This is a genomic window from Stenotrophomonas sp. TD3, assembly GCF_001939825.1.
Classification (GTDB): Bacteria; Pseudomonadota; Gammaproteobacteria; order Xanthomonadales; family Xanthomonadaceae; genus Stenotrophomonas.
Genome location: NZ_MOYM01000001.1, coordinates 1,535,814 through 1,647,320 on the forward strand (window position 1 = coordinate 1,535,814; position 111,507 = coordinate 1,647,320).

Sequence of the window (111,507 nt, forward strand, 5' to 3'; positions counted from 1 at the left end):
CCTGCACGACCGCGCCGGTGATCCCGCCGCCCAGGCCGGCGCCAGCAGTGACGCCGTGGCCTGGATGCACCTGCGCAGCGCGCAGCCCGACAGCCATGACCGCAACCGCCAGGTGCAGGTCGATGGCCAGATCAGCAGCGTGCTGGTCGGCGCCGGACGCCGCTTCGAGGTGGGTGGCACGGGTGAACTGCAGGCCGGTGCGATGCTCGGCCATGGCCGCGCGCGCAATGACAGTCGCTCGCAGGTGACCGGCTACACCGCGCGTGGCGTGGTCACTGGCACCAGCGTGGGCGCCTATGCCACCTGGCTGCAGGATGCGCGCATGGAAGGCGGCGCCTATGTGGATGGTTGGCTGCAGTACGGCCGCTTCCGCAACAGCGTGCAGGGCGAAGGCCTGCAGAAGGAGCGCTATGACGCCCGCAACTGGAGTGCGTCGGCCGAGGCTGGCTATGTGCTGCCCCTGCGGCGCACGGCGCAGCGCGGCATCTACCTGGAACCGCAGCTGCAGGTGGTGCACAGCCGTTATGACAGCGACCGCGTGGTCGAGGCCAACGGCACGGTGGTCGAAGACCGCGGTGGCGGCGAGACCAGCACCCGCCTCGGCCTGCGCCTGTACAGCCGCGGGTTGAGCGCGGCGCAGGGCCAGGTGCACCCGTACGTGGCGGTGAACTGGTGGTCCGGCAGCAATGGCGCGGGCTTGGCAATGGACGGCGAGCGGCTGCAGCGGCAGCTGCCGCGCGACATCTACGAAGCCAAGGCCGGCGTGCAGGTGGATCTGTCCGGCGCCTGGCGCGGCTGGGGTGAACTGAGCCGGCAGAGCGGCGGCATGGGCTTCCGCGACGTCGGCGCCCAGCTGGGCGTGTCGTACAACTGGTGATGCGGGACGTGCCCGGCAAGGGAGTGCCGGGCACTTTTTCCACATGCGGCGTGGAAAGCGATGGGGGTTTGGTGTGGACAAGTGCCTGCGAACCGCACGTAGCAAGCGTTTCAGCATGTGGCTGTTTTTTGTCCATGCCCCTTCGCGGTTTTCCACACCCGTCGTGGAGAGTGGTTGGGATTTGATGTGGACAAGTGGGTGGGAGTGTTGCACCGCAAACGTTTCAGTATGTGGTGAAATTTTATCCATTGCCCGGGGTCGGATCCCATTCCACAGGAATGGGATCCGACCCCACCGGTTTTCCACATCACGCGTGGAAAGCGGTGGGGGTTTGGTGTGGATAAGCGCCTGCGAGCCTTGTGCAACAGCTGTTTCCCCACGTGGCACTTATTTGTCCAGCCGCGAAAACGCGAACGCCCCGCACAGGGCGGGGCGTCCGGGGTCGATCCAATGCCGCGGGATCAGACGTTGAAGCGGAAGTGCAGGATGTCGCCTTCCTGCACGCGGTATTCCTTGCCTTCCAGGCGCAGGCGGCCGGCTTCCTTGGCACCGGCTTCGCCCTTGTACTTGATAAAGTCGTCATACGCGATGGTTTCAGCGCGGATGAAGCCCTTCTCGAAGTCGGTGTGGATGACCGCGGCAGCCTGCGGGGCGGTGGCGCCCTTGCGCACGGTCCACGCACGGACTTCCTTCACGCCGGCGGTGAAGTAGGTCTGCAGGCCGAGCAGGCTGTAGGCCGCGTTGATCACACGGTTCAGGCCCGGCTCGCTCAGACCCAGGTCGGCCAGGAAGGTATCGCGGTCTTCGTCGTCGAGCTGGGACAGCTCTTCTTCGATCGCGGCCGACACCGGCACCACCTGCGCGCCTTCAGCGGCAGCATGCGCACGCACGGCTTCCAGGTGCGGGTTGTTCTCGAAACCGTCTTCCAGCACGTTGGCGATGTACATCACCGGCTTCAGGGTCAGCAGGAACAGGTCGCGCACCAGCGCCTTCTCTTCCTCGTCCAGGCCCACCGAACGGCCGGACTTGCCATCCGACAGCGCGGCCTGCAGCTTGGCCAGCACCGGCTTGCGCGCCGCGGCGTCCTTGTCGCCGCCCTTGGCCGCGCGCTCGGCACGGTTCAGCGCCTTCTCGACGCTGTCCAGGTCGGCCAGCGCCAGTTCGGTATCGATGGTTTCGATGTCCGAGATCGGGTCGACCTTGTTGTTGACGTGGATGACGTCGGCGTTCTCGAAGCAGCGCACCACGTGGGTGATCGCATCGACTTCGCGGATGTGCGCCAGGAACTTGTTGCCCAGGCCTTCACCGCTGGCGGCACCGGCGACCAGGCCGGCGATGTCGACGAATTCGACCGCGGTCGGGATGACCTTCTGCGGGTTGATGATCGCTGCCAGCTCGTTCAGGCGCGGATCCGGCACCGGCACGATGCCGACGTTCGGCTCGATGGTGCAGAACGGGAAGTTCGCCGCGGCGATACCCGCCTTGGTCAGCGCATTGAACAGGGTCGACTTGCCGACGTTGGGCAGGCCGACGATGCCGCATTTGATACCCATGGGTGACAGCTCTCTGGGGTGAAAGTGATTGGGGAAACAGCGACATGGGCGCTGCTTTTCCAATCATTCTCCGTACCGACCAACGGTCGGTACCTACCGGCCTGGTTGATTCCGTACCGACCAACGGTCGGTACCTACCGGGCCAATTATTTCGGAGTATGAAGCCGCTTCATCGCTTCGCTGAAATCGCCCTGCACCGCCAGCGGCAGCACGTCGATGGCATCGTCGATGGCGCGCGAAATCAGTACGTCATCATCCTTGGAAGGGCGTCCCAGCACCCAGCCCACCACGCGGTCCTTGTGGCCGGGATGGCCGATGCCCACGCGCAGGCGATGGAACTTGCCGTGGCCGAGCAACCGGATGGTGTCGCGCAGGCCGTTCTGACCGCCGTGGCCGCCATCGAACTTCAGCCGCGCCACGCCGGGCGCCAGGTCCAGTTCGTCGTGGGCCAGCAGGGTTTCTTCCGGCTCGATCTTCCAGAACCGCTGTGCGGCGGTGACCGACTTGCCGCTGAGGTTCATGAAGGTGGCGGGCTTGAGCAGCCACACCGTCTGCCCGGCGATCTCGACCTTGGCGGTCTCACCGAACAGCTTGCTGTCCACGTTCCATCGCGCACCGGCTTTTTCCGCCAGGGCCTCAACGAAATGAAACCCGGCATTGTGCCGGGTCCGGGCGTGTTCCGATCCGGGGTTGCCCAGACCGACGATCAGTCGCAGTCCTGCCATGGTTCCTTCCAATACGGTGCCTGCCCGGGGGCAGGCACCGTAGCGGTATTACTCGGCGGCAGCCGCTTCTTCGTCAGCCGCGTCGGCCTTGCCGGCCTTGGCGGTGACGATGGCATCGTCGTGGTCCTTGCCCAGCGCCAGGGCCGGGATTTCCACGCCCTTCGGCAGCTTGATGTTGGACAGGTACACCACGTCACCGGCCTTCAGCTCGCCCAGGTCGACTTCGATCGACTCCGGCAGGTCCTTCGGCAGGCAGGTGATGGTCACTTCCTTCAGTTCGTGGGTGACCACGACGTCGGCAGCCTTGCCAGCCGGCGAGGTGTCTTCGTTGATGAAGTGCAGCGGGACCGAAGCGGTCAGGGCTTCGTTCTCGTTCACGCGCTGGAAGTCCAGGTGCATGATCAGCTGCTTGTACGGGTGGCGCTGCATGTCACGCAGCAGGACCTTCTGCACCTGGCCGTCCAGGTTCAGGTCCAGGATCGAGGCATAGAACCACTCGTTCTGCTGGGCCAGCCAGATTTCGTTGTGGTCCAGGCTGATGGCGACCGGCTCGGCGTTGCCGCCGTACACGATGGCCGGGATCACACCGGCGTGACGCAGGCGGCGGCTCGCACCCTTACGCTGCAGTTCACGCTTGGTGACCTTGATTTCATGGGTCTTCGACATTTTCGACTACTCAGGTTGTTGCCTTGCCTTGCGGCGTGGCGGTTGAAGATGCTTCCGCGACCAGAAGCACCCGGGGTATGTCCCCGCCGTTGCCGGCAGGGACGAAAAACTCAGTCGACGTACAGCGAGCTGACCGACTCGCCGAAGGCGATGCGGCGCATCGTTTCGGCCAGCATTTCCGCCACGCTCAGCTGGCGGATCTTGCTGCATACCCGCGCGGCGTCCTTCAGCGGGATGGTGTCGGTCACCACCAGCTCGTCGAGCTGGGAATTGGTGATGTTGTCCACCGCCGGGCCCGACAGCACCGCATGGGTGCAGTAGGCGGCGACCTTGAGCGCACCGCGCGCCTTGAGGGCAGCGGCAGCGGCGCACAGGGTGCCGGCGGTATCGACGATGTCATCGACCATCACGCAGGTCTTGCCTTCGACGTCACCGATGATGTTCATCACGGTGGAGACGTTGGCGCGCGGGCGGCGCTTGTCGATGATCGCCAGGTCGGCGTCATCCAGGCGCTTGGCCACCGCACGGGCGCGGACCACACCGCCCACGTCCGGCGACACAACGATCAGGTTCTCGGTGCCGTAGGCGCGCCAGATGTCGGCCAGCAGCAGCGGGGACGCATACACGTTGTCCACCGGAATATCGAAGAAGCCCTGGATCTGGTCGGCGTGCAGGTCGACGGTCAGCACGCGATCAGCGCCAGCGGTGCTGAACATCTTCGCCGCCAGCTTGGCGGTGATCGGCACGCGCGAGGAACGCATGCGGCGGTCCTGGCGCGAGTAGCCGAAGTACGGCACCACGGCGGTCACGCTGGCCACCGATGCGCGCTTGAGCGCGTCGATCAGCACCAGCAGTTCCATCAGGTTTTCCGCGCTCGGCGCGCAGGTCGGCTGGATCACGAACACGTCCTGCTTGCGGACGTTCTCTTCGATTTCCACCTGCACTTCACCATCGGAGAAGTGCGAGACCAGCGCCTTGCCCGGGCGAACCCCCAGTTCCTTGCAGATGTTCTGCGCCAGACGTTTGTTGGCGTTGCCGGAAAAGACCAGCAGGTTCGGGGACTCTTGCATCATGATTGTCTCGGGCGGGGACGAGTGGCGGGGATCCGGAGTCGGCAAGGACCCGATGGACCCTTGCTGCTGACAACACCGCGGTTGTTTCCACGTCCCGCGCAGGTGATGCGCTGGAAGGCGCGGACACAGCCGCTATTGGCAGGGGCGGTAGGATTCGAACCTACGAATGCCAGGATCAAAACCTGGTGCCTTGGGCCTCTTGGCGACGCCCCTGCATTGATAAATCAGTGTTGCTCGAGTGCATCCAGCAGTGGCGAACGCGCAACGCCCGCTGCCACCCTTGCCCGCAACTCCTTCGGCAACTTCGACCGTCCCTGCTCTGCAGCAGCCTGCGATGCGAACTCGACGAAACAACCACTTCCCGAACCGGTCAGCCGCGCCGCGCCGATGTCGCTCAACGCGGCAAGCGCCGCCTCGACGGCAGGCTCACGGCGGCGCAGCACCGGTTCGAACGCGTTCCCGACCAGGGTCCCGGAAGCGAAGTCCTCTATTTTCGCCACTGGGCTGTCGCGCGTCAAATCCGGGTCTGCAAACAGGACCGGCGTAGGAACATGAACGCCCGGTTCAACCACCACATACCAGGCCGGCGCCAGCGTGATCGGCTGCAGGCGCTCGCCCACCCCTTCAGCCCAGGCATTGCGGCCACGCACGAACACCGGCACGTCGGCGCCCAGGCGCAGGCCCAGCGCCGCCAGCGCATCCTCGTCCAACCCGGCGCGCCAGAGCCGGTTCAGCACCACCAGTACGGTGGCCGCGTCGGACGAACCACCGCCGAAGCCACCACCGGCAGACACATGCTTTTCGACGATGATGTCCGCGCCTTGCGCGACATTCGCCACCTCTTTGAGCAGGCGCGCGGCGCGCACCGCCAGGTCATCGGCCTCGGCCACGCCGGCCAGGCCCTCGCCCTGCCGACGCACCTGGCCGTCTTCACGCAGGCGCAGGCCGATGCGGTCCCCCCAGTCCAGCAGGCGGAACACGGTCTGCAGCTCGTGGTAGCCGTCGGCCCGGCGGCCGGTGATGTGCAGGAACAGGTTCAGCTTGGCTGGGGCCGGCCACCAGGACCAGCCCGCGTCGTCGACTGCCCCGCTCATGGCGTGCCCTGCCCCCACTGGTCCACCAGCAGGCGCACCTTGGCGTCGCCATTGCTGGCCTCGATCCGGCGCGGCAGCGCCGGCCGTCCGGCGTCGGCCGGGTACCAGTCCAGGTACTGCACCTGCCAGCCCATCTGCTGCATGCGGCGCGGCCGGCCTTCACCGTCGCGCTCGACCTTCTCCGGACCGGCAGCATCGCCGGCCACCAGGCCACGGATCCACTCCGGCAGCTGGTTGACCGGAATGTCCCAACCGGTCGCCTCGAGCAGCAGCTGCTGGGCGTCCTCACCGTCACGGGTGCCACCGGCCAGCCCTTCCAGGCGACCGGCTTCGGAATGGGTATCGCCGGTCAGCTTCCAGCTCTGCCGGGTCACCGGCGCGCTCAGCTCGACCACATAACGGCGCCCGTCCTGCTTCCAGTCGATGCGACCGCTGCCGCCGTCCTTGCCCTTGCTGACCGCGACCCGACCCTGGAAGGCCCAGTCCGGCTGTGCCTGCAGCGCGGCCACGCGCGCCGCTTCGGCCTGCGCCGCTTCGGCGGAAACGATCTCGACCACCGCCGGCGCCGGAGTCTTCTGCGTGCCCACGCTGGTGCAGGCGCTGACCGCCAGGGTCGCGGCCGCCAACAGCAACGGCCGGATCAGGGAAACACTCATGGATTGAATTTCTCGCGGGCGCGCAGCAGCGCGCGGTTTTCAGGGTCGAGCTTGGCCGCTTCCTCGAAGAAATGACGGGCCTCATCGTGCTTGCCCAGCACCCACAGCACTTCGCCAACGTGCGAAGCGATCTCCGGGTCCTTGGCCAGGGTCCAGGCCCGGCGCAGCTGCACCAGCGCTTCTTCCTTGCGGCCCAGGCGATACAGCACCCAGCCATAGCTGTCGACGATGGCGGCGTTGTCCGGCTCGGCCACGCGGGCGCGGTCGATCAGCTCCAGCGCCTCCTGCAGGCGGCCGGTACGGTCAGCCAGGGTGTAGCCCAGCGCGTTCAGCGCCGGCACGTTTTCCGGGTCGGTCACCAGGATCTTGCGCAGGTCGGCCTCGGCGCGCGGGATGTCGTCGCGGCGCTCCCAGGTAAGCGCACGGGCGTACAGCAGGCCGTTGTCATCCGGGTAGGCGGCCAGGCCGCGTGCCAGCGCATCCAGTTCACCGGCACTGTCGTCACCGCGTTGGCGCAGCTCGGCCTCCAGCAGGTAGGCGTCGCGGCGTACATCGTCATCGACCACCGCATCGGACTGGATCGCATGCACTTCGTCCAGCGCCAGCGGTAGGCGCCCGGCCAGGGCCTGGGCATTGGCCGCGCGCAGGCGCGCTTCGCTCAGTTCATCGCCACCGGGCACGCTGTGGTACCACTGCACCGCCTCGGGGTAACGCTTCAGGTATTCGGCGATCTTGCCCAGCAACAGGCGCTGCGCCGGATCCGGCTTGGCCGCCTGCCGCGACAGCTCGTTGTAGAGATTGGACAGCGCTGCCTTGTCGCCCTGCTTGGCCAGCAGCGAGGCGCGCATGCCCCAGGTCTGTACGTCCTGCGGGCCGAACGCCAGTACGCGCTCGGCCGCAGCCGGCTGTCCCAGGCTGTCGTAGGCGATGGCCACCGCATTGCGCAGCTCGGGGTCCTGGCGGGTCTTTGGCTCGACGTCGTGCAGCAGCGACAATGCCTTGTCGGTCTCGCCCGCCTGTTGCAGCTGGCTGGCACGCAGCAGCGCCACACGCGGCTCTTCCGGGAAGCGCTTGACCACTTCATCGATCATGCGCCGCGCCAGTTCGGGCTTGTCCATGCGCAGGGCCAGGCGACCGAACTCCTGCCAGGCCTCGATCTTCGGTGGAATGGCGTTGGCATCGACCAGCTCACCCAGCACCTGCGCCGGCACCGCCGGATCACGGCCACCGCCGATCAGCGCGGCAAGGGCGAACTTCCAGCCGCGCTCGTCGGGGTCGGCCAGCAGGGCCTGCAGTTCGGTGCGGGCGGCCTTCACATCGCCCTGGCGCATGGCCAGTGCACCGGCGGCGCTGCGCATGGTCAGCGAGCGTGGGGCGCGTTGCTGCCACAGGGCCAGGCCCTTGGCGGCGCTGGCGTCATCGTTGGCCAGCATGGAAATACGGGTCGCGCGCTCGGCCAGGCCGGCGTCGCCGTCGGTCTGCTGCGCGGCCTGCAGGTACCAGCGCGCGGCCTCGGCCAGCTTGCCGGCCTGCAGGGCGAATTCACCGGCCATCACCGGTTCCAGCGCCAGTTCCTCAGTGGCCGCGGCCCGCACGGGGGCCTTGGCCGGCACCGCCGCCAGGGCCTGGGCGCAGGCCAGGGACAGCAGCAGAACACTGGGGATGCGAATCAATGCGGGCATCGTCGGCATCGGGGCCTTAAAATGTCGTCCAATGGCCAGCAGCTTATCGCAAGCAACTGAACAATGACCCTGTGGGTGCTCGGACTGAATCACCAGACCGCACCGGTGGAGCTGCGCGAGCGCGCGGCCTTCGCCGGTGAGGCGTTGCCGCGTGCGCTGGGCTCGCTGCGCGATACCCCGCAGATCGCCGAGGCAGTGCTGCTGTCTACCTGCAACCGCACCGAGCTGTACGCCGTGGCCGAGTCGGCACAGGCGCTGGACCAGTGGCTGCACAGCCAGGCCGGCGACCTGCAGGGCTACCTGTACCAGCATGCCGATGCCGAGGCCGTGCGCCACCTGTTCCGGGTCGCCACCGGGCTGGACTCGATGGTGCTGGGCGAACCGCAGATCCTCGGCCAGGTAAAGGATGCCTGGTCGACCGCGCGTGACCATGGCCTGCTCGGCCAGCGCCTGGACCGCCTGTTCCAGCAGACCTTCTCGGTAGCCAAGCGTGCGCGCACCGATACCCAGGTCGGCGCCAACCCGGTGTCGGTGGCCTCGGCGGCGGTGCGCCTGGCGCAGAACGCCTTCGCGCGCCTGGATGACTCCACCGTGCTGCTGGTCGGTGCCGGCGAGACCATCGAGCTGGCTGCACGCCACCTGAGTGAGGGCAAGGTGCGGCGGCTGCTGATCGCCAACCGCACCCTTGCCCACGCGCAGGAACTGGCCAGCCGCCATGGCGGCGTGGCCCTGCCGCTGACCGAACTGGACCGCCACCTCGGCGAGGCCGACATCGTGTTCTCGGCCACCGCCGCGCGCGAACCGGTGATCCATCGCGAGATGGTGGCCAAGGCCCTGCGCGCGCGCCGGCACAAGCCGATGCTGCTGTTCGACCTGGCCGTGCCGCGCGACATCGAAGCCGAGGTCGGCACGCTCAACGACGCCTTCCTCTACACCGTCGATGACCTGGAACGCGCAGTGGAAGACAACCGTCGTGGCCGCCGCGAGGCCGCCGCCGAGGCCGAGGCGATCATCGACCTGCAGGTGTCGCGCTTCGTCGAGACCCAGCAGGCCAGCGCCCACCAGGCGCCGCTGCGGCAGCTGCGTGCGTTCGGCGAAGCCACCCGCGCCGAACTGCTGGAGCGCGCGCGCCAGCAGCTGGCCAACGGCAAGCCGGCCGACGAAGTGCTGGAACTTCTGGCCCATGGCCTGACCAATCGACTGCTGCATCCGCCGACCGCCGCACTGCGCGCCGCCGCGCTGAGTGGCGATGCTGACCTGACCCGCGCCGCCGAGCGCCTGTTCCCGGCCACGCCGGGTTACCGCCACCCACCCGTGAGACCCGATGACGCCGACCCTGCGCCGTAAGCTGGAAGCGCTGGCCGAGCGCCGCGAAGAACTGGAACGCCTGCTCGCCGAACCCGATGTGGTCGCCGACAACACCCGTTTCCGCGACCTTTCGCGCGAATTCGCCCAACTTGAACCGGTCGCCACTGCACTGGCCGATGAAGCCCGTGCCAAGGCCGACCTGGCCGCCGCCGAAGGCATGCGCGCCGACCCCGACCTGCGCGAGCTGGCCGACGAGGAAATCGCTGCTGCGCAGGCGCGCCTGCAGGAACTGGAGCAGGAGCTTGCGCTGCTGCTGGTACCGCGCGATCCGCGCGACGAAGGCAACCTGTTCCTGGAAGTGCGCGCCGGTACCGGCGGCGACGAAGCCGCGATCTTCGCCGGCGACCTGTTCCGCATGTACGCCCGCTATGCCGAGCGCCAGGGCTGGAAGGTCGAGATCGAATCGGACAATCCCGGCGAGCATGGCGGCTACAAGGAAGTGGTGGCGCGCGTGGTCGGCCGGGGCGCGTTCTCACGCCTGAAGTTCGAATCGGGCACGCATCGCGTGCAGCGCGTGCCGGCCACCGAGTCGCAGGGCCGCATCCATACCTCGGCGGCCACGGTGGCGATCATTCCCGAGGCCGACGAAGTCGACGACATCGTCATCAACCCGGCCGACCTGAAGGTGGATACGTTCCGCTCGTCCGGTGCCGGCGGCCAGCACGTCAACAAGACCGAGTCGGCGATCCGCATCACCCACGTGCCGACCGGCGTAGTGGTGGAGTGCCAGACCGAGCGCAGCCAGCACGCCAACCGTGACAAGGCGATGAAGCGGCTGAAAGCGCAGCTGCTCGATGCCGAGCGTCAGCGCCAGGACGCCGCGCAGGCCGAATCGCGGCGGCTGCAGGTCGGCAGCGGCGACCGCAGCCAGCGCATCCGCACCTACAACTTCCCGCAGGGCCGGATCACCGACCACCGTGTGGAAGGCCTGACCCTGTACGACCTGCCCAACATCCTGGCCGGCGACCTCGACCCGCTGCTGCAGCGGCTCAGCCACGAGCACCAGGTCGACGCCCTGGCCCAGCTTTCGGCGGGCTGAGCACGATGTCGGCCTGGCAACAGCGACAGCACCTGCAGCAGGCGATCGCACGCCAGCCCGGCGATTTCGTCGCCTGGGTGATGCTGGCCGACCTGGAACTGGAAGCCGGCGACATCGCCGCCGGCGAGCAGGCCGCACGACGTGCGCTGCAGCTGCGCCCGAACCACCCCGAAGCACTGGCACGGCTGGGTCGCGTGGCCTGGATGGCCGGCGCGCATGCCGACGCGGCCAAGCTGCTTGGCCAGGCCTCGGCACTGGCCCCGCAGCACCCGGGCATCGCGCTGTGGCTGGGCCATGCGCTGGAAGATGCCGACGATGCCGAAGGCGCGGCGGCGGCCTATCGCCGCGCACATACGCTGATGCCGGACGAACCCTACATCGCCGCCCAGCGCCTGGCCTGGCAGCGCCGCCTGTGCGACTGGCAGGACGTGGACGCGTTGTCCACGCAGGTACGTGCCGCGCTCGCTTCCGGCCAGGGGGCGGTGGAGCCGTTCGCCTTCCTCAGCGAAGACGCCAGCGCTGCCGAGCAGCTGGCCTGCGCACGTGCGCGCGCCTCGCTGATCGCCGCCTCGGTTCGGCCCTTGCCGGCGGTAACGGTACGCGCGCGCGGCCCGTTGCGCGTCGGCTTCCTCTCCAATGGCTTCGGCGCCCATCCCACCGGGCTGCTGACCGTGGCCCTGCTCGAACACCTGCGTCATGACCCGGCGCTGCAGCTGCACCTGTTCGCGTTGAACCGCGCCGATGGCAGCCGCATCCGCGATCGCCTGCAGGCCGCGACACGGCTGCATGAGGTAGCCGCACTGCGGCATGCCGACATCGCGGCCCGCATCCGCGCACAGGGCATCGACCTGCTGTTCGACCTGCGCGGCTGGGGCGGCGGCGGCACGCCCGAGGTGCTGGCAATGCGCCCGGCCCCGTTGCAGCTGAACTGGCTGGCCTACCCCGGCACATCAGGTGCGCGCTGGCTGGATGCCGTGGTCGCCGACGAATTCGTGCTGCCCGCATCGCTGGAACCTCACTTCAGCGAACGCGTCCTGCGCCTGCCACGCGCCTTCCAGCCCTCGGACAATACCCGCGTACTGGAACCGGCACCGTCCCGCACCGAGTGCGGGCTGCCCGAACACGGCGTGGTGTTCTGCTGCTTCAACAACAGCTACAAGCTCAACCCGCGCAGCATGGGCCGCGCCTTCGCAGTGCTGCAGGCCGTGCCCGGCAGCGTGCTGTGGCTGCTGTCCGGCCCCGGCCAGGCCGACACCCGCCTGCGCACCGCCGCGCAGGCTGCGGGCCTGGACCCGGCCCGCCTGGTGTTCATGGCCAAGCTGCCGCATCCACAGTACCTGGCCCGCTATCAGCTGGCCGACCTGTTCCTCGACACCCATCCCTACAACGCGCACACCACCGCCTCCGATGCGCTGTGGGCCGGCTGCCTGGTACTGACCTGCCCGGGCGACACCTTCGCCGCGCGCGTGGCCGGCAGCCTCAACCACCATCTGGGGCTGGCCCGGATGAATGTCGCCGACGACGCGGCGTTCATCGCCACTGCCAGCGCGCTGGGCAATGACCCTGCGGCATTGGCCGCGCTGCGTGCCGAGCTGGCGCAGGCGCGCGAGCGTAGTGGACTGTTCGACATGGCCGGGTTTGCCCGCGACCTGTCGGCGATGCTGCAGCAGCTGGCTGGCGAACAGGGCTGGCAGGGCGTCGACAACGCCTGAGCGATCCCTGCGTTACGCTCGGGCTTCCTCCCCGCGTGGTGTGATGATGGCCAAGCTCAAGCGCAAGGACTACGACGAACTGCTGCTGCCGCTGCAGCTGGAACTGACTGCGATGGCGCGTTGGGTGCAGCACAGCGGGCAACGCCTGCTGGTGCTGTTCGAAGGACGGGATACGGCAGGCAAAGGCGGCGCGATCCAGGCCATCAGCCAGCATCTCAACCCACGCCAATGCAGGGTGGTGGCACTGCCCAAGCCTACCGACCGCGAAGCCACCCAGTGGTATTTCCAGCGTTACGCCTCGCATCTTCCCGCCGCCGGCGAGATCGTGCTGATGGACCGCAGCTGGTACAACCGCGCCGGCGTCGAGCGGGTGATGGGCTACTGCAGCGAGACCGAGTACCAGCAGTTCCTGCGCCAGGCGCCGGTGTTCGAACAGCTGCTGGTGGATGACGGCATCCTGCTGTTCAAGTACTGGCTGTGCGTGGACCAGGAGCAGCAGGAGAAGCGCTTCGCCGAGCGCCATCTCGATCCACTGAAGGGCTGGAAGCTGTCCCCGGTCGACCTGAAATCGCGCAGCAAGTACAGCGCCTATACCGAAGCCCGCGAGGCGATGCTGCGTGCGACGCATCGCGAGGCGGCGCCGTGGACGCTGGTGGATTTCAACGACCAGCGGCTGGGGCGACTGACCCTGGTGCGCAACCTGCTGGACCGGTTGCCGGACACGCGGGTCGATGCGCCGTTGCCGGAGCTGCCGAAGCTGAAGGGCAAGCTGCATCGCGAGCACTACGATGTACTGAAGCCGATCGAGGACTTCCCGATCGAGGAATAGGGTTGTTCGGCAGGGTTGCACCCTGCACCTGCTCAACGCAACGGCAACGGCAACGGCAACAGCGGGCTATCCGCGGGATGGCGGGGCGGTGTGGATGGGCAGGACACGCCGTAACCCCCCTCCGGGGTCCGGCCCAGCCGCTGGCGGCTGGGCGTTCGGGCGCTTGCGAAGCAGTGCTTCGCAAGCAAAGCGCCCTCACCCATGGGGGCTCGATGGCGCCTTGCTCGTGTGCGCTGTCCTGCGCACACGGCAAGACCGGGGTTGGGCGTCCTGCCCAACCCGCCCGAGGCATGCCTCGGGCCCATGGCGCCAACGGTCCTGCACACCCACACCGCCCCGCCTCTGGCAGATCCCTGCGGCTGTTGGTAGGTGTCGACCTTGGTCGACACATCTGTCAGATATCGAGATTCATTTGGGGTCAGATCCGTTTTCCTTCGGAAAACGGATCTGACCCCATGCCGTCCCGACAGATCGCGGAAATCTGTCGAAGGCGGGGTGGGTCCGGTTGCGGGAGCGTGAGCCGCATGGATGCGGCGACCGAGCTTACATGGACGTACTTGCAGCGGCCCCCGCAACCGGACCCACCCCGCCATCCCTCAGGAGACCCGCCTTTGCTTCGGCTGTTGCCGTTGCTGTTGCTCTGGCCTCCACGGGTGCAGGGCCTCAGGCCCTGCCGACCAACCCACTACTTGGCAGCCGCGATCTGCTTTTCGATGTCGGCGGCGGTCACCGGGCCAAGGAAGGTGTGGGCCAGCTTGCCCTGCGGATCCAGCAGGTGCGTCAACGGCAGGCCTCGCGGCGTGGCGAAGTCCGCCGGCGGATCGAACGGGTCCACGATCACGATCGGATAGGTCACCGGATGCTTGGTCAGGAACGACTGCATTTCCGGCGCTTCGATGTCCTCGTAGGCCAGGCCGACCACCTCGATGTTGCTGCGCATCGCATGCAGCGCCGACAGTTCGGGCATTTCCTTGCGGCACGGGGCGCACCAGGTCGCCCAGAAGTTCACCACCACCCACTTGCCGCGATGCGCGGCCAGGTCGTAGTCGCTGCCATCCACCGCCTTCATCTTCAGCGTCGGGAACTCGGCGGTGGTGCGCTCGGCCGGGGTTTCCTCGACCGGCGCCGGAGTGGCCGGCGTCGGCGCCTGTGCCGGCGGCTGGCTGCTGGCCGGGGCCGGCTCCTGGGCCGGCTTGCAGGCCGCCAGGGCCAGCAGCAGGGTCAATGGGAGCAGCAGCGGCAACGGGGTCTTGCGGGTCATGGCATATCTCCGGAATCGGTGTAGATGTCACTGACCTTGCGCTTGAGGCGTTCACGCAGGGGCAGTCGCAGATCGTCCAGCGCCGCCAATGCGGCACGGCCCAGGCTGTCGTCGCGGTACGGCAGATGCTGCTCGGCCACTGGGATGCGCAGCTGGGTGCATTCGTACAGATCGGCCAGGCTGACCTGGTCCAGGTCGCGCGCGAGCAACCACTCGCCGCGTTCATCGCGGCGCAGCAGGCCGATCGCCTGCAGGTTGCAGGCCAGATCCTGCAGCAGCGAGTCGGTCAGCAACGGTTCCAGGCGCAGGATTTCATCGTCGGCCAGGCCCTTGCCTTTGGCACGGGCATGGTGGAAGCGGCCGAGCAGGCGCAGCAAGCCGTAGAACTCGTACCCCTGCGGCAGGCGCAGCTCAACCGGCTGGTAGCGGAAGGCCGCCATCGATGAGGCCAGCGACGCGCCCAGCAGCACCGCCACCCAGCACAGGTAGATCCACAGCAGCAGGATCGGCACGAAGGCCACCGTGCCATACAGCTTCTGGTAGGACTGGAAGCTGCCCAGATAGGCGCCGATGCCCCACTTCACCAGCTCCAGGATGACCGCCGCCAGGATCGCGCCAGGCACGGCGTGCCGCCATTTCACCGTGTGATGCGGCACCACCCGGAACATCAGCGTGATGCAGACGAACTCGATCAGGATCGGCGCAAGCCGCAGCGCCAGCTCGGCCAACCAACGGCCCTCCTGGGTACCGAACAACGGCATGGCGAACACCCGCGCCGATACCGCAAGCGATGCGGCGGCGAGCATCGCGCCCAGGGTCAATACGGTCCAATAGACCAGGAAACGGGTCAGCTTGGGCCGGGTCGAGCCGACCCGCCAGATCTGGTTGAAGGTCTCTTCCACGCTGTTGAGCGTGATCAGCAGTGAGACCACCAGTGCAATGAAGCCGGCCGCCGTCAGCTGGCCGGCACTGGCCGAGAACTGCCGCAGGTAGCCCTCGGCCGCACGCGCCGCGGAGGGCACGAAGTTGGAGAACACGTAGTCGCTGAGCTGATCGCTCCAGCGGTCGAAGACGGGGAAGGCCGACAGCACGCCGAATACCACGATCGCCAGCGGCACCAGCGCGAACACCGTGGTGTACGCCAGCGCCGCCGCTGCCTGGAACAGGCGGTCGTCGAGGAAGCGATGCCACAGGAAGCGGCCGAAACTGATGGCCCGTGCGCGATCCCGCGCGCGCTCCATCCACAGGTTGAGCGTATCCAAAGGTTCCATCGGCGAAAGGGTACCCGATGCGGAATGCTCGCAGGATAGCCATACTGGTAGCCACACGACGAGGAGAAGCGGGCACGATGGGCGAGATTCTGGTGCTGTACTACAGCCGGGGCGGTTCGGTGGCACGGCTGGCGCGCCAGATCGCGCGGGGCATCGGCGAAGTGCCGGGCATGACCGCGCGCCTGCGCACGGTACCGCCGGTGGCCGCCGTGACCCAGACCGCACAGCCGCCGGTACCCGACGATGGCGCCCCCTATGTGAGCGTGCAGGACCTGGTCGAGTGCCAGGGCCTGCTGCTCGGCAGCCCCACCCGCTTCGGCAACATGGCCGCGCCGGTCAAGCACTTCCTGGACGGGTTGGGCGCCGAATGGGTCAATGGCACCCTGTCCGGCAAGCCGGCCGGCGTGTTCACTTCCACCGCATCCATGCATGGCGGGCAGGAGTCGACCCTGCTGTCGATGCAGGTGCCGCTGCTGCACCACGGCTGCGTGATCGTCGGCATCCCGTTCACCGAACCGGCGCTGAGCCACACCACCAGTGGAGGCACGCCGTATGGCGCCAGCCACGTGGCCGGCGCCGCCGACGACCCGCAGCCGACCGACGACGAAGCCGTGCTGGCGCGCGCACTGGGGCGCCGGGTGGCCGACATCGCGCAGCGGTTGGCCCGATGAGCCGCGCGCCGCGCACGGTCCTGCTGCTGGCCCTGATGGGGCTGGCCGCGCTGTTCGCAGGCTGGTTCATCAATGACAAGCACTGGCTGGCGACCCAGCTGGTGTTCACCGCACCACCGCTGGCACTGGCCATCGCCGTGCGCCTGGGCTGGCGCAAGGCCGGCTTCTGGGCCTCGGTGCTGGCCCTGGGCTGGTTCAGCCACGGCGTGATGAGCGCCTGGAGCCACCCGGAAACGCGCTGGCTGGCGTTGATCGAGATCGCGCTGGCGCTGCTGGTGATCTTCAGCGCCAGCTTGCCCGGCCTGCGCGCCCGCTTCGGCAAGCGACGCTGACGCTGCGACCGCAGGGCCGTATCATCTGCATTCCTGGCCCCGCGCCGCAGTACCTGTCCTGGTTTCGCGCATGCACATGATGGAAGAGCTCCTGGTCGTCACCACCGGTGGCACGATCGACAAGATCTATTTCGACGACAAGTCGGACTACCAGATCGGCGATCCGCAGATCGGCATGATCCTGCGCGAGCTGGGCGTGACGTTCCGCTTCAACGTGATTCCGATCCTGCGCAAGGATTCGCTGCACATCAACGATGAGGACCGCGAACTGATCCGCGCCACCATCGCCGCGCAGCCGACCCGGCACGTACTGGTGACCCACGGCACCGATTCGATGGTGCAGACCGGCAAGGTGCTGGCGACGATCCCGGACAAGACCATCGTGATGACCGGCGCACTGAGCCCGGCACGCTTCCGTGGCTCGGATGCGGAGTTCAACATCGGCTGTGCGATCGGTGCGGTGCAGTCGCTGCCGAGCGGCGTGTACATCGCGATGAACGGGCGGATCTTCGACCCGCAGCACGTGCGCAAGAACGTGGCGGCGAATCGTTTCGAGTCGGTCTGAGGAACAGCGTGCCGACCAAGGTCGGCACCCACCCGGACAAAAACGCCCCGGCCGAAGCCAGGGCGTGCCCTTGGAGAGGGACTTGGGCTCAGTACTGGGCGTTGAGGGTCAGGCCCGAGAAGGTGCTGTACGCCTTCACCCGCACATACCAGGTGCCGGCGGCAGGGCTGTTGATGGTGCAGGTCTCGCTGTTGCCGCTCAGGTACGGACGGCAGGTGTAGGTGGTATCGGTCGGGGCACTGCCCTGGCGCACGTACAGGTCGGCATCACCGCTGCCGCCACTGATCGCCACGCGCAGCTGGGTGCTGCCGGCTGGAACGGCGACGGTGTAGTTCAGCTCGGCACCGGTCGCGGCGCCCAGGCCGGTCACCGGCACGTTGTTCTGCAGCACGTTGCCGCCCGGGTTCGGGCCACCGCCATTGATCGCCGCAGCCACGGCCGCGTTGGCGTCGACGATGCCGGCGCCGCAGCCACCCGAGCAGGCGCCCGGCAGCGGGCGGGCGGTGCTCTTGATGGTGCTTTCGACCTGTGCCGGACTCAGCGGGCTCGGCGCTACCGACTGCATCAGTGCAACCACACCGGCCACATGCGGCGCCGCCATCGAGGTGCCGTTGTAGGACGCATAGGTGGCGCTGCCCGGCGTGGTGGTGCCGGTGTTGAGGGTGGACAGGATGCTCTGGCCCGGGCCGGAGATATCGATGCCGGCACCGTAGTTGGAGAAGCTGGCACGTGCACCGGCCGAGGTCGTGGCCGCCACCGCGATCACGTTCGCGCAGTTGGCCGGCACCGACGAGGACACGTTGGTGTTGCTGTTGCCGGCGGCGACCACCACGGTGGTGCCGCGGCTGACCGCGCCGTTGATCGCATTCTGGTAGGTGGCCGAGCAGGTGCCGCCACCACCCAGCGACATGTTGATGACTTCGGCCGGGTTGGCATTGGCCGGCACGCCACTGACGGTGCCGCCGGAGGCCCACACGATCGCGTCGGCGATGTCGGAGGTGTAACCGCCGCACTTGCCCAGCACGCGCACCGGGACGACCTTGGCATTGAACGCAGTACCGGCCACGCCGGTGCTGTTGTTGGTCACCGCCGCCACGGTGCCGGCGACGTGGGTGCCGTGCCAGCTGGAGTTGGAGGCCGGGATGCCCGAGCCGCACTCGTTGGCGCCGTACCAGTCGCCTTCGTCGTTCGGGTTGTTGTCGCGGCCACCGCCATCGCGTGCCATCGCGGCGTCGCTGATGAAGTCATAGCCGGGCAGGATGTTGGCGTTGAGATCGGGATGGTTGGTGATGCCGGTATCGATCACGGCCACCACCACGCCGGTGCCGGTGGCCTTGTCCCAGGCCGGCTGCACGTTGATCGACGCGTTGGAGGTACCGAAGCCCCACTGTTCGCTGAAGCGGGTGTCGTTCGGGGTCAGCGTCGCACGCATGATCTGGTCGACTTCGACGTATTCCACGTTCGGGTCGGCGGCGAGCTTGCGCATCAGCAGCTCGGATTCGGCCTGGTCCAGCGGACGATCGGTTCTGACCAGGGTCGGGCCGACGGCCAGCTTGCGGACCTCCTGCAGGCCCAGCGCACGGCCCTGGCTGCTGGCCAGGCCGGCGGCGGCACTCTTCAGCGAAGAGGCCAGTGCGGTGGTGTTGGCCACCGGCGCACTACCGTCACGGTACTTCACGATGAAGCGCTGGTGCGTCGGCGCGGACTGCAGGCCGCTGAGCTGGACGTCACCGGCCAGCGCAGGCGTGGCCAGCAGCAGCGATGACAGAACGGACGCACCAAGGACCACCCACACTCGACGCACACGCGGTTGCGTTACCTGGGACATCGTATTTCCCTTTCTAGTGGTGTGAATGCCGGAATCGGCAGAAGCACCGGCCCGAACCATGGGCTGGCTTGCGTTGGCGAGGTTCGAAGTCCGGCGAGTCAGCGGATCCCCCTATCGATCCGCCGTGCAGATGACGCTAATGACCAAAACCGGACACCACAAGATTTTCAGCGTCTTTTCAGCAAGATGAAATGTCTGATCTGAGACTTTTCGGGTCGAGGGTTTGTGAAGGTGAAGGAACTTTCTCGCGGCCTGCACGCACCTGACTGGGCAATGTCATGTCTGCGGATGACTTTGCCGACATCGGCGTCCACTTCCACGCCAATGGCCGCGCAGCACCGGCGCGGCCATCGTGCTGCCCCGTTCGAGTGCAGGGACTATTCGGCGTGCGCAGCGTCGGCAGGGCGGATGTGCTGCCCCTTGACCGGTTCGCCGCGCGCGACCGGCCGGCCATCGGCCACATAGTCGGAAAACTGCGCCGGCAGCGCTGCGCTGACGCCGAACGCAGGCCCGGCCTGCAGCTGGTAGTGCAGGTGCGGCTCGGAGGAATTGCCGCTGTTGCCACAGTCACCGAGGTGCGCACCGCTGCGGACAACCTGCCCCTGTGCAACGCGCACGCTGCCCTGGCGCAGATGCGCCAGCACCGAATACTCGTCATTGCCGTGATCGAGGATGACACGGTTGCCGGTGAGCTGGGCGGAATTCATCTGGCCCGGACGGTTGTCGGCGACGCCCTCCACCACCTCCACCACCGTACCGTCGGCCGGCGCGAGGATCGGCCGGCCAAAGCAGAAATAGTCCTCGTTGCGCTGACCCTCGCCACGATGGGATCGGCCATCGCGGACCACCAGCAGGTCCATCGCGAAGCGCTGGCCGGCGTGGGCGGCGTGGTAGTTCTGTTCGACACTGCGCCCGCCCCAGAACACGAAGTATTCATCGTTGAACGGCAGTTGCAGCCGTGTGCGGTTCTGGTAGTCGAGGAATCCGCTCGCAGCGGCCTGCGGCGGCGTGGTCTGTAGCGGGCGGATGTAGAAGCCGCCAATCCGCCCGTCGGCATCGATGGCCCACAGCACCTGGATGAGGTCCGCGCTCCTGGCGAAGCGCGCCTGCCGCAGATAGGTGTCGAATCCATCAACCTTCTCCACCTTCTCACTGACCAGCTCGGTTTCTGCGCCCCAGCCAGCGAGCACCTGCTCGCGCAGCGCCACCAGGTTCTGCGGGGACTTCAGCCCCGCCTGCATCTGCGGCGTCATCCGTTCCCACAGGGCGTCGATGTGCCCTTCGTAGAACTGCGTGGTCAGCGTGGCTCCCTGTTGGCGCGGATCTGCGGCCGTGGCCGCGCCGATGAGAACTGAGCAGGAAACAACCAGAACTGCAAACAGGCGCGGGAGCAATGTCATGTCAGGCGTCCTTTCGATCCGGATCAGGAATGCCGGCGACGATCGCCGCCAGCTGCGTGCGGTACTCGGCGAGTGCGTGGCGCCCCACCGGCGTCAACTGCAGGGTGGTCAGCGGGCGCTTGCCACGGAACGACTTTTCGATGGCGACCAGTCCGGCTGCCTCCAGCTTGCTCAGATGGCTGGACAGGTTGCCCTTGCTCAGCCCGCTGAGATGTTCAACAAAACCGAACTCGGCAGACTCGGCGCCGGCCAGGATCGACAGGATCAGCAGGCGCGCCGGTTCGTGGATCAGGCGGTCGAGCTGGAGCAGCGCGCGCGGATCAGGCAGGCGGGTCATTCGACGAACGTCCGCCCGGCCATGAACGCGCGCATTTCCGCCTGCAGACGGTGGAACCGCTGGTGGTCACGCCAGCCGACCACGATCAGCGCAATGGACGCCAGCGGGAACACCGCAGTGCTCAGCCCGAAACCATAGGCCTGCCCGGTGAAGGCCAGCGCGGCCTGGCAGAGCAGGAACACACCCACGATGAACTCCAGCGGTGTACGCAGCCAGCGCCACACCACCCAGGGCAGCAGCGCCACCACGGCCAGATAGCCGATGGCGCGCAGATCCCAGGGCAACTCGCCCATCGGCGCCAGCCTGGGCAGCACGCTGCCAATCACCAGCACGCTCACCAAGGCGGTGAAGGCGATGAAGAAGCGCTGGAAATTGCGCTCGGCCGGCGTCACCTGCTCCTCGACCTGGCCCAGACGCTGGTAGTAGCGGCGCGCCAGCCACTGCTTGCCGACGATCCACAGCACCGGTACGGCGATCAGCACGACGCGCAGCGCCAGGGTGGTCGGCAACAACGCGCCCGCAAGGAAAGAGGCCAGACAGGCAACACCACCCGCAATCGCCGACAGGCCACCGGCACTGCGCGAGTAACGCGAGTATTCACGGGTCAACGCCTGCAGGCGCGAGGAAGGATCAATGACGGACGGCTGCTGCATGACATGCTCCATCGGGGTCGCTTGAATTTAGTTTGCATTGCAAACCTATTTGCGTCAATCACTCCCCTGCAGCAGCCTGGCGGCCCCACAACGCAGAAAGCCCGTCACAGGGACGGGCTTTCCGGAAGAGCCGTCGAGCATGGCTCGACGCTACAGTTCAGTGCGGGCGATCAGCCCAGCTTGACCAGCCAGTTGTGGCGGTCCGGCAGGCGGCCGTACTGGATGTCGGTCAGTTCCTTGCGCAGCGACATGGTCACTTCGCCGGCCGGCGCGTTGATGTCGCCCACCGAGAAGCCCTCGCCCTTCAGCTGGCCGATCGGGGTGACCACTGCCGCGGTGCCACAGGCAAACACTTCGCTGATCGCACCGGAGGCCACGCCGTCCTTCCACTCGTCGATGCTGACCTTGCGCTCTTCGACCTTCATGCCACGGTCGCGCGCCAGCTGCAGGATGCTCTCGCGGGTGATGCCCTCGAGGATGCTGCCGGACAGTTCCGGGGTGACCAGCGTGCCGTCCTTGTAGACCAGGAACACGTTCATGCCGCCCAGTTCTTCCAGGTACTTGCCCTCGACCGGGTCAAGGAACAGCACCTGCGAGCAGCCCTGTGCCTGTGCCTTCTGCTGCGGCAGCAGCGAGGCGGCGTAGTTGCCACCGCACTTGGCCGCACCGGTGCCGCCCTTGGCCGCACGCGCGTACTCCGTCGACAGCCAGATCGACACCGGAGCGACGCCCTTGGCGAAGTACGGGCCGGCCGGGCTGGCGATGACGTAGTAGCCGGCCTTGTGCGCGCCACGCACGCCGAGGAAGGCTTCGTCGCCGATCATGAACGGACGGAAGTACAGGCTCGACTCATCGGCCGACGGCACCCAGGCGCTGTCGACGGCAATCAGCTGCTTCAGCGATTCGACGAAGATCTCCACCGGCAGTTCCGGCAGCGCCAGGCGCTGCGCCGAACGCTGCAGGCGACGGCCGTTGGCGTCGGGGCGGAAGGTCCAGATCGAACCGTCGGCGTGGCGGTAGGCCTTGATGCCTTCGAAGATTTCCTGGCCGTAGTGCAGGACTGCCGCGGCCGGGTCCAGCTGCAGCGGGCCGTAGGCACGCACGTTGGCGTTGTGCCAGCCGGCATCCTTGTCCCAGCGCACTTCCACCATGTGATCGGTGAAGTGCAGGCCGAAGCCCGGCTTCTCCAGGATCTTGGCGCGCTCTTCAGCGCTGCGCGGGTGGTCCGAACGGGTGACGGCGAAGCTGGGAATGGACTGGGACACCGGAGGATTCCTGTTCTGGTTGCGGGTAGTGCCGGGCCCGCGTCACTGCGGGCCCTGGGTCAAAGCATGCCGGTCTCGAGCCGCGCCGCCTCGGACATCATGTGCTGGTTCCACGGCGGGTCGAACACCAGGTCGACGTCGGCCTCGGCCACCGTCGGGATCATTTCGAGCTTGCTGCGCACGTCGTCGACCAGGATCTCGCCCATGCCGCAGCCCGGGGCGGTCAGGGTCATCTTCACGTCGATCTCGCGCTTGCCTTCGTCCAGGTGCTTGATCTCGACTTCATAGACCAGGCCCAGTTCAACGATGTTGACCGGAATTTCCGGGTCGAAGCAGGTGCGCAGCTGCTGCCACACCAGCTGTTCCACCTGCTCATCGGTGGCGTCGGCCGGCAGCTCGAGCGGTGCCGGCGCCTCCTTGCCGATGGCGTCGCCGTCCTTGCCGGCGATGCGGAACAGGTTGCCCTCGACGAACACCGAATAACTGCCGCCCAGCGCCTGGGTGATGTACCCATAGCTGCCGGCAGGCAGGGTCACGGTATCGCCCTGCGGGACCATCACGGCCTCGCAATCGCGTTCGAAGTGGACAGGTTCGCTGCTACGGGAATACATGGGGACCGATATGGGGCCGTGGCCGGGGCCACGCAAGACGGCATTCTAGCCCAGCCGCCCCGGCACCGCCGGTGCACTGCGGCAAACCACAGTATCCTGTGGGTGATCTTCAGGGAGCTTCGATGTCCTCCAATGCCGCGCGTGCCAGGACCGTCACCTGGCTCTGGCCCCTCATGCTGTTGCTGGGTCTGCTTGTTGCTCCCCTCGCCTGGATGGTCCTGGCGCTGATGACCGGCCGACAGGTCGGCTGGATGGCGGTAGTGTCCGCCCTGGAACTGGTGTTCATGCTGCGCCTGGGCACACTGGGCCCGGGCCGGTTGCGCATCGCCCTGGTCGTGCTGGGCACCCTGCTGGTGGCCGCCGTGGCCAACTGGGCCATCGCCAGCGCCTGGATGGGCGGCTCGATCGGCCTGGACCTGTGGGACGCCACCACGCGGATGGGCCCGCACCTGGCCTGGACCCTGGTCACCCTGGCCAACGGCGCGATGGAATGGCTGTGGCTGGCCGTGGCCGTGATCGTGGGCGCCTGGCTGGCGCGCTGAGCGCGCAGATCCACGCCACGCGTGGGATGCGGTAGTGCCGGCCGCTGGCCGGCAGAAGCGTGCGGACCAAGGTCCGCACCTACCAAGTGCAGCCGCCCCTCAATGCCCGCCGTCGAGCGCCTTCAGCTCGCTCACCAGCGATGCGGCCGCTTCGGCGCCGTCGCCATACAGCATGCGGGTGTTGTCGGCGTAGAACAGCGCATTCTCGATACCGGCGAAGCCGGTGCCCTTGCCGCGCTTGATCACCACCACGTTGCGCGCATTAACCACATCCAGCACCGGCATCCCGTAGATCGGGCTGGCCGGATCGGTGCGTGCCACCGGATTGACCACGTCGTTGGCACCGATCACCAGCACCACGTCGGTGTTGGCGAACTCCGGGTTGATGTCATCCATGTCGGCGATCAGGTCGTAGGGCACGCCCGCTTCGGCCAGCAGTACGTTCATGTGCCCGGGCATGCGCCCGGCGACCGGGTGGATGGCGAACTTCACCTTCACCCCGCGCTGGCCCAGCCGCTGCGCCAGCTCCCAGATCTTGTGCTGGGCCTGGGCCACGGCCATGCCGTATCCCGGCACGATCACCACGCGTTCGGCGTAGGCCATCATCGCCGCGACGTCCGACGCCTCAATCGGCTTCTGCGCGCCGGTGATCGCCTGCGCTTCCCCGCCGACGCCGCCGCCGAAGTTGGAGAACAGCACGTTGCGGATCGGCCGGTTCATCGCCTTGGCCATCAGCCGGGTCAGCAGGATGCCAGCCGCGCCGACCATCATGCCGGCGATGATCAGCGCCTCGTTGCCCAGCACGTAGCCCTCGAACGACACCGCCAGGCCAGTGAACGCGTTGTACAGCGAGATCACCACCGGCATGTCGGCGCCACCGATCGGCAACGTCATCAGCACGCCCAGTGCCAGTGCCAGCACGAAGAAGGCGACGATCGCCCAGGTGTCGAGCGTGCTGGCCGCGATGATCGCCAGCACCACCACCGCCAGTGCCACCACCAGGTTCATCACCTGCTGGCCGGGCCAGGTCACGCGCTTGTCGAGGCGGCCATCAAGCTTGGCCCAGGCGATCACCGAGCCGGACAGCGACACCGCACCGATCGCCGCACCGACCACCGCCAGCAGCAGTACCGTGCCCGACGGTTGGCGTGCGGCCAGGTCGGCCAGCGCCTGCGCACTCCAGTGGCTGGTATCGCGGTTGGCCAGGAAGGCATAGCGCAGCAGTTCCACCGCACCGATCGCCGCCGCCGAGCCACCGCCCATGCCGTTGTACAGCGCCACCATCTGCGGCATGTCGGTGATGGCGACCTTGCCGGCCGACCACCAGGCCAGGCCCGCGCCCAGCAGCAGTGCCACCAGGATCAGCGGCACGTTGTGCAGTTCGGGCAGGAAGAAGGTCGCCGCGGTGGCCAGCAGCATGCCCAGCCCGGCCCAGCGGATGCCACTGCGCGCGGTCAGTGGCGAGGCCATGCGCTGCAGGCCCAGCAGGAACAGCGTGGCGGCGACGAGGTAGCTGGCCTTGACCAGCCAGTCGAGCAGTTCGACGGTGCTGATGTTCAAGCCTGCGGCTCCTTCGGTTCGTCCTTGCCGCCCTTGGGCGCGCTCGGCTTGAACATTTCCAGCATGCGCGCGGTGACCACGTAGCCACCGGCGGCATTGCCGGCACCGAGCACCACGGCGAGGAAGCCCAGCGCCTTCTCCAGCGGCGTCTGCGCATGCCCCAGCACCACCATCGCGCCGATCAGCACGATGCCGTGGATGAAGTTGGAGCCCGACATCAGCGGGGTGTGCAGGATCACCGGCACCCGCGAAATGATCACGTGGCCGGCGATGGCCGCCAGCATGAAGATGTACAGCGCCACGAACCCGTCACTCACTGGCAACGCTCCCGCTCTGTCTTCGTCGCCCCATCATAACCACGGGCTGAACCCGTGCGCACCCGGCGTCAACCGCGGTGGCGCTCACGCGTTGTCGATGGTGACCCCGAGCGAGGAACCGTACCCTGTGCTGGTGAGCAGCCCCCTCTCCCCGAGCGCCGAGACCGATGCCCTGCCGGCATCGCTGGAAGCGTTCCTGGCCAGCGTCGGCCCGCGAGCGTTCCGCTTCGCCGAGGCCGGCCTGCGCCAGCGCGAAGACGCCATGGATGCGGTGCAGGATGCGCTGCTGCGCATGCTGGATTACGCCGACAAGCCGGCCGCCGAATGGGCGCCGCTGTTCTGGAGCATCCTGCGCCGCCGGGTGATCGACATGCAGCGCCGGCGCCGCTTCCGCCTGCCGTTCTGGCGCGACAACCAGGACGCGGAAGGCAGCGAGATCGACTGGGCCGACCCCGGCCCGGACCCGGCACAGGCGCATGAGCAGCGCCAGCAGTACCAGCAGCTGGTGGACGCGTTGCGCACCCTGCCCGCCCGCCAGCGCGAAGCCTTCACCCTGCGCGTGCTGCAGGACCTGGACGGGGCCACCACTGCCCGCGCCATGGGCTGCAGCGAAGGCGCGGTAAAAACCCATCTGGCACGCGCCCGGCAGGCGCTGCAGGACTATCTGGAGACCCACCCGTGAACCGCTCCCTGCCTTCCGATGACACCCTGCGCAGCCTGCACGCGCAGTCGCTGCAGGCGCTGTCGCCGGCCACGCTGGCACGGCTGCGCCTCGCGCGCCACGGCGCCACCGCCGCCCATCGCGGACGCTGGCGCTGGTGGCTGGCCAGCACCTGTTCGCTGGTGGTGGCCCTGGGGATCGGCCTGCAGTTCACCGGCCATGGCAGGCTTGCCGGCCCGGCGCCGGCCCCCGTGCTGGCCTCGGTGGAAGACAACAGCGCGCTGTACGACGAGAATCCCGATCTGTACCTGTGGCTGGGCGATACCGACCTGGCGATGGAGTGAACCATGTTCCGACTGCCTATCCTGCCGCTGCTGTTGACCCTGTCGCTGCTGCCGGCCGTCCCGGCGCTGGCACAGAGCGCTGCGCCCGCCCCTGCCACACGCCCCGCACCGACCGCACCCTTGCCGGCGTGGGAGCAGCTGAGCGAATCCCAGCGCGAATCCCTGCTGGCGCCGCTGCGCGACCGCTGGAACAGTGCCGATGCCGGCCAGCGCCAGCGCATGCTTTCGCATGGCCAGCGCTGGCAATCGATGAGCCCGGAGGAGCGCGACAAGGCCCGCCGCGGCCTGCGCCGCTTCGAGCACATGAGCCCGGAACAGCGCGAGCAGGCACGGGCCCTGTTCGGGCAGATGCGCACGCTGAGCCCAGCCCAGCGTGACGCGCTGCGCGAGCGCTGGTCGCAGATGACGCCCGAAGAACGCAAGGAGTGGGTGCGCGACAACCCGCCGCCGGCGAAGCCGCGGTAAGGCCCCGGGGAACGGGGTCAGAGCCCTTTGCTGACGCAAAGGGATCCGACCCCTGGCAGATTCCCGGAGATCGGGGTCAGACCCCTTTGCCAGAGGCAAAGGGATCTGACCCCGTGTCACTCACGCCTGCCAGCGCGTCTTCGCCAGCAGCTCGTCGTCCCAGTCGAAACCGAGCTGCCCCTCGCGCACGAACAGCGCAACGAAGTTGAGCAGGTTGCGCGCATACATCTCACTGGCCTGGGTCGCGCCGCGACTGGCCAGGCCCAGCGGGCCATCGATGGTCACGCCCTGGTGTTCGATGCACTGCCCCGGCTGGGTCAGCGCGCAGTTGCCGCCACTTTCGGCCGCCAGATCGACGATCACGCTGCCGGTGGCCATGCCCTCCACCATTGCGGCGGTCACGATGGTCGGCGCCGGGCGGCCCGGCACCGCAGCCGTGCAGATCACCACGTCCACGCTGCGCAGGTGGTCGGCCAGCCGACGCTGCTGCTCGGCGCGCTCCTCGTCGGTCAACGCGCGCGCATAGCCGCCCTCGCCCGCCGCGCTCACCCCGAGGTCGAGGAAGCGCGCGCCCAGTGACTGGATCTGCTCGCGGGTTTCCGGGCGCACGTCGAAACCTTCCACCTGTGCACCGAGACGACGTGCGGTGGCGATGGCCTGCAGGCCTGCCACGCCGGCACCGATCACCAGCACCTTGGCTGGCCGCACGGTGCCGGCGGCGGTGGTCAGCATCGGGAAGAAGCGCGGCGCGCGTTCGGCGGCGATCAGCGCGGCCTTGTAGCCGGCCATGCCGGCCTGCGAACTGAGTACATCCATCGCCTGCGCACGGGTGGTGCGCGGCAGCTGCTGCAGCGGGAACAGCTGCAGGCGATCATCGGCCGCCAGCGAGGCCAGCGCCGGATCGTTGGCCGGGGCCAGCAGGCCGACCACGCTGGCACCGGGCCTGAGCTGCTCCAGCACCGTCGCAGGAGGCGCCTGCACGCACAGCAGGATATCGATCTCGGACCAGCGGCCCGCATCGAAGGCACGTGCTCCGGCATCGTCATAGGCGGCATCGGTGAAGCCAGCGGCCAGCCCGGCGCCGGCCTCGTACCAGACCGTAATGCCGAGGGCACCGAGCTTGCGCGCGGTTTCCGGCGTCAACGCCACGCGCCGTTCACCCGGCGCGGTCTCCTTGATCCCCAGCAACGCCACGGCCATGCAGGTCCCCGCTGATCGGTGAGTTTTCCCGATCCTAGCAGGCAGCCCGCACTCAGTGCAGGGTGGCGCTGCCCGGGTCGAGGCGGTCGATCACGCCCTGCATGGCGCTGTCGAAGGCCCCATCATCAACGTGGGCACGCAGGCGGCCCAGCCGCACCATCACCGCCAGCTCTTCCGGCGAGGCCACGCAGAAGCGCACGCCGCGACGGTTGACGAACAGCAGGCGCGAGGAAATCGGGCTGACCCAGGACAGCTTGCCCGCCTGGACCTTGCCGTCCTTGTCGACGAAGTCCAACCAGTTGCCGATTTCCATGCGTCGGAAACGGTCGGCATCGGCATTGTCGAAATCGTCGGCGTCGATCTGTCCGCTGAGCTCCACCGCTGGCGATTCAGCCACCGGCGGCGCCGGCAGCGCGACCTGCGGCAGCTCGGGCAGCGCGCGCTGCAGTTCCGGCCGCGACTCGGCGATGCCCTGCAGCGTGTCATGCAGGGCGTCGATCGCCCCGGTAGCCGCATCGCCGTGCACGCCGACGCTGGCAAACACCTTGGCCAGCACCGGCTGCCAGGCCTGCAGCCACGGCTTGCCGACAATCTGCCGGCGGGCCTCGGCCACTTCCTCCAGCAGGCCGTCGCCAAGGCTCAGTGCCTCGGCCACCGACGCGCCTTCTTCGCCCTCGCGCAGCAGCGCCAGGGTCAGGTGGTGCTGCCAGGGCTGGCGCAGGAACTCGGCAATGGCCGGCGGCAGGGTGGCATCACCGATGCGACGATCCAGTTCCGCACTGGCCCGGCTGCGGGCCATTTCCAGCTTTTCCTGCCCACGCTGCGTCTCCGCGGCACGGCGCTCGGCGATTTCCACGCGGCGGCGATGCTGCACCAGGAACTCGCGGAATTCTTCTTCCAGGGTCAGGAAGATCGCCAGGTTCTCGTTGAACTCGGCCACCAGGCGCTCGATGATCTCCTCGACCTTGGCCATCAGCATGCGCTCGGCCTGGCTCTCGCCGGTGTTGCCCTCGCAGGCCTCGGCCAGCGAGTTGAGCAGCTTGCGCGCCGGGTGGGTCTTCTGCACGAACATGCGGCGGTCGAGCATGGCGACCTTGACGAAAGGCACCACCAGGCGGCCGATCAGTTCGCGCGAGCGGCCTTCCAGTTCACGTTCATCCAGCATCACGTCGAACAGCATGCCGACCAGGTCGATCGCATCCTCGTCCTGCGGATCCAGCCGGGTCTGGCCAGGGTCCACGCCAAGCTGGGTGGCGCTGGACAGCACTTCACTCTTCAGCCGTTGTGCCAGCGATTCGCCGTCCTCGCCGATGGCTGCACGCAGCGTCGCACTGGGCGTGGCCTGCAGCAGCGACAGCACCGACATCATTTCGCGCTGGCTGAGCGGACGCTGCTGGCCGATCGCCACCTGTGCGGCCGACGTCGCGTCCTCACGCACATGGCGGGTCTGCTGCAGCAGTTCGTGCAGCGCTTCCAGCAGCATGCCCTGCTGGCCTGCGTAGGCCTCGCTGGCGCCACCTTCCTCGCCACCCAGGTGCTGCTGCATGTGGCCGCGGCGCTCGGACCAGCGCGCGGCAAAGCGCTGCGCCCAGGCCGGTGCAGCCTGTTCGTCATCGCTGAATCCGGAATCGAAGCCTGCAGCCTGTCGCTGTTCGACCAGATCATCCAGCACCCCGGCCATGCGCGGATCCGGCGCCGCCGACAGCGGGCGCTGCGGCGCCCCCATCTGCGACATCACCCCGGCCGCGGCCAGCTGCTCGTCCAGCTTCTCGTAGATGCGGCCGACCGGTGCGCGCAGGTCGCGCTCGCACAGCTTGATCAGCACCAGATGTACTTCCGGGGCCAGCTCGCAGCCGGCAAAGGCCTCGTGGATGGCCACGCCCAGATGTTCGGGGCTGATCGGATTGTGGTCAGCGTCCAGTTCCGCGCCACCGATCAACCGGCCCAGGCGACGGTCCAGCCGCGCCAGCACCGGCTTGAAGTCGCGCAGCAGCACGGTGGCGAAATTGCGCACCGCCAACCGCGATTCCAGCACGTGTTCGGCCAGCAGGCTCAGGCCATCCTCGGCCGGCCCGGACAGGGTCGCCTCGGCCGACAGCGGCTCACCGGCCGCCAAGGCGGCCCAGGCCTGCTGCAGGTGGCCGGCAAAGGCCGCAGCGATGTCCTCACGGCGGCGGCGCAGTTCGCGCATCGCGTCCAGGAACAGCAACTGCGACGAGCCGGCATTGCCGGCGCGGTCGAACAGGGCATCGTCGAAACGCGCCAGTGCAGCCCCGAAGGCCTGGCACAACGCCGGCAGGACCATGTCCCGGGCAAGCTGGAGCTGGGCCGGGTCACGGCCCGGCGATCCCATCGGTGTGGGCACGCTCATCATTCGGGAAGGCTCCCCACCTTCTCTGGCACGACAGACAGCATGGACATCGCGACGACCGGCACACCCCATGTACCGGAACGTCGATGGTAGGCCGGCCAGCCCGTCACGGACAGTGAAACAGTCCTCACTTCAAACCTCATGACCGGCGGCCCGGCAAGACAGATATCGTAAGCCGTGCAAGGCCCACGAGGCGAGGGGAAGCGGCTGTCCGTTTCCCGCCAGTGGCATGATGTTCATCACAGTTTGGTATTCAGGGGCCGGACGCGACACAGACGGCGTCATTGACCACCCCGACTATAATCAAACACCCGTGATGACCGGTTCAGACTCCATGCCCGACCCCGCTGCCCTGCTCGCCCTGGATGCCCGCCGCTCGGTGCCCTCGCGGCAACTGGGCGAGCCCGGACCGGACCCGGCCGCCCTGCAGCGGATGCTGGCCTCGGCGGTGCGCGTGCCCGACCACGGCAAGCGCGTGCCGTTCCGCTTCCTGAAAATCGCCGGCGATGCACGTCACACTCTGGGCGACTTCCTGGCCGAACGCAGCCGCCAGCGTGACCCGCATGCCGGCGAGGCCGTGTTCGAGAAGGACCGCCAGCGTTTCAGCCACGCCCCGCTGGTGATCGTGGTGGTCGCCAGCCCGCGCCCGGACCCGAAGGTGCCCGAACAGGAACAGCTGATGACCGCCGGCTGCGTCTGCTTCGCCCTGCTGCAGGCCGCGCAGGCGCTGGGCTTCGGCGCGCAGTGGCTGACCGCCTGGATGGCCTTCGATCCGGCCGTGCACGCCTATCTGGGGCTGTCCGAGGGCGAAGGCATTGCCGGTTTCATCCATATCGGCACGCCGAAGGCCGCCGTCCCCGAACGCGAGCGCCCCGACCCGGCGGCCCTGCTGCGCGACTGGACGCCGCCGGCATGACCCTGCCGGCTCCGCCGCCGTCGCTGTACCTGGTCGACGCCAGCATCTACGTGTTCCGCGCCTGGCACTCGCTGCCGAACCAGTTCCAGGACGCCCAGGGCTGGCCGACCAATGCAGTGCACGGCTTCGCCCGCTTCCTGCTGGACCTGCTGGAGCGCGAGCGCCCGCGGCACATCGCCATCGCCTTCGACGAAGCGCTCGACAGCGGCTTCCGCCACCGGCTGTATCCGGCCTACAAGGCCAATCGTGATCCGGCGCCGGAAGCGCTCAAGCGCCAGTTCGTGCATTGCAAGGCCCTGTGCGCGGCATTGGGCCTTGCGGTGCTGGCCCACCACGAATACGAGGCCGACGACCTGATCGGCAGCGCCCTGCACGTGCACCGCGGCAGCCATCGCGGGGTGATCATCTCCGCCGACAAGGACCTGTCGCAGTTGCTGCTCGACCACGACGAACAGTGGGACTACGCCCGCAACCAGCGCTGGGACGTGGCCGGCGTGAAGGCGCGGCACGGCGTGCACGCGCACCAGATCGCCGACTACCTGGCGCTGTGCGGCGATGCGGTGGACAACATTCCGGGTGTCAGTGGCGTCGGCAGCAAGTCCGCCGCCGTGCTGCTGGCCCACTTCGGCAGCATGGATGCGCTGTACGAACGCCTGGACGAAGTGCCGTTCCTGCGCCTGCGCGGCGCTGCACAGATGGCAGTGCGCCTGCGCGAACAGCGCGAGCACGCCCAGCTCTGGCGCCAGCTGACCACCATCGCGCTGGACGCGCCGCTGGAGGGCAGCCAGCCCGGGCTGCTGCGCCAGGCAGCCGATCCGGAGCTGCTCGGTGGCCTGTGCCAGACCCTGCGCTTCGGCCCGATGACCCGCCGCCGGCTGTTCGATGCCGCTGGCGTGGCCGATCCCGTTCCCACTCCATCCTTTTCCAATTCCAGCGAACCCGCATGAGCCAGCGCAACACCGAAGCCCCGCGCGTCGTCTATGAAGGCAAGTACCAGCGCATGCTGGTGCGCGGCACCTGGGAATACAGCGAACGTACCCATGCCGGTGGCCTGGCCGCGATCATCATCGCCGTCACCCCGGAGGACAAGGTGCTGTTCGTCGAGCAGTTCCGCGTACCGCTGCAGGCCCCCACCATCGAAATGCCGGCCGGCCTGGTCGGCGACATCGATGCGGGCGAATCGATCGAAGTCTCGGCCGTGCGCGAGCTGGAAGAAGAAACCGGCTGGACCGCCGACCACGCCGAAGTGCTGATGATCGGCCCGACGTCCTCCGGCGCCAGCAGCGAGAAGATCGCCTTCGTGCGTGCCACCGGCCTGCGCCGGATCGGCGAAGGTGGCGGCGATGACAGCGAAGACATCACCGTGCACGAGATTCCGCGCGCGCAGGCAGCGGCGTGGCTGGTGCAGAAGATGGGCGAAGGCTACGAGCTGGATGCCAAGCTGTGGGCCGGCCTGTGGATGATCGAGCACCACCTGGACGGGCGCCCGCGTGGCTGACGCCGGCCTGCACGCACTGCCGGCGCTGCTGGACGCTGACGATCCGGCGATCTACACCCTCCACCGGCCGCAGGGCGCCTCGCCGTACCTGCTGCTGGCTGACCACGCCGGCCAGCAGGTGCCGCGAGCATTGGAAGGCCTTGGCCTGGCGCAGGCCGAACTTGACCGCCATATCGGCTGGGACATCGGCATTGCCGGCACCACCCGTGCACTGGCCGAACGTCTGGATGCCTGGGCGATCGAACAGACCTATTCGCGGCTGCTGATCGACTGCAACCGTCCGCTGGCCTCGCCGACGCTGATTCCGGAAGTAAGCGACCACACCGTGGTGCCGGGCAATGCCGAACTGTCAGTGGCGCAGCGGCAGCAGCGCATCGATGCGATCCACGCGCCGTACCACGCACGCATCGACGCGGAACTGGATGCCCGCCGTGAAGCCGGCCGCCCCACCCTGCTGGTGATGATGCACAGCTTCACCCCGGCGATGAACGGCATGCAGCGGCCGTGGCATGCCGGCGTGCTGTACCACCAGGACACGCGTTTTGCGCACGCACTGCTGCAGGCACTGCGCGACGAAGGCGACCTGGTGGTGGGTGACAACGAACCGTATTCGGTCAGCAGTACCAGCGACTACGCGGTACCGGTGCATGGCGAAGGGCGCGGCCTGGTGCATGTGGAACTGGAAATCCGCCAGGACCTGATCGCCGATGCCGCCGGGCAGCAGGCATGGGCGGAGCGGCTGGCGCGGATCTTCAGCGTGTTGCAGCCGCAGTTGCTGGCCCTGGCATGATCCCATCCACGCATGGCGTGGATCTACCCAGGATCGGTAGTGCCGGCCGCTGGCCGGCAACCGCAATGATCCAACGACCCCGGGGTTGCCGGCCAGCGGCCGGCACTACCGCAATACGGGAACATCCATCCACGGGAACGGCTTGAAACCGCGCACCTGCAGCGTTGCGCCAATGGTGGCGAAGTCATCCTTGATCGCCTGCGCACGCTTGCGGTCCAGTGCTTCGCCCAGCATCAGCGGCAACCCACGACAGCGCGGCAGCGCGTCGCCCACCGGAATCTCCAGCAGGCGTGCCACGCGCTGGGCCACTGCCTTGACCTGCCCCTCCGGGCACGCAACCAGCACCAGATCGAACGACGCGAAGATGCCCGCACCAATGCCGGCCTCGCGTGCCGCCGCCTGTTCCTCAACACCCGCTTCGCCCAGTGCCTCGTCGATACCTTCAACCTGCTGGAAGGCATCGTACTCGGCGTAGTACGCCAGCGCCCGTGCATGGTCGGCCAGCGTGGACAGCGGCCGCTGCCGCTTCTGCACGTCGAGCACGTCGGCGAAAGTCGCCGGTTCAAGAAAGGTGGACAGGCCCAGCGCGCGCGCTTCGGCGGGGACATCACCGCCGTCGTCGAACGCCGCGTCTTCATCCGCCGGCAACCAGAAACGCGCCTGCAGCAGATCGCCCCCGGTGGCGTGCACCCAACCGAAGGAGGCGTACACCGCATCGTCATCGTTGCAGGCCGCAAAGGCGCACAGAGTCTGTTGCAGGTCCAGCAGTTCGATCATGCGTCGTTGCCCAGGCAGGCGGTCACTGCCGAGTCTACCGGTGCCGGGCGCAGGCCCAGCGCGATCACCACGCCGAACGCGGCGAACAGCGCGGCGCCGTACTGTGCATTGACCATGCCCTGCAGCGCATCAGGACTGGTTGCCGCCTGCGTGCCGCGCGCGGCGTTGGCCACCATCACCAGTACCGCCAGTCCCAACGCACCACCGATCTGCTGTGCGGTGGCGGCCATGCCGGACGCCACACCCTGCTGCGGCCCCGGCACGCCCTGCCCGGCCACGATCCACATCGCCGTCCAGCTCATGCCCTGGCCCACGCTGAGCACCACGATGCCCGGCAGCAGCGGCCAATAGCTGGCGCCATGCGGCATCGCCAGCGCCACCGCGCTGATGCCGATGGCACCGGCCGCGAAGCCCCAGGCCAGCACCTGCCGTGGCGAACGGCGCCGCAGCATGCGTTCGGCAACGCGGATGCCGAAGGTGCACACCAATGTCGGCAGCAGGAAGGCCAGGCCGGCCTGCAGCGGGCTCCAGCCATAGCCATCCTGGAAGTAGAGCGCCAGGAAGTAGTACTGCACGCCATAGCTGCTCATGAAGGCGAAGGTCAGGCCGAGAGCCGCGCGCAGGCCAGGCAGGCGCAGCAGCGCGAACTGCATCAGCGGGTCACGGCTGCGCTTTTCGATCTGTACGAGCACCGTCAACAGTACGGCTGAAAGCAGCAGGCAGATGAGCGTGGCCCGCGCCGTCCAGCCCCACTCCGGGCCCTGCACCAGGGTGGTGACCAGCAGGCTGCCGCCGGCGGTGACGGTGAGGCAACCGGCCAGATCGAAGGAACGGCCCTGCACGCGCGGGCCATCGGCCGGCAACCATGCACCGGCTGCGACCGCACACGCCGTGGCCAACGGCACGATCACCGCCAGCACCGCCGGCCAGCCGAACGCCTGGGTCAGCACGCCACCGAGCAGCGTGCCCAGCGCCAGGCCGACCGCGCTGGCCATGCTCCAGATCGCCAGCGCGCGGTTACGCACCGGGCCTTCGGCGTACAGCGTGTTGATCAGCGCCAGCGTGGCCGGGAACAACAACGCGGCACCGACGCCCTGCGCCGCGCGCGCGATGATCAGCAGGGTGGCATTCGGCGCCAACGCACCGAGCAGCGACGCCAGCGCGAACAGCAGCATGCCCAGCCGGTAGAAGCGGCGGCGGCCGATCAGGTCGGCGGCGCGCCCGCCCAGCAGCAGGCTGCCGCCGAATGCCACGGTGTAGGCACTGACCACCCATTGCAGCTGCTGCGCGTTGATCTGCAGCGCGCGGCCCATGTCGTGCAGGGCGACGAAAATGATGGTGGCGTCCAGGGCGATGATCAGCTGGGCGGTGGCCAGCAGGGTCAGCGCCCAGCGCGGGTACTTGAGGGGAGGCATCGGCAGTCTGGCGCGGTGGGGGAGCGCAGTCTCATTGATGCGAAGCAATCAATAAACCCCCTTCCAGCCATATCTGTCATGATTTTCAGCATGAATGGAACCTCGATGGACCTCAATGCGGTACGCATGCTGGTGCAGGTAGCCGAAGCCCGCAGTTTCACCGTCGCCGCCGGACAGCTGGGCCTGAGCCAGTCCGGCCTGTCGCGCGCGATCGGTCGGCTGGAGGCCACGCTGGGGGTGAAGCTGCTGCAGCGGAACACCCGCAACGTGGCGCTGACCCCGGATGGCCGCCAGTTCGTCGACCAGGTCGCTCCGCTGCTGTGCGGCTTCGAGGATGCCGAACGCCAGTTGGCCGACCGTCCCTGCACGCCCGCGGGCACCCTGAAGATCAGCGCGCCATCGATGTTCGGGCGCAAGGTGCTGGTGCCGATGCTGGCGCCGTTGCTGCAACAGCATCCGCAGCTGCAGGTGGAAGCCGTGCTCAGCGACCGCCTGGTCGATCTGGTCGAGGAAGGTTTCGATGCCGCGCTGCGCACCGGCGTCATCGCCGACCAGCGCATTGTCGCGCGCCCCCTGCGTCCGCTGCGTTGGGTGACGGTGGCCAGCCCCGCCTATCTGGCGCGCTGTGGCGCACCGGACGATGTGGCCGCACTGCAGGATCACGCGTGCCTCGCGGTGCGCAACCTGCGCAGTGGCCGGCTGGTGGACTGGCAGTTCCTGCAGGACGGACAACTGCGCGAGTTCACCCCACCGACGCGGATGGTGTTCGACAGCGGCGATCCGCTGGTGGAAGCGGCGATCGCCGGCATCGGCATCGTGCAGGTGATGGATTTCGCGGTGGCCGATGTCCTGGCCGACGGCCGCCTGCAGCGCGTGCTGCAGCCGTTCGAGGGCCGCAGCCGCGAACTGTCGTTGATCTATCCGCCCTCGCGGCAGCATTCACCGAAACTGCAGGTGCTGGCCGACGCGTTGCTGGCCGGGGAGTGGTAGCGCCGGCCGCTGGCCGGCGTCTACGCCGATCCAATCGTTTCGGGGTTGCCGGCCAGCGGCCGGCACTACCAGGCTGCGGTAGATCCGCGCCATGCGTGGATGAGGGCCGGTAGCGCCGGGCATGGCCCGGCGCTACCGATCAGGCGAAGCTATCGGTGGCGCGCACCAGCGCGTCCACATTCTCCGCTTCGAACGCCGAGTGACCCGAGGCCGGGGTGATCTCCAGCTTCGCCTTCGGCCACACTTTGGTCAGGTCCCAGGCGTTGGCCAGCGGGCAGACCACGTCGTAGCGGCCATGCACGATCACGCCGGGAATGTCGGCGATGCGGTGCGCGTCGCGCAGCAGCTGGTCTTCCACCTCGAAGAAGCCGCCGTTGACGAAGTAGTGGTTCTCGATGCGGGCAAAGGCCAGCGCGAAGTGCGGGTCTTCGTGGCTGTTGATGAAGTCGTCATCGACGTGCAGGAAGCTGGTCGCGCCTTCCCACACCGCCCACGCCTTGGCCGCTTCCAGGCGGGTGGTTTCGTCGTCGCTGGTCAGGCGGCGGTGGAAGGCCGAGATCAGGTCATGGCGCTCCACCGACGGAATCGGCTTCAGATAGTGCTCCCACGCATCCGGGAACAGGCGGTTGGCGCCTTCCTGGTAGAACCATTCCAGCTCCCAGCGGCGCAGCATGAAGATGCCGCGCAGGACCAGTTCGGTCACGCGCTGCGGGTGGGTTTCGGCATAGGCCAGGGCCAGGGTCGAGCCCCAGCTGCCGCCGAACACCTGCCAGCGATCAACCTTCAGATGCTCACGCAGCTTCTCGATATCGGCGACGAGGTCCCAGGTGGTGTTGTCCACCAGGTCCGCGTGCGGGGTGGAACGGCCGGCGCCGCGCTGGTCGAACAGGATGATGCGGTACTTGGACGGGTCGTGGAACTGGCGCATCTTGTCGCTGCAACCACCGCCCGGGCCACCGTGCAGCATCACCACCGGCTTGCCGTCCGGGTTGCCGCACTGTTCGAAGTACAGCGTGTGGCGGTCGTCGACCTTCAGGGTGCCGACGTCGTAGGGGGTGATGGCGGGGTACAGCGTACGCATGCTTGCAGCTCCAGGGTGATGCCCTGCCGGGGCAGGAGAACCTCCATTCTAGGCCGGACGCCGGCCCAGGGTGATCCGGTCGCGCTGCTCCAGGTCCTGCACGGTCTGCACCTCCGCAAAACCCGCGGCGTCGAACAGCGCGCGGATCGCCGCGCCCTGGTCCCAACCATGCTCGATCAGCAGCCAACCGCCGGGCAGCAGGTGGGCCTGGCCACCGTCGACGATGCGGCGGATGTCATCCAGCCCGTCCACGCCGGAGGCCAGCGCGGTGGCCGGTTCGAAGCGCAGGTCGCCCTGTGCCAGGTGCGGGTCGTCGCTGGCGATGTACGGCGGGTTGCTGGCGATCAGGTCGAACCGCACGCCCTGCAGCGGCGCATACCAGTCGTGCCCGCCCTCGGCGAAGCGGACGTTGCGCAGTTCATGGCGCGCAGCATTGCGCGCGGCCACGGCCAGCGCGCCCGGGCTGGCATCGGTGGCCAGCACCTGCGCCTGTGGCCGTTCGCTGGCCAGCGCCAGCGCGATGGCGCCGCTGCCGGTGCCCAGGTCGGCCAGCCGCAGCGCACGGTCCTGCGGCAGTCGCTCCAGCGCCAGCTCGACCAGCAGTTCGGTCTCCGGGCGCGGGATCAGCGTGGCTGGATCGACGTCCAGGTCCAGCGTCCAGAAACCGCGGCGGCCGGTCAGGTAGGCCACCGGCTCGCCGGCCACGCGGCGGGCCAACAGCGCTTCGAAGGCAGCCTGGTCGGCGGCGGCCAGCGGATCGGTGGCATGCGCGAACAGCCAGCTGCGTGGGCGTTCCAGCACGTGCAGCAGCAGCAGCTCGGCCTCGTGGCGGGCTTCGACGCCGCCGAGGCGGGCACTGGCCTCGGCCACGATCTGGCGCAGGGAGGGTTCGGGTTGGAAAGACATTCCGCAATTGTAGAGCCGAGCCCATGCTCGGCTGCTTCTGGCGCAGTCGAGCATGGCTCGACTCTACAAAAAGCTGGAAATCGTTCAGGTTCCGTCGAAGGGGATAAGGAGCGGCTATTGGCCCCATTCAGCCGTTCCGGAAGATTTTCCTTGTCACACAGGCAGTTGCAGGATGAAAGCGGCCGGGTTCAGTGCCTGCTCATCGGCTTTTGATAGTCTGCATCTATCAAATAGATGCAATCAATGGATTGTTCTTATCGCGAGCGAATCGGTAACCTAGCTCCTGTCGATTCACCCACTCCCCTTCACCAGAGGAAAAATGATGTCCCTCATCAACACCCAGATCCAGCCGTTCGAAGCCAACGCTTACCACAATGGCGAGTTCATCAAGGTTTCCGACAACAGCCTGAAGGGCCAGTGGTCCGTCCTGATCTTCATGCCGGCCGCCTTCACCTTCAACTGCCCGACCGAGATCGAAGACGCCGCTGACCACTACGCCGAGTTCAAGAAGGCCGGCGCCGAGGTCTACATCGTCACCACCGACACCCACTTCTCGCACAAGGTGTGGCACGAAACCTCGCCGGCCGTCGGCAAGGCCCAGTTCCCGCTGGTCGGCGACCCGACCCACCAGCTGACCCGCGCCTTCGGCGTGCACATTGAAGAAGAAGGCCTGGCCCTGCGTGGCACCTTCATCATCAATCCGGAAGGCGTGATCAAGACCCTGGAGATCCACTCCAACGAGATCGCCCGTGACGTCGCCGAGACCCTGCGCAAGCTGAAGGCTGCCCAGTTCACCGCCGCCAACCCGAACCAGGTCTGCCCGGCCAAGTGGAAGGAAGGCGAGAAGACCCTGACCCCGTCGCTGGACCTGGTCGGCAAGATCTAAGGCAGTACCGGCCTGCCGTGGCCCCACGCCACGGCGCGCCTTTCATCCCCGTGCCGGTCCCCCCGCCGGCGTGGGGGTGAACCCAAGACAGCCAACGCACGCCAGCCTTGGCCAGCCAGCCCCTTCCACGGTCGCTGTCTTGGGTTCACCCCTACCCCCTGCTGGTCCGCTACCTTCTACAGCGGTGCCACGCCCCCTGTTTGCCTGAAGCCAGGAGAAGACCCGATGTTGGACGCCAACCTGCAGTCGCAGCTGAAGACCTATCTGGAGCGCGTGACCCGCCCGATCCAGATCACCGCGCACGCCGACGACGGCGCCAAGTCGCAGGAAATGCTGGAACTGCTGCAGACCCTGGACAGCCTGTCGGACAAGATCTCGCTGCAGGTCCTGCGCGACGGCCAGGGCCGCGTGCCGTCCTTCGACCTCGGCACCCCGGGCCAGGACATCCACCTGACCTTCGCCGGCCTGCCGATGGGCCACGAGTTCACCTCGCTGGTGCTGGCGCTGCTGCAGGTCGGCGGCCACCCGTCCAAGGCCACCGCCGAGCTGATCGAGCAGGTGCAGAACCTGGAAGGTGACTACAAGTTCGAAACCTACTTCTCGCTGTCCTGCCAGAACTGCCCGGACGTGGTGCAGGCGCTGAACCTGGCCGCGGTGCTCAACCCGCGCATCCAGCACGTGGCCATCGACGGCGCCCTGTTCCAGGACGAAGTCGAGCAGCGCGAGATCATGTCGGTGCCAACCGTGTACCTCAACGGTGAAGTGTTCGACCAGGGCCGCATGACCCTGGAACAGATCGTGGCCAAGCTGGACACCAATGCCAGCAAGCGCGATGCCGAGAAGATCGCCGCCAAGGACGCTTTCGACGTGCTGGTGGTCGGCGGTGGCCCGGCCGGCGCTGCAGCGGCGATCTATGCCGCACGCAAGGGCATCCGCACCGGTATCGCCGCCGAGCGTTTCGGTGGCCAGGTGCTGGACACGATGGCGATCGAGAACTTCATCTCGGTGAAGGAGACCGAAGGCCCGAAGCTGGCCACGGCGCTGGAACAGCACGTGCGCGAGTACGAGGTGGACATCATGAACCTGCAGCGCGCTAGTGCGCTGGTGCCGGCCGGTGAAGACGGCCTGGTGCAGGTGCAGCTGGAGAACGGCGCGGTGCTGAAGTCGCGCTCGGTGATCCTGTCCACCGGCGCGCGCTGGCGGCAGATGAACGTGCCGGGCGAAGACCAGTACCGCAACAAGGGCGTGGCCTACTGCCCGCATTGCGATGGCCCGCTGTTCAAGGGCAAGCGCGTGGCGGTGATCGGCGGCGGCAACTCCGGCGTGGAAGCGGCCATCGACCTGGCCGGCATCGTGTCGCATGTAACCCTGCTGGAGTTCGATTCCAGCCTGCGCGCCGATGAAGTGCTGCAGAAGAAGCTGCGCAGCCTGGGCAACGTCACCGTGCTGACCAGCGCGCAGACCACCGAAGTGCTGGGCGACGGCAGCCGCGTCACCGGCCTGGTCTACAAGGACCGCGTCGGCGGCGATGCCCACCGCGTCGAGCTGGAAGGCATCTTCGTGCAGATCGGCCTGCTGCCCAACACCGAGTGGCTGAAGGATGTGGTGGCGCTGTCGCCGCGTGGCGAGGTCGTCATCGACGACCGCGGCCAGACCAACCTGCCGGGCGTGTTCGCTGCTGGCGATTGCACGACGGTGCCCTACAAGCAGATCATCATCGCCATGGGCGCCGGTTCGACCGCCGCACTGAGCGCGTTCGACCACCTGATCCGCTCGTCGGTGAGCAACAGCAGCGGTGCCGTTGCTGAAGCAGCCTGATCCATCGTTCCCAGATCACCGGGAACATTGTCTGCCTGTCGGGTAACCACGCCGTCAGCCGGTCCGTTACCCCTGGGGTGTAAGGATGAACCTACGTGATCTGAAGTACCTGGTAGCCCTGGCCGACCACAAGCATTTCGGCCGGGCTGCCGCCTCCTGCTTCGTCAGCCAGCCCACGCTGTCGACGCAGATCCGCAAGCTGGAAGAAGAGCTGGGCCTGCCGCTGGTGGAACGCGCACCGCGCAAGGTGATGCTGACCCCGGCCGGGCAGGAAGCGGCGGCACGGGCACGGGTGATCGTGTCCGAAGTGGAACAGCTGAAGGAAGCGGCGCGACGCAGCCGCGATCCGGAAGCCGGTACGGTGCGCCTGGGGATCTTCCCGACCCTCGGCCCGTACCTGCTGCCGCATGTGATCCCGCGCATCCGCGAGCGCTTCCCGGAGCTGGAACTGCTGCTGGTCGAGGAAAAGAGCGACGTGCTGCTGGACCGCCTGCGCGAAGGCAAGCTCGACGCCGCGTTGCTGGCCCTGCCGGTGATCGACGACCAGCTGCATGCCGAATTCCTGTTCGAGGAACCGTTCCTGCTGGCCGTGTCCGGACGCCACCCGCTGGCCCGCCGCGAACACCTGGACGTGCAGGAACTGGCCACGCAGAAGCTGCTGCTGCTGGAAGACGGCCATTGCCTGCGCGACCAGGCGCTGGAAGTCTGCCGCCTGTTCGGCGCCAACGAGAAGTCCGAGTTCCGCGCCACCAGCCTGGAAACGCTGCGGCAGATGGTCGCCGCCGACGTCGGCATCACCCTGCTGCCGAGCCTGTCGGTGCAGCCGCCGGTGCCGCGCTCGAACAACATCCGCCTGCTCGATTTCACCGGCGAAGGCCGTCCCAGCCGCCGCATCGCCATGATCTGGCGCCGCAGCTCGGCCATGAACGACTTCCTGTTGGAGCTGGCCGACCAGTTCAAGCGCCTGCCGCAGGCGCTGTTCACCCTGGAGGCGCTCGATGCCGGCAGCGATGCACCGGCCCTGCCCGGCCCCGCGCTGAACGGCTGAGCCCCCGCAGTACCGGCCCGGAATCGGCAGGAGTCGATTCCGGCCGCATTTGTCCCCACAATACAGACAGGCGGCGCCAGCAGGTGCCGCCTTTTGCATGGCTTTCAACCAAGGAGCTTCACCATGAACACCGCCAGCGGCCTGCCGCCGTCGATCACCGTTTCTACCTTCGACATGGACCGCCTGGACGCCATGCTCGAATCCCCTGCGCTGAGCCAGACGCCTGCCGCGCTCGCGCTTGCTGAAGAACTCAACCGGGCCACCGTGCTGGCGCCGGACCAGATTCCCGAAGGCATCGTCATGATGCATTCGCGCGTGGAGTGCGAAGATGAAGTGTCGGGCGAAAAGCACGTCCTGACCCTGGTCTTCCCCCGCGAAGCCAACGTCGATGAAGGCAAGGTGTCCGTGCTGGCCCCGGTCGGCAGTGCCCTGCTTGGCCTGGCCATCGGCCAGAGCATCGACTGGAACGCGCCCGGCGGCCGCAAGCTGCGCCTGCGCGTGACCGCGGTCCACAACGACCGCCCCTGATTACCGCTGCGCACCGCGCGCGATTCGATCCCCCTGCACCAGGAGCCGTAATGAGTACCCCGTCCAAACTGTCCCAGCTGCGCGAACTGTCCGTGGTCGTTGCCGATACCGGTGACTACGACGCCATCAAGCGCCTGCAGCCGGTGGACTGCACCACCAACCCGACCCTGGTGAAGAAGGCGCTGGACCTGCCGGTCTACGCCGAGCTGATCGAACGCGAACTGGCCTGGGGCCGCCAGCAGGCGGGCGACCGCGAAGCCGTGGTGCACGCCGTGGCCGACCGCCTGACCATCGGCGTCGGCGCGCTGCTGAGCACGCTGGTGCCGGGCCGCGTGTCCACCGAAGTGGACGCCGACCAGGCCCACGACACCGCCGCCACCGTGGCCAAGGCTCGCCAGTTCATCCAGATGTACGCCGATGCCGGCGTGCCGCGCGAGAAGATCCTGATCAAGATCGCCGCGACCTGGGAAGGCGTGGAAGCGGCGCGCATCCTGCAGGCTGAAGGCATCGACTGCAACCTGACGCTGATCTTCAACCCGACCCAGGCGCTGGCCTGCAGCGAAGCCGGCGCGTTCCTGATCTCGCCGTTCGTCGGCCGCATCCTGGACTGGTACGTTGCCAACGGCCAGGCCCCGGCCAGCATCGACGAAGACCCGGGCGTGAAGTTCGTGCGCGGCGTGTACGCCGAATTCAAGCGCCGCGGTTCGCCGACGGTGGTGATGGGCGCTTCGTTCCGTTCGACCGCGCAGATCGAAGCGCTGGCCGGCTGCGACCGCCTGACGATCTCGCCGGACCTGCTGGAGAAGCTGGACGCCGACCACGGCGAGCTGCCGCGCAAGCTGGTGGCCGGTGCGGCCGATGGCGCGGCGGTGACCCCGATCGATGCGGCGAAGTTCGCAGCCGACCTGGCGGCCGATCCGATGGCCACCGAGAAGCTGGCGACCGGTATCGATGCATTTGCCAAGGATCTGCAGGCGCTGCGCGAGCGCATTCGCTCGGAACTGTGAGGATTTCGGCCAACGGCTGAGCCCCTCGTGGCGGGGGCTCAGAGCAAAAGCCGCGCTGGGTCGGGCGGGTTGGGTTCGCGGGAGACGCCGTGAATCCATCCCTGGAGGCTTGGCCGCCGCATCCATGCGGCGGACACTCCCGCGAACCCAACCCGCCCGCCCTCTGACAGTTTCCGGTGGCCGCCCGCCACGGAAGAAAGAAAGAAGAGCAACAGCGGGTCGCGCGCTACGCTTGCTCGCAGCCGAGCATGGCTATGCCGGTCGTCCTGGCCGGCACCCTCCGGGCCGTCGCAAGCGACGTTGGCAGCGGCTCCTGCCGCTGCCTTCGGCTCTACAGGAAGCACTGCATACAAACAAAAAGGACGCGGCGAAGGCCGCGTCCTTTTTGTTTTCCATCAGTTCGTCACCAACCACTGCTCTTGCCCACCGTCACCGGGAAACTCTCGGAGGTGGGGCGGTGTGGGTTGGCAGGACCGTTGGCGCCATGGATGGCGCCATCGAGCCCCCAGGGACGGGTTCACGGCGTGTCCTGCCAACCCACACCGCCCCGCCCAATCCGCAGAAACCCAGAGCCGCTTTGGCTTTGGCAGTTGCTTTCAGCTTCTGCCCGCCGCAGGCGGACCACCGCGCGTCAGCGCGGCGCCTCCACATCCAACCCGATCGGGCAGCTCACGCCGGTGCCGCCGATGCCGCAATAGCCGTTCGGGTTCTTCGCCAGGTACTGCTGGTGATAGTCCTCGGCGTAGTAGTACGCCGGTGCCGGGTACACGATCTCGGTGGTGATCGGCCCGTAGCCAGCCGCATCCAGCTGCGCCTGGTAGGCCTCGCGGCTGGCCAGCGCAGCGGCGTACTGTGCCTCGTCGGTGGCGTGGATCGCCGAACGGTACTGGGTGCCAGTGTCGTTGCCCTGGCGCATGCCCTGGGTCGGGTCGTGGCTTTCCCAGAACAGCTGCAGCAGCCGCTCCAGGCTCACCACCGCCGGGTCGAACACCACCTGCACCACTTCGGTGTGGCCGGTCAGCCCCGAGCAGACCTCTTCATAGGTCGGGTTCGGGGTGATGCCGCCGGCATAGCCGACCGAGGTGCTGTACACGCCCGGTTCGGTCCAGAACTTGCGCTCGGCGCCCCAGAAGCAGCCCAGCGCGAAGCGGATCTGCTGCAGGCCGGCGAAACGGTCCTTCAGCGGATGGCTGTTCACGAAGTGCTGGTTGCTGTGCAGCGGCAGCGGTTGCTCGCGCCCCGCCAGTGCTTCTTCCGGGCGCGGCAGGCGCTGCTTGAAGGCGCCGATGCCGAGGATGCCCTGGCCAATTCCCAACATGATGCGCTCCTACGCCGGAAGGCCGGCTATGTCGTCTGCATCGGAAATGGGGTCGGCGGCGGCCTGGCCCAAGTCCAGCGCCGCGATGATCTCCTCTGCCTGCGGCCGCGCTGCGTCGGGGATGCCGACCCGCAGCACGCCGAACAACGGCAGCTCGCCCATCCCGCCCAGCAGCTGCTCGCCGAACACGAAGGCCGGGATGCCGGCGTTTTCCAGCGCGTGCTTGACCAAGTGGGCGTCGAACAGGTTGTCGGCCTTGTACACGATGTGCATGCGGCAGCTCCTCGGGGCAGGGATCCAGCATACGCCCCGGGACTGAATGGTGGCGCTGTGCTCGCCGGCCAGCGGCCGGCACTACCGGAAGCGGGGTTGGTAGTGCCGGCCGCTGGCCGGCATTCCCAACCCCGCCGGGCAACCCCGCCCCTTACGCGCTAAACTGTTGGTCTTTCTGCCTTTCTCTTCGCCGACTCATGTCCGAGCACACCCCCGCCAGCCCCGAGACCCCCGCCGACAGCCACGAAAAGCGCGATTTCATCCGCCAGATCGTGCGCGAGGACCTGGCCAGCGGAAAGCACCAGGCGATCAAGACCCGTTTCCCGCCGGAGCCGAACGGCTACCTGCACATCGGCCATGCCAAGTCGATCTGCCTGAACTTCGGCATCGCCGGTGAATTCAGCGGCGTCTGCAACCTGCGCTTCGACGACACCAACCCGGCCAAGGAAGATCCGGAATACGTGGCCGCGATCCAGGACGACGTGCGCTGGCTGGGCTTCAGCTGGAACGAGCTGCGCCACGCTTCGGATTACTTCCAGACCTATTACCTGGCCGCCGAGAAGCTGATCGAACAGGGCAAGGCCTACGTCTGCGACCTGTCGGCCGAGGAAGTGCGCGCCTACCGCGGCACCCTGACCGAGCCGGGCCGCCCGTCGCCGTGGCGCGACCGCAGCGTCGAGGAAAACCTCGACCTGTTCCGCCGCATGCGCGCCGGTGAATTCCCGGATGGCGCGCGCACCCTGCGCGCGAAGATCGACATGGCCAGTGGCAACATCAACCTGCGCGATCCGGCGCTGTACCGCATCAAGCACGTCGAGCACCAGAACACCGGCAACGCGTGGCCGATCTACCCGATGTACGACTTCGCGCATGCGCTGGGCGACTCCATCGAAGGCATCACCCACTCGCTGTGCACGCTGGAATTCGAAGACCATCGCCCGCTGTACGACTGGTGCGTGGACAACGTCGATTTCGCCCACGACGACGCGCTGACCCAGCCGCTGGTCGACGCCGGCCTGCCGCGCGAAGCGGCCAAGCCGCGCCAGATCGAGTTCTCGCGCCTGAACATCAACTACACGGTGATGAGCAAGCGCAAGCTGATGGCGCTGGTCACCGAACAGCTGGTGGACGGCTGGGAAGACCCGCGCATGCCGACCCTGCAGGGCCTGCGCCGCCGTGGCTACACCCCGGCCGCGATGCGCCTGTTCGCCGAGCGCGTGGGCATCAGCAAGCAGAATTCGCTGATCGATTTCAGCGTGCTGGAAGGCGCGCTGCGCGAAGACCTGGACAGCGCCGCACCGCGCCGCATGGCCGTGGTCGACCCGGTCAAGCTGGTGCTGACCAACCTGCCGGAAGGCCACGAAGAACGGCTGACCTTCAGCAACCACCCTAAGGACGAGAGCTTCGGCAGCCGCGAAGTACCGTTCGCACGCGAAGTGTGGATCGACCGCGAGGACTTCGCCGAAGTGCCGCCGAAGGGCTGGAAGCGCCTGGTGCCGGGTGGCGAAGTGCGCCTGCGCGGCGCCGGCATCATCCGCTGCGACGAAGTGATCAAGGATGCCGACGGCACCATCACCGAGCTGCGCGGCTGGCTGGATCCGGAATCGCGTCCGGGCATGGAAGGTGCCAACCGCAAGGTCAAGGGCACCATCCACTGGGTCAGCGCCGTGCATGGCGTGCCTGCCGAGATCCGCCTGTACGACCGCCTGTTCTCGGTGCCGAACCCGGACGACGAATCGGAAGGCAAGACCTACCGTGATTACCTCAATCCGGAATCGCGCCGCACCGTCACCGGCTATGTCGAGCCGGCCGCGGCCAGCGCCGCCCCGGAGCAGTCGTTCCAGTTCGAGCGCACCGGCTACTTCGTCGCCGACCGCCGCGACCACACCGAGGCCAAGCCGGTGTTCAACCGCAGCGTGACCCTGCGCGATACCTGGTCGGCCTGAGGACCTGCGTGGGCGCCAGGACGGCGCCCACATGACCACGACGATGATCACCGCCCTCTCCGCCCTGCTCTGGTTCATCTCGCAGCATCCGCTGCTGACGTTCTTTTCGGCGATGGTGCTGGCCGGTCTGGTCTCGTGGTGGCGGCGCTTTCCGGGCTACGCCATCGTGGTGTTCCCGCTGGCGATGCTCAACATCTTCCTCGGTCACTTCCTCAACGCCGCTTTCCTCAACGTGGTGGGCGAGCGCGGTGAAGCGGTGATCGTCAAGGCCGAGGAAACCAGCTCCACGCTCAACGAGCAGTCCATCTGGCGCTACGAGGCGGTGCTGCGCACGGCCGAAGGGCGCGATGTGGAAGTGGTGTTCCACACCAACACCGCCTCGCTGTGGCCGCTGGAAAACGCCATCCGCATCCCGGCGCGCGACCAGCCATTCGTGGTGAAGTACACGCCGGGCTTCCCGCGCAACTTCGTCATCCTCACCAACGAATCGCCGCACGGCATCGCGCAGGCCCTTGCCAGTGCGCGCGAGCGGGTGGAGGTGGCGGCGCGCAAGCTGCATTTCAGCCCGGGCAATGCCGATTTCCGCGCGGACTATCGCCGCGAACTGGAAACCTGGCTGCGCGATCATGGCAGCGACCCGCAGCAGCAATCCGACGCGCAGCGATATCGCGCCGAACTCGACGCGCTCGAGCGCTAGTTCCAGGCCCTGCCTGGATGTTCCGCCCCATCCATCCACAGGCCTGACATGACCACGACCTCCACCGCCCTCCTCCCGCTGCTGCAGCAGGTCCTGCAGGGCGCCAGCATCGCCAGCCGCGCCGACGGTGGCGCGCTGCTGCTGGACAGCGGCCTGCGCCTGACCCCGCATGCGATGGCCGCGCACGCGCGCGACAACGGCGGCTGGCAGACCTCCACCGTCATCGAGGCCCAGCATCCGGTGTTGTTCGCCGATGGCCTGTTCGAGTACCAGCACGCCAACGGTGCCGATGAGCATGCGTCGCTGTTGTCCGGCTTCCAGGCCTGGGTGCGGGTGGACCTGGCGACCCTGCAGACCGCGATCGGCGCCGAAGATGCACAGGGCCTGCCGATGATGGGCCTGACCTATCCGGCCGGTGACGATGGCGAGGAACATCAGCGCACCGTGGTGCTGGGGCCGTTGGCGCACTACCGTGCGCAGGAAGTGGATGCCTCCACCTGCAGCGAGGACGATCATGGTTCCTGCCCGTGCTGCCTGTTCACGCGCAGCATGGAGGCCTTCGACGCGCTGCTGAAAGCCCGCCAATTCCTCGCCATCCGCCTGTTCGCCTCGCGCGATGCCGACGGCCTGTGCGAGGCCGATTGCCGGGTCAACGGTCACGACTTTGCCGCCGCCCTGCCCCTGCTGCGCGCCTATGCCGCCAGCTGGCCGCAGGCCGGGCTCGAGTTCCGCAAGCAGTACGTGGTGATCCGCACCGGCTCGCCGGGCTGACCCACCGCCACACCCGATACAGGCCGGTGCAGCTACACTGCGCGCCGGTTTCCCAAGCAACCGCACTTTCTTCCATCCCACTACGAGGCACCCCCGCGATGCTGTACGCGCAAGTCCACCTGACCCTTCCCGCCTGGATCCACGACCAGATCGACCTGGATCGTCGATATCCGGGCGATGAGGCCAAGGTCGCGCTGGCGATCGAGCTGTCGCGGCTGAATGTCGAACACGCCAGTGGCGGCCCTTTCGGCGCGGTGGTGTTCGGCCCGGATGACAAGGTCATCGCCGCCGGCGTGAACCGGGTGATGCCGCACGCGACCTCGCTGGCGCACGCCGAGAACATGGCCTACATGCTGGCCCAGCAGCGCCTGCAGACGCCGCGCCTGAACGCAGTGCTGTCGCCGGTCACCCTGGCCACCAGCTCGCAGCCGTGCTGCCAGTGCTACGGCGCCACCGTGTGGGCCGGCATCGACCGCCTGCTGATCGGTGCCAACTCGGCCGACGTCGAGGAACTGACCCCGTTCGATGAAGGCCCGCTGCCGGCCGACTGGGTGGGCGAACTCAACAAGCGCGGCATCGAAGTGGTGCAGGGCCTGAACCGCGACGCCGCACGCAGCGTGCTGCGTGCCTATGGGGAAAGCGATGGCGCCCGTTACTGAGGCCGGCATCGGCCTGCTGTGCCTGTGCCGGCAGGGCTTCGAGCCCGAGCTGGCCGGCGAACTGCAGTTCCGCGCCGGTGAAGCCGGTTTCGCCGGCTACGCGCGCACCCAGCGCAATGACGGCTACGTGCTTTTCATGTGCGACGAAGCCGCCGCCCTGGCGCCGCGCCTGCGCTGGCGCGAGCTGATCTTCGCGCGGCAGAAGCTGGTGGTGCTGGCCGAGCTGCCGCAGCTGGACCCGGCCGACCGCATCACCCCGATGCTGGAGGTGCTGGCCGATGCGCCGCGCTTCGGTGACCTGTGGGTGGAGCACCCCGATTCGGACGCCGGCAAGCCGCTGTCCGGTCTGGCCCGCGCCTTCGGCAACGCGCTGCGCCCGGCGCTGCGCAAGGCAGGCAAGCTCAGCGACAAGCCGAACAACCGCCTGCCACGCCTGCACGTGGTGTTCGTCGACGGTACCCATGCCTTCGTCTGCGTGGCAGACCCGGCAGACAGCGCGCCGTGGGCACTGGGCATTCCGCGCCTGAAGCTGCTGCCCGAAGCACCTTCGCGTTCGGCGCTGAAGCTCGACGAAGCGTTGCTGACCCTGCTGACGCCGGAAGAGCGCGAGACGCTGGCCAGGCCGGGCATGCGCGCGGCCGACCTCGGCGCCGCACCGGGCGGCTGGACCTGGGTACTGACCCGCCAGCACATGCACGTGCTGAGCATCGACAACGGCCCGCTGCGCCAGCACGTACTGGACACCGGCCTGGTCGAGCACCTGCGCGCCGATGGCTTCCACTGGCACCCGGAACAGCCGCTGGACTGGATGGTCTGCGACATGGTCGAGCAGCCTCGCCGCGTGGCCGAACGCATGGCCACCTGGTTCCGCGAGGGCTGGTGCCGGCATGCGATCTTCAATCTGAAACTGCCGATGAAGAAGCGCTGGGACGAGACCCGGTTGTGCCTGGACCTGTTCCAGGACCAGGCCGGCAAGCCACTGGTGGTCCGCGCCAAGCAGCTCTATCACGATCGTGAAGAGATCACCGTACTGGCTTCGCCGCTGCGCTGACCCGTCATCGGCGGCACAGGTTGCCGGGAGTACGCTCCCGGTACCCTCTGGCAAGGAGCCTGTCATGAACATTCCGCGTTCCGCCCTGCTGTTGGCCGCCCTGCTGGCAACCGTGCCGGCCATGGCCCAGCACGGCCCGTCCACGCCGGCGCAGAGCCAGCCGCTGGGCCCAACCGGCGGTGCCATCCGCCAGCAGCCGCTGGGCGCCGGCCAGGTCACCGGCAGTGTCGAGATTCCGCAGCCCGCCGGCGAAGCACACGTCACCGTTCGCTCGCTGGAGCCGAGCAGCGTGATCGGCCAGTACCGCATCCGCTTCAGCGACCTCGACGTGAACGGCGATGGCTTCATCAGCCGCCAGGAAGCACAGGCCAACCCGGCACTGGCCGATGAATTCAATTCACTGGACCGCAGGCACCGCGGCAAGCTGGACCGTGCCGACCTGGCCGGTTGGCTGGTTGATTGATCCGCCGTCGCGATCCTCATCCACGCATGGCGTGGATCTACTGAATCAACGCCGGTAGCGCAGCCCGCTTTGGAACTGAAAATGGGGACGGAGGGGATCAAGTCGTATGTGCACATACGACTTGATCCCCTCCGTCCCCTTTTTGTGTCAGACGCCGGCGGCGCGCTTCCAGAACGCCTGCACCAGCGGCGGCCATCTGCCGACGCAGCCCAGCGCGCGGCCGCGGGCCAGGGTCAGGTGCATTTCGTCGTTGGAGAACAGGCGGTTGATCGCATCAAAGCTGTAGGCGGCGATCTGGTTGTCGCTGCGCCGTTCGCGTGCCCAGCGCTGCAGGCGCTGCGGCGACAGCCGCGGCTGGCCGCGGCGTTCGGCCGACGGCGCCAGCCACTGCTGCAGGGCGGCGACATCGCGCAGGCCCAGGTTCACGCCCTGCCCGGCCAGCGGATGCACCACATGCGCGGCATCACCCAGCGCCAGCACGCGGCCGGCCACGTAGTGACGGGCCAGTTGGCGACGCAGCGGGAAGGCCGCACGCGGTGACGCCAGCCGCAGTTCGCCCAGGCGCGCAGCGAAGGCGCGGGTCAGTTCGCGGTTGAACGCATCTTCGTCCAACGCCAGCACGCGCGCCGCTTCGTCTTCGGGCAGGGTCCAGACGATCGAACTGCGGCGCTCGGCCACCGGCAGCAACGCCAGCGGCCCGGTCGGCAGGAAGCGCTGCCAGGCCGTGGCCTGGTTCGGCAGCTCACTGTCCACGTAGGCCACCACGCCACGCTGGTGGTAGTCATGCCGCTCGACCTCGATCCCGGCCAGCTGGCGCAGGGTCGATTCGGCGCCGTCGGCCGCCACGGCCAGCGCCGCTTCCAGGCGGCGCCCGTCATCCAGCCGCAGGCGCACGCTGTCCTCGTCCTGCTCCAGCGCTTCCACCCGTGCCGGGCAATGCAGCTGCACGCCCGCCGCCGGCAGCGCCGACCACAGGCGATCCTGCAGCAGGCCGTTCTCGACGATGTAGCCCAGCTCACGCCGACCGAAGCGGTCAGCGTCGAACAACAGATCCTCGCCACCGGCCGCATCCCATACCTGCATGCGCCGGTAGGGCCACGCGCGGGCCTGCGCGATGGCCGGCCACACACCCAGGCGGTTCAACAACTGTACGTTGTCGGCGGCGAAGGCGAACACCCGCAGGTCCGGCTGCGCGGCCTGCCACGGTGCCGGTTCACGGCCCTCCACCAGCGCAACCGACAGACCGGCATCGGCCAGCGCCAGCGCACAGGCGGCACCGACCACGCCGCCGCCGACAATGGCCACGTCCAGGCGCGTGCGCCGGCTCATGCGGCTTCTCCACGGCACAGGCGCGGCACTTCACCACGGAAGCCCATCGCACCACCGACCAGCATCGACTGCACCGAGGCGCGTTGTGCGGCCACCAGGCCAAGGCTGCGCAGCGGCCGCATCAGCGGTGCCGGATTGCTGGTCAGGCGTGCCAGGCCACCCGAGAACGCCACCGTCTGCCGGCGGTCTTCCTCGCGGCGCGCGACATAGGCCTGCAGCAGCGCATCGCTGCCGGCATCCTCATGCTCATGCGCATCCTCCAGCAGCTCGGCCAGGGTCAGCGCATCGCGCAGGCCCAGGTTGAAGCCCTGCGCACCCAGCGGATGGATGGTCTGCGCGGCATTGCCGAGCAGCACCGTGCGTTCGCCGGCCAGCGCGCGCGCCAGCACCTGGATGAGCGGGTACGCGCTGCGCGGGCCGGATTCGAGCAGGCGGCCGGCACGCCAGCCGATCGCATCCTGCAGCCGCTGCAGCCAGGCCACGTCGTCCAGCGCCATCACCGCATCGGCCTGGTCGCGCGCCACGCCATGCACGGTGCCGAAGTGGCGGTCGCCGCGCGGCAGCAGGGCGGTCGGGCCGGTATCGGTGAAGCGCTCCCAGGCCGTGCCATCCGGCGCGCGCTGGCTGCGCACGCGGGCTACGAACAGGGTCTGCTGGAAATCATGCCGGTCGACCTCGATGCCCAGTGCGCCGCGCACACCGCTGGTCGTGCCATCGGCACCGACCACCAGCCGTGCCAGCAGCACGCGCTCGCCGGTCTCGTCGGCCACCCGCACCTGGCGGTAGCCGTCGACCACCTCGCCCAGGCCCAGGAACCGCATCGGCCGGTAACGGCGCAGCTGCGGCAGCTCCTGCAGGCGCGCTTCCAGCGCCTGGCCGAAGTCACGCGCCACCACCACCTGGCCGAACCACGGCCGGTCGTAGTCGGCCGCCTCCAGCTGCACGCGGCCGAAATCGCCGGCGCGGCTGACGTGGATGCGACGGATCGGGCCTGGCGCCATCGCCAGCTTCTGCATGACCCCCAGCGCGGTCAGCGCGTTGACGGTGGCCGCGGCGAAACTGAGGTTGCGCTGGTCGAACACCGCCGGCAGCTCGCCGGCCGGGCTGGCTTCGAGCAGGCCCACATCGCGGCCCAGCCGGTCCAGGGCGATGGCCAGGCTGGCACCGACCAGGCCGCCACCGACGATCAGCACGTCATGTCGTTCACTCATGGTGTTCATGATACGCGCTCGCCCCGCCCGAACACCCAACGCCCCCCCGACCTGCGCCAACCGGCGTGGCGGGCTAGAATGAAACCTGAATCCGCTCCGGGCCCGCTGCCATGTCCGCCACCGCCAACCGTGCCTTCGTCCTGTCCGTACTCGTGCTGTTGCTGGCGGCGACCCGGGTCAACCACTTCGCGGCAATCCCCGATGCCTCCTGGGCGGTGTTCTTCATCGGTGGCTTCTACCTGGCCGGCTGGACCCGCTGGGCGTTCCCGCTGCTGATGGTGTTCGCGGTGCTGGTGGACTGGATCGTGATCCGCAGCAGCGGCCTGGATTTCTGGCAGCACTACTGCGTGTCGCCGGGCTACTGGCTGCTGCTGCCGGCCTACTTCTCGCTGTGGGCCGGCGGCATGCTGCTGGGCCGCAACTACCAGGGGGCACGCTGGCCGGTGCTGGCCAAGGGCGCGCTGCTGCTGGTGGCCTCGGTGGCGGTCTGCCACCTGCTGGCGCAGGGCGGCTTCTACTGGACCAGCCGCAACGTGGCCGAACCGACGCTGGCCGGCTGGGCACAGAACTACGCACAGTGGTTCGGGCCGTACCTGCGCACCACCGCGATCTACGTGGCGCTCGGCGCCGCCCTGCAGCTGGCCGTGGAGCAGGTACTGAAGCTCCAGCAGGCCCGCCGCGACATCCGCCACTGAGCCGCGCCATGGGTCATCGCCTCTCGCGCATCTACACCCGCACCGGCGACGACGGCAGTACCGGCCTTGGCGACGGCCAGCGCGTGGCCAAGGACGACGCCCGCGTGGCGTCCTACGGCACCGTCGACGAAGCCAATACCGCGCTCGGCCTGCTGCTGGCCACGGCGCTGCCCGAGGATGTCCGCGCGCTGGTGGTGCATCTGCAGCACCAGCTGTTCGACCTGGGCGCCGAACTGTGCATCCCCGGCCACGCCGCGATCCACGCCGCCGATGTCTCGGCGCTGGAACAGCAGCTGGACCACTACAACGCCAGCCTGCCGATGTTGAAGGAATTCATCCTGCCGGCCGGTGGCGAGGCCGCCGCACGCTGCCACCTGGCCCGTACCATCGTCCGCCGCGCCGAGCGCGAGACGGTCACCCTGGCCCGCCACGAGGCTGTGCGCAGCGAGGCGCTGCAGTACCTCAACCGGCTGTCGGACCTGTTGTTCGTGCTGGCCCGGGTGCTGGCCCGTGCCGATGGCCACGGCGAAGCGCTGTGGCAGCCACAGCAGCGCCAGCGCTGAGTCGGCACGATGCTGGTCTTCACCCATCCGTCCTGCCTGCTGCATGACCCCGGCCCCGGCCATCCGGAGTGCCCGCAGCGCCTGCAACATGTGCTGGATGCCCTGCACGCCGCATTCCCCGGCCAGCTGGACTGGCGCGAGGCGCCGCCGGCCAAGTTCGGCGAACTGACCCGGGTCCACGACAGCGCCCTGCTCGACTTCGTGCTGCAGCCGCAGACCGTGCCGCTGCGCCAGCTGGACATGGACACCTGGACCTCGCCCGGCTCGGCCAGTGCCGCCGTGCATGCCGCCGGTGCCGGCGTGGCGGCGGTAGATGCGGTGATGCTGGGCGACGACCCGCTGGCGTTCTGCGCGGTGCGGCCGCCGGGCCACCACGCCACCAGCAGCACCGCGATGGGCTTCTGCCTGCTCAACAACATCGCCATCGCCGCCGCCTACGCCCGTGACCGTCATGGGCTGGAGCGCATCGCGGTGGTCGATTTCGATGTCCACCATGGCAACGGCACCCAGGACATCTTCCAGCACGACGCCCGGGTCTCGTACTACAGCACCCACCAGGCCGGCCTGTTCCCCAACTCGGGCCTGCGCCGCGACCGCGGTGCCGGCAACCTGATGAACATCCTGCTGCCACCCGGCAGTGGCGGTTTCCGCTTCCGTAATGTGTGGGCCGACGAGATGCTGCCGGCCATCGACGACTTCCGGCCGCAGTTGCTGCTGATCTCGGCCGGCTTCGATGCCCACCTGCGCGACCCGCAGGCCGACCTGATGCTGGAAACCGACGATTTCGCCTGGATCACCCGCGAACTGCATGCGCTGGCGCGCCGCCATGCGGCCGGCCGGGTGGTCTCGATGCTGGAAGGCGGCTATGACCTGCAGGCCCTTGCCGAGTGCAGCGTGGCCCATGTCCGGGCCCTGATGACGGCCCCTCCAGGCAACGTCTCCGGATGAACCCGAACCGGCAGGATCCGACGCCCTTCATTGCCCCTATGCAAGGGATGGGGCAAGCTACCGTCCGTTTTCGCCCGAATCCGAACCGCGTGCGCCGAGCCCTCCGCCTGCTTCCCCTGCCTCTGAGCATCGCCATCTGCCTGCCGGCAATGGCCGATGAAAAGCCGCTCAACTGGGGCCTGTGCCCGGCTACCGACGTGATTCCCGCGTTCACCGATGCCCCTGTCCCGGTCCCGGGGCAGGACAAGGCCGCCGCCAGCGCCGCGCGCGAGCAGCAGCCGACCGACATCGAGGGCGACCAGCTGCTGGGCACCACCACCGTGCCGCAGTACGAAGGCAACGTGGCCCTGCGCCGCGGCGACCAGTTCGTCGGCACCGACAAGCTCAGCTTCGATACCGAGACCGGCAACTACATCGCCGACGGCAATGTCCGCTACCAGGACTCCTCGATCCGCATGGTCGCCAAGCGCGCCGAGGGCAACCAGGAAAGCGACACCCACAAGATCACCGACATCAAGTACCAGCTGGTGTCGCGCCGCGGCAACGGCGATGCCGAATCGGTCGACCTGCAGGGCGCGGTCGGCCAGATGCACCGCTCCACCTACACCACCTGCGACCCGTCGCAGCCGGTGTGGAAGCTGTCGGCGCCGCAGATCGAAGTGGACAACGACGAAGGCTTCGGTACCGCCCGCAACGCCGTGCTGCGCATCGGCAAGGTGCCGGTGCTGTGGGCGCCGTACTTCAAGTTCCCGATCGACGACCGCCGCAAGACCGGCCTGCTGTTCCCGCAGCTGGGCATGTCCGGCCGCAACGGCTTCGACTACACCCAGCCGATCTACCTGAACCTGGCGCCGAACTACGACGACACGCTGATGCCGCGCTACATGAGCCGGCGCGGCCTGATGCTCGACAACGAGTTCCGCTACCTCTACAACGGCGGCCGCGGCGAGCTGCTGACCGCCTACATCCCCAACGACAAGCTGCGCGACCGCGACCGCGGCCGGGTGATGTTCAGCGGTTACCACAACGTGGACAGCCACTGGCAGGCCCGCGCCAACCTGGCCTGGGTCAGCGACGAGCGCTATGTCGAAGACTTCGCCAACCGCCTGGTCGGCGTGACCGCCTCGAACCTACAGAGCACCGTGGGCCTGTACGGCACCGGCAAGAACTGGACGGCCGGCATCATGGCCGACCGCTGGCAGCTGACCGACTACACGCTCAATGAAAGCGCGCTGCCCTACAACCGCCAGCCGCGCCTGTACTTCAACTGGGACAAGCCGGTCCTGCCGTGGCTGGAAACCGGCATCTACGCCGAAGCCGTGCGCTTCACCCACGACGACATCAACTACAAGTACGACGCCAGCGCCGGCCCGGACCTGCAGTACACGCGCAATGGCCAGACCCTGCGCATGTACGGCGGCTCGCGCCTGGACGTGAAGCCGTATGTGTCGTTCCCGATCAGCGGCGCGGCCTGGTACGTCACTCCGACCCTGGCCTACCGCTACACCGGCTATGACCTGGACCAGGGCCTGGCCGACAGCGTCCGCCGCAACGTGCTGGTTTCGCAGGGCATCGACCCGAACACGGCCACGCCGGAGCAGCTGCGCGGCAACAAATCGCCCAGCCGCAGCCTGCCGATCGGCAGCATCGACGCCGGCCTGTTCTTCGATCGCGAGACCACCATCGGTGGCAAGTCGTTCCTGCATACGCTGGAGCCGCGCCTGTTCTACCTGCGCACGCCCTACCGCAACCAGGACGACCTGCCGATCTTCGATACCCGTGACTTCACCTTCAGCTGGGGCCAGCTGTTCCGCGACTCGCGCTATACCGGCGCAGATCGCCAGAACGATGCCAACCAGCTGACCCTGGCACTGGGTACCCGCTTCATCGACCAGACCACCGGCAAGGAACGCTTCTCGGCCGCCATCGGCCAGATCCAGTACTTCGACGAATCGCGGGTGACCGTCACCCCGGGCGGCGCGCCGGTGGAAAAGGGCAAGTCGGCCTGGATCGCCGACGGCAACTACATGATCAACGACCGCTGGACCCTGGGCGCCACCTACCAGTGGGACCCGAAGTACAAGCGCGAGGATCTGGCCAGCGTACGTGCCCGCTACCTGATGCCCAACGATGGCGTGATCAACCTCAGCTACCGCTACCGCATCAACTCCGGCGCCCCGGCCACCGCCAACAAGCATGACCGGACGCTGCTGGAACAGGCCGACCTGTCGTTCCTGTACCCGCTGAATGCGCGCTGGAGCCTGGTCGGCCGCTACTACTACTCGCTGCAGGACAAGGAACCGCTGGAAATCATCGCCGGCGTCCAGTGGGACAGCTGCTGCCTGGCCGTGCGTGTGGTCGGCCGCCGCTACGTCCGCAACCGCGAAGGCGAGATGAACAACGCCATCCAGCTGGAGTTCGTGCTCAAGGGCCTGAGCTCCCTGGGGCAGGACACGGACCGCACCCTGCGCCGTGCTATCCTCGGCTACAACCGCGACGACCTCTATCTCGTGCCGCCGAGCAACACCGGGGCGACCCGGGATGACTACGATCCGAACCTGATCCCATGACCAAGCGCTTCCCCGTTCTTCTCGCCTCGCTGCTGGCGGTGTCCAGCGTGTCCGCCCCCCTGCAGGTGCTTGCCCAGGAGGCGCAGCCGCTTGACCGCATCGCCGCCGTCGTCGATGAGGATGTGATCCTGCAGAGCGAGCTCCAGCGTGCGATCGCCAACATCAAGGCGCAGTACGCCGGCCGTGAAAACCAGCTGCCGCCGGAAGACGTGCTCAGCCGCCAGGTGCTCGAACGCCTGGTGCTGGTCAAGCTGCAGGTGGCCCGCGCCCAGGGCAGCGGCATCCGTGTCAGCGACCAGGAGCTGAACCAGGCGATGAACTCCATCGCCCAGCAGAATGGTTCGAACCTGGACGCGCTGCGTCAGCGTCTGGCCCATGACGGCATCGACTTCAACGATTTCCGTGCTTCGGTGCGTGACGAGATCACCGTGCAGCGCCTGCGCCAGAGCTTCGCGCAGAGCCGCATCAGCGTCAGCGAGGGTGAAGTCGACGCCGCGCTGAAGCAGCAGGCCACGGTGGGCAACCAGTACCACCTGGCGCACATCCTGATCGCCCTGCCCGACGGCGCCAACGCCGACCAGATCGCCACCGGCCAGAAGAAGGCCGATGGTGTGAAGACCCTGCTGGACAAGGGCGAGCTGGACTTCAACGCGGCGGCCGTGCGCTATTCGGACAGCCCGAATGCACTGGAAGGCGGCGACCTGGGCTGGCGCAGCCTGGATGAAATCCCGCAGGCCTTCGCCCAGATGATGGAAAAGATGAAGCCGGGCGAAGTGGTCGGCCCGATCCGTGGCCCGAGTGGCTTCCAGCTGCTGAAGCTGGTGGAAGTGCGTGACAGCAGCTCCGCCGCCGCCGGCGAGCACACGGTCACCGAGTTCCACGGCCGCCACATCCTGGTGCGCGTGGACGATCACCAGACCGACGCCGCCGCCAAGGCCAAGATCGACACCCTGCGTGCCCGCATTGCTGGTGGTGCCGAGTTCCAGACCGTTGCCAAGGAGTCCTCCGAGGACAACAACAGCAAGGGCCAGGGCGGTGACCTGGGCTGGTTCCCGGCCGACGCGTTCGGTCCGGCCTTCGGCCAGCAGGTGGAAGGCCTCCAGGACGGTGGCGTCAGCCAGCCGTTCCGCACCGATGCCGGTTGGCACATCGTGCAGCGCGTGGCGACCCGCCAGACCGACGTGACCACCGACAACCAGCGTGCCCAGGTCCGCGAGACCATCGGCCGCCGCAAGCTGGAAGACGAGTACAACCGCTTCCTGCAGGAACTGCGTGGCGAAGCCTACGTCAGCTTCCGCAGTGGCGACCGCGCGGAAAACACCGCCACCCCGCCGCAGTCCTGACCGATGCGCCCCGAGCTCGCTCTGGTACCGGGCGAGCCCGCCGGGATCGGCCCGGAACTGTGTGTCCGCCTCGTCCAGCAGCCGCGTGAAGATTGCCGGCCGCTGGCCTTCGCCGACCCGGACACCCTGCACGCGGCCGCGGCCGCGCTGAACCTGCCCCTGCAACTGCTGCCCGAGGACGCCGAAGCCCGCGTCCCCGGCGATCTGCGCCTGCGTGCCTTCCGCAACGCCGCGCCCAGCCGCTTCGGCCAGGCCGATCCGGCCAATGCCGGCGCGGTCATCGGTGCCCTGCTCGGCGCCGGCCAGGCCTGCCTGTCCGGCGAACTGCACGGCGTGGTGACCGGCCCGGTGCACAAGGCGGTCATCAACGAAGGCGGCATCGCCTACAGCGGCACCACTGAACTGCTGGCCGACCAGGCCGGGGTGAAGGTGGTGATGATGCTGGCCAACCACATCGTGCGCGTGGCCCTGGCCACCACCCACCTGCCGCTGCGCGAGGTGGCCGATGCGATCACCGCTCCCGGCCTGGAGCACACGCTGCGCACCGTGCATGCCGCACTGCGCCGTGAGTTCGGCCTGGCTGCGCCGCGCATCGCCGTGCTCGGCCTGAACCCGCACGCCGGCGAAGACGGCCACCTGGGCCGCGAAGAACTGGATCTGGTCATCCCGCTGCTGCAGCGCCTGCGCGCGGAGGGCATGGACCTGGTCGGGCCGCTGCCGGCCGATACCGCCTTCCTGCCCGCCAAGCTGGCCGGCTTCGACACCGTGCTGGCGATGTACCACGACCAGGGCCTGCCGGTACTGAAGTATTCCGGCTTCGAACAGGCGGTGAACCTGACCCTGGGCCTGCCCTACCCGCGCGTGGCGGTGGACCATGGCACCGCGCTGGACCTGGCCGGCCGCGGCATCGCCGATCCCTCCAGCCTGCAGGCGGCAACGACGCTGTGTGCGCAGCTTGCGCGGCAACGTACACTGGGCGCATGAATTCCCCGCATTCCCCCTCCGGCCCGGTGTTCACCGCACCGGCCAAGAAGCAGCTTGGCCAGCATTTCCTGGCCGACCGCCACTACATCGACAAGATCGTGATGGCGGTCAATCCGAAAGACGGCGACCGCCTGGTCGAGATCGGCCCCGGCCAGGGCGCGATCACGCTGCCGCTGCTGCGCGTGCACCCGAAGCTGACGGTGATCGAGTTCGACCGCGACCTGATCGCGCCGCTGACCGCCGCCGCCGAGCCGCTGGGCGAGCTGACCATCGTCCACCGCGACGTGCTGCGCGTGGACTTCACCGAGCTGGCCGCCGGCCAGCCGATCCGCCTGGTCGGCAACCTGCCCTACAACATCTCCTCGCCGATCCTGTTCCACGCGCTGGAGCACGCCGCGGTCATCCGCGACATGCACTTCATGCTGCAGAAGGAAGTGGTCGACCGCATGGCCGCCGGCCCCGGCAGCAAGGTGTATGGCCGCCTCAGCGTGATGCTGCAGGCCTACTGCCAAGTGACCTCGCTGTTCGTGGTGCCGCCGGGCGCGTTCCGGCCGCCGCCGAAGGTCGATTCGGCCGTGGTGCGGCTGGTGCCGCGTGACCCGGCCACGATCAACATCAACGACCACAAGCGCTTTGCCGAAGTGGTCAAGGCCGCCTTCGGGCAGCGCCGCAAGACCCTGCGCAATGCCCTGAACAACGTGGTGTCCGCCGAGCAGTTCACTGCCGCCGGCGTGCGTCCCGATGCCCGCGCCGAACAGTTGGACGTGGCCGAATTCATCGCTTTGGCCAATGCCTCCTGATTACACTGCCGGTATGGAAGACGCTGACGTTTATGCCATCTCCGTCGAAGTCGCGCCGCGCTTCCTCGACGATCAATCCGCGCCAGAAGACGGTCGCTTTGCGTTCGCCTACACGATCCGCATCCACAACCAGGGGCGGGTCGCGGCACGCCTGGTCGCACGCCACTGGCGCATCACCGATGCCAATGGCCGTGTCGAGCATGTCGATGGCGACGGGGTGATCGGCGAGCAGCCGCGGCTGCGCCCCGGTGAAGACTTCCGTTACACGTCCGGTGTCATGCTGGGGACCGATCACGGGACCATGCAGGGGCACTACGACATGGTCGCCGACGATGGCACCGAATTTGCCGCGCCGGTCGCACCGTTCGTGCTGGCCGTCCCGCGTACCCTGCACTGACACGGAGGCCGAACGATGAGTGTGTGGGCGATCGGCGACCTGCAGGGCTGCTATGACGTCACCCAGCGATTGCTGGAGAAGATCCGCTTCGACCCGGCGCAGGACACCCTGTGGTTCTGTGGCGACCTGGTCAACCGTGGCGGCCAGTCGCTGGAAACGCTGCGGCTGGTGCATTCGCTGCGCGAGCACAGCGTGGTGGTGCTGGGCAACCATGATCTTTCGCTGCTGGCTGTCGGTGCACGCACCGAAGAGGAACAGCGCAAGGTCAACCCGGACCTGCTGCGCATCGTGCAGGCCGAGGACCGCGACGAACTGCTGGACTGGCTGCGCCTGCAGAAGCTGGTGCACGTGGACCGCGAGCTGGGCTGGATGATGGTGCACGCCGGCCTGGCGCCGAAGTGGACCACGCAGATGGCCGAGAAGCATGCCGCCGAGGTCGAGGTGCAGCTGCACGGCGCCGGCTACCGCAAGCTGTTCCGCAACATGTACGGCGACAAGCCGAGCTGGGCCCCGAACCTGTCCGGCTACGACCGCTCTCGCGCGATCATCAACGTGCTCACCCGCATGCGCTACTGCACCCCGCGGGGGCGCATCGGCATCGAGGACAAGGGCACGCCGGGCACGCAGGAACAGGGGCTGTATCCCTGGTTCGAAGTGCCGGGCCGGGTCGAGCGCGACCTCAAGGTCGTCTGCGGCCACTGGTCGGCGCTGGGCCTGACCATCACCCAGGGCGTGCACGCCATCGACACCGGTGCGGTGTGGGGCGGCAAGCTGACCGCGATCCAGCTCGACACCGACGAGCTGCGCGTGGTGCAGGTGCCGGGCCGCGATGTACCGGCACCGGTGCCCAACGCCCGCCCGCCGGCGCGACCGGCACACGAGCGCCCCGCCGCTGCGGCGCAGGGCAAGGAACAGGGCGGTGGTAACGCCGCTGCTGCCAACCCGGGCAACCGTGGCCCGCGCCGTCGTCGCCGTCGTGGTGGCGGTGGCGGTGGCGGTGGCACGGGTGGCGGCAACAACAACAGCACCCCGCCGCAGGCATGACGCGGCGCGGCTGGGCACCATGGACGGTGCTGCTGCTGACGCTGGCCCTGGCCAGCGGCTGCCAGCCCGGCTCGCCGCCTGCTCCCACGGCTGCGGATAGTGCTGCACATGCGCCGACGCAGCCGCAGGCCCCTTCGCCACCACTGGTGGCCGCAGCGCGCGCGCAGATCGGCGTCACCACCCGTTACGATCCTGCTTACCAGGTGCTGGCCTATCCCGGCGGCGACGTGCCACTGGATCGCGGCGTGTGCACCGACGTGGTGGTGCGCGCCCTGCGCGATCTGGGCCTGGACCTGCAGGCACGCGTGCATGAGGACATGCGCGGGAATTTCAGTGCCTATCCGGCGATCTGGGGCCTGTCACGGCCAGACCGCAACATCGATCATCGTCGTGTACCGAACCTGATGCGCTGGTTCGAACGGCAGGGCTGGCAGCAACCGATCACCGCCCTCGCCACCGACTATGCGGCCGGTGACATCGTTGCCTGGAAGCTCAACGGCAACGGCCTGCTGCACGTGGGCATCGTCTCCGACCGGCAGCTGGCCGATGGCACGCCGCTGGTGCTGCACAACATCGCGCGCGGCACCCGCGAAGAGAACCTGCTGTTCCAGCACGCGATCATCGGGCATTACCGGATGCCGTAGGCAATCCTGTAGAGCCGAGCCATGCTCGGCTCCGGGATGTGTCCGCGGAAAGCAGCCGAGCATGGCTCGACTCTACAGGTGCGTTGCGATCAGCGGCGCACGTAGTGCACAAAGCAGAACGCGTACGCATGGCGTTCGTCGGCCGGGTGCGGCTCGCTACTCACTTCCTGCCAGTCCTGCGCATCGACTTCAGGGAAATGCGTGTCGGCGGGCACTTCGGCATCCACCCAGGTCAGGTACAGGTCACTGGCCTGGTCGAGCAGCTGGCGGAAGATCTCGCCGCCGCCGATGATGCACAGCTCGCTGGCGCCCTCGCCTTCGGCAATCGCCTTCGCCTCGTCCAGCGACGCCACCGCGCGCATGCCCTCGAACGGCACCTGGCCGCTGCGGGTCAGCACCAGGTTGGTCCGCCCCGGCAGCACGCGGCCGATCGATTCGGCGGTCTTGCGCCCCATCAGGATCGGCTTGCCGAGGGTCAGCGCCTTGAAGTGCTTGAAGTCGTCCGGCAGGTGCCAGGGCATGGCATTGCCCTGGCCGATGCCGCGGTTGCGGTCCAGCGCCACGATCATCGAGAGCTTCATTGCGCTCACACCGCCACCGGCGCCTTGATGGCCGGGTGCGGGTCGTAGCCGTCGATGCGGATGTCGTCGAACTGGAAGCCGAACAGGTCGGTCACCTCCGGATTCAACCACAACTTCGGCAACGCGCGCGGCTCACGCGACAGCTGCTCGCGGGCCTGCTCGAAGTGGTTCGAGTACAGGTGCGCGTCACCCAGCGTATGCACGAAGTCGCCCACGCCCAGGCCGGTGGCCTGCGCCACCATGTGGGTCAGCAGCGCGTAGCTGGCGATGTTGAACGGCACGCCGAGGAAGATGTCGCCGCTGCGCTGGTACAGCTGGCAGCTGAGCTTGCCGTCCACCACGTAGAACTGGAACAGGTTGTGGCACGGCATCAGCGCCATCTGCGAAAGCTCGCCCACGTTCCAGGCACTGACCACCAGCCGGCGCGAATCGGGGTTGCGCTTGATCTCGTCCACCAGCCACTGCATCTGGTCGATCTTGCCGCCGTCGGCGGTGGCCCAGCTGCGCCACTGCTTGCCGTAGACCGGGCCGAGGTCGCCGTTCTCGTCGGCCCACTCGTCCCAGATGCGAACCTGGTTGTCCTTCAGGTAGCCGATGTTGGTGTCCCCCTTCAGGAACCACAGCAGCTCGTGGATGATCGAGCGCAGGTGCAGCTTCTTGGTGGTGACCAGCGGGAAGCCTTCGTTGAGGTCGAAGCGCATCTGCCAGCCGAACACGCTGCGGGTGCCGGTACCGGTGCGATCGCTCTTCTCCGCACCGTGTTCCAGCACGTGCGAGAGCAGGTCCAGGTAAGCCTTCATGCCTTGCCCTCGGCAACCACCGGCAGCTGCGGCTGCAGTACCGGCGCACGACGCGACATCACCAGCAGCACCAGGCCGAAGGCGATCAGCGGCAGGCTGAGGATCTGGCCACGGGTCAGCCAGTCGAAGGCCACGTAGACGCCGTTGTCGGGCATGCGCACGAACTCGACGGCGAAGCGGAACAGGCCGTACATCAGTGCGAACAGGCCACCGACCAGATAGCGATGACGCGGCTTGGCCGACACCGTCCACAGCACCACGAACATCACCAGGCCTTCCAGGAACGCTTCATACAGCTGGGAGGGATGGCGGGCGAACTGATTCAGCGCGCCGGTCGCGAACTGCGCCTGCAGCGTTGCGTGGTCGAGCTGGTTCAGCGGGGCCGGCAGGCCGGACGGGAACACCACGCCCCAGGTACCGTCGGTGTACTTGCCCCACAGCTCGGCACCGATGAAGTTGCCGATACGGCCGAAGCCCAGGCCCAGCGGCACCAGCGGCGCCATGAAATCCATGGTGTCGAAGAAATGCAGCTTGTGCTTGCGCGACCACCACCAACAGGCGGCGATAACGCCCAGCAGGCCACCGTGGAAGCTCATGCCGCCGTCCCATACCTTGAACAGCAGCAGCGGGTTGTGCAGGAAATCGCCCAGCGCGTAGAACAGCATGTAGCCGATGCGCCCGCCCAGCACCACGCCGAGCATGGCGTAGAAAAGCAGGTCGGAGAAGCCGTTGGCATCGACCCCCGGCAGGCGCCCGTCGGCGATGCGCTTGCGGCCCAGCAGCCAGGCCGCAGTGAAGCCGAGCAGGTACATGATGCCGTACCAATGCACCTTGATCGGCCCCAGCGAGAGGGCGATGGGGTCGATGTCGTGGAAATAGATCATGGAAGGTGCCTTGCGGTTGAACGCCTATTCTCGGGCCAGTGCGGCCCCGGCTCAACCAAGGAGCTGGGGCGTGTTGGGCAGGCCGTCATCGTCTGACCGCATCGAGGCCGGAAAGTGCCCCTCCACCAGGGTCGAGACCTCTTCGATGGCCCCACGCAGCGCCTCGACCGGGTTCGGCCCGCGCAGCCCCTCGCGCAGGTGGGTGCAGACCCGCTGCCACTGCGCCTGGCTGACCCGGCCCTGCAGGCCACGGTCGGCGACAATCTCGATCGCGTGGTCGGCCAGCAGCAGGTAGATCAGTACGCCGTTGTTGTGGGTGGTATCCCAGGTGCGCAGGCGCGCGAAGGCATGCTCGGCGGCCTGGCGCGGGGTCACCCTGTGCCACAGCGCACCCAGCGGCAGGTCCGCTTCCACTGCGAACATCACCTGCCCGCCATGGCGCTGCTCACCAGCGGCGATGGCCTCGGTGATCGCCTGCAGCGTGGCGGGTGGAAACGCGCGCCGCACCGATGGCGAAAACACGTGGCGACACAGACGTTGGATCATCACCAGCCTCCCGAAGCACCGCCGCCGCCGGAACGGCCACCACCGCCGCCCCAGCCACCACCACCACCGAATCCACCGCCGCCGCCGAAACCGCCTCCCCCGCCCCAGCTGCCGCCGCCCCAGCCGCCGCCACCGGCGAAACGGCCCGGGTGACCAGAGAGCATCGCCACGATCAGGCCGACGATGCCGGCCAGGCCACTGGCCAGCAGCGTGGAGGTGAACAGGAACGCCGCCAGCGCCGCACCCGCGCCGCCGAGCAGACCGCGCAGCGGACGTGGCACGCGCGAGAACACGCCGCGCAGGATGCTGCCAGCGAACACGCCGATGAACAGCGCCAGGAACCAGGTATCGCCGCCACCGCCGGGTTCCCGCCCGCGATGGCCGCTGACCGGTGCCGGCAGCGTTTCGCCGTCGATCAGCTTGACCAGCACCGCCGTGGCATCGGTGATGCCGCCGGCGTAGTCGCCACTGCGGAAGCGCGGCACCAGGTATTCCTGGATGACCCGGTTGGCGATGGCATCGGGGATGGCGCCTTCAAGACCATAGCCCGGCTCGATGCGCACGCGCCGGTCATCCTTGGCCACCACCAGCAGCACGCCGTCATCCACGCCCTTGCGGCCGATCTGCCATTGGTCGAAGACCCGCGTGGTGTACTGCGCGATGTCCTCCGGCTGGGTGGTCGGCACCACCAGCACCTGCAGCTGGCTGCCCTTGCGCTGCTGCAGGTCAGTCGCCTGCTGCACCAGCGCCTGCTTCTGCGTGGCGTCCAGCGTGCCGGTGGTATCGACCACCGGCGAATCCAACGCCGGAATCGGCGCCAGCTGCTGCGCCTGCGACGCCAGCGGCAGCCACAGCAGCAGGGCCAGCAGCGCAGTGGCCAGGCGCATCGGTCAGTGGCCCGGCTGCGGTGCCGGCTGCTGCTGCGGCGCGTTGCCGAAATCGACCGCCGGTGCGTTGGAGATCTGCGCTTCGTTGTCCACGGTGAAGTTCGGCTTGGTCTTGTAACCGAAGATCTTGGCGGTGATCACCTGCGGGAACGAGCGGATGTAGGTGTTGTAGTCCTGCACCTGCTGGATGTAGCGGCCGCGCGCGACAGTGACGCGGTTCTCGGTGCCTTCCAGCTGCGCCTGCAGGTCGCGGAAGTTCTGGTCGGACTTCAGCTGCGGATAGTTTTCGGAAACCACCAGCAGCCGCGACAGCGCGCTGCCGAGTTCGCCCTGGGCCTGCTGGAACTGCTTGAGCGAGGCTTCGTCGTCGGCGTTGACGTTGATCTGGCCGACCCGCGAGCGGGCGTTGGTGACTTCGGTCAGCACGCGCTCTTCCTGGCTGGCGAAGCCCTTCACGGTCTGCACCAGGTTGGGCACCAGGTCGGCGCGGCGCTTGTACTGGTTGATGACCTCCGACCAGCTGGCCTTGACCGCTTCATCCTTCTGCTGGATGGCGTTGTAGCCGCAGCCGGACAGCAGGGAGGCCAACAGCATCAGGGGCAGGACGCGGGTGAACAGGCGCATGGCGGAGGTTCCGGGTGGGCTTGGCGCCGAGCATGCCATGGTTCGGGTGAAAGACCGGCCATCGGGCGCCGCCCCCTCCGCGGTGGCCATGCTCATGGATCGCCTGAGTAGTCCGGGCGGGTGGGCATGGCGGGGGACGCCGTGAATCCGTCCCTGGAGGCTTAGCCGCGCCATCCATGGCGCGGATACCCCCGCCACGCCCACCCGCCCGGCCTCATACGGTTTCCTGCGCACCGCGGGAAGATCAAAAGAAAAAATCAAAAGCAAAAGCCGGTTCTTCAGGCATTCGTGTCGACCAAGGTCGACACCTACCAGAGCGGAACGCCGTTGCGACAGATCGCGGAAAACTGTCGAAGGCGGGGTGGGTCCGGTGGCGGGGGTGTCCGCGGCATGGGCCCGAGGCATGCCTCGGGCGGGTTGGGCAGGACGCCCAACCCTGGTCTTGCCGTGTGCGCAGGACCGCGCACACGAGCAAGCCGCGGCCAAGCCTCCATGGACGGGTTTACGGCGTCCCCCGCCACCGGACCCACCCCGCCATCCCACGGAATGCAAGCTGTTGCTGTTGCAGTGGCCTCGGCGGGTGCAGGGCTGCAAGCCCTGCCGGAATCCAACACTCCTCAGCAAGCCTCGGCCACCGCAGTGCGAGTCCGCCCCAGCCATGCCAGCAGCAGGCCCGATGCCGCCAGCAGGCCACCGGCCACCGGAATCGCGGCATAGCCCAGACCCGAGCTGATCACCGCACCGCCCAGCGCCGCACCCACGGCATTGCCCAGGTTGAACGCACCGACGTTGATCGACGACGCCAGGCCCGGCGCCTCGCTGGCCGCCTGCATCACCCGGATCTGCAGCGGCGGTACGAGGGCGAAGGTCGCCGCGCCGAACAGCAGTACACCGAGCGCCGCGGTGGCGTGGCTCATGAAGGCCAACGGCAGCACGAACATCAGCACCGCCAGGACGGCCAGCAGGATCCGTGTGGCGCCATCCAGCGACCAGTCGGCCATGCGCCCACCGATGCCGTTGCCGAGGGTGAAGCCGATACCGATCAGCGCCAGCGACATCGCGATGAAGCCGTTGGAGGCACCGGTCAGTTCGGTCAGTACCGGCGCCACGTAGGTGTAGAGGGTGAACATGGCACCCGCGCCGAGCACGGTGGTGGCCATCGCCAGCAGCACCGGCGGTTGCAGGATCGCCTTCAGTTCGCGGCGCACGTCCGGGCGCGGCCCCGGTGCGGACGCCGGCAGCGCGAAGCCCAGTGCGGTGATCGCGATCAGGCCCAGCACGGCCGTACCGGCGAAGGACAGGCGCCAGCCGAGCTGCTGGCCCACCCAGGTGGCCAGCGGTACACCGCCGATGTTGGCGATGGTCAGGCCCATGAACATGGTGGCCACGGCTGCGGCCTGCTTTTCCTTCGGCACCAGGCTGGCGGCGACCACCGCACCGATGCCGAAGAAGGCACCGTGGTTGAGGCTGGTGACCAGGCGCGACAACAACAGCAGCCCGTAGTTCGGGGCCAGCGCCGACAGCAGGTTGCCGACCACGAAGATCGACATCAGCAGCATCAGCGCGGTGCGCTTGCCGAAACGGCCCATCAGCAGGGTCATCACCGGTGCGCCCAGCATCACGCCCACGGCGTAGGCAGTGATCAGCATGCCGGCGGTGGGAATGCCGACACCCACGCCGTCTGCGATGACCGGCAGCAGGCCCATCGGGGCAAACTCGGTGGTACCGATGGCGAAGGCGCCGACGGCAAGCGCCAGCAAGGCGGCTCTGGAATTCATGAGGGTTTCCTGGGGGGCGGGAATCGGGAGTGCGTAGCCTGCGCGCTTTGCCACACCGGATTAAGCCTCGCCCCGGGAAAACACTGTTGATCCTGGTTCACAAGTGGAGGCCGGAACCCCGCCACAAGTGCAAAAACCGCAGTGCCGTTGCAGAACCGGGCCCCACAACGCAGAACCCCCGGCCAGGCCGGGGGTTCTGGGTGACACACGTGCCAGTGGCGCGCTTACCAGTTGCCGGCGCCCGGCACGTTGTGTTCGCGGGCGCGGCGGCGCATCAGCAGGTTCAGCCACTCCACCAGCACCGAGAAGCCCATCGCGGCGTAGATGTAGGGCTTGGGCACGTGCACGTCCAGGCCATCCAGGATCAGCACCGCACCGATCATCAGGATGAAGGCCAGGGCCAGCATCTTCACGGTCGGGTTGGCGTCGATGAAGCGACCCAGCGGGTTGGCGGCCAGCAGCATCACCAGCACCGACAGCAGGATGGCGGCCACCATCACCGGGATGTGGTCGGCGATGCCGACAGCGGTGATCACCGAGTCCAGCGAGAACACGATGTCGATCACCGCGATCTGGGCGATCACGTAGCCGAACACGGCCGAGGCCTTGGTGGTGCTGGGGTCTTCGTCCTCGCCACCGCTGATCAGTTCCTTGATCTCCATGCAGCCCTTGATGATCAGGAACAGGCCACCGACGATCAGCACCAGGTCGCGGATCGAAATGCCCATGCCGGCCACGGTGAACAGGTTGGCCGCCATGTGCGCCAGGTAGGCCAGCGACACCAGCAGGCCGATGCGGGTGATGCAGGCCACCGCGATGCCGAGCTTGCGGGCGAACGGGCGGCGCTCTTCCGGCAGCTTGCTGACCGCGATGGAAATGAACACCAGGTTGTCGATGCCGAGCACGATTTCCAGCGCGCTGAGGGTGAACAGGGTCACCCAGGCATTGGGGTCGGCGAGGAACTCAAAGGACATGGAAACTCTTCAAGGCAGTGGGGGAATGGGGTTTCAGCCGTAGCTGCCGGCCAGCGCGTGCGGAACCACGACCAGCGCCCAGCACAGCAGCACGTTCATCATCAGCACGAACACCGCCGCCGAGCCCATGTCCTTGGCGCGGCCGGCCAGCTCGTGGATCTCGCTGCCGTAGCGTTCGATCACCGCTTCGATGGCCGAGTTGGCCAGCTCCATCGCCAGCACCAGCAGCATCGAGCCGATCAGCAGCGCGCGTTCGACCGGGGTCTGGCCCAGCCAGATCGCGACCGGAGTCAGCATCACCAGCAGGTACACCTCCAGCCGGAACGAGGACTCGTGCAGCCAGGCGGCGCGCAGGCCCTGCCAGGACCAGCGGGCGGCCTGGAAGATGCGGCGCGGGCCGCGGGGCATGTGGCCGAACTGATCAGCCACGGGTGGAACATCCAGCAACAGGGGCGCGGCGCAGCGACCGCTCAGACGCACGGCAGGGAATCATGGGTGCACAGGAATAGGCAGATGGCCGCCATTTTGCCACAAGGCCGCCAACCGCACCCCGCGCCGGCCCGCTGAACGGCCTGCCAGGGGCAAGCACCGGGCTGGGCCGTGCTCCTATGATGGAAGCCCCCTTGCCTGCTGGAGCGCCTGATGTCCCGTCGCCGTACCTGCCTGCTGATGCTGGGCCTGCTGACTGCCGCACCGCTGGCCCAGGCCCTGAGCCCGGCCAGGCCGCCGCAGGTGCCCGAACAGGTCTCCAACGTGGCCTGGGCCGGCGACATGGCCCGCTTCGCCAGCGCCGACCAGTCCAACCCGCCGCCGCGCGGTGGCATCGAGTTCATCGGCAGCTCCTCGATCCGCTTCTGGGAGAGCCTGGCCACCGACTTCCCCGGCCAGCCGGTGTTCAACCGCGGCTTCGGCGGTTCGGAAGTGCGCGACAGCACCTGGTATGCAGACCGCATCGTGGTGCCCTATGCGCCGTGCAAGGTGTTCTTCTACGCCGGTGACAACGACCTCAACAGCGGCCGCAGCGCCGTGCAGGTGCGCGACGACGTGGTCGCCTTCGTGCAGCGCGTGCATCGCGACCTGCCGAAGACCAGGGTGGAGTACCTGTCGATCAAGCCGAGCCCGTCGCGCGCGCACCTGCTGCCGGCGATCAACGAAGCCAACACGCTGATCAAGGCCGCGCTGGCCAAGCTGCCCAATACCGGCTTCACCGACATCTACACGCCGATGCTCGGCGCCGATGGACAGCCCGACGAGACGCTGTTCCGCGAGGACATGCTGCACATGACCCCGGCGGGGTATGCGATCTGGACCAGGGCGTTGGCGCCGAAGGTGAAGTGCGATTGACGCAGGCGTGCGTCGGGCATGGCCCGGCGCTGCCGCAACTTCATCCACGCATGGCGTGGATCTACTGAATTCATCCACGCATGGCGTGGATCCACTGCGGATCGCGGGGAACTGTCGAAGGCGGGGCGGTGTGGGTGTGCAGGACCGTTGGCGCCATGGATGGCGCCATCGAGCCCCCATGGGTGAGGGCGCTTTGCTTGCGAAGCACTGCTTCGCAAGCGCCCGAACGCCCAGCCGCCAGCGGCTGGGCCGGACCCCGGAGGGGGATTTACGGCGTGTCCTGCACACCCACGCCGCCCCGCCACTCCTCGGAATGCCCGCTTTTGATGTTGATGTTGCCTCGGCGGGTGCCGGGCGCAGCCCGGCCAAAGCCCTCTACCGGAAGATCACCGTGGCTTCGGTGCCCTTGCCCGGCTCGCTGGCCAGGCTGACCTTCCAGCCGAAGCGGTCGCACAGCCGGCGCACGATCGACAGGCCCAGGCCGGTGCCCTGCGGGCGGCTCGGCTCAGCACGGTAGAACGGTTCGAACGCGCGCGACAGCGCTTCAGCGGACATGCCGATGCCGGTATCACGCACCACCACCCGGTCATTGAGCACCTGCACGTCGATGCGCCCTTCGTCGGTGTAGCTGCAGGCGTTGCGCACCAGGTTGCTGACCACCACCTGCAGCACCCGCGGCGGCGCGTGCAGCTGCACCGGGCCTTCGCTGTGCAGGTGCACCGACACCGGCCGGTTGCCCAGCAGCTCGTTGGCGTTGTCCACCTCGTAGCGGACGATGTCGTTGACGTCGAACAGCTCGATCTGCGGTTCGACGTCGGCCTCGCGGGCCAGGATCAGGAACGCATCGATCACCGCCTCCATGTCACGGCCGGCACGCTGGATGCGCTGCAGGCTGCGGCGCAGGCGCGGCTGCAGGGTTTCATCGCCCAGGGCCATGTCGCTGGCCACGCGGATGACGGTCAACGGCGTGCGCAGCTCGTGGCTGGCATCGCGGGTGAAGTTGCGCTCGCGGGCCACATGCGCGCTGACCCGGTTGGCCAGCGAATGCAGCGCGGCCGCCAGCTGCCGGGTCTCGCCCTGCATGTCCGCCGGCAGCTTGTTCGGCTCCAGGTCGGCCGCCTCCGGGTGGCCCGGGTCCCAGCGCGACACGCGCCGCGCCAGCCAGTTCACCGGCGACACCAGGCGCTTGGAGGCCCGGTAGGTGACCCAGCTGGCGCCATACACCGCCAGCAAGGTCAGCAGCACCGGCACGATGCCGAACCAGAAGGCCAGCATTTCCGCGCGCGAACGCAGGAATACCAGGTACAGGCGGCCGGCCGGGCGCACATCGACCAGCACCAGCTGGTCATCCTTGGGCAGCTCGTGGAAACCGGGCTCCAGGTTGCGCAGGTTGGCCGGCAACGACAGCGCAGACTGCCCGCTTTCCAGCAGGTAGCCGCGGATGTTCTGGGTGTTGGGTGGCGGCTGCACGGGCGACGCCTCGTGCAGCGTCCAGTAGTACGCCGCTTCCTCGCGCAGGGCCGCGCCGACCAGGCTGTGCTTGATCACCAGCGAGACCAGCCAGGCACCGAGCAGGATGCCCAGGCTGGCCAGAACTGCCTGCAGGATGAAGGCGATACGGATCTTGCGCGGCAGGCCGTGCGGCATTGCGGGGTCCCGGTCAGAGCGCTGCGATTATAGGCAGCGCACCGCGCCGTAGTCGTGCACGGACGATGACCGGCGACAACGCCGGCCGGTCATCCCCTGCTCCGTGCATGGCCATTGCCCGGCCGGCCTTGCAGCTGCACCGGCACGGGCCTCGATCAGGCCATCGGCTGGGCAATATCGGCAATGCGGTAGCCGGCGCTCTGCACGGTGTGCAGCAGCGGACGGTCGAACGGCTTGTCGATGATCTTGCGCAGGTTGTACAGATGGCTGCGCAGGGTGTCCGAATCCGGCAGGCCATTGCCCCAGATCTCGCGTTCGATCTCCTGGCGGGTGACCACGCGCGGCGATTCGCGCATCAGGATGGTCAGCAGGCGCAGGCCGATCGGCGACAGCTGCAGCTCGGTGCCGGCACGGGTCGCCCGCATGCTGACCGGGTCGAGCACCAGATCGGCCACCTTCAGCACCTCCGAACCGACCTGGCGACGTTCGCGACGGATCAGCGCGCGCAGGCGGGCTTCCAGCTCCTGGATCGCGAACGGCTTGGTCAGGTAGTCATCGGCGCCGAAACCCAGGCCGGTGAGCTTGTCGTCCAGGGTGTCGCGTGCCGTGAGCATCAGCACCGGTGTGGACTTGCGCGCATCGTTGCGCAGGCGACGGCATACTTCGATGCCATCCAGGCGCGGCAACATGAGGTCGAGCACCACGACGTCATAGCTGTTCTCCGCCGCGAGGCGGTAGCCATCCAGGCCGTCCTGTGCATAGTCGACTTCGAAGCCGCGACCTTCCAGGTATTCCCCGATCATCTCGGAGATATTGCGGTTGTCTTCGACCACCAGCACCAAGCCGGAAGTCTCCTTCGTCTGACGCATGTGATTCCCTCTAACTTCAGCTTTGTGAAACATGCCGGATCGACGGTGGACGTGATGTGAAGTTCCGTCAAGAGGAAATCAAAACGATTCAGAGCAGCGGCCTGAGCAGCGGCCAGACATTGTCCAGCACCTTCGGCTGCGCCTGTGCCGTGGGGTGCAGGCCATCGGCCTGCATCATGCCCGGCTGCAGGGCCACGCCCTCCAGCAGGAACGGCAGCAGCGGCACCTTGTACTGCGTGGCCAGCGCCTTGTAGGCCGCTGCCAGGCGCTGGCGATACGCCGGCCCATAGTTGGGCGGTACGTCGATGCCCAGCAGCAGCACCTTGGCACCGGCCTTCTGGCTGGCCTGCACCATCTTCTCCAGGTTGCCCTGCACCTGCGCCGGGGTCAGCCCGCGCAGCGCGTCATTGCCGCCCAGCGCGATCACCACTACGGTCGGCTTTTCCCTCGCCAGCAGGTCCGGCAGGCGGGTCAGCGCGCCGGCAGTGGTTTCCCCGCTCATGCTGGCATTCACGATGCGCGCCGGGGTTTTCGACTGCTGCCTGACCCGCTGCTGCAGCAGGCTGACCCAGCCGGCGTCGACAGGGATATTGTGGGCAGCACTGAGGCTGTCGCCGAGCACCAGCACGGTGCCGGCCGGACCTTTGGCACAGGCCAGCCCGGGCAGCAGCAGGAACCCTAGCAGCAGCACCATCATCGCGCCGGCTCGCCGGCTCCATCCCGTCTTGCGCATTGGAGTCTCCTCATCGACAGCCTGTCCCCCCGCAGCGCGCCCGTCGCCATCGCCGTCGACCAGGTCGGCAAATCCGTGCAGGGCCCGGAGGGTGAAGTCCACATACTGGACAACATCACCCTGACCGTCCATGAAGGGACCAGCGCGGCCATCGTCGGCGCCTCCGGTTCCGGCAAGACCACCCTGCTCGGCCTGCTGGCCGGGCTGGACCAGCCCAGCCGCGGCCGCATCGCCCTGTCCGGCCAGGATCTGGGCGATCTCGATGAAGAGGCGCGCGCCCAGCTGCGCGCGCGCGAAGTCGGCTTCGTGTTCCAGAGCTTCCACCTGCTGCCGGCACTGACCGCCGCCGAAAACGTCGCACTGCCGCTGGAACTGGCCGGGCGCGAGGACCGCGCGCGGGTGGACGAGGTGCTGGCGCAGGTCGGCCTGGCCCATCGCGCCCGCCACTACCCGCGCCAGCTGTCCGGCGGCGAGCAGCAGCGCGTGGCGTTGGCACGTGCCTTCGTCACCCGCCCGCGCATCCTGTTCGCCGACGAACCGACCGGCTCGCTGGACCACGCCACCGGCCAGCACATCAGCGACCTGCTGTTCGAGCTCAATGCCGGCAGCGGCACCACCCTGGTGCTGGTCACCCACGACCTGCGCCTGGCCCAGCGCTGCCAGTACATCCACCGCATCGACGACGGCCGCCTGTTGCCGGTCGAGCGTGGGGCCCAGGCATGAACGTGCTGCGGCACGCGTGGCGCGCGCTGCGCCGCGAGGCCCTGGCCGGCGACCTGCTGACCGTGTTCGCCGCGCTGGTGCTGGGCGTGGCGGTGATGACCGCCGTAGGCACGCTGGTGAACCGGGTCAACCTGGCGCTGACCGGCAGCGCGGCGGAAATGCTCGGCGGCGACCTCGGCATCGCCGCGCGCGATGACCCGCCGCAGGCGTTCGCCGACGAGGCACAACGGCGTGGACTGGCCTACACCCGTATCGCCAGTTTCGGCAGCGTGCTGTTCAACGGCGATGCCAGCCAGATGGCCAGCATCAAGGCCGTGCAGGCGGGCTACCCGCTGCGCGGCACGCTGCGGGTACGGGCCACGCCCGGCGGTGCGTTGATCGCCGATGCCGGCATGCCGCCCAAGGGCCAGGCCTACGCCGACCCACGCCTGCTGCAGGGGCTGGGGCTGAAGGCCGGCGATGACCTCGAATTCGGCGCCGGCACGCTGCGCATCGCCGGCATCATCGAGGCCGAGCCGGACAGCGGCGGCGACCTGCTGACGCTCTCGCCGACCCTGCTGGTCAACCGCGCCGATGTTGAAGGCACGGGACTGCTCGGCCCCGGCAGCCGCATCAACTACCGGCTGATGTTCGCCGGCGCGGCGGAGCCGATCGCGGCGCTGCGCCAGTGGCTGCTGCCGCAGGTGAAAGGCCTGCGCCTGCTGAGCGTGGACGACACCCAGCGTGGCGTGCGCCAGGCCTTCGACCTCGCCGGGCGCTTCCTCGGCCTGAGTGCACTGCTGGCCGTGCTGCTGGCCGGTGTGGCCACGGCGCTGGCGGCCAACCGCTTCGCACTGCGCCGCATCGACCAGGTGGCGATCCTGCGCTGCCTCGGCGCGCGCCAGCGCGACATCCTGCTGGGCCTGGCGCTGCAGCTGCTGATGCTGGCGGTACCGGCCTGTGCGCTCGGCATCGGCCTGGGCATGGCCGCGCAGGAAGGCCTGGTGCAGGTGCTGGGCAGCCTGGTGCCGCAGCGGCTGCCGCTGCCCGAGGCGATGCCTGCGCTGACCGGCGCTGGCATCGGCCTGTTGCTGCTGTTCGGCTTCGGTCTGCCGCCGCTGCTGCGCCTGCGCGGGGTGCCGCCAATGCGCGTGCTCAACCGTTCCTTCGCCGCGCTGCCGCCGGCCTCGTTGCTGGCCTATGTGGCGGCGTTGGCCGCCAGTCTGCTGCTGGCGGTGCAGGTCACCGGCGACCTGAAACTGGCGCTGTGGGTGCTGGGCGGCCTGGCCGCACTGGCGGTGGCAGCCGGTGGGGCCGGCTTCGTGCTGCTGCAACTGCTGCGCGGCCTGCAGCACCGCCTGCATGGCAACTGGCGGCTGGGCCTGGCCGCGCTGACCCGACGCCGGCTGCTGGCGGTGATGCAGCTGGTCGGGCTGTCGCTGTCGCTGTGCGCGCTGTTGCTGCTGGCAGTGACCGGACCCGGCCTGCTGCAGCAGTGGCGCGAGCGCCTGCCCGCGGATACCCCCAACTACTTCCTGATCAACATCCAGCCCGAGCAGCGCGACAGCGTGCTGGCCACGCTGCGTGGACTGGGCGCCAATGACGCCAGCATCGAACCGATGGCCACCGGCCGCCTGATCGCGATCAACGGCAAGCCGCCGCTGCGCGTGGACCGCTCGCCTGAACAGAACGGGCAGCCGGCGTCCAGCGAGGCCCAGCGCGACGACGATGACGAGAACCGGCCGTTGAACTTCAGCTGGCGCAGCACCTTCCCGCCGGCCAACACGCTGGTCAACGGCACCTTCTGGAAGGCCGACAGCACCGCGGCAGAGGCGTCGGTGGAAATCGGCTGGGCCAAGCGCTACGGCGTGTACCCGGGCGACCGCATCAGCATTGCAGTGGGCGAACAGGAACGCGAATTCACCGTGACCAGCGTGCGCAAGGCCGACTGGAACACCTTCCGGCCGAACTTCTTCGTGCTGCTGAACCCGAATGCGGTGGGCGACACCCCGCACAACCTGCTGTCCGCGTTCCATCTGCCGGCCGGCAAGGCGGCCGGACTGGGCGAGCTGGTACGCGCGCAGCCGAACCTGTCGCTGCTGGACGTGGACGCAGTGATCTCGCAGGTGCGCGATGTGATGGAACGGGTGGCGCAGGCGGTGCAGCTGGTGATGGTGTTCAGCCTGCTGGCGGGCGTGCTGGTGCTGCTGGCCGCGCTGCAGGCCACGGCCGGCGAACGCCGCTACGACAGCGCGGTGCTGCGCACGCTGGGCGCGACCCGGCGCCAGCTGCGCGGCGCGGTGCTGGTCGAGTTCGGCGCGCTGGGCACGCTGGCGGCGTTGCTGGCGGTGGGCGCCGCCGCCGCCATCGGCGTGGTGGTCTCGCAGAAAGTGTTCGAGCTGCCGTTGCTGCCGCCGTGGCCGGGCCTGCTGATGGGCGGCGTGGCCGGCATCGGGTTGAGCCTGCTGGCCGGCTGGTGGGGCACGCGGACGATCCTGCATACGCCGCCGGCACTGGCGCTGCGCGAAGCCTGACGCGGCCATGACACCCACGGGGTGGGGCCGGCGCTATGCTGCGCGCCCCACCCCACGAGATCGCCCGGATGCCCGGCACGTCGTTCGCCGCTTACCTGTACCCGGTGTTGCTGCTGCTCGGCAGCAACATCTTCATGACCTTCGCCTGGTACGGCCACCTGAAGTACAAGAGCGCGCCGCTGATGATGGTCATCCTGGTCAGCTGGGGCATCGCCTTCTTCGAGTACTGCCTGCAGGTGCCCGGCAACCGGCTGGGCAGCGCGGTGTATTCGGCGCCGCAGCTGAAGGGCATGCAGGAGGTGATCACGCTGCTGGTGTTCGCGGTGTTCTCCGCGTTCTACCTGGGCCAGCCGCTGAAGTGGAACCACTACGCCGCGTTCGGATTGATCGTGGTGGCGGCGTTCCTGATGTTCAAGGAATAGCAATGAGACACGGCTTCTGCCTGCGCGCGCTTCTCGTCGGCGTGCCGCTGCTGTTGGCGATGCTGCCCGCATGTGCCCGCACTGCGGTGGGCCATGTCCCGGACCCGGTGCAGGCCTTCGTGCTGGAAACGGTGCTGGCCGATGAGGTGCGCGCTTTCCATGAGGGCCGCCAGACCTATCTGGTTCCCGCCGATGCAGCGCACGCGCGTGGTGATGCCGAGGTGCTGGCCGACCTGCGCGCGGAGTTCGACCGGTTCTACCGGGGGCAACCAACGCCGAGAAAGGAAGTCGCGCACATGGCGATCCTGGTCGCGCAGACCGCGCTGCTGCTGCCCGACCCGCAGGCGTGCAGCACGGACCGCGCGCGCTGCAGCGACGCCATCATGGGCGTCCGCACACGCGATGACGAGGCGAGCCTGCAGGCCACCCTGCGTACGTTCCAGGACGCCGGGCTGGACCTGACCACGCTGGGTGGACCGGTGTCCTGAGTGCGAGGCAAAGGTCAGTAGATCCACGCCATGCGTGGATGCGGTGCCGGGCAAACCCGGCACCCACCGGCACCGTGGCGATCAGCCTTCCTTCGGTGCCTTCTCAACGTACTTGGCGAACACCTCGTCGATCTGCGTGTCCTTCACCTTCTTGCCGGACTGGATCTCTTCAGCCTGGGTGAACAGCGGGATGATCATCGCCATGCCATCGAGCTTGGTCTTCAGGTGCACGCCCGGGGCCTGGCCGAGGAAGCCGTCCCAGCGCTGGCGCACCTTGGCCCAGTAACCGGCGGTGGCCTTCCAGTAGTCGCGGGCCGGAGTGAAGTCGATCTCGGTGGTCTTCACGTAGTCGTTGAAGCCGAACTCGCGGGCGATCTCCACCTGGCTGCCGTCGGCGTTGCGCTGCACCTTGGTGTTGAACTGCTCGTGGGTCCAGCCATTGGGCGTGAGCGTGTGGCGGTTGACCACGGCCAGCGCGTTGTAGTCGCTGCGCTTGGTGTATTCACGACGCGGCAACGGGCGCCAGCTGAGGTCGCTGGTCCAGGTCGGCACGTTGTTGGTGTAGGTCCAGGTGCCGGTGCCGCAGTAGCGCGGTGCATCGCTCACTTCGTACACGCACTGGGTCCAGGCGCCCTTGTTCACGGCCGCCGGAATGCTGCGCACCTGCCAGGTCTGGTCGGCACTGAACTCGAAGCGGTTCGGCGCTTCGTAGACCCAGTCCTGGCGCCAGTGCTTGGTGATGTGGCCGCTCTTCTCGTCCAGCAGCAGGTGCTGCAGCACGATGCGCCTGGGGGTGTCCTCGACCACGATGACCAGCTCGTTGCCGCCGCTGCGCATCGCCGGCGCACGCTCGTAGCCGGGCTTGAGCAGCACGGTCTCGTCGAAGGCGAAATCGACGGTGTATTCGCCCTGCATGGCAAGGATGCTGTCGTGGTCGCGGGCGATGTCGGAGGGCTGCGCGCCGGCCGCGCCGCTGGCGGCGAGCAGCAGCATCGCGCTGGCTGTCTGGAACTTCATCAGGGTCTTCCTTCGGGGTTGCAGGGTCGTTGAGAGGCCATCCGTGGCCGTCGGGCGTTCCATCAGGAAAGGATCACAGGCGGATCAGCGGCAGGTCGCCGGGAACCTGCGGTGTCGGCCGGCGTGCAGCGTCGGCGCAGCAGCAATCGTCGATCGCCAGCTCGCCTTCGGCACCTTCCAAGCGCGCGATGCGACGCGCGGTGGCTGCGCCCAGCGAGGACAACGTCGACAGGCTTGCAGCGAGGGTGCGGCCATCGTCGGCGGCATGCAGGCGCAGCGTGCACAGGCGCCAGCGCTGGCCGCCGAGGTGCCCGGCCAGGCGCCGCCACAGGCGTTCGCCGACACTGCCATCGCTGTCATGTTCCGGGCCCGGCGGCAACGCCGCGACCAGCCGGTCCCAGGCCAGGAAATCGCTGTCGGGCAGCAGGTACAGGCGCCACACACAACGGCCGCGGGCATCGAGGAAACACAGGCTTTCGCGCACGCCCTCGCTGTCCACGCCCTGGCAGGCATGCACGCGTACTGCCTGGCGCCAGCCACCGAGCTCGTTGCCGTCAGCCCGGTACAGGCACAACACGGTGCCGAGCGTGGCCAGCTGCGCCGGCGTCGGCCAGGCCGCGCTGCCCTGCGCGGCGATGGCGTCGTTCCTGCGTGCGGACAAGGCTCGGCTCATGAGGTCACCAGGAAACGGCAAGGCTTGCGGAGAGGGTGCGGCCCGGGCTGGTATAGCGGTCCAGCACGCGGCTGGTCGGCGACAGCGTCGAACCCACGTTGGACCAGTCGATGTAGCGCTTGTCGCCCAGGTTGAACACGCCGACGTTGAAGGTCGCGCCCGGGGCGAAGTTCCAGTGCGCCATCAGGTCGGCCACGCCGTAGCCGGCCGGGCGGTACACCGTGGCCGCAGTGACGCGGTCCTTGCGCTTGACGAAGGTACCGGCCAGTTCGACGCCCCAGGTATCGGTGTCGTACATCAGGCCGACGGTGCCACGCAGCGGGTCGACCGAATCCAGCGGCGTGTCTTCGGTCTTGTTGTCACCGCGCGACCAGGCCACCGAACTGCGCAGCGCCCAGCCCTGCAGCGCCGGGCTGATCTGGCCGAAGTCGACGCCGGCCTTCATCTCGGCACCGTAGATGCGCGCATCGGCGATGTTGCGCGACTGGAACACCATCAGGCCCTGTGCGTTGGTACCGACCAGCGACTGCGACTCGATGAAGTCCTTGTACTCGTTGTAGTAGCCGCTGACGCTGACGTAGGCCGCCGGCGACAGGAAGCGCAGGCCCAGTTCCATGCCGTCACTGGTTTCCGGCTTCAGGTCCGGATTGGGAATGGCGGTGTAACCGAAGGCGAAGTTGGTGAAGCCCAGGTTGACGTCGTTGTACGGCGGCGAGCGGAAGCCATGCGAGTAACCCGCGAACAGCGACCATTCGTCGGTGAAGCGATAGACCATGCCCAGCTTCGGCGACACGCTGGTCTTGGTCAGCTTGGCCACCGCAACGCCGGGGTTGTCTTCGGCGAAGATGCTGTCCACCTCCGGCTTCAGTTCGTAGCGGTCCACGCGCACGCCCGGCACCAGCGACAGCTTGCCGTTGGCCATGCGCATCTCATCCTGTGCGTACAGGCCCAGCTCGGTGGTCTTGCTGATCGGGAAATCGCGCACCGGGAAGGCGTCGGGCAGGATGGTGGTGCTGGTCTGGCCATTGGCCAGCACCTGGTAGCCGTCGCGCTTCTGGCGGATCTCGGTGCGCGCGCCCTCGAAGCCGTAGGTCAACGCGTGCTCGACGCTGCCGGTGCTGAACGCCTTGTTGAACTGCGCCTGCAGGCCGTACACGCGCTGGTCGAAGTTGAACTCGCGGTGGCGGCGGCTGCGGTTGGCGCGGTCCTCATCGGTGATCTGGGTGGTTTCACTGTGCTGGGTATACAGCTGCCAATGCAGGCTGTCGGCGAAGCCCTTGTCCAGCGCATCCATTTCATGGGCGAACGACACGCGGGTGCGGTTCTGCGTGTCGCGTGCCTTCATGCCAGTGGTGGTGGTGCGGTCGATCGAGGACAGCACGTTGGTATCGGTGTTGTCTTCGTTGCCTTCCACGGTCAGCCGGAAGCGCTGGTCCTCGCTGGGTGCATAGACCAGCTTGGCCAGGCCACTGCGGCCATCGCGGTCCTGCGGGTTGGGCGCGGTGCGGGTGTTGTCGAGGCTGCGCACGTCGCCCTTGTTGCCGGTTTCCTGGCCCTGGCGATGGTTGATGTTGACCATGCCGCTCCAGTGTTCGCCGCCGAACGCACTGGTGACGCCGCCGAGCAGGCCTTTCCACTCGCCGTCATAGCCGAACTTCAGGCCGACGTAGCTGTCCTTGCCGTCCTTCAGGTAATCGGCCGGATCCTTGGTGACGAAGGCAACCACACCACCGAGCGCATCGGACCCGTACAGCGAGCTGGCCGGGCCGCGCACGATCTCCACGCGCTTGAGCGTGTCCAGGTCGGTGAAGTTGCGGTTGGCGTTGGAGAACGAACCGATATTGAAGCTGGTCGGCATGGCGATGCCATCGGTCTGCACACGCACGCGGTTGCCGTCCAGGCCACGGATGCGGATGCTGCCGAGGCCGAAGCGCGCGGCGCTGCGGCTGACCGACAGGCCCGGCTCGTAGCGCAGCAGATCCTTGATGTCCTGCACCAGGTGCCGGTCCATCTGCTCGCGGTCGATGACATCGACGGTGGCCGCCACATCGCTCACCGCCCGTTCGGTACGGGTGGCGGTGACCTGCACGCGGTCGAATTCGCGCGCATCGGGTGCGGCGGAGGCCGCGGCAGCAGCATGGGCGGACAGCGGCAGGGCCATCCAGACGGCAAGGCAAAGGGCGGTAGGGCGGGTCATCGGGTTCGTTCGGTCAGGCAGGGGAACCCCCGGTTACCGGCACACCCGGAAGGTGCACGCGGTAGACCGAGGGGGAGAGAGCGGGAGCGGACGGGTCGCCCACCCTGTCGGCGCAGCCGGCAGGAGGGAGGGGGGCGGGCGACCAGGCCGCGATTACTTGGTCAGGATCAGCTTGTCGTTGCTGGTGTGCCGCAGGCGGTAGAAGCGATCGCCGTGCTGGATCAGGATTTCACGACGGCCCTTGAGCAGGGCTTCGCTGTCGATGACCTCTTCCGGCGGAACGACACGGACCGGACGATCGCGGAGGGTCAGCGTTTCGGGGCGCAGCAGTACAGGTTGAGCATTCATGAGCATCTGGACTCGTGCGAGGGACGAGTTAAATGATAATGATTCTCAGTTGACAATCAACAACCATTCTCAATTTCATTGATGAGATTAATGATCGAATTCGAAAATTCGATAGACCTCATCAATCAGAATGGCGTAGCGCCCTTGTAGCGTCGAGCCATGCTCGACTGCTCTTGGCGCCGTCGCCTGGGAACTCCCGCGCTGCGCGCGGAGTCGAGCATGGCTCGACTCTACAGAGAGCTGTCAGGCGAAGACGGCTTCGACCTGCGCCCAGCCGGCGGCGTCAACCTGCTCCAGCACGTCCAGCGCCTGCAGGTTCTGCAGCAGCTGGCTGACCCGGCTGGCACCGAGGATCACGCTGGAGACGTTCGGGTTGCGCAGGCACCAGGCGATGGCCAGCGTGGCCGGGGCGTGCCCCAGTGCGCGCGCCACCTCGCTGAAACGGCGCACCTGGGCCAGGCGGGCCCCAGCGTCGTCACCCAGCACCAGCGCCTGCAACCATTCCATGCCCTCGCGGCCCAGCCGCGCGTCGGCCGGAATGCCCTGGTCGTACTTGCCGCTCAGCAGGCCCGAGGCCAGCGGCGAGAAGATGGTGGTGCCCAGGCCGGCACCGGCATACAGCGGCGCGTACTCGACCTCGACCCGTTCGCGGTGCAGCAGGTTGTACTGCGGCTGTTCCATCGACGGGCCCTGCAGGTTGCGCGCCTCGGCGATGTCCAGCGCCTGCTGGATCTGCACCGCCGACCACTCCGAGGTCCCCCAGTAGAGGATCTTGCCCTGCCGCACCAGGGTATCCATGGCATGCACGGTCTCGGCGATCGGCGCGTCCGGATCCGGGCGATGGCAGTAATAAAGGTCCAGGTAATCCACCCGCAGGCGCTTGAGCGCAGCGTGGCAGGCGTCGGTCACATGCTTGCGCGACAGGCCGCGCTGGGTCGGCCGCGGGTCCTTGGCGCTGCCGAAGAACACCTTGCTGGAGACGCAGATGCCGTCGCGCGGCAGGTGCAGGTCGGCGATCACATCACCCATCACCTGTTCGGCGCGGCCGTTGGCATAGCCCTCGGCGTTGTCGAAGAAGTTGACGCCATGGTCCCAGGCGGCAGCCACCAGGTTGCGGGCCTCGTCGCGCGGGATCTGGTCACCGAAGGTCACCCAGGCGCCGAAGGACAGGGCGGAAATCGGCAGGCCGGTGGAGCCCAGGCGACGGTATTGCATGCGAATCTCCTGCTGCGGGCCCGCATCCGGGCCGGGATCGAGCCCCATTCTACCTGCCGCCGCCGGCCGCAAGCCCTTGCCGTTGCTGGCCTGATCGGTACCGATGGGTGCGCGCACGCTGCTTTTTCTTGCCCCGGCCCCTGCCCTGCACTAGGCTTCCCGTTTTTCGCGACGCCCCAGGGGAGTCACTCACATGGTCGAAGGTTTGGGCAGGATCGGCTTCGGCCTGTTCGGGTTGGCGGTGCTGATCGGCATCACCTGGTTGTTTTCCAACAACAAGCGTGCGGTTGACTGGAAGCTGGTTGCCACCGGTATCACCCTGCAGATCGCGTTCGCGGCGCTGGTGATCCTGGTGCCGGGCGGGCGCGACGTGTTCGACGCGCTGGGCAAGGGCTTCGTCAAGGTTCTCAGCTTCGTCAACGAGGGCTCGGGCTTCATCTTCGGCTCGTTGATGGACACCAAGAACTACGGCTTCATCTTCGCCTTCCAGGTGCTGCCGACCATCATCTTCTTCTCGGCGCTGATGGGGGTGATGTACCACCTCAACGTCATGCAGGCGATCGTGCGCGTGATGGCGTGGTCGATCACCAAGGTGATGCGCGTGTCCGGCGCGGAAACCACCAGCGTCTGCGCCAGCGTCTTCATCGGCCAGACCGAGGCGCCGCTGACCGTGCGCCCGTACATCGCCAAGATGACCCAGTCCGAGCTGCTGACCATGATGATCGGCGGCATGGCCCACATCGCCGGCGGCGTGCTGGCGGCCTACGTGGGCATGCTCGGCGGTGGCGACCCGGCGCAGCAGGCCTTCTACGCCAAGCACCTGCTGGCGGCGAGCATCATGGCCGCACCGGCCACCCTGGTCGTGGCCAAGCTGCTGATCCCGGAAACCGGTACCCCGCTCACCCGCGGCACGGTGAAGATGGAAGTCGAAAAGACCTCCAGCAACATCATCGACGCGGCCGCCGCCGGTGCCGGTGACGGCCTGAAGCTGGCGCTGAACATCGGCGCGATGCTGCTGGCCTTCATCGCCCTGATCGCGCTGCTGAACGCCCCGCTGACCTGGATCGGCGATGTGACCGGCCTGGCCGCTGCCATCGGCAAGCCGACCAACCTGTCGACCATCTTCGGTTACGTGCTGGCCCCGATCGCCTGGGTGATCGGCACCCCGTGGGCTGATGCCACCACCGTCGGTTCGCTGATCGGCCAGAAGGTCGTGATCAACGAGTTCGTGGCCTACACCGAGCTGTCGCAGATCGTGAACGGCCAGGTGGCCGGCGTGAGCCTGTCCGAGGAAGGCCGCCTGATCGCCACCTACGCGCTGTGCGGCTTTGCCAACTTCAGCTCGATCGCGATCCAGATCGGCGGCATCGGCGGCCTGGCGCCGGAACGTCGCCACGATCTGGCCAAGTTCGGCCTGCGCGCGGTGCTGGGCGGTACCATTGCCACCTTCATGACGGCGACCATCGCCGGCGTGCTGACGCACTTCAGTTGAACCCTTGGTTGAGAAAAGATTCCCTATGAGCAGCAGTGTCGTTGTCGTCGGTTCCTTCAATGTCGATCACGTGTGGCGGTGCGAGTCGCTGCCGGCACCGGGTGCGACCATTGCCGGCCGTTACAGCACCGGCCCCGGTGGCAAGGGCTTCAACCAGGCCGTGGCCGCCTGCCGCGCCGGCGCCGACACCCACTTCGTGTGCGCGTTGGGCGATGACGCCGGTGGCGCCACCGCGCGCGAACTGGCCGCACAGGATGGCTTCGCGCTGATCGCCGAGGCCAGCAGCGAGCCGACCGGCACCGCAGGCATCTACGTCGATGCCCGTGGCCGCAACACCATCGTGATCGGCCCGGGCGCCAATGCCGCGCTGAGCACCGACTTCCTGCAACAGCAGCAGGCCCTGCTGACGGCCGCCAAGGTGGTGCTGGTGCAGCTGGAATCGCCGGTACCGACCATCGAAGCGGCGCTGGCCACGGCCCGCGAAGCCGGTGTCACCACGGTGCTCAACACCGCACCGGCCGACGCACCCTCGACCATTGGCCTGCTCAAGCTGGCCGATGTGATCACCCCGAACGAGACCGAGTTCGCCGCCCTGCTCGGCCGCCATGTCGGCGAGCGCGTGGAAGCCAACGACGTCGCCGCGCTGGATGGCGCCAGCCTGCACGCGCTGTGCCGCAAGCTGGTCGGCAACGGTACCGTGGTGGTGACCCTGGGTTCGGTGGGCGTGTTCGTGTCGCATGCCGATGAGAACCTGCGCGGCGATACCCAGCCGTACTACCGCGTGGGTGCCGAACAGGTGCAGGCCATCGACACCACCGGTGCCGGTGATGCCTTCAACGGTGCGCTGGCCGCATCGCTGGCGCAGGTGGCCGACGCCCCGTTCTCCCGCCACGTGCGCTTCGCCAACCAGTTCGCCGGCCGTTCGACCGAGAAGGAAGGTGCCGCTGCGGCGATGCCGCGCTTCACCCCGGCTGATTCCGAAGCAAAGTAGATCCACGCCATGCGTGGATGAGAGGGCCCGGGTGTGCAGGCACCCGGGCCTTTCTTTTGCCCATTTCCCAGCGGCTGCGACCGCCTGTCGCATTGCCCACACCCTGCCCCTCGCCCACCATCCGCGCAGCTTCCTTGCACGGGCAGGACATGGACGGATTCCCCTGGTTGCTGGTTGCGGCCGCCGGCAGTGCCACTGCGGCCCTGCTGCATATCGGCTGCATCGCCTTCGGCGCCGCGTGGTACAGGTACTTCGGTGCTGGCCCGCGCATGGTCCGGCTGGCACAGGCCGGGCATTGGTGGCCGCCGCTGATGACCGCCGGCATCACCGCCGTACTGGTGGCCTGGACCCTGTATGCACTGGCAGCCGCGGGCTGGCATTCGCCGCTGCCGGGCAGCCGCCTGGTCCTGCCCGGCATTGCTGCATTGCTGCTTCTGCGTGCGGCGATGGGTTTCGGCCTGGCGCTGTTCCGGCCCGGCTACAACGGCGCGCGCTTCTGGGCGGTCAGCTCGCTGGTCTGCCTGGGCCTGGGGCTGGCTTTCGCCGTGGGGACCCGCCAGGCCTGGCAGAGCCTGGGGTAGCCGCCCACCATCGCCCGCCCCTGGGGGCGGCGGAAGCAACCGTCAAGCATCTGCTGATGCCGGTACGGCATGAGGTCGGTGCCGATCGGCCTGAACCGGACCGTGCCCGACACGGCCGTACCGTCGCCCGCGCCCTACAATGGGCGCATGCAGATCGGCCCGTACACCATTGCCCCCAACGTCGTGCTGGCGCCCATGGCCGGCGTCACCGACAAGCCCTTCCGCCTGCTGTGCAAACGGCTGGGTGCGGGACTGGCCGCCTCGGAAATGACCATCAGCGACCCGCGCTTCTGGAACACGCGCAAGTCCATCCATCGCATGGACCATGAGGGCGAACCGGCACCGATCAGCGTGCAGATCGCCGGCACCGAGCCGCAGCAGCTGGCCGACGCCGCGCGCTACAACGTGGACCACGGCGCGCAGATCATCGACATCAACATGGGCTGCCCGGCCAAGAAGGTGTGCAACGCCTGGGCCGGCTCGGCACTGATGCGCGACGAACAGCTGGTGGCGCGCATCCTCGAAGCCGTGGTCAACGCGGTGGACGTGCCGGTCACGCTGAAGATCCGCACCGGTTGGGATTGCGACCACCGCAATGGCCCGGTGATCGCCCGCATCGCCGAGGCCAGCGGCATCGCTGCGCTGGCCGTGCATGGGCGCACCCGCGACCAGCATTACACCGGCCAGGCCGAGTACGGCACCATCGGCGAGATCAAGGCGGCGCTGCGCATCCCGGTGATCGCCAACGGTGACATCGACTCGCCGCAGAAGGCCGCGTACGTCCTGAAGGAAACCGGCGTGGATGCAGTGATGATCGGTCGCTCCGCGCAGGGCCGGCCGTGGATCTTCCGCGAGGTGGCGCACTACCTGGCCACCGGCGAGGAACTGCCGCCGCCGTCGCTGGCGGAAGTGCGCGACATCCTGCTTGGCCACCTGCATGCGCTGCATGCGTTCTATGGCGAGCCGCAGGGGGTGCGCATCGCGCGCAAGCACCTCGGCTGGTACGCCAAGGACCGGCCGGAGAACGCCGCCTTCCGCGCAGTGGTCAACCGCGCCGAAGACCCGCAGAGCCAGATCGCACTGACCACCGAGTACTTCGACCGCCTGATCGCCGGGGAACCGGCGTTGTCATCTGCTGCCTGAGCGTATTGCCACGCCGTCGAGTCGAGCTTGCTCGATTCCTCAAACCGTAGCGTCGAGCTTGCTCGACTGAATTCCCGGAGCCGTCGAGCACGCTCGACGCTACAAGAGCCCGCCCCCATGACCCCGCCGATCTCCTCCCCGACCTACCTGCACGGATTCTCCGGCACCGAACAGCAGCGCCTGATGACCCAGGCCCGGCTGTTGGAATCGAGCATCTTCGGCCAGATCGACTACAGCGGCGCGCGGCGCCTGCTGGAAGTCGGCAGCGGCGTCGGCGCACAGACCGAGATCCTGCTGCGCCGCTTCCCCGAGCTGCACGTCACCGGCGTGGACCTGAGCGAAACGCAGCTGGCCACCGCCCGCGAGAACCTGGCGCGCACGCCGTGGTGCAGCGACCGCTACACCCTGCAGCAGGCCGACGCCGGCGAGCTGCCGTTCGAGGCACGCAGCTTCGACGCGGCGTTCCTGTGCTGGGTGCTGGAGCACGTGCCGTCACCAGCACGCGTACTGAGCGAAGTGCGCCGCGTGCTGGCGCCGGGTTCACCGGTGTACATCACCGAGGTGATGAATGCCTCGTTCCTGCTCGACCCGTATTCGCCGCATATCTGGCGCTACTGGATGGCCTTCAACGATTTCCAGTACGACCACGGGGGAGACCCGTTCGTCGGCGCCAAGCTGGGCAACCTGCTGCTGGCCGGCGGCTTCCGCGACGTGCATACCGAGATCAAGACCATCCACCTGGACAACCGCGAACCGGCCCGTCGGAAGACGATGATCGCGTTCTGGGAGCAGCTGCTGCTGTCGGCCTCCGACCAGCTGCTGCAGGCCGGCTCGGTGGACGAGGAAACCGTGGAAGGCATGCGCCGCGAGTTCCGCCTGGTGCAGAACGACCCGAACGCGGTGTTCTTCTATTCGTTCGTCCAGGGCCGCGCCACGGTGTATTGATCCGTACGGTGTTGATTCGGTAGAGCCACGCCATGCGTGGCTGCCTTCGCCGATGCCCACGCCATCCACGCATGGCGTGGATCTACGGGTGCGACACTGCGCTGCCGATGGAGGCAGTAGAGCCACGCCATGCGTGGCTGCCTTCGCCGATGCCTACGCCATCCACGCATGGCGTGGATCTACGGGTGCGCGGCACCCGTCGCGGAGGCTGCCGGCTCCTGCCAGATCCGCTGCCACATCGCGGCCAGGCGGCGACCAGCGTCAGCGCGCGCGGCAGGACTGCTGTAATCCACGCGCACCTGCTCGGGCGTGATCGCCCGCCACTGCCCATCAGCCTGTTCGGCCACGACGAAGTTGAAGGTGTAGTCCGGCTCCAGGCCCATGCGCAGGTCACTCAGCACCAACCGGCCGTCAACCACCTGCGCACGCATGAAGCCACGGTTGAACCACTGCAGCTGCTGCACCGCCGGAATGGCCTGCGCTTCGCGCAATGCCTGCACGTTGGACGCATGGCCTTCGAACCGCATCGGCCCGTGGTCGGCCATCAGCGAGCGGTCACCCACCACGTAGCCATTGGGCGTCATCGCCACCACCCGCCACAGCAGGGTGTTGAACGGCATCGGTACCGAGAAGCGCGGCGCATCGCCCAGGCCCATCGCGGCCAGGCTCTGCTGTGCGGCACGGTCGACCTGTGCCTTTGCGATCAGGCCCCAGCCCAGATAGCCACTGCTGAGCAGCAGGGCCACGCCCAACACCTTGCCCGCCCAGGGCCGGGCGCGACCGAACCAGGCCAGTGCGCAGCCCAGCAGCAGCCACACGGTGTAGCCCGGATCGATGATGAAGACGCTGGAACCCATGGTCGGGTGTGGCCGCAATGGCCACCACAGCTGTGTGCCATACACGGTGAACGCATCGAGCAGGGGATGAGTGACCAGCGCCAGCTGGATCGCCCAGAACCAGCGCACCGGCGACTGCGCGACGCGGCCGTTGCCGAAGCGCTTGAACAGCCACCAGATCAGAGCAGCCACCCACGGCAGCACCAGCAGTGAATGGCTGAAGCTGCGGTGCTCGATCATGTTCGCCACCGGGTCGGCGGCGGTGAAACCAAGCCACAGGGCATCGAGGTCCGGCAGGGTGCCAAGCGCGGCACCGGCCAGCAGGGCCGCACGGCGATGGCCGGGCGGGGCGATGGCAGCGGCGACGGCGCCACCGAGCACGATCTGGGTCAGGGAGTCCATGGGCCGATGCTAGCGGCTTGTGGGGACGCCGTCTCGATGGCACACCTGCTGAAGAGCGCCGCTCGCGCTTTTTTGTAGCGTCGAGCCATGCTCGACTGCGGTACGCGGGGCAGTCTGAGAAGAGCAGTCGAGCATGGCTCGACTCTACAAGAGAGGGTCAGGCCGCTTGCTTGATGCGCGCGCCCGGCAGTTCCACCAGCGTCTGGCCGTTGTGGTCGAGCAGGCGCAGCGCGCCATCATGGTCTTCGGCCAGTGCGGTCAGGCTCTCCACCCAGTCGCCGTCGTTGGCGTAGACCAGGCCATCGCGTTCGACCAGCGCCGCGCGGTGGATGTGGCCGCAGACGATGCCGTCCAGGCCGCGCCGACGCACGTCATCCAACCCGGCCTGCACGAAACGCTCGATGTAGCGTTCGGCGGCACCACTGCGCTTCTTCAGGAACTCCGACAGCGACCAGTAGCGCATGCCCAGCCGGCGCCGCACGGCGTTCAGCGCCTGGTTGCCGGTCAGGATGCGGTAGTACAGCCAGTCGCCGAACTTTTCCTGCAGGCCGCCGAAGTGGGTCACGCCGTCGTAGTCGTCGCCGTGCGCGACCAGCAGCCGGCGGCCATCGGCAGTCACGTGGATGGCGCGGCGGCGCACCTGCATGGCCGGCAGCATCAGCCCACATACGTGGCGCAACGATGCGTCGTGGTTGCCGGGAATGTAGATGATCTCGGTCCCGGCACGGCGCAGCGCGTGCAGGGCCTGGATGACTTCGCTGTGCGACTGGCGCCAGTTGGCGCGGCGATGCGCCATCCACCACAGGTCGATGATGTCGCCGACCAGGTACAACCGTTCGCAGCGCAGCTGCGAGAGGAACCGCGCCAGCTCGGTGGCATGGCAATGACGTGAGCCCAGGTGCACGTCGGAGACGAACACTGCGCGCCGGTGCGGCGACAGGTTCGCCAGCGTGCTCATGCCGGCGTCCCCGCGTCGCGCAGGTAGCGTTTGCGCTTGTTTGGCCGTATCGCACACAGGTCCACTTCGATCAGGCCATCGATCGAATCACTGAAGTCAGGGTCGACGCCGAAGGCGAGGAAGCGCGCGCCGCCGGGTTCGCACAGATCGGTGTACTGGCGGTACAGCGTCGGCACGCCCGTACCCAGTGCGGCCAGGTTGGCCTTGAGCACATCGAACGCGGCACCTGCATCCAGCTCGCCGAAACTCGGCGGCGCGGCGAAGTACTGGAAGGGGCGGTTCGATTCGGCCAGTCCCGCGGTACCGCTGTAGTAGCGCTGGTAGTACGCCACCAGCTGCTCGCGTGCATCACGCGGCAGCGCCGCGCTGATCGACACTGCGCCGAACAGGTAGCGGATGCCCGGCCGGCACTGCAGGTAGGCACCGATGCCCTGCCACAGGTAATCCAGGCTGCGGCTGCCCCAGTAATCGGGCACCACAAAGCTGCGGCCCAGTTCCAGGCCTTCGGCAATGTGGGTGATGGCATCGTCGGAATAGCGGAACAGCGACGCGCTGTAGAGCCCGGACAGGCCGTGCCGGGCCAGGGCCTGCGCACCGCGCATGATGCGGTAGGCACCGGCGACGCGCTGCGCGGCGGCGTCCCAGATCACGATGTGCTCGTACTGCGGATCGTAGTCGTCCAGGTCGCGGCTGCGCCCGGTGCCCTCGCCCACCTGGCGGAAGGTCAGCTCGCGCAGGCGGCCCAGCTCCAGCAGCAGCGGCGAATCGGCGGTACAGGTCGCCAGCAGGATCTGCTTGCCGTCGGCGGTCTGGCCCAGCTGGGTGGCGGCAGCGATGCCGGCGGCGACCTGCGAAGGTGGCACCGGGGACGCCAGCGGCTCGGGGCCTGCAACAGCAGCGGCATCGCCCGCCGCCCCGTTACGGCCCAGCGCATACAACGCGCGGCGCACCGCCAGCAGCTGTGCGCCCGGGTCGCCGCCCTTGCCCAGCTGCATCGGCTCACCGATGCTCAGCCGCAGCGGACGGCCACGACGGGTGAACATCTCGCGCGCCAGCAGCGCGGTACCGGCCGGCTTGAACAGGGTCGAGGCGCCGTAGAACAGTGCCGAGTTGCGCGCCTCCACCCGCACCGGCAGCACCGGTGCACCGGCCGCGCGGGCAAAGCGGACGAAGCCGCGCTGCCAACGGCCGTCGCGGATGCCGCGCAGCGACAGCCGCGAGACCTCACCGGCCGGGAACACGATCACGCACTGCTCGGCGGCCAATGCTTCCTCGACGGCATGCAGGCTGCCGCGCTGCGCCTTGCCACCGAGGATGCGCACCGGCAGCAGCAGGTCCTGCAGTGGCGCGATCGCCCCCAGCAGGTCATTGGCCACGATCCGCACGTCGCGGCGGATGCGGCCGACCGCGTCCAGCAGTGCGAGGGCATCCAGTGCCCCGGAAGGGTGGTTGGCAACGATCAGCAGGCGGCCGGTGGCCGGGATCTTCGCCAGCGCGGCCGGGTCCACCTGGTACTGGCCGTCGATGAATTCCAGGCCGGCGGCGACGAAACCGAAGCCACGCAGGCCTGAGCTGCGCTGCAGGAAGGCTTCGATCTGGTCCAGCCGCGACCAGCGACCGACGCTGCGCAGCAGTGGCCGCGCCAGTTGGCCACGACGGCCATGGAACCAATCGGGGAAGCGTTGCTGGAGACGCTGTTCAAGTTCCTGCATGGCAGATCCACTCATGCCCGGCGGCCGGATTGGCCGACAGCCTGCGCCCGGCAGGCGGCAGCCAGATGGCGGTTTTGGGGCAGAACGATGACGGCCGGACAGCCGCTGCCGGGCGTTGCGGCCCGCGCAGTCGGGGCCGGTAGCAGCCCGGTGCGTTGTCACGCTGGTGGAACACTGGGCCTCGAGGCTGGGCCCCAATCCCGGCCGGACGGCCCCTGCCGGGCCTACGCGGGCTTAACCACCGGCAACCGGTACAGGTTCACAATGCACAGGCGGCGCACCCCGTGTATCATTCGCGCCCATCTTTCCATCCGAATCAAGGGATATTACGCCTGATGTCCAGCTATCTCTTCACCTCCGAGTCGGTCTCCGAAGGCCATCCGGACAAGGTTGCCGACCAGATCTCCGATGCGGTGCTGGACGCGATCCTGACCCAGGACCAGCGCGCCCGCGTGGCCTGCGAGACCATGGTCAAGACCGGTGTTGCCATTGTGGCCGGTGAAATCACCACCAGCGCCTGGATCGACCTGGAAGCGCTGACCCGCAAGGTCATCACGGACATCGGCTACGACAGCTCCGACGTCGGCTTCGACGGCGCCACCTGCGGCGTGCTGAACCTGATCGGCAAGCAGTCGCCGCACATCGCCCAGGGCGTGGATCGCAAGAAGCCGGAAGAAATGGGCGCTGGCGACCAGGGCCTGATGTTCGGCTATGCCACCAACGAGACCGACAGCTACATGCCGGCCGCGATCCACCTGTCGCACCGCCTGGTCGAGCAGCAGGCCAAGATCCGCAAGAAGAAGAACTCGCCGCTGTCGTGGCTGCGTCCGGACGCCAAGAGCCAGGTCACCCTGCGCTATGAAAACGGCGTGGTCTCGGCCATCGACGCCGTTGTCCTGTCGACCCAGCACGCCCCGGGCATCAAGCAGAAGGACCTCATCGAGGCCGTCCGCGAAGAGATCATCAAGCCGGTGCTGCCGGCCAAGTGGCTGCACAAGGGCACCAAGTTCCACATCAACCCGACCGGCAAGTTCGAGATCGGCGGCCCGGTGGGCGACTGCGGCCTGACCGGCCGCAAGATCATCGTCGACACCTACGGCGGCTGGGCCCGTCACGGTGGTGGCGCCTTCTCCGGCAAGGACCCGTCCAAGGTCGACCGTTCGGCTGCCTACGCGGCCCGCTACGTCGCCAAGAACGTGGTTGCCGCTGGCCTGGCCGACCGATGCGAAGTGCAGGTCTCCTACGCCATCGGCGTGGCTGAGCCGACCTCGATCTCGGTCACCACCTTCGGCACCGGCAAGATCAGCGACGACAAGATCGAGAAGCTGATCCGCAAGCACTTCGACCTGCGCCCGTACGGCATCATCAAGATGCTGGACCTGGTGCACCCGATGTACCAGCAGACTGCGGCCTATGGCCACTTCGGCCGCAAGCCGAAGGAGTTCAGCTACCTCAACGGCGAAGGCGAGACCGTCAACGCCACGGCCTTCTCCTGGGAGAAGACCGACCGCGCCGCCGCCCTGCGCGCCGATGCGAAGCTGAAGTAAGAAACACGAAGGGCCGCTGTAGAGCCGACTGTTAGTCGGCTGACCTTCAAGAAGGGCCGCGCAAGCGGCCCTTCTCTTTTCTGGTAGAGCCGGCCGCTGGCCGGCTTTTTCATGGCCTCCGGAAACAGTCGCGTGGTCGCCGGCCAGCGGCCGGCACTACCGGTTGTCGATACAATCGCCGCATGTCGACCGAACTGAAAACCCACCAGCTGTCCATGACCGTGCTGATGTCGCCGGAGATGGCCAATTTCTCCGGCAAGGTCCACGGCGGCGCCATCCTGCGCCTGCTCGACCAGGTCGCCTACGCCTGTGCCAGCCGTTACGCCGGCAGCTACGTGGTCACCCTGTCGGTGGACCAGGTGATGTTCCGCCAGCCGATCGCGGTGGGCGAGCTAGTCACCTTCCTGGCCTCGGTGAACCATACCGGCACCTCGTCGATGGAGGTCGGCATCAAGGTGGTGGCCGAGGACATCCTCAAGCGCAGCGTGCGCCACGCCAACAGCTGCTTCTTCACCATGGTGGCCGTGGATGAGGAAGGCCGGCCGACGCCGGTGCCGCCCTTGCAGCCGGTCACGTCGGACGAGAAGCGCCGCCAGGCCGCCGCACTGATCCGCCGCCAGCTGCGCCAGGAAATGGAGCAGCGCCATCTGGAACTGCTGGCGTCGAACCCGCCGTCGCCGGAGGAATGAGCGTGAACCCGGTAGTGCCGGCCGCTGGCCGGCACTACCATTTCGAATTCGCCGGGCCATGCCCGGTGGATGCGGATCAACCGGTGTTCTGCACGCCCTGCGAAACGCCGTTTACGCAAGCCACCAGCGCGCGCAGCAAATCGTCATCCTCGCGTCCGCTGGCCCGCCAGCGTTGCAGCAGATCCACCTGCAGCACGCTGATGGGATCAACGTAGGGATTGCGCAGGCGGATCGACAGTGCCAGCCGCGCATCGTGGTCGAGCAGCGTCTGCTGGTCCATCAGCGCCAACAGCCAGTGCCGGGTCAGTTCCAGTTCGCGCTGCACCTGCGGGAAGAAACGCTCGTGCAGATCACCCGACAACAGCGAGAACTGCTCGGCAATGGTGATGTCACCCTTGGACAGCACCATCGCGATGTCGTCCAGGAACGTACGGAAAAACGGCCAGTCTCGCGCCATGTCGCGCAGGGTCTGTTCGTGGCCGGCATCAACCGCGGCTTGCAGGCCACTGCCCACGCCATACCAGCCGGGAATCACCGCGCGTGCCTGGCTCCAGGCAAATACCCACGGAATCGCACGCAGGTTGCCCAGTGCCGCGTCCTGGCCGAGCCGGCGTGACGGCCGCGAGCCCAGCGTCATCCGCTCGATCACGTCGATCGGCGTGGCGGTGCGGAAGTAGTCCATGAAGCCGGCCTGGCCGACGAAGGCGCGATATACCTCGCTGCTGGCAGACGCCACCGCGTCCATCACCGGCCGCCAGTCATCTTCGCGTGGTTCGGCGGCACGCGGCCGCAGGCTGGCGCGCAGCACCGCGCCGGTGGCCTGCTCCAGCGAGCGCAGGGCCAGCGCACGAATGCCGTACTTGCGATGGATCACCTCGCCCTGCTCGGTCACCCGCAGGCGGCCATCGATGCTGCCGCGCGGCGAGGCATCCACCGCGTGCGTGGTCTTGCCGCCACCACGGCTGATCGAACCACCACGGCCATGGAAGAAGGTCAGGCGGATGCCGGCCTCGGCCGCCACCTCCAGCAGTTCCACCTGCGCACGCTGCAGGCCCCAGCGCGAAGCGGCGATGCCGCCGTCCTTGCTGCTGTCCGAATAGCCCAGCATCACCATCTGCACGTCGTCGCGTGCGTGCAGGTGTGCGCGATAGATCGGATCGGCCAGCAGGTCGCGAAGGGTCGCGGTGCCACGCTTGAGATCGTCCACCGTCTCGAACAGCGGCGCGATATCCAGCGGCACCGTCCCGCCCGCTTCCACCAGGCCGCCGCGGCGCGCCAGCGCCAGCACCGCCAGCACATCGCTGCGGTCATGCGCCATCGAAATGATGTAGCTGCCCAGTGCATCGCCACCATGGCGCGCACGCGCATCGGCCAACGCCGCGAACACGGCGTCCAGTCGCCGGTTGCCTTCGTCGTCGCCCTTCGGCAACGGCGTGTCACCACTGGCATGCGGCGCCAGCAGGCGCGCGCGACCCAATGCATCCAGACCGTCCCATGCTGCGTCGCCGCCCAGCACGGTGGCCAGCGCGCGCGCGTGCACGCTCGATTCCTGGCGCACGTCCAACCGCGCCAGGTGGAAGCCGAAGGTCTTCACCCGCCACAGCAGGCGCTGTACGGCGAAGCCACCGGCATGTTCGCCGCGGTTCGCGCGCAGGCTGTCGAGGATCAGCTGCAGGTCGTCGATCAGTTCGTCCGGGCCGGCGTAAGCGCCCTCGCCATCGTCCAGCGTCGCCTGCAGGCGGGCGCGCATGCGGTCGTTGAGCAGGCGGTACGGCATGTCGGCATGGCGCGGGCGCGACTGCACATGCGGCAGCAACTGTTGGTACTGCACCACGCGCGCCTGCAGCGCATCGCTCACGCCCACCCGCTCGGTGGACTGGCTGAGCAGGCTGGCCAGCTGCAGCAGTTCCTTCTGGTAGCGCGCGAGTACCGCCTGTCGCTGCGCATCCAGCGTATTGCGGATGGTGTGGGCATCCACGTTCGGATTGCCGTCCATGTCACCGCCCACCCAGGTGCCGAATCGCAGCAGGCGTGGCAGCGGCAGTTCCTCGCCATAGGTATCGCGCAACGCCTGCTGCAGTGATTCGTACAACACCGGAATCACCCGGTACAGCACCTGCACCAGATAGAAGCCGACGTGCTCGCGTTCGTCATCGACGGTGGGCCGCACCGGCGAGGAATCGGTGGTCTGCCATGAGGCGGTCAGCGCCATGCGGAAGCGCGCAGCATCGGCGGCGGCTTCTCCGGGCGTGCGCTGGCCGTCGAGGTTGTCGACCAGGCTGGCCACCATCAGCTGCTCTTTCTCAAGCAGCGCGCGGCGCACGGCCTCGGTCGGGTGCGCGGTGAACACCGGCTCGATGTCGATGCGGGGCAGCCACTGCGCCAGCTCGTCCAGGCCCACGCCCTGCGCCTTCAGGTGCTGCAGCGCATCCTGCAGGCCGTCGGGCTGCGCACCGGCGGTACCGGCACGCTGGTAGTCACGGCGACGGCGGATGCGATGCACGCGCTCGGCGATGTTGACCACCTGGAAGTAGGTGCTGAAGGCCCGCACCATGGTTTCTGCCTGCTGCGGCGTGCGCCCGGCCAGCCCTTCGGCCAGCTCCGACAGCGGCGCCTGGTTCTCGCGCCGGGCGATGGCGCGGGTGCGCACGTCCTCGACATCGTCGAGGAAGGCCGCCGATACCTGCTCGACCAGCAGGTCACCGACCAGTGCGCCGAGCCGGCGCACGTCGTCGCGAAGCGGAAGATCGGGGGAAGCAAACTCGATGCTGCTGCGGTACTCGTTCATCGGCGACGCACAGGCCTCGGTCAACGGATCCAGACCCCAAGCCTAAACCAGAACGGGCGTCGTGCTGCGATGCAAAAATGGTTTCATCTGCACGTATCCATGGCGGACGCAGCCGAGCATGGGCTCGGCTCTACAGGCGTCATGGCGCGTGACACCGTGTAGCGCCCGAGCCCATGCTCGGGCGGCGGCGCAGCCGCACAGGCGGCCCCTGTTGCAGGGGCCACCTCATGCACGTATCAGCGCTTCTTCTTGGCCTTGCCCTGCTCGGCCGGGCCGATGGTCTGCTCCAGCCAGCGCTCGCTTTCAGCCAGCATGGTCATGATCGATTCGCGTGCGCGATAGGCATGCGACTCGTTCGGCAGCATCACCAGCCGCGCGGTGCCCCCCAGGCCCTTCACCGCCGCGAACATGCGCTCGCTCTGGATCGGGAACGTGCCGGAGTTGTTGTCGTCCACGCCGTGGATGAACAGGATCGGATCCTTGATCCTGTCGGCGTAGTTGAACGGCGCCATCTTCTGGTAGACGTCCTGCGCCTGCCAGTAGTTGCGCTCCTCGGCCTGGAAGCCGAACGGCGTGAGCGTGCGGTTGTAGGCGCCGCTGCGCGCGATGCCCGCCTTGAACAGGCGCGTATGCGACAGCAGGTTGGCGGTCATGAACGCACCGTAGGAATGGCCACCAATGGCGATGTGATCGCGATCGGTCACGCCACGGCGCACCACTTCATCCACGGCGGCCTGCGCGTTGGCCACCAGCTGTTCGATGTAGGTGTCGTTCGGCTCCTTGTCGCCCTCACCGATGATCGGCATCGACGGGCTGGCCAGCACCACATACCCCTTGGCCAGGAACGCCTGTGGGCCCCAGTAGCTGACCGCATTGAAGCGGTACGGCGAATCGGTCACCTGGCTGGCCGCGGCCGCACTCTTGAACTCGCCCGGGTAGGCCCACATCAGCAGCGGCCGCGGGCCGTCGCGCTTCGGGTCGTAGCCCGGCGGCAGCAGCAGGGTTGCGGTCAGGTCGACGCCATCCTTGCGCTTGTAGCGGATCTGCTCCTTCTGCACGCCCTTCAGCTGCGGCAGCGGATGCGCGAAGTGGGTCAGCGCACGCGGCGCAGCACCGGCATCGGCCAGCGACTGCACGTAGAAGTTGGCCGGCTCGTCCGGGCTTTCGCGGCTCAGCAGCAGCGAGCTGGCCTGGTTGTCCAGCAATGCCACCGGCAGCGCATAGCTCGGCGCCTGCGAGTGGAACAGGCGCGTCGCCTTGCCCGTGGCGATGTCGAAGCGGTCCACGAACGGGCGGTCGCCTTCCGGCGAGGCACCGGCGCCGGCCAGGTACAGGCTGCTGCCATCGGCGCTGGTCTGCAGCAGCCAACGGCCGCGCTCGTCGCTGGCCAGCAGCGGCCGGCCCGGATCGGCATAGCGGTCCTGCGCGTCACGATCCCACAGCAGGCGCGGTTCGGTGCTGGCATTGTCCGGGGCGATCAGCCAGGTCTTGGTCCTGCGGGTCTTCCACCACGATTCGGTCAGCAGGGCCAGGTCGCCACGGCCCCAGCTGATGCCGGCCAGGCGGCTGCCAAGCTGGGCCAGTGTCACCGGCGGCCTGTCGAACGGCGCGGCCTGCATCAGCACCGCATCACGCACCTTGGCGTCCTTGTTGGGGTCGCCACCATCCTGCGCTTCGGCCCAGACCAGGGTCGCTGCGGCATCACCACGCCAGCCGATGTCACGCACGCCGGTCACTTCGGCGTCGTTGCCGGTGGGCAGGCCTTCCACCAGCGGTCGCACGGCCACGGTATGCACCAGCTTGCCGCTGGCACGATCGATCACTTCAATGCGGCGCGGGAAACTGCCCACCGGCACCACGTAGGAATATGGGCGCTGCACCGGCTGGCGCAGCACGAAGCGGCCGTCGGGCGACACCGAGAAGCCCATGAAGATACCGGCCGCGCCGATCGCACGGGTATTGCCATCCAGGCTGACTTCCACCGGCTGCGTGGTGGCGTAGTAGTCGAACTGGCGCGCGTCGGCTTCGTTCTTCAGCAGGTCCTGGTAGGTACGGATCGACACCACGCCATCGCCCTGGCGGGTCTGCTGCACGGCCGGGCCGGTCGGGATGCCGTCGGTGGCCGGGGCGGCACCGAGGTTGGCCGGGCGGGTGAACACCACCAGCCCGCGGCTGTCCGGCAGCCACTGGTAACCGCTGCCGATCACCGTGTTCAGGCCGGCAACCAGGCGGCGTGCACTGCCACCGGCCACGTCCACCAGCCACAGTTCGTTGGCGCCGCTGGCGGCCTCGACCTGGTTGAAGGCCAGCCACTTCTGGTCCGGCGACCACATCACGCTGGCGATCGACAGCTTGGCCGGCAGTCCGCTGATCTGCCGTTCCTTGCCATCGGCCACGTTCATCAGCCACAGCTTCTCGCCGAAGCTGAAGCGGCTGTCGGAGAACGTGCGCGGGTTGATGCGCAGGCCGGCCATCTTCAGTTCCGGCTGCGCCACCACCTGGATCGACGGCAGCGACGGCATCTGCATCAGCGCGGCCACGTCGCGACGAGGCGACAGGTACAGCGACGGCGCGCGTGGCGCATCGACCACCGCCTGCAGCGCCGCCGAGGGCAGTTCGTAGCCATTGACGCCCTGGGCCTGTGCCGCTGCGGGCTGCGGGGCTGCGGCCCAGGCCAGCGGGGCCACCGCCAGCAGTCCCATCGACAGGACCAGGCCGGTCCAGCGCCGCGTACGGCGCACGTGCATGCTCATCGTTCTACCTGCGTGATGCGTGAAAGCATCGACCTTAACAGGCCGTGCACGCGCCCCCATCTGCCGATGGTTGGGTCATCCGGATGTCATGCCGGGGCCGCGATATAATGGGGGTTCTCCCCTGCCGAGGGGCGCTGCGACCGGATCCCATGAGGCCCGGCCAGGCTCGGTAAGGTGGCTTTGTAACAACGGCGCCCGGCTAGATGCGAGCACCCGCTCGCCCACAACCGGAGCACACGAATGAACGCTGTTGCCAAGACCTTCTCCACCGAAGGTGATTACAAGATCCGCGACATCACGCTGGCCGACTGGGGCCGCAAGGAACTGGACATCGCCGAGCACGAAATGCCGGGCCTGATGTCGATCCGCCGCAAGTACCAGGCCGAGCTGCCGCTGAAGGGCGTGCGCGTGACCGGCTCGCTGCACATGACCATCCAGACCGCAGTGCTGATCGAGACCCTGAAGGACATCGGTGCCGACGTGCGCTGGGCCTCGTGCAACATCTTCTCGACCCAGGACCACGCGGCTGCCGCCATCGCCGCCACCGGCACCCCGGTGTTCGCCTGGAAGGGCGAAACCCTGGAAGAGTACTGGGACTGCACCCTGGACGCGCTGACCTTCACCCTGGCCGACGGCACCCTGACCGGCCCGGAGCTGGTGGTCGACGACGGCGGTGACGTGACCCTGCTGATCCACAAGGGCTACGAGCTGGAAAACGGCAGCGACTGGGTCAACACCGCTTCCTCCTCGCACGAAGAACAGGTCATCAAGAATCTGCTCAAGCGCGTCGCCAAGGAGCGCCCGGGTTACTGGGGCCGCGTGGTCAAGGACTGGAAGGGCGTCTCCGAAGAGACCACCACCGGCGTGCACCGCCTGTACCAGCTGGCCCAGGCCGGCACCCTGCTGATCCCGGCAATCAACGTCAACGACTCGGTCACCAAGAGCAAGTTCGACAACCTGTACGGCTGCCGCGAGTCGCTGGCCGACGGCCTGAAGCGCGCGATGGACGTGATGCTGGCCGGCAAGGTGGCCGTGGTCTGCGGCTACGGCGACGTCGGCAAGGGCTGCGCTGCATCGCTGCGTGCCTACGGCGCGCGCGTCATCGTCACCGAGATCGACCCGATCTGCGCCTTGCAGGCGGCGATGGAAGGCTATGAAGTCAACACCATCGAATCGACCCTGGGCCGTGCCGACCTGTACGTCACCACCACCGGCAACAAGGACATCATCCGCATCGAGCACCTGAGCGCGATGAAGGACCAGGCCATCGTCTGCAACATCGGCCACTTCGACAACGAGATCCAGGTCGACGCGCTGGTGTCGTTCGCCGGCGTCAAGCACGTCAACATCAAGCCGCAGGTGGACAAGTACATCTTCCCGAACGGCAACGCGATCTTCCTGCTGGCCGAAGGCCGCCTGGTGAACCTGGGCTGCGCCACCGGCCACCCGAGCTTCGTGATGTCCAACAGCTTCGCCAACCAGACCCTGGCACAGATCGACCTGTGGGCGAACAAGGACAGCTACGAGAAGAAGGTCTACCTGCTGCCGAAGAAGCTGGACGAAGAAGTGGCCCGCCTGCACCTGGAAAAGATCGGCGTGAAGCTGACCACCCTGAGCCAGGAACAGGCCGACTACATCGGCGTGCCGGTGGAAGGCCCGTTCAAGCCGGACCACTACCGCTACTGATGCCCGCGGGGTGCCGGCCAGCGGCCGGCACTACCGGCGTACACGGGGTCGGATCCCTTTCCGCTGGAAAGGGCTCTGACCCCGGCAACAGATGCAGACAGAACGGGCGCCTTCGGGCGCCCGTTCTGCGTTCGCGTGTGGCCGTACACCACGTATCCACCCGCAATAGCTTCGGTCAAGGCAACACCCCCGCCCCGCGCTACGATTCACCCATGACCCCGGCCATCAACCTGCTCAAGCGCGAGAAGATCGCCCACACCGTGCGCAGCTACGTGCACGACGCCCACGCCGAATCCTATGGCGGCGAAGCCGTCGACAAGCTCGGCCTCGACCCGGCCCAGGTGTTCAAGACCCTGCTGGCCAGCACTGAAGCACACGAACTGCTGGTGGCAATCGTGCCGGTCGCCGGTCAGCTCGACCTGAAGGCGCTGGCCGAAGCCGCCGGCTGCAAGAAGTGCGAGATGGCCGCCGCCGATGCCGCACAGCGCGCGACCGGTTATCTGGTCGGTGGCATCAGCCCACTGGGGCAGAAGAAGCGTCTGCGAACCTTCCTGGACGCCAGTGCCGAAGCGCTGCCCACGCTGCATGTCAGCGCCGGGCGCCGCGGCCTGGAAGTGGAATTGGCACCGGCCGATCTGCTGCGCCTCACCGCCGGCCACTACGCTGCCATCGGCAAGTCACGCTGATGCGCTGGCCGTGGTCTGCAGCGCCGATACCCCGGCTCGACGATGCACAGGCCGACGTGCTGCTGCAGGACCTGTTGTCGCGCGACGGCACGCGCATCACCGACGCCGCACGCACGGTCGCACGGCTGTTCAGCGCGCCCTCGCTGGATGCATTGGCCGCATACGCGGAATTGATTGAACAGCGCTGCCAGGGCGTCGCGCTCGGCGGCATGCTGATCAGCAACCAGGCGCACCTGAAGGGGGCCCTGCGTCGGCTGCATTACTGGCACGCGCGCGAGGGGTGCCTGTGCGCACTCAATCCCGGCTACCCGTTCTTCGATCCGCGTCGTCTGGTTGAACAGGGGCAGATGCGGCTGCTTTCGGTGGGCGAAGCCGAAGGTGGCTGGGGCGAGTGCCACGCGGTTGCCTGCGCACAGTGTGGCCGGCACTGGCAGGCCATCGACCGCGAGTACCACTACCCGTGGTGGGAGTGGATAGCCGTCTGACGGGACTGCAGCCACGCATGGCGTGGCTCTACTGCGGTCCGGTAGACCCACGCCATGCGTGAATGGCATGACCACGCGGAACAGCCTCCTCATCAACCGCATTGCCACATGTAGATCCACGCCACGCGTGGATGGCGGTCACTCCACCAGCGCGTACCGCATCGGCACGCGCACGATGGTCAACTCTGGCACCGTGCTCTTCGCGTCGGCGCGGACGAAACGCCAGCCGCGCAGTTCTTCCACCGCCGCTTCATCCAGCAGCGCGTAGCCGCTGGAGGTCTCCACGATCACCGCGGCAACGGCCCCTTGTGCATCGATCAGCGCCTTCAGCTGGCTGCGTCCGGAAAGCCCCTGTTGCATGGCCTCTGGTGGGTAGCGCGGCGATACGCCGCGTGGCTGCATCCACGGGATGCCCTCGCCCGCGAACAGGTCCCGACCGCCGCGCGCCGCGCAATGCTTCGGCAGGCGCAACGTTAGGGACATCTGCGCGCCGTCCACAGTCACCTCCGCAGGCGCTGCACAGGCGTGCTGCGCCAGTACATTCAGGATCTGCTGCTGCCGAAGCAGCGCCTTGCCGTCGGCAGCGGTCACCTCGACCACGCAACGACCGCCCTCGGGCCGCATCGACAACGCGGTCACGCCCCTGTCGCGCAGACCTGGAACCGCCGCCAAGGGCGCACAGGCCGTCTCTGCAACCGGCGCTGCCGCCAGTGCTGTGGTGGCCGGCAGCAGGCCAGCCAGCATCATCAGGATCATCCTTGCCAAGCCAGCCATGCCCCGCCCTCCGTGCGTTGGTCTGGCCCGATCATAGATCAGCCGGGCATGGCGCGTGCGCATGGGGTCGAATGACCCGGTCAGCGTCCCGCGATACGGGGATCCGAGTCAGGGCCGCCAGTTGGCGTTGTTCTCCCAGAACGCCACCGAGCGCTGGTAGGCCTCCCGGTCCAGTGGCACGCCGGAACCGCCCTCCTCCACGCCCAGCGCATTGCGCATCATGGTGATCGGCGCCATCGGCACTTCTTCCGGTTCGGCGGTGTAGATGCAGCCGACGATGCCCCAGTCGGCCTCGATCGGTGAACCTTCCTTCGCCAGCTGCTCGGCGCTGTACAGGATCACCACCAGGTAGTTCGCACGCGGCGATTCCACGCCCTCGAACCAGCGCACCAGTACCGGCAGTTCCTCGCGGTTGCGCGCTTCGTAGCCGCTGCGCAGCTGGTGGCGGTTGGCCTCGGTGACCGGCACCGTCAGGCAGCGCGTGCTGGTCCAGTTCTCGTAGACGAACAACTTGCAGAACGGCGCGTAGCCGTCGAGCACCTTCAGCGGCGCGTGTGCATTGAGGTGTGCCTCGAACTGCTCGGCAGTGCAGTCCTGGATGGTATTGCCGCGCGGCACGCGCGGGAACAGGCGGGGACGGGCGAAATCGGTGAGGACGATGGACATGGCATGGCGTGGTCAGGAGTTCCACCGCACAGGGTAACCGCCCCGGAGGCAGGCAGGGCCGGATGCCGATGGTCACTGGCGCCCGCGTCCGGCTTGCAGCACTCTGCAGGCGACCCAATGCAAGGATCGCCGGCTCATGGATGCAGCATGCGCGTTGCCCCGTTCCGCCCGCCGTCGGCGATGGCCGATCGCCCTGGCCACCGTCCTGCTGGCGCCGCCAGTGCTGTTCGCCGCCGCCCTGCTCTGGCCGCTGTCGGCACCGCCATTGCCCGAGCCGGGCAACAACCGCGTGATCGTCAATGCCCGCGTGGTGGATGTCGAGCGCGGCCACGTCAGTGAACCGACCACGGTGACAGTGCGCAATGGCACGATCACCGCCATTGGCGAAGTGCCACGGGACACCACAATGCCCGTTCTTGATGCCGGTGGCCGGTGGCTGCTGCCCGGTTTCTGGGACATGCACACCCATGCACTGCAGGTGTCGCCGCAACTGCAGTTCCCGCTGATGCTGGCCAACGGCATTACCGGCACCCGCGACATGATGGACTGCCCACAGGCCGCCGATCCGCTGATCGCCTGCGTCGCCGACAAGCGCCGCTGGACCGCACAGGCCATTGCCGGGCAGCAGGTTGCACCGCGCTTCGTGCAGGTCGCCAGCTTCTACTTCGAAGATCCGTCACTTGCACCGGAGGCCGCCGCTACGCGTGCACGCACGTACAGCGCGCGTGGTGTTGATGCGTTGAAGGTCTACAACCGGCTACGTGCGGATACCTACCAGCGGCTGGCCACCGAGGCGCAGCAGCTGCGTCGCCCGCTGGTCGGCCACCTTCCCAAGGCCGTGCCTCTGGAAGACGCGGTGCAGGCAGGCCAGCGCAGCTTCGAGCATGCCCATCTATTCGTACGCCACTGCTTCGACAACGCGGCGGCGTGGCGCGGCGGCACGCTCGACAGCGAGGATCCAACCGCGCTGGCCGAACGCATGGTCGGCGGCTACCAGCCCGCGCTCTGCAACGAGGCGTTCGGTGTGATGCAGGCCAGCGGTGCCGCGTTCGTGCCGACGCACGTCACCCGCGAGGAAGACGCGCGCGCACGCGACCCGGCCTTCGTCGACGATCCGCGCCTGGCCTATCTGGATCCACTCTCACGCTGGGCGTGGCGTGATGACCTGCAGGCCACCGTGGCGCGCTACCCCGGCCTGCGCGGCGAAGACGCACTGAAGGCCTACTTCGAGCACGGGCTGGCGCTGACCGGCGCCGCGCATCGCGCCGGCGTCACCGTGCTGGTCGGCACCGATACCGGGCTGGGCGGCCCCCGCTACCACGATGAACTGCAGTGGCTGCGGCAAGCCGGCCTGAGCCAGGCCGACGTATTGCGTGCTGCCACGCTGCAGGCTGCGCGCCATCTTGACCTGCAGGCATCGCATGGCAGCGTCGAGGTCGGCAAGGTGGCCGATCTGGTGCTGCTCGATGGCAACCCGCTGCACGACACCGCCAGTACCCGCCGCGTGCATGCGGTGCTGCTGGCCGGTCATCTCTACGACCGCCCGCGGCTGGATGCACTGCTCGCCTACGCCCGCGCTCAGGCACGCTCACCGGCAGTGATGACGCGCCTGCTGTGGGGCTTCCTCACCAGCCCGGTCAGTGCCGAGCTGTAGCGGCAGCTACAACGCCATCCGCTCGCGCAGTTCACGCGCCTGCCGCCGCGACACTTCCACCTCGCTGCCGTCGTCCAGCGCCAGGTCATAACCATCGCCGATGCTCGGCGTCACGCCACGGATGCGGCGCAGGTTGACCAGCGTGTTGCGGTTGGCACGGAAGAACAGTTCCGGGGGCAGGCGTGCCTCCAGCGCGCTCAGGCTGCGGGTCAGCAAGGCGTTCTGGTCGCGGAACCACAGCCGCGTGTAGTTGCCATCCACCACCAGCCGGCGGATCTCCGAGACCGCCACGAACCAGCAGCGTTCGCCCTCGCGCACGAACACCTGGTCCTGCGCGCCCAGCGTGCCGCGCGATTCCGGCACGTCGGCCGCCACCGCCTCGCGCTGCCGCGCCCGCTCGAGCGCTTCCAGCAGCCGCGGCGCTTCCACCGGCTTCACCAGATAATCCAGCGCATTGGCCTGGAACGCGCGCACCGCGTAGGTGTCGTAGGCGGTGACGAAGACCACGGCCGGCACCGTCTCCAGTCCATCCAGCACATCGAAGCCGCTGCCGGAGGGCATCTGCACATCCAGCAGCACCAGGTCCGGTGCCAGCGTGGTGATCGCCTCGCGTGCGGCGGGCACATCGTCGGCCTCGCCCACGCACTGCACCCAGGGCAGCGCCGACAACAGCGTGCGCAGCTCCTGCCGCGCCAGCCGTGCGTCATCAACGATCAACACGCGCAGCACGCCACTCATTGCGGAATCTCCAGCAGGGCCTGCATGCGGTCACCGACCGGCTGCAGCACGAATCGGCCACGCGTGCCCAGCTGTGCGCGCAGGTAGGCCAGGCCGACACCATGGCCATGGGTGGGTTCGCTGCCGGTTGAAAGTGGATTGTCCACCTGCAACCGCAGCACGTCATTGTCCAGCGTGGCGCGGATCTGCACCTCGCCGCCGCCGGGGCGACTGGCGATGCCATGCTTGATCGCGTTCTCCACCAGCAACTGCAACGCCATCGCCGGCAGCTGTGCCTGCGTGGCATCGGCATCGATCTGCCGCCGCACCTGCAGGCGCTGTTCGAAATGGACCGCCTCGATGGCCAGGTAATCGTCGACCACCGCCAGTTCCTCGGCCAGCGTGACCTGCTCGCTGCGGTTGTGGGCCAGCGCCTGGCGCAGCGTGCGCGACAGGCGGGTGACCATGTCACGGGCCCGTTCCGGGTCTTCCAGGATCAGCGCACGCAGGTTGTTCAGCGCATTGAACATGAAGTGCGGGTTGAGCCGCGCACGCAACGCATCGCGCTCCAGCGCGCTGCGTTCGGCCTCGGCGCGCAGGCGGGCCAGCTCACTGTGGCGCGCCCGCCGCAGGCCGTGCAGGCCCGCCCACAACCCGGTCCACATCAGCAGGAACAGCGCGGTGTTCATCCAGTACACCAGCACCGAAGACCACTGGTAATCGGCATGGCCACCAGGCAGCTGCACCCAGCCCAGCGCCAGTGCCGGCAGCAGCAGCGCCGCCGTTACCGCCTGCGCGACGCTGGCCCCGACCACCACGCCGGCGGCCAGTTTCAGCACCAGGCTGCCCAGGCTCCCCTCCCACCAGCGCTGGCGCAGTGCAACCGAACGCAACGCGCCGCTGCACAACCAGAGTGAGACCGCCACGCTGACGGTGATCAGCACGATGCCGCTGAACACCACGCCGCCACCGATCCGCATTCCCACCCACAGCCCGTACATCGCATAGCCGGCCCATGCCAGTGCATTGAGCGTCCAGAATCGGCGGGAAGGCGTGGTGGCGTCCATGCGGGCTCTCGGCGGTGGCAGGAGGGCGGACAAGGGTCAGGGATGCGCGGCGAGGAAACGCTGCACCTGTTCCTGCAACCAGCGCGGATCATCCCACATCAGGAAGTGGAAACCCTGCGCGCTCATCGCGATCTGCACACCCTGCAGTTTCGCGTACTGGGCCTGGAACACCGCCCGGGTGCCGTCCTCGGTGCCACCCATCGGCTGGTAGCCGGCCCAGCTGCCGAGCACCAGCGTCGGCGCGGTGATCGAAGCGATGCTGTCGCGCAGGTCGGTGGTCATCACCGCATGCATGGCATCGGCCGTGGTCTGGCGGTCGCTGACTTCGCCCCAGCGGCCCAGTTCGGCCTGGCGCTGCGGATCGCGGGTCATGCCCGGCAGGCCCGCCTTCAACTGCGCCTGCCATTGCGCGGCGTCGGCGGCCAGCATGCCCTTGCGCAGCTGGTCGGCCACCGGCCGCACGCTGTCAGTGGTGGCCTTGGGGTCACGCGCAGCCGGCAGGAATGGCAGGGCGTCGACCACCACCAGCGCGCTGACCGCCTTCGGCTCGGCCTGCGCCATCTGCAGGCCCAGCAGGCCACCGAGGCTGTGGCCGACCACCACCACCGGGCCCAGGTGCTGGTCGTGCAGGTAGGCCAGCAGCTGCCCACGCATCGCCGGCAGGAAGTCGACCGGGCGCGGATCGGCCGCTGCCGCGCCGGCAAAGCCCGGCAACTGCACGAGGTGACACTGCACATCCTTCAGGGCCAGGCAGGTCTCGCGCCAGACCTCGGCGCTGCTGTTGAGGCCGGGGATCATCAGCAGCGGGCGGCCCTTGCCGACCACCTCGACCTGCACCCTGCCAGCGGTCGAGCCGGTGGCGGCATGCGCGGAACCGGAGCCGAGCACGGCCATCGCCATGCCGATCATCGCCAGCCGGGCCAGGGCCTTCATCGCGTACCAGAGTGCCAGGAAGATCTTCATCGTCTGCTCCTTCATCAGGTGGGTGGTGCCGGGATGGGATAAGCGTGCCGCCGGCCGCGGCATCCGGGTTGCGATTCCGGAGCAGCGGCCGGTCAGCAGGGCGAACGGTCGCGCACCACGGATGACCTGCCCTCACGCCTCAATCGCACATCCATCTTGATGAAGCGATATACTGATCCGCACCCGCCGCCGCCGCCCGTGCCATGACTGCCATCAGCTTCGAGTTCTATCCGCCCAAGACCGACGAACAGCGCAGCCAGCTCGACCGCGCCGCGGCCAGGCTGAAGGACTACGGCCCCGAATACGTGTCCTGTACCTTCGGCGCCGGTGGCTCGACCCTGAGCTATACCTCCGAGACCGTGCGCCACCTCAACCAGCACCATGGCTTCGAGGCTGCACCGCACCTGTCCTGTGT

Annotated in this window: 108 protein-coding genes, 1 tRNA gene, 1 pseudogene and 1 riboswitch (2 of these 111 running past the window's edge); of the genes and pseudogenes, 55 read left to right on the forward strand and 55 right to left on the reverse strand. The window is 67.9% G+C overall.

Annotated features, from left to right (window positions below; all coding sequences use genetic code 11):
* A protein-coding gene (locus BKE09_RS07270; protein ID WP_075675289.1) for an autotransporter outer membrane beta-barrel domain-containing protein crosses the window boundary here: on the forward strand, positions 1-877 show its 3' end. Its footprint begins 2,381 nt before the window's first position; 877 of the gene's 3,258 nt are visible here — the last part of the coding sequence; its start codon lies off the left edge, out of view; its stop codon occupies positions 875-877.
* Between the two features lie 461 nt (positions 878-1,338).
* Here the strand turns inward: BKE09_RS07270 and ychF are convergent, their stop codons facing one another.
* From ychF to BKE09_RS07310, 8 genes are all read right to left on the reverse strand, one after another.
* Positions 1,339-2,430, reverse strand: coding sequence for a redox-regulated ATPase YchF (ychF, locus tag BKE09_RS07275; RefSeq protein ID WP_014036087.1), 1,092 nt, complete (start codon positions 2,428-2,430; stop codon positions 1,339-1,341).
* A 146-nt stretch (positions 2,431-2,576) separates the two neighbouring features.
* Positions 2,577-3,155, reverse strand: a complete 579-nt coding sequence (gene pth, locus BKE09_RS07280; protein ID WP_014036086.1) for an aminoacyl-tRNA hydrolase — start codon at positions 3,153-3,155, stop codon at positions 2,577-2,579.
* Positions 3,156-3,203: 48 nt separating this feature from the next.
* Positions 3,204-3,821 carry a 50S ribosomal protein L25/general stress protein Ctc gene (locus BKE09_RS07285; protein ID WP_014036085.1) on the reverse strand — a complete coding sequence of 206 codons (618 nt, stop codon included), beginning with the start codon at positions 3,819-3,821 and terminating at the stop codon, positions 3,204-3,206.
* Positions 3,822-3,931: 110 nt separating this feature from the next.
* Positions 3,932-4,891 (reverse strand): ribose-phosphate diphosphokinase, encoded by a 960-nt coding sequence (locus BKE09_RS07290; protein ID WP_005415400.1) that lies wholly within the window; start codon positions 4,889-4,891, stop codon positions 3,932-3,934.
* 139 nt (positions 4,892-5,030) lie between these two features.
* Positions 5,031-5,107, reverse strand: a tRNA-Gln gene (locus BKE09_RS07295).
* An 11-nt stretch (positions 5,108-5,118) separates the two neighbouring features.
* Complete coding sequence (ispE, locus tag BKE09_RS07300; protein WP_075675290.1) at positions 5,119-5,988, reverse strand: 4-(cytidine 5'-diphospho)-2-C-methyl-D-erythritol kinase; 870 nt, start codon at positions 5,986-5,988, stop codon at positions 5,119-5,121.
* Positions 5,985-6,644, reverse strand: coding sequence for a lipoprotein insertase outer membrane protein LolB (gene lolB, locus BKE09_RS07305; protein ID WP_075675291.1), 660 nt, complete (start codon positions 6,642-6,644; stop codon positions 5,985-5,987). The genes ispE and lolB overlap by 4 nt, the downstream gene beginning before the upstream one ends.
* A complete protein-coding gene (locus BKE09_RS07310; RefSeq protein ID WP_170871732.1) occupies positions 6,641-8,326 on the reverse strand; it encodes a tetratricopeptide repeat protein in 1,686 nt (561 codons plus the stop codon). Before BKE09_RS07310 ends, lolB begins: the two co-directional genes overlap by 4 nt.
* Positions 8,327-8,389: 63 nt before the next feature.
* Between BKE09_RS07310 and hemA the strand changes: the two genes are divergently transcribed.
* The 4 genes from hemA to ppk2 are packed head-to-tail and all read left to right on the forward strand — an operon-like array spanning position 8,390 to position 13,274.
* A complete protein-coding gene (hemA, locus tag BKE09_RS07315) occupies positions 8,390-9,673 on the forward strand; it encodes a glutamyl-tRNA reductase (protein ID WP_075675293.1) in 1,284 nt (427 codons plus the stop codon).
* Entirely contained in the window at positions 9,651-10,733 is a 1,083-nt protein-coding gene (gene prfA, locus BKE09_RS07320) for a peptide chain release factor 1 (protein WP_014036080.1), read from the forward strand. The genes hemA and prfA overlap by 23 nt, the downstream gene beginning before the upstream one ends.
* Positions 10,734-10,738: 5 nt before the next feature.
* Positions 10,739-12,445, forward strand: a complete 1,707-nt coding sequence (locus tag BKE09_RS07325) for a tetratricopeptide repeat protein (protein ID WP_075675294.1) — start codon at positions 10,739-10,741, stop codon at positions 12,443-12,445.
* A gap of 46 nt (positions 12,446-12,491) precedes the next feature.
* Positions 12,492-13,274 carry a polyphosphate kinase 2 gene (gene ppk2, locus BKE09_RS07330; protein WP_075676620.1) on the forward strand — a complete coding sequence of 261 codons (783 nt, stop codon included), beginning with the start codon at positions 12,492-12,494 and terminating at the stop codon, positions 13,272-13,274.
* A 685-nt stretch (positions 13,275-13,959) separates the two neighbouring features.
* Here ppk2 and BKE09_RS07335 read toward each other — a convergent pair.
* Together BKE09_RS07335 and BKE09_RS07340 are read right to left on the reverse strand one after the other, a co-directional pair.
* Positions 13,960-14,535 carry a TlpA disulfide reductase family protein gene (locus tag BKE09_RS07335; RefSeq protein WP_075675295.1) on the reverse strand — a complete coding sequence of 192 codons (576 nt, stop codon included), beginning with the start codon at positions 14,533-14,535 and terminating at the stop codon, positions 13,960-13,962.
* Positions 14,532-15,806: a YihY family inner membrane protein gene (locus BKE09_RS07340; protein WP_075675296.1), complete on the reverse strand. Its 1,275-nt coding sequence runs from the start codon at positions 15,804-15,806 to the stop codon at positions 14,532-14,534. The genes BKE09_RS07335 and BKE09_RS07340 overlap by 4 nt, the downstream gene beginning before the upstream one ends.
* Positions 15,807-15,883: 77 nt before the next feature.
* Here BKE09_RS07340 and wrbA point away from each other — a divergent pair, with 77 nt between their 5' ends.
* The 3 genes from wrbA to BKE09_RS07355 all read left to right on the forward strand — a co-directional run bounded on the left by wrbA (position 15,884) and on the right by BKE09_RS07355 (position 17,374).
* Complete coding sequence (wrbA, locus tag BKE09_RS07345; RefSeq protein WP_012510135.1) at positions 15,884-16,477, forward strand: NAD(P)H:quinone oxidoreductase; 594 nt, start codon at positions 15,884-15,886, stop codon at positions 16,475-16,477.
* Positions 16,474-16,809 carry a DUF2069 domain-containing protein gene (locus BKE09_RS07350; RefSeq protein ID WP_075675297.1) on the forward strand — a complete coding sequence of 112 codons (336 nt, stop codon included), beginning with the start codon at positions 16,474-16,476 and terminating at the stop codon, positions 16,807-16,809. The genes wrbA and BKE09_RS07350 overlap by 4 nt, the downstream gene beginning before the upstream one ends.
* 79 nt (positions 16,810-16,888) lie before the next feature.
* A complete protein-coding gene (locus BKE09_RS07355; RefSeq protein ID WP_010481766.1) occupies positions 16,889-17,374 on the forward strand; it encodes an asparaginase domain-containing protein in 486 nt (161 codons plus the stop codon).
* An 88-nt stretch (positions 17,375-17,462) separates the two neighbouring features.
* Here BKE09_RS07355 and BKE09_RS07360 read toward each other — a convergent pair whose 3' ends face one another.
* From BKE09_RS07360 to sufT, 6 genes are all read right to left on the reverse strand, one after another.
* A complete protein-coding gene (locus tag BKE09_RS07360; protein ID WP_075675298.1) occupies positions 17,463-19,202 on the reverse strand; it encodes a S8 family peptidase in 1,740 nt (579 codons plus the stop codon).
* Positions 19,203-19,579: 377 nt separating this feature from the next.
* Positions 19,580-20,602, reverse strand: a complete 1,023-nt coding sequence (locus tag BKE09_RS07365; protein WP_075675299.1) for a M23 family metallopeptidase — start codon at positions 20,600-20,602, stop codon at positions 19,580-19,582.
* Between the two features lies 1 nt (position 20,603).
* Positions 20,604-20,939: a transcriptional regulator gene (locus tag BKE09_RS07370; RefSeq protein ID WP_014036072.1), complete on the reverse strand. Its 336-nt coding sequence runs from the start codon at positions 20,937-20,939 to the stop codon at positions 20,604-20,606.
* A complete protein-coding gene (locus BKE09_RS07375) occupies positions 20,936-21,592 on the reverse strand; it encodes a hypothetical protein (protein ID WP_075675300.1) in 657 nt (218 codons plus the stop codon). The genes BKE09_RS07370 and BKE09_RS07375 overlap by 4 nt, the downstream gene beginning before the upstream one ends.
* A gap of 170 nt (positions 21,593-21,762) precedes the next feature.
* A complete protein-coding gene (locus BKE09_RS07380) occupies positions 21,763-22,857 on the reverse strand; it encodes a branched-chain amino acid aminotransferase (protein WP_049443161.1) in 1,095 nt (364 codons plus the stop codon).
* Positions 22,858-22,916: 59 nt separating this feature from the next.
* A complete protein-coding gene (sufT, locus tag BKE09_RS07385) occupies positions 22,917-23,468 on the reverse strand; it encodes a putative Fe-S cluster assembly protein SufT (protein WP_005415385.1) in 552 nt (183 codons plus the stop codon).
* A gap of 122 nt (positions 23,469-23,590) precedes the next feature.
* On the opposite strand from sufT, the gene BKE09_RS07390 reads away from it, so the two are divergent.
* Complete coding sequence (locus BKE09_RS07390; protein ID WP_075675301.1) at positions 23,591-24,010, forward strand: hypothetical protein; 420 nt, start codon at positions 23,591-23,593, stop codon at positions 24,008-24,010.
* Between the two features lie 99 nt (positions 24,011-24,109).
* On the opposite strand, the gene BKE09_RS07395 is transcribed toward BKE09_RS07390, so the two are convergent.
* A complete protein-coding gene (locus BKE09_RS07395) occupies positions 24,110-25,570 on the reverse strand; it encodes an NAD(P)(+) transhydrogenase (Re/Si-specific) subunit beta (protein ID WP_075675302.1) in 1,461 nt (486 codons plus the stop codon).
* Complete coding sequence (locus tag BKE09_RS07400; protein ID WP_005408173.1) at positions 25,567-25,887, reverse strand: NAD(P) transhydrogenase subunit alpha; 321 nt, start codon at positions 25,885-25,887, stop codon at positions 25,567-25,569. Before BKE09_RS07400 ends, BKE09_RS07395 begins: the two co-directional genes overlap by 4 nt.
* 97 nt (positions 25,888-25,984) lie before the next feature.
* Between BKE09_RS07400 and BKE09_RS07405 the strand changes: the two genes are divergently transcribed.
* From BKE09_RS07405 to BKE09_RS07415, 3 genes are read left to right on the forward strand one after another with little or no spacing between them, the layout of a single operon-like run.
* Positions 25,985-26,569, forward strand: a complete 585-nt coding sequence (locus BKE09_RS07405; RefSeq protein WP_014036068.1) for an RNA polymerase sigma factor — start codon at positions 25,985-25,987, stop codon at positions 26,567-26,569.
* Complete coding sequence (locus BKE09_RS07410) at positions 26,566-26,892, forward strand: hypothetical protein (protein ID WP_075675303.1); 327 nt, start codon at positions 26,566-26,568, stop codon at positions 26,890-26,892. Before BKE09_RS07405 ends, BKE09_RS07410 begins: the two co-directional genes overlap by 4 nt.
* 3 nt (positions 26,893-26,895) lie before the next feature.
* Positions 26,896-27,357: a DUF3106 domain-containing protein gene (locus BKE09_RS07415; RefSeq protein WP_075675304.1), complete on the forward strand. Its 462-nt coding sequence runs from the start codon at positions 26,896-26,898 to the stop codon at positions 27,355-27,357.
* A 120-nt stretch (positions 27,358-27,477) separates the two neighbouring features.
* On the opposite strand, the gene BKE09_RS07420 is transcribed toward BKE09_RS07415, so the two are convergent.
* A complete protein-coding gene (locus BKE09_RS07420) occupies positions 27,478-28,557 on the reverse strand; it encodes an NAD(P) transhydrogenase subunit alpha (protein ID WP_075675305.1) in 1,080 nt (359 codons plus the stop codon).
* Between the two features lie 52 nt (positions 28,558-28,609).
* Complete coding sequence (locus BKE09_RS07425) at positions 28,610-30,931, reverse strand: DUF1631 domain-containing protein (protein ID WP_075675306.1); 2,322 nt, start codon at positions 30,929-30,931, stop codon at positions 28,610-28,612.
* A gap of 331 nt (positions 30,932-31,262) precedes the next feature.
* On the opposite strand from BKE09_RS07425, the gene BKE09_RS07430 reads away from it, so the two are divergent.
* From BKE09_RS07430 to BKE09_RS07445, 4 genes are read left to right on the forward strand one after another with little or no spacing between them, the layout of a single operon-like run.
* Positions 31,263-31,844: a nitroreductase gene (locus tag BKE09_RS07430; RefSeq protein WP_075676622.1), complete on the forward strand. Its 582-nt coding sequence runs from the start codon at positions 31,263-31,265 to the stop codon at positions 31,842-31,844.
* Positions 31,841-32,791, forward strand: coding sequence for a 5'-3' exonuclease H3TH domain-containing protein (locus tag BKE09_RS07435; RefSeq protein ID WP_075675307.1), 951 nt, complete (start codon positions 31,841-31,843; stop codon positions 32,789-32,791). Before BKE09_RS07430 ends, BKE09_RS07435 begins: the two co-directional genes overlap by 4 nt.
* Entirely contained in the window at positions 32,788-33,342 is a 555-nt protein-coding gene (locus tag BKE09_RS07440; protein WP_075675308.1) for an NUDIX hydrolase, read from the forward strand. Before BKE09_RS07435 ends, BKE09_RS07440 begins: the two co-directional genes overlap by 4 nt.
* A complete protein-coding gene (locus tag BKE09_RS07445) occupies positions 33,335-34,132 on the forward strand; it encodes an N-formylglutamate amidohydrolase (RefSeq protein WP_075675309.1) in 798 nt (265 codons plus the stop codon). Before BKE09_RS07440 ends, BKE09_RS07445 begins: the two co-directional genes overlap by 8 nt.
* A 105-nt stretch (positions 34,133-34,237) precedes the next feature.
* Here the strand turns inward: BKE09_RS07445 and BKE09_RS07450 are convergent, their stop codons facing one another.
* Together BKE09_RS07450 and BKE09_RS07455 are read right to left on the reverse strand one after the other, a co-directional pair.
* Positions 34,238-34,909: a hypothetical protein gene (locus BKE09_RS07450; protein ID WP_075675310.1), complete on the reverse strand. Its 672-nt coding sequence runs from the start codon at positions 34,907-34,909 to the stop codon at positions 34,238-34,240.
* Positions 34,906-36,324: an MFS transporter gene (locus tag BKE09_RS07455; RefSeq protein ID WP_075675311.1), complete on the reverse strand. Its 1,419-nt coding sequence runs from the start codon at positions 36,322-36,324 to the stop codon at positions 34,906-34,908. Before BKE09_RS07455 ends, BKE09_RS07450 begins: the two co-directional genes overlap by 4 nt.
* Before the next feature lie 105 nt (positions 36,325-36,429).
* Here BKE09_RS07455 and BKE09_RS07460 point away from each other — a divergent pair, with 105 nt between their 5' ends.
* Positions 36,430-37,314, forward strand: a complete 885-nt coding sequence (locus tag BKE09_RS07460; RefSeq protein ID WP_075676624.1) for a LysR family transcriptional regulator — start codon at positions 36,430-36,432, stop codon at positions 37,312-37,314.
* 139 nt (positions 37,315-37,453) lie between these two features.
* On the opposite strand, the gene pip is transcribed toward BKE09_RS07460, so the two are convergent.
* Together pip and prmC are read right to left on the reverse strand one after the other, a co-directional pair.
* Positions 37,454-38,395, reverse strand: coding sequence for a prolyl aminopeptidase (pip, locus tag BKE09_RS07465; protein WP_014646006.1), 942 nt, complete (start codon positions 38,393-38,395; stop codon positions 37,454-37,456).
* Positions 38,396-38,443: 48 nt separating this feature from the next.
* Positions 38,444-39,301, reverse strand: coding sequence for a peptide chain release factor N(5)-glutamine methyltransferase (gene prmC, locus BKE09_RS07470; RefSeq protein WP_075675312.1), 858 nt, complete (start codon positions 39,299-39,301; stop codon positions 38,444-38,446).
* Positions 39,302-39,623: 322 nt separating this feature from the next.
* Here prmC and ahpC point away from each other — a divergent pair, with 322 nt between their 5' ends.
* The 5 genes from ahpC (at position 39,624) to BKE09_RS07495 (ending at position 44,588) form a co-directional block, all read left to right on the forward strand.
* Positions 39,624-40,187, forward strand: a complete 564-nt coding sequence (ahpC, locus tag BKE09_RS07475; RefSeq protein ID WP_014036055.1) for an alkyl hydroperoxide reductase subunit C — start codon at positions 39,624-39,626, stop codon at positions 40,185-40,187.
* Positions 40,188-40,412: 225 nt separating this feature from the next.
* Positions 40,413-42,005 (forward strand): alkyl hydroperoxide reductase subunit F, encoded by a 1,593-nt coding sequence (gene ahpF / locus BKE09_RS07480; RefSeq protein WP_075675313.1) that lies wholly within the window; start codon positions 40,413-40,415, stop codon positions 42,003-42,005.
* Between the two features lie 85 nt (positions 42,006-42,090).
* On the forward strand, positions 42,091-43,053 hold the full coding sequence (locus BKE09_RS07485; protein WP_075675314.1) for a LysR substrate-binding domain-containing protein: 963 nt from the start codon (positions 42,091-42,093) through the stop codon (positions 43,051-43,053).
* 123 nt (positions 43,054-43,176) lie between these two features.
* The gene (gene rnk / locus BKE09_RS07490) at positions 43,177-43,581 is read left to right on the forward strand and encodes a nucleoside diphosphate kinase regulator (protein ID WP_014036052.1); all 405 of its coding nucleotides are present in this window, start codon (positions 43,177-43,179) and stop codon (positions 43,579-43,581) included.
* A gap of 50 nt (positions 43,582-43,631) precedes the next feature.
* On the forward strand, positions 43,632-44,588 hold the full coding sequence (locus BKE09_RS07495) for a transaldolase (protein WP_075675315.1): 957 nt from the start codon (positions 43,632-43,634) through the stop codon (positions 44,586-44,588).
* 631 nt (positions 44,589-45,219) lie between these two features.
* Here BKE09_RS07495 and msrA read toward each other — a convergent pair.
* A complete protein-coding gene (gene msrA / locus BKE09_RS07500; protein WP_075676626.1) occupies positions 45,220-45,885 on the reverse strand; it encodes a peptide-methionine (S)-S-oxide reductase MsrA in 666 nt (221 codons plus the stop codon).
* 30 nt (positions 45,886-45,915) lie between these two features.
* Complete coding sequence (locus BKE09_RS07505; RefSeq protein WP_075675316.1) at positions 45,916-46,179, reverse strand: DUF2007 domain-containing protein; 264 nt, start codon at positions 46,177-46,179, stop codon at positions 45,916-45,918.
* A gap of 197 nt (positions 46,180-46,376) precedes the next feature.
* Between BKE09_RS07505 and BKE09_RS07510 the strand changes: the two genes are divergently transcribed.
* The 6 genes from BKE09_RS07510 to BKE09_RS07535 all read left to right on the forward strand — a co-directional run bounded on the left by BKE09_RS07510 (position 46,377) and on the right by BKE09_RS07535 (position 51,766).
* On the forward strand, positions 46,377-48,125 hold the full coding sequence (locus BKE09_RS07510) for a glutamine--tRNA ligase/YqeY domain fusion protein (protein WP_075675317.1): 1,749 nt from the start codon (positions 46,377-46,379) through the stop codon (positions 48,123-48,125).
* A 43-nt stretch (positions 48,126-48,168) separates the two neighbouring features.
* Positions 48,169-48,822: a hypothetical protein gene (locus BKE09_RS07515; RefSeq protein ID WP_075676628.1), complete on the forward strand. Its 654-nt coding sequence runs from the start codon at positions 48,169-48,171 to the stop codon at positions 48,820-48,822.
* A 48-nt stretch (positions 48,823-48,870) separates the two neighbouring features.
* A complete protein-coding gene (locus tag BKE09_RS07520) occupies positions 48,871-49,593 on the forward strand; it encodes a DUF6348 family protein (protein WP_075675318.1) in 723 nt (240 codons plus the stop codon).
* Between the two features lie 98 nt (positions 49,594-49,691).
* Positions 49,692-50,252, forward strand: coding sequence for a nucleoside deaminase (locus BKE09_RS07525; RefSeq protein WP_004154307.1), 561 nt, complete (start codon positions 49,692-49,694; stop codon positions 50,250-50,252).
* Positions 50,236-51,303 carry a 23S rRNA (cytidine(2498)-2'-O)-methyltransferase RlmM gene (rlmM, locus tag BKE09_RS07530; RefSeq protein WP_075675319.1) on the forward strand — a complete coding sequence of 356 codons (1,068 nt, stop codon included), beginning with the start codon at positions 50,236-50,238 and terminating at the stop codon, positions 51,301-51,303. Before BKE09_RS07525 ends, rlmM begins: the two co-directional genes overlap by 17 nt.
* Before the next feature lie 64 nt (positions 51,304-51,367).
* Positions 51,368-51,766, forward strand: a complete 399-nt coding sequence (locus tag BKE09_RS07535; protein ID WP_075675320.1) for a hypothetical protein — start codon at positions 51,368-51,370, stop codon at positions 51,764-51,766.
* Between the two features lie 147 nt (positions 51,767-51,913).
* Here BKE09_RS07535 and BKE09_RS07540 read toward each other — a convergent pair whose 3' ends face one another.
* Both BKE09_RS07540 and ubiH read right to left on the reverse strand, forming a co-directional pair.
* Positions 51,914-53,095, reverse strand: coding sequence for a UbiH/UbiF family hydroxylase (locus tag BKE09_RS07540; RefSeq protein ID WP_075675321.1), 1,182 nt, complete (start codon positions 53,093-53,095; stop codon positions 51,914-51,916).
* Positions 53,092-54,306 carry a 2-octaprenyl-6-methoxyphenyl hydroxylase gene (ubiH, locus tag BKE09_RS07545; RefSeq protein ID WP_075675322.1) on the reverse strand — a complete coding sequence of 405 codons (1,215 nt, stop codon included), beginning with the start codon at positions 54,304-54,306 and terminating at the stop codon, positions 53,092-53,094. Before ubiH ends, BKE09_RS07540 begins: the two co-directional genes overlap by 4 nt.
* Before the next feature lie 110 nt (positions 54,307-54,416).
* Here ubiH and BKE09_RS07550 point away from each other — a divergent pair, with 110 nt between their 5' ends.
* The 10 genes and pseudogenes from BKE09_RS07550 (at position 54,417) to BKE09_RS07595 (ending at position 64,294) form a co-directional block, all read left to right on the forward strand.
* A complete protein-coding gene (locus BKE09_RS07550) occupies positions 54,417-55,001 on the forward strand; it encodes a hypothetical protein (protein ID WP_014036042.1) in 585 nt (194 codons plus the stop codon).
* A gap of 8 nt (positions 55,002-55,009) precedes the next feature.
* The gene (locus tag BKE09_RS07555; protein ID WP_075675323.1) at positions 55,010-55,564 is read left to right on the forward strand and encodes a cob(I)yrinic acid a,c-diamide adenosyltransferase; all 555 of its coding nucleotides are present in this window, start codon (positions 55,010-55,012) and stop codon (positions 55,562-55,564) included.
* 9 nt (positions 55,565-55,573) lie between these two features.
* Positions 55,574-56,512, forward strand: coding sequence for a histone deacetylase family protein (locus BKE09_RS07560; RefSeq protein WP_075675324.1), 939 nt, complete (start codon positions 55,574-55,576; stop codon positions 56,510-56,512).
* 89 nt (positions 56,513-56,601) lie between these two features.
* A complete protein-coding gene (gene lptD / locus BKE09_RS07565) occupies positions 56,602-59,082 on the forward strand; it encodes an LPS-assembly protein LptD (RefSeq protein ID WP_170871733.1) in 2,481 nt (826 codons plus the stop codon).
* Positions 59,079-60,410 (forward strand): annotated as a pseudogene (locus BKE09_RS07570) (peptidylprolyl isomerase); the annotation flags it as partial. The gene lptD and the pseudogene BKE09_RS07570, both read left to right, overlap by 4 nt.
* A gap of 18 nt (positions 60,411-60,428) precedes the next feature.
* A complete protein-coding gene (gene pdxA, locus BKE09_RS07575; RefSeq protein WP_075675327.1) occupies positions 60,429-61,409 on the forward strand; it encodes a 4-hydroxythreonine-4-phosphate dehydrogenase PdxA in 981 nt (326 codons plus the stop codon).
* Positions 61,406-62,209: a 16S rRNA (adenine(1518)-N(6)/adenine(1519)-N(6))-dimethyltransferase RsmA gene (gene rsmA, locus BKE09_RS07580; protein WP_075675328.1), complete on the forward strand. Its 804-nt coding sequence runs from the start codon at positions 61,406-61,408 to the stop codon at positions 62,207-62,209. The genes pdxA and rsmA overlap by 4 nt, the downstream gene beginning before the upstream one ends.
* A gap of 13 nt (positions 62,210-62,222) precedes the next feature.
* Positions 62,223-62,606 (forward strand): Co2+/Mg2+ efflux protein ApaG, encoded by a 384-nt coding sequence (apaG, locus tag BKE09_RS07585; protein WP_008268668.1) that lies wholly within the window; start codon positions 62,223-62,225, stop codon positions 62,604-62,606.
* Between the two features lie 15 nt (positions 62,607-62,621).
* Entirely contained in the window at positions 62,622-63,650 is a 1,029-nt protein-coding gene (locus BKE09_RS07590; protein WP_075675329.1) for a symmetrical bis(5'-nucleosyl)-tetraphosphatase, read from the forward strand.
* Positions 63,647-64,294: a DUF1287 domain-containing protein gene (locus BKE09_RS07595; RefSeq protein ID WP_075675330.1), complete on the forward strand. Its 648-nt coding sequence runs from the start codon at positions 63,647-63,649 to the stop codon at positions 64,292-64,294. The genes BKE09_RS07590 and BKE09_RS07595 overlap by 4 nt, the downstream gene beginning before the upstream one ends.
* Before the next feature lie 89 nt (positions 64,295-64,383).
* On the opposite strand, the gene BKE09_RS07600 is transcribed toward BKE09_RS07595, so the two are convergent.
* The 9 genes from BKE09_RS07600 to BKE09_RS07640 form a co-directional block, all read right to left on the reverse strand.
* Positions 64,384-64,875: a dihydrofolate reductase gene (locus BKE09_RS07600; protein ID WP_075675331.1), complete on the reverse strand. Its 492-nt coding sequence runs from the start codon at positions 64,873-64,875 to the stop codon at positions 64,384-64,386.
* Between the two features lie 5 nt (positions 64,876-64,880).
* The gene (locus BKE09_RS07605) at positions 64,881-65,675 is read right to left on the reverse strand and encodes a thymidylate synthase (RefSeq protein WP_075675332.1); all 795 of its coding nucleotides are present in this window, start codon (positions 65,673-65,675) and stop codon (positions 64,881-64,883) included.
* Positions 65,672-66,559: a prolipoprotein diacylglyceryl transferase gene (gene lgt / locus BKE09_RS07610; RefSeq protein ID WP_075675333.1), complete on the reverse strand. Its 888-nt coding sequence runs from the start codon at positions 66,557-66,559 to the stop codon at positions 65,672-65,674. The genes BKE09_RS07605 and lgt overlap by 4 nt, the downstream gene beginning before the upstream one ends.
* Before the next feature lie 51 nt (positions 66,560-66,610).
* A complete protein-coding gene (locus tag BKE09_RS07615) occupies positions 66,611-67,105 on the reverse strand; it encodes a TPM domain-containing protein (RefSeq protein ID WP_049443625.1) in 495 nt (164 codons plus the stop codon).
* Positions 67,105-67,992: a TPM domain-containing protein gene (locus tag BKE09_RS07620; RefSeq protein WP_075675334.1), complete on the reverse strand. Its 888-nt coding sequence runs from the start codon at positions 67,990-67,992 to the stop codon at positions 67,105-67,107. The genes BKE09_RS07615 and BKE09_RS07620 overlap by 1 nt, the downstream gene beginning before the upstream one ends.
* Positions 67,993-67,995: 3 nt before the next feature.
* Entirely contained in the window at positions 67,996-68,616 is a 621-nt protein-coding gene (locus tag BKE09_RS07625) for a LemA family protein (protein WP_014036028.1), read from the reverse strand.
* Between the two features lie 617 nt (positions 68,617-69,233).
* Positions 69,234-70,394 carry an MFS transporter gene (locus BKE09_RS07630; protein WP_075675335.1) on the reverse strand — a complete coding sequence of 387 codons (1,161 nt, stop codon included), beginning with the start codon at positions 70,392-70,394 and terminating at the stop codon, positions 69,234-69,236.
* Positions 70,395-70,618: 224 nt separating this feature from the next.
* A complete protein-coding gene (locus tag BKE09_RS07635) occupies positions 70,619-71,368 on the reverse strand; it encodes a TerC family protein (RefSeq protein WP_005408127.1) in 750 nt (249 codons plus the stop codon).
* 33 nt (positions 71,369-71,401) lie between these two features.
* Positions 71,402-71,797 (reverse strand): diacylglycerol kinase, encoded by a 396-nt coding sequence (locus BKE09_RS07640; protein ID WP_014036025.1) that lies wholly within the window; start codon positions 71,795-71,797, stop codon positions 71,402-71,404.
* A 213-nt stretch (positions 71,798-72,010) separates the two neighbouring features.
* Between BKE09_RS07640 and BKE09_RS07645 the strand changes: the two genes are divergently transcribed.
* Complete coding sequence (locus tag BKE09_RS07645; protein ID WP_075675336.1) at positions 72,011-72,712, forward strand: SGNH/GDSL hydrolase family protein; 702 nt, start codon at positions 72,011-72,013, stop codon at positions 72,710-72,712.
* 375 nt (positions 72,713-73,087) lie between these two features.
* On the opposite strand, the gene BKE09_RS07650 is transcribed toward BKE09_RS07645, so the two are convergent.
* The 3 genes from BKE09_RS07650 to BKE09_RS07660 form a co-directional block, all read right to left on the reverse strand.
* Positions 73,088-74,359 (reverse strand): HAMP domain-containing sensor histidine kinase, encoded by a 1,272-nt coding sequence (locus tag BKE09_RS07650; protein ID WP_014036023.1) that lies wholly within the window; start codon positions 74,357-74,359, stop codon positions 73,088-73,090.
* Between the two features lie 155 nt (positions 74,360-74,514).
* Entirely contained in the window at positions 74,515-75,228 is a 714-nt protein-coding gene (locus BKE09_RS07655) for a response regulator transcription factor (RefSeq protein ID WP_002811889.1), read from the reverse strand.
* A gap of 88 nt (positions 75,229-75,316) precedes the next feature.
* Positions 75,317-75,961 carry an arylesterase gene (locus BKE09_RS07660; protein ID WP_075675337.1) on the reverse strand — a complete coding sequence of 215 codons (645 nt, stop codon included), beginning with the start codon at positions 75,959-75,961 and terminating at the stop codon, positions 75,317-75,319.
* A 75-nt stretch (positions 75,962-76,036) separates the two neighbouring features.
* On the opposite strand from BKE09_RS07660, the gene BKE09_RS07665 reads away from it, so the two are divergent.
* From BKE09_RS07665 to BKE09_RS07680, 4 genes are all read left to right on the forward strand, one after another.
* The gene (locus BKE09_RS07665) at positions 76,037-76,684 is read left to right on the forward strand and encodes an ATP-binding cassette domain-containing protein (protein ID WP_075675338.1); all 648 of its coding nucleotides are present in this window, start codon (positions 76,037-76,039) and stop codon (positions 76,682-76,684) included.
* The gene (locus BKE09_RS07670; RefSeq protein ID WP_075675339.1) at positions 76,681-79,197 is read left to right on the forward strand and encodes an FtsX-like permease family protein; all 2,517 of its coding nucleotides are present in this window, start codon (positions 76,681-76,683) and stop codon (positions 79,195-79,197) included. The genes BKE09_RS07665 and BKE09_RS07670 overlap by 4 nt, the downstream gene beginning before the upstream one ends.
* 68 nt (positions 79,198-79,265) lie before the next feature.
* A complete protein-coding gene (locus BKE09_RS07675; protein WP_049444405.1) occupies positions 79,266-79,619 on the forward strand; it encodes a DMT family protein in 354 nt (117 codons plus the stop codon).
* Positions 79,620-79,621: 2 nt separating this feature from the next.
* On the forward strand, positions 79,622-80,107 hold the full coding sequence (locus tag BKE09_RS07680) for a hypothetical protein (protein ID WP_075675340.1): 486 nt from the start codon (positions 79,622-79,624) through the stop codon (positions 80,105-80,107).
* 81 nt (positions 80,108-80,188) lie between these two features.
* On the opposite strand, the gene BKE09_RS07685 is transcribed toward BKE09_RS07680, so the two are convergent.
* From BKE09_RS07685 to BKE09_RS07705, 5 genes are all read right to left on the reverse strand, one after another.
* Complete coding sequence (locus BKE09_RS07685) at positions 80,189-81,124, reverse strand: DUF6607 family protein (protein ID WP_075675341.1); 936 nt, start codon at positions 81,122-81,124, stop codon at positions 80,189-80,191.
* 73 nt (positions 81,125-81,197) lie between these two features.
* On the reverse strand, positions 81,198-81,797 hold the full coding sequence (locus BKE09_RS07690; protein WP_075675342.1) for a Hemin transport protein: 600 nt from the start codon (positions 81,795-81,797) through the stop codon (positions 81,198-81,200).
* A gap of 4 nt (positions 81,798-81,801) precedes the next feature.
* Entirely contained in the window at positions 81,802-83,958 is a 2,157-nt protein-coding gene (locus BKE09_RS07695; protein WP_075675343.1) for a TonB-dependent hemoglobin/transferrin/lactoferrin family receptor, read from the reverse strand.
* A gap of 189 nt (positions 83,959-84,147) precedes the next feature.
* The gene (locus BKE09_RS07700) at positions 84,148-84,342 is read right to left on the reverse strand and encodes a hemin uptake protein HemP (protein ID WP_005412278.1); all 195 of its coding nucleotides are present in this window, start codon (positions 84,340-84,342) and stop codon (positions 84,148-84,150) included.
* Between the two features lie 243 nt (positions 84,343-84,585).
* Positions 84,586-85,557, reverse strand: a complete 972-nt coding sequence (locus tag BKE09_RS07705) for an aldo/keto reductase (protein ID WP_075676630.1) — start codon at positions 85,555-85,557, stop codon at positions 84,586-84,588.
* A gap of 193 nt (positions 85,558-85,750) precedes the next feature.
* On the opposite strand from BKE09_RS07705, the gene BKE09_RS07710 reads away from it, so the two are divergent.
* The 5 genes from BKE09_RS07710 (at position 85,751) to BKE09_RS07730 (ending at position 90,709) form a co-directional block, all read left to right on the forward strand.
* Positions 85,751-87,049 carry a nucleoside transporter C-terminal domain-containing protein gene (locus tag BKE09_RS07710; protein ID WP_049444396.1) on the forward strand — a complete coding sequence of 433 codons (1,299 nt, stop codon included), beginning with the start codon at positions 85,751-85,753 and terminating at the stop codon, positions 87,047-87,049.
* 25 nt (positions 87,050-87,074) lie between these two features.
* A complete protein-coding gene (locus tag BKE09_RS07715) occupies positions 87,075-88,040 on the forward strand; it encodes a ribokinase (protein ID WP_075675344.1) in 966 nt (321 codons plus the stop codon).
* 149 nt (positions 88,041-88,189) lie between these two features.
* Entirely contained in the window at positions 88,190-88,621 is a 432-nt protein-coding gene (locus BKE09_RS07720; RefSeq protein ID WP_075675345.1) for a hypothetical protein, read from the forward strand.
* A gap of 147 nt (positions 88,622-88,768) precedes the next feature.
* Entirely contained in the window at positions 88,769-89,764 is a 996-nt protein-coding gene (dusB, locus tag BKE09_RS07725) for a tRNA dihydrouridine synthase DusB (RefSeq protein WP_075676632.1), read from the forward strand.
* 117 nt (positions 89,765-89,881) lie between these two features.
* Complete coding sequence (locus BKE09_RS07730) at positions 89,882-90,709, forward strand: class I SAM-dependent methyltransferase (RefSeq protein WP_075675346.1); 828 nt, start codon at positions 89,882-89,884, stop codon at positions 90,707-90,709.
* A gap of 179 nt (positions 90,710-90,888) precedes the next feature.
* On the opposite strand, the gene BKE09_RS07735 is transcribed toward BKE09_RS07730, so the two are convergent.
* The 3 genes from BKE09_RS07735 to BKE09_RS07745 all read right to left on the reverse strand — a co-directional run bounded on the left by BKE09_RS07735 (position 90,889) and on the right by BKE09_RS07745 (position 94,617).
* A complete protein-coding gene (locus BKE09_RS07735) occupies positions 90,889-91,947 on the reverse strand; it encodes a metal-dependent hydrolase (RefSeq protein WP_075675347.1) in 1,059 nt (352 codons plus the stop codon).
* Between the two features lie 157 nt (positions 91,948-92,104).
* On the reverse strand, positions 92,105-92,905 hold the full coding sequence (locus tag BKE09_RS07740; RefSeq protein ID WP_014036008.1) for a UDP-2,3-diacylglucosamine diphosphatase: 801 nt from the start codon (positions 92,903-92,905) through the stop codon (positions 92,105-92,107).
* A complete protein-coding gene (locus BKE09_RS07745) occupies positions 92,902-94,617 on the reverse strand; it encodes a lysophospholipid acyltransferase family protein (RefSeq protein WP_075675348.1) in 1,716 nt (571 codons plus the stop codon). The genes BKE09_RS07740 and BKE09_RS07745 overlap by 4 nt, the downstream gene beginning before the upstream one ends.
* 335 nt (positions 94,618-94,952) lie before the next feature.
* Between BKE09_RS07745 and metK the strand changes: the two genes are divergently transcribed.
* Positions 94,953-96,164: a methionine adenosyltransferase gene (metK, locus tag BKE09_RS07750; RefSeq protein WP_010481882.1), complete on the forward strand. Its 1,212-nt coding sequence runs from the start codon at positions 94,953-94,955 to the stop codon at positions 96,162-96,164.
* 182 nt (positions 96,165-96,346) lie between these two features.
* Complete coding sequence (locus tag BKE09_RS07755; RefSeq protein ID WP_075675349.1) at positions 96,347-96,853, forward strand: acyl-CoA thioesterase; 507 nt, start codon at positions 96,347-96,349, stop codon at positions 96,851-96,853.
* Between the two features lie 76 nt (positions 96,854-96,929).
* Here the strand turns inward: BKE09_RS07755 and ppc are convergent, their stop codons facing one another.
* Positions 96,930-99,641 carry a phosphoenolpyruvate carboxylase gene (gene ppc, locus BKE09_RS07760; protein ID WP_075675350.1) on the reverse strand — a complete coding sequence of 904 codons (2,712 nt, stop codon included), beginning with the start codon at positions 99,639-99,641 and terminating at the stop codon, positions 96,930-96,932.
* Positions 99,642-99,877: 236 nt separating this feature from the next.
* Positions 99,878-102,394, reverse strand: a complete 2,517-nt coding sequence (locus BKE09_RS07765; RefSeq protein ID WP_075675351.1) for a prolyl oligopeptidase family serine peptidase — start codon at positions 102,392-102,394, stop codon at positions 99,878-99,880.
* A 120-nt stretch (positions 102,395-102,514) separates the two neighbouring features.
* Positions 102,515-102,598, forward strand: a riboswitch (S-adenosyl-L-homocysteine riboswitch).
* Between the two features lie 36 nt (positions 102,599-102,634).
* Between BKE09_RS07765 and ahcY the strand changes: the two genes are divergently transcribed.
* The 3 genes from ahcY to BKE09_RS07780 all read left to right on the forward strand — a co-directional run bounded on the left by ahcY (position 102,635) and on the right by BKE09_RS07780 (position 105,251).
* Entirely contained in the window at positions 102,635-104,080 is a 1,446-nt protein-coding gene (ahcY, locus tag BKE09_RS07770; RefSeq protein WP_075675352.1) for an adenosylhomocysteinase, read from the forward strand.
* Between the two features lie 212 nt (positions 104,081-104,292).
* Entirely contained in the window at positions 104,293-104,766 is a 474-nt protein-coding gene (gene ybaK / locus BKE09_RS07775) for a Cys-tRNA(Pro) deacylase (protein WP_014036002.1), read from the forward strand.
* The gene (locus tag BKE09_RS07780) at positions 104,766-105,251 is read left to right on the forward strand and encodes a hypothetical protein (protein WP_075675353.1); all 486 of its coding nucleotides are present in this window, start codon (positions 104,766-104,768) and stop codon (positions 105,249-105,251) included. Before ybaK ends, BKE09_RS07780 begins: the two co-directional genes overlap by 1 nt.
* A gap of 138 nt (positions 105,252-105,389) precedes the next feature.
* On the opposite strand, the gene BKE09_RS07785 is transcribed toward BKE09_RS07780, so the two are convergent.
* Both BKE09_RS07785 and BKE09_RS07790 read right to left on the reverse strand, forming a co-directional pair.
* On the reverse strand, positions 105,390-106,088 hold the full coding sequence (locus BKE09_RS07785; protein WP_240502883.1) for an energy transducer TonB: 699 nt from the start codon (positions 106,086-106,088) through the stop codon (positions 105,390-105,392).
* 45 nt (positions 106,089-106,133) lie between these two features.
* A complete protein-coding gene (locus BKE09_RS07790) occupies positions 106,134-106,691 on the reverse strand; it encodes a DUF3228 family protein (RefSeq protein ID WP_075675355.1) in 558 nt (185 codons plus the stop codon).
* A 136-nt stretch (positions 106,692-106,827) separates the two neighbouring features.
* Between BKE09_RS07790 and BKE09_RS07795 the strand changes: the two genes are divergently transcribed.
* Positions 106,828-108,345, forward strand: coding sequence for an amidohydrolase family protein (locus BKE09_RS07795; protein ID WP_075675356.1), 1,518 nt, complete (start codon positions 106,828-106,830; stop codon positions 108,343-108,345).
* Between the two features lie 6 nt (positions 108,346-108,351).
* On the opposite strand, the gene BKE09_RS07800 is transcribed toward BKE09_RS07795, so the two are convergent.
* Genes BKE09_RS07800 through BKE09_RS07810 form a run of 3 tightly spaced genes read right to left on the reverse strand, consistent with a single transcriptional unit; the run spans position 108,352 to position 111,092 of the window.
* Positions 108,352-109,083, reverse strand: coding sequence for a LytTR family DNA-binding domain-containing protein (locus tag BKE09_RS07800; RefSeq protein WP_075675357.1), 732 nt, complete (start codon positions 109,081-109,083; stop codon positions 108,352-108,354).
* Positions 109,080-110,129 (reverse strand): histidine kinase, encoded by a 1,050-nt coding sequence (locus BKE09_RS07805; protein ID WP_049444800.1) that lies wholly within the window; start codon positions 110,127-110,129, stop codon positions 109,080-109,082. The genes BKE09_RS07800 and BKE09_RS07805 overlap by 4 nt, the downstream gene beginning before the upstream one ends.
* 36 nt (positions 110,130-110,165) lie before the next feature.
* Positions 110,166-111,092: an alpha/beta hydrolase gene (locus BKE09_RS07810; RefSeq protein ID WP_075675358.1), complete on the reverse strand. Its 927-nt coding sequence runs from the start codon at positions 111,090-111,092 to the stop codon at positions 110,166-110,168.
* A 203-nt stretch (positions 111,093-111,295) separates the two neighbouring features.
* Between BKE09_RS07810 and metF the strand changes: the two genes are divergently transcribed.
* Positions 111,296-111,507, forward strand: partial view of a methylenetetrahydrofolate reductase [NAD(P)H] gene (metF, locus tag BKE09_RS07815; protein ID WP_075675359.1) — the beginning only. 616 nt of this gene lie beyond the right edge of the window; the window shows 212 of its 828 coding nt (coding positions 1-212); its start codon is at positions 111,296-111,298; its stop codon lies off the right edge, out of view.

Coding starts and splice junctions, on each gene's coding strand:
- BKE09_RS07365 (WP_075675299.1), bottom strand. CDS start 20,602: ATGACATTGCTCCCGCGCCTGTTTGCAGTTCTGGTTGTTTCCTGCTCA.
- BKE09_RS07310 (WP_170871732.1), bottom strand. CDS start 8,326: ATGCCCGCATTGATTCGCATCCCCAGTGTTCTGCTGCTGTCCCTGGCC.
- BKE09_RS07730 (WP_075675346.1), top strand. CDS start 89,882: ATGACCCCGCCGATCTCCTCCCCGACCTACCTGCACGGATTCTCCGGC.
- BKE09_RS07420 (WP_075675305.1), bottom strand. CDS start 28,557: ATGGCCGTGGCGTTGCTGGGGATCAAGGAGACCGCGCCGGGTGAACGG.
- BKE09_RS07795 (WP_075675356.1), top strand. CDS start 106,828: ATGGATGCAGCATGCGCGTTGCCCCGTTCCGCCCGCCGTCGGCGATGG.
- BKE09_RS07285 (WP_014036085.1), bottom strand. CDS start 3,821: ATGTCGAAGACCCATGAAATCAAGGTCACCAAGCGTGAACTGCAGCGT.
- BKE09_RS07680 (WP_075675340.1), top strand. CDS start 79,622: ATGAGACACGGCTTCTGCCTGCGCGCGCTTCTCGTCGGCGTGCCGCTG.
- BKE09_RS07510 (WP_075675317.1), top strand. CDS start 46,377: ATGTCCGAGCACACCCCCGCCAGCCCCGAGACCCCCGCCGACAGCCAC.
- BKE09_RS07560 (WP_075675324.1), top strand. CDS start 55,574: ATGCTGGTCTTCACCCATCCGTCCTGCCTGCTGCATGACCCCGGCCCC.
- rsmA (WP_075675328.1), top strand. CDS start 61,406: ATGAATTCCCCGCATTCCCCCTCCGGCCCGGTGTTCACCGCACCGGCC.
- BKE09_RS07495 (WP_075675315.1), top strand. CDS start 43,632: ATGAGTACCCCGTCCAAACTGTCCCAGCTGCGCGAACTGTCCGTGGTC.
- sufT (WP_005415385.1), bottom strand. CDS start 23,468: ATGTATTCCCGTAGCAGCGAACCTGTCCACTTCGAACGCGATTGCGAG.
- BKE09_RS07525 (WP_004154307.1), top strand. CDS start 49,692: ATGCTGTACGCGCAAGTCCACCTGACCCTTCCCGCCTGGATCCACGAC.
- pth (WP_014036086.1), bottom strand. CDS start 3,155: ATGGCAGGACTGCGACTGATCGTCGGTCTGGGCAACCCCGGATCGGAA.
- BKE09_RS07785 (WP_240502883.1), bottom strand. CDS start 106,088: ATGCGCACGCGCCATGCCCGGCTGATCTATGATCGGGCCAGACCAACG.
- BKE09_RS07390 (WP_075675301.1), top strand. CDS start 23,591: ATGTCCTCCAATGCCGCGCGTGCCAGGACCGTCACCTGGCTCTGGCCC.
- BKE09_RS07620 (WP_075675334.1), bottom strand. CDS start 67,992: ATGCGCCTGGCCACTGCGCTGCTGGCCCTGCTGCTGTGGCTGCCGCTG.
- BKE09_RS07595 (WP_075675330.1), top strand. CDS start 63,647: ATGACGCGGCGCGGCTGGGCACCATGGACGGTGCTGCTGCTGACGCTG.
- BKE09_RS07505 (WP_075675316.1), bottom strand. CDS start 46,179: ATGCACATCGTGTACAAGGCCGACAACCTGTTCGACGCCCACTTGGTC.
- apaG (WP_008268668.1), top strand. CDS start 62,223: ATGGAAGACGCTGACGTTTATGCCATCTCCGTCGAAGTCGCGCCGCGC.
- ychF (WP_014036087.1), bottom strand. CDS start 2,430: ATGGGTATCAAATGCGGCATCGTCGGCCTGCCCAACGTCGGCAAGTCG.
- ahpC (WP_014036055.1), top strand. CDS start 39,624: ATGTCCCTCATCAACACCCAGATCCAGCCGTTCGAAGCCAACGCTTAC.
- BKE09_RS07405 (WP_014036068.1), top strand. CDS start 25,985: ATGGTGACCCCGAGCGAGGAACCGTACCCTGTGCTGGTGAGCAGCCCC.
- ahpF (WP_075675313.1), top strand. CDS start 40,413: ATGTTGGACGCCAACCTGCAGTCGCAGCTGAAGACCTATCTGGAGCGC.
- BKE09_RS07350 (WP_075675297.1), top strand. CDS start 16,474: ATGAGCCGCGCGCCGCGCACGGTCCTGCTGCTGGCCCTGATGGGGCTG.
- BKE09_RS07800 (WP_075675357.1), bottom strand. CDS start 109,083: ATGAGTGGCGTGCTGCGCGTGTTGATCGTTGATGACGCACGGCTGGCG.
- BKE09_RS07515 (WP_075676628.1), top strand. CDS start 48,169: ATGATCACCGCCCTCTCCGCCCTGCTCTGGTTCATCTCGCAGCATCCG.
- BKE09_RS07485 (WP_075675314.1), top strand. CDS start 42,091: ATGAACCTACGTGATCTGAAGTACCTGGTAGCCCTGGCCGACCACAAG.
- BKE09_RS07810 (WP_075675358.1), bottom strand. CDS start 111,092: ATGAAGATCTTCCTGGCACTCTGGTACGCGATGAAGGCCCTGGCCCGG.
- BKE09_RS07705 (WP_075676630.1), bottom strand. CDS start 85,557: ATGCAATACCGTCGCCTGGGCTCCACCGGCCTGCCGATTTCCGCCCTG.
- BKE09_RS07710 (WP_049444396.1), top strand. CDS start 85,751: ATGGTCGAAGGTTTGGGCAGGATCGGCTTCGGCCTGTTCGGGTTGGCG.
- BKE09_RS07740 (WP_014036008.1), bottom strand. CDS start 92,905: ATGAGCACGCTGGCGAACCTGTCGCCGCACCGGCGCGCAGTGTTCGTC.
- BKE09_RS07805 (WP_049444800.1), bottom strand. CDS start 110,129: ATGGACGCCACCACGCCTTCCCGCCGATTCTGGACGCTCAATGCACTG.
- BKE09_RS07650 (WP_014036023.1), bottom strand. CDS start 74,359: ATGCCGCACGGCCTGCCGCGCAAGATCCGTATCGCCTTCATCCTGCAG.
- hemA (WP_075675293.1), top strand. CDS start 8,390: ATGACCCTGTGGGTGCTCGGACTGAATCACCAGACCGCACCGGTGGAG.
- BKE09_RS07635 (WP_005408127.1), bottom strand. CDS start 71,368: ATGTCCTTTGAGTTCCTCGCCGACCCCAATGCCTGGGTGACCCTGTTC.
- ispE (WP_075675290.1), bottom strand. CDS start 5,988: ATGAGCGGGGCAGTCGACGACGCGGGCTGGTCCTGGTGGCCGGCCCCA.
- BKE09_RS07745 (WP_075675348.1), bottom strand. CDS start 94,617: ATGCAGGAACTTGAACAGCGTCTCCAGCAACGCTTCCCCGATTGGTTC.
- BKE09_RS07535 (WP_075675320.1), top strand. CDS start 51,368: ATGAACATTCCGCGTTCCGCCCTGCTGTTGGCCGCCCTGCTGGCAACC.
- BKE09_RS07755 (WP_075675349.1), top strand. CDS start 96,347: ATGTCGACCGAACTGAAAACCCACCAGCTGTCCATGACCGTGCTGATG.
- ahcY (WP_075675352.1), top strand. CDS start 102,635: ATGAACGCTGTTGCCAAGACCTTCTCCACCGAAGGTGATTACAAGATC.
- ubiH (WP_075675322.1), bottom strand. CDS start 54,306: ATGAGTGAACGACATGACGTGCTGATCGTCGGTGGCGGCCTGGTCGGT.
- BKE09_RS07695 (WP_075675343.1), bottom strand. CDS start 83,958: ATGGCCCTGCCGCTGTCCGCCCATGCTGCTGCCGCGGCCTCCGCCGCA.
- BKE09_RS07615 (WP_049443625.1), bottom strand. CDS start 67,105: ATGATCCAACGTCTGTGTCGCCACGTGTTTTCGCCATCGGTGCGGCGC.
- BKE09_RS07765 (WP_075675351.1), bottom strand. CDS start 102,394: ATGAGCATGCACGTGCGCCGTACGCGGCGCTGGACCGGCCTGGTCCTG.
- BKE09_RS07600 (WP_075675331.1), bottom strand. CDS start 64,875: ATGAAGCTCTCGATGATCGTGGCGCTGGACCGCAACCGCGGCATCGGC.
- ybaK (WP_014036002.1), top strand. CDS start 104,293: ATGACCCCGGCCATCAACCTGCTCAAGCGCGAGAAGATCGCCCACACC.
- BKE09_RS07460 (WP_075676624.1), top strand. CDS start 36,430: ATGGACCTCAATGCGGTACGCATGCTGGTGCAGGTAGCCGAAGCCCGC.
- BKE09_RS07455 (WP_075675311.1), bottom strand. CDS start 36,324: ATGCCTCCCCTCAAGTACCCGCGCTGGGCGCTGACCCTGCTGGCCACC.
- BKE09_RS07540 (WP_075675321.1), bottom strand. CDS start 53,095: ATGAGCCGGCGCACGCGCCTGGACGTGGCCATTGTCGGCGGCGGCGTG.
- lgt (WP_075675333.1), bottom strand. CDS start 66,559: ATGATCTATTTCCACGACATCGACCCCATCGCCCTCTCGCTGGGGCCG.
- BKE09_RS07440 (WP_075675308.1), top strand. CDS start 32,788: ATGAGCCAGCGCAACACCGAAGCCCCGCGCGTCGTCTATGAAGGCAAG.
- lolB (WP_075675291.1), bottom strand. CDS start 6,644: ATGAGTGTTTCCCTGATCCGGCCGTTGCTGTTGGCGGCCGCGACCCTG.
- BKE09_RS07675 (WP_049444405.1), top strand. CDS start 79,266: ATGCCCGGCACGTCGTTCGCCGCTTACCTGTACCCGGTGTTGCTGCTG.
- rnk (WP_014036052.1), top strand. CDS start 43,177: ATGAACACCGCCAGCGGCCTGCCGCCGTCGATCACCGTTTCTACCTTC.
- BKE09_RS07590 (WP_075675329.1), top strand. CDS start 62,622: ATGAGTGTGTGGGCGATCGGCGACCTGCAGGGCTGCTATGACGTCACC.
- BKE09_RS07425 (WP_075675306.1), bottom strand. CDS start 30,931: ATGATGAGCGTGCCCACACCGATGGGATCGCCGGGCCGTGACCCGGCC.
- BKE09_RS07360 (WP_075675298.1), bottom strand. CDS start 19,202: ATGTCCCAGGTAACGCAACCGCGTGTGCGTCGAGTGTGGGTGGTCCTT.
- wrbA (WP_012510135.1), top strand. CDS start 15,884: ATGGGCGAGATTCTGGTGCTGTACTACAGCCGGGGCGGTTCGGTGGCA.
- BKE09_RS07790 (WP_075675355.1), bottom strand. CDS start 106,691: ATGTCCATCGTCCTCACCGATTTCGCCCGTCCCCGCCTGTTCCCGCGC.
- BKE09_RS07630 (WP_075675335.1), bottom strand. CDS start 70,394: ATGAATTCCAGAGCCGCCTTGCTGGCGCTTGCCGTCGGCGCCTTCGCC.
- rlmM (WP_075675319.1), top strand. CDS start 50,236: ATGGCGCCCGTTACTGAGGCCGGCATCGGCCTGCTGTGCCTGTGCCGG.
- prmC (WP_075675312.1), bottom strand. CDS start 39,301: ATGTCTTTCCAACCCGAACCCTCCCTGCGCCAGATCGTGGCCGAGGCC.
- metK (WP_010481882.1), top strand. CDS start 94,953: ATGTCCAGCTATCTCTTCACCTCCGAGTCGGTCTCCGAAGGCCATCCG.
- BKE09_RS07450 (WP_075675310.1), bottom strand. CDS start 34,909: ATGATCGAACTGCTGGACCTGCAACAGACTCTGTGCGCCTTTGCGGCC.
- BKE09_RS07720 (WP_075675345.1), top strand. CDS start 88,190: ATGGACGGATTCCCCTGGTTGCTGGTTGCGGCCGCCGGCAGTGCCACT.
- BKE09_RS07290 (WP_005415400.1), bottom strand. CDS start 4,891: ATGCAAGAGTCCCCGAACCTGCTGGTCTTTTCCGGCAACGCCAACAAA.
- BKE09_RS07780 (WP_075675353.1), top strand. CDS start 104,766: ATGCGCTGGCCGTGGTCTGCAGCGCCGATACCCCGGCTCGACGATGCA.
- BKE09_RS07700 (WP_005412278.1), bottom strand. CDS start 84,342: ATGAATGCTCAACCTGTACTGCTGCGCCCCGAAACGCTGACCCTCCGC.
- BKE09_RS07555 (WP_075675323.1), top strand. CDS start 55,010: ATGGGTCATCGCCTCTCGCGCATCTACACCCGCACCGGCGACGACGGC.
- BKE09_RS07335 (WP_075675295.1), bottom strand. CDS start 14,535: ATGACCCGCAAGACCCCGTTGCCGCTGCTGCTCCCATTGACCCTGCTG.
- pdxA (WP_075675327.1), top strand. CDS start 60,429: ATGCGCCCCGAGCTCGCTCTGGTACCGGGCGAGCCCGCCGGGATCGGC.
- prfA (WP_014036080.1), top strand. CDS start 9,651: ATGACGCCGACCCTGCGCCGTAAGCTGGAAGCGCTGGCCGAGCGCCGC.
- BKE09_RS07670 (WP_075675339.1), top strand. CDS start 76,681: ATGAACGTGCTGCGGCACGCGTGGCGCGCGCTGCGCCGCGAGGCCCTG.
- BKE09_RS07340 (WP_075675296.1), bottom strand. CDS start 15,806: ATGGAACCTTTGGATACGCTCAACCTGTGGATGGAGCGCGCGCGGGAT.
- BKE09_RS07325 (WP_075675294.1), top strand. CDS start 10,739: ATGTCGGCCTGGCAACAGCGACAGCACCTGCAGCAGGCGATCGCACGC.
- BKE09_RS07605 (WP_075675332.1), bottom strand. CDS start 65,675: ATGAAGGCTTACCTGGACCTGCTCTCGCACGTGCTGGAACACGGTGCG.
- BKE09_RS07735 (WP_075675347.1), bottom strand. CDS start 91,947: ATGGACTCCCTGACCCAGATCGTGCTCGGTGGCGCCGTCGCCGCTGCC.
- BKE09_RS07690 (WP_075675342.1), bottom strand. CDS start 81,797: ATGAGCCGAGCCTTGTCCGCACGCAGGAACGACGCCATCGCCGCGCAG.
- BKE09_RS07435 (WP_075675307.1), top strand. CDS start 31,841: ATGACCCTGCCGGCTCCGCCGCCGTCGCTGTACCTGGTCGACGCCAGC.
- BKE09_RS07520 (WP_075675318.1), top strand. CDS start 48,871: ATGACCACGACCTCCACCGCCCTCCTCCCGCTGCTGCAGCAGGTCCTG.
- BKE09_RS07685 (WP_075675341.1), bottom strand. CDS start 81,124: ATGAAGTTCCAGACAGCCAGCGCGATGCTGCTGCTCGCCGCCAGCGGC.
- BKE09_RS07415 (WP_075675304.1), top strand. CDS start 26,896: ATGTTCCGACTGCCTATCCTGCCGCTGCTGTTGACCCTGTCGCTGCTG.
- BKE09_RS07430 (WP_075676622.1), top strand. CDS start 31,263: ATGCCCGACCCCGCTGCCCTGCTCGCCCTGGATGCCCGCCGCTCGGTG.
- BKE09_RS07625 (WP_014036028.1), bottom strand. CDS start 68,616: ATGCGCCTGTTCACCCGCGTCCTGCCCCTGATGCTGTTGGCCTCCCTG.
- dusB (WP_075676632.1), top strand. CDS start 88,769: ATGCAGATCGGCCCGTACACCATTGCCCCCAACGTCGTGCTGGCGCCC.
- BKE09_RS07715 (WP_075675344.1), top strand. CDS start 87,075: ATGAGCAGCAGTGTCGTTGTCGTCGGTTCCTTCAATGTCGATCACGTG.
- ppk2 (WP_075676620.1), top strand. CDS start 12,492: ATGGCCAAGCTCAAGCGCAAGGACTACGACGAACTGCTGCTGCCGCTG.
- BKE09_RS07645 (WP_075675336.1), top strand. CDS start 72,011: ATGTCCCGTCGCCGTACCTGCCTGCTGATGCTGGGCCTGCTGACTGCC.
- pip (WP_014646006.1), bottom strand. CDS start 38,395: ATGCGTACGCTGTACCCCGCCATCACCCCCTACGACGTCGGCACCCTG.
- BKE09_RS07375 (WP_075675300.1), bottom strand. CDS start 21,592: ATGCAGCAGCCGTCCGTCATTGATCCTTCCTCGCGCCTGCAGGCGTTG.
- BKE09_RS07370 (WP_014036072.1), bottom strand. CDS start 20,939: ATGACCCGCCTGCCTGATCCGCGCGCGCTGCTCCAGCTCGACCGCCTG.
- ppc (WP_075675350.1), bottom strand. CDS start 99,641: ATGAACGAGTACCGCAGCAGCATCGAGTTTGCTTCCCCCGATCTTCCG.
- BKE09_RS07550 (WP_014036042.1), top strand. CDS start 54,417: ATGTCCGCCACCGCCAACCGTGCCTTCGTCCTGTCCGTACTCGTGCTG.
- BKE09_RS07660 (WP_075675337.1), bottom strand. CDS start 75,961: ATGCGCAAGACGGGATGGAGCCGGCGAGCCGGCGCGATGATGGTGCTG.
- BKE09_RS07355 (WP_010481766.1), top strand. CDS start 16,889: ATGGAAGAGCTCCTGGTCGTCACCACCGGTGGCACGATCGACAAGATC.
- BKE09_RS07655 (WP_002811889.1), bottom strand. CDS start 75,228: ATGCGTCAGACGAAGGAGACTTCCGGCTTGGTGCTGGTGGTCGAAGAC.